Annotated in this window: 107 protein-coding genes, 1 tRNA gene and 1 pseudogene; 68 read left to right on the top strand and 41 right to left on the bottom strand. The window is 68.4% G+C overall.

The features are described from left to right. The first annotated feature begins 113 nt into the window (after positions 1-113). The 13 genes from AC07YS_RS14030 (at position 114) to AC07YS_RS13970 (ending at position 13,725) form a co-directional block, all read left to right on the top strand. Positions 114-941, top strand: a complete 828-nt coding sequence (locus AC07YS_RS14030; RefSeq protein ID WP_159271724.1) for an IclR family transcriptional regulator — start codon at positions 114-116, stop codon at positions 939-941. Positions 942-1,089: 148 nt separating this feature from the next. Continuing rightward, entirely contained in the window at positions 1,090-1,749 is a 660-nt protein-coding gene (locus AC07YS_RS14025; protein WP_495269859.1) for a TRAP transporter small permease subunit, read from the top strand. Beyond that, positions 1,746-3,053 (top strand): TRAP transporter large permease, encoded by a 1,308-nt coding sequence (locus AC07YS_RS14020; RefSeq protein ID WP_062482466.1) that lies wholly within the window; start codon positions 1,746-1,748, stop codon positions 3,051-3,053. The genes AC07YS_RS14025 and AC07YS_RS14020 overlap by 4 nt, the downstream gene beginning before the upstream one ends. Before the next feature lie 55 nt (positions 3,054-3,108). Continuing rightward, positions 3,109-4,149, top strand: coding sequence for a TRAP transporter substrate-binding protein (locus AC07YS_RS14015; RefSeq protein ID WP_495269860.1), 1,041 nt, complete (start codon positions 3,109-3,111; stop codon positions 4,147-4,149). Positions 4,150-4,155: 6 nt separating this feature from the next. After that, positions 4,156-5,532 carry an amidase gene (locus tag AC07YS_RS14010; protein ID WP_492742077.1) on the top strand — a complete coding sequence of 459 codons (1,377 nt, stop codon included), beginning with the start codon at positions 4,156-4,158 and terminating at the stop codon, positions 5,530-5,532. Further along, a complete protein-coding gene (locus AC07YS_RS14005; RefSeq protein ID WP_495269861.1) occupies positions 5,508-6,302 on the top strand; it encodes a 2-keto-4-pentenoate hydratase in 795 nt (264 codons plus the stop codon). The genes AC07YS_RS14010 and AC07YS_RS14005 overlap by 25 nt, the downstream gene beginning before the upstream one ends. A 32-nt stretch (positions 6,303-6,334) precedes the next feature. Next, positions 6,335-7,105 (top strand): fumarylacetoacetate hydrolase family protein, encoded by a 771-nt coding sequence (locus AC07YS_RS14000; protein ID WP_495269862.1) that lies wholly within the window; start codon positions 6,335-6,337, stop codon positions 7,103-7,105. Positions 7,106-7,142: 37 nt separating this feature from the next. Further along, positions 7,143-8,369, top strand: a complete 1,227-nt coding sequence (locus tag AC07YS_RS13995; RefSeq protein WP_495269863.1) for a pyridoxal-phosphate-dependent aminotransferase family protein — start codon at positions 7,143-7,145, stop codon at positions 8,367-8,369. Between the two features lie 218 nt (positions 8,370-8,587). Further along, positions 8,588-9,913, top strand: a complete 1,326-nt coding sequence (locus AC07YS_RS13990; RefSeq protein ID WP_062482552.1) for an MFS transporter — start codon at positions 8,588-8,590, stop codon at positions 9,911-9,913. Between the two features lie 25 nt (positions 9,914-9,938). Further along, positions 9,939-10,667 (top strand): maleate cis-trans isomerase family protein, encoded by a 729-nt coding sequence (locus AC07YS_RS13985; protein WP_495269864.1) that lies wholly within the window; start codon positions 9,939-9,941, stop codon positions 10,665-10,667. A gap of 50 nt (positions 10,668-10,717) precedes the next feature. After that, complete coding sequence (hydA, locus tag AC07YS_RS13980; protein WP_062482546.1) at positions 10,718-12,145, top strand: dihydropyrimidinase; 1,428 nt, start codon at positions 10,718-10,720, stop codon at positions 12,143-12,145. Positions 12,146-12,161: 16 nt separating this feature from the next. Beyond that, the gene (locus AC07YS_RS13975) at positions 12,162-12,923 is read left to right on the top strand and encodes an aspartate/glutamate racemase family protein (protein ID WP_495269865.1); all 762 of its coding nucleotides are present in this window, start codon (positions 12,162-12,164) and stop codon (positions 12,921-12,923) included. A gap of 58 nt (positions 12,924-12,981) precedes the next feature. After that, positions 12,982-13,725 carry a GntR family transcriptional regulator gene (locus tag AC07YS_RS13970; protein ID WP_495269866.1) on the top strand — a complete coding sequence of 248 codons (744 nt, stop codon included), beginning with the start codon at positions 12,982-12,984 and terminating at the stop codon, positions 13,723-13,725. Positions 13,726-13,840: 115 nt separating this feature from the next. On the opposite strand, the gene AC07YS_RS13965 is transcribed toward AC07YS_RS13970, so the two are convergent. The 3 genes from AC07YS_RS13965 to AC07YS_RS13955 all read right to left on the bottom strand — a co-directional run bounded on the left by AC07YS_RS13965 (position 13,841) and on the right by AC07YS_RS13955 (position 15,381). Beyond that, positions 13,841-13,931 (bottom strand) — tRNA-Ser (locus tag AC07YS_RS13965). 36 nt (positions 13,932-13,967) lie between these two features. After that, entirely contained in the window at positions 13,968-14,897 is a 930-nt protein-coding gene (locus tag AC07YS_RS13960; RefSeq protein ID WP_093239542.1) for an SPFH domain-containing protein, read from the bottom strand. A 58-nt stretch (positions 14,898-14,955) separates the two neighbouring features. Beyond that, the gene (locus tag AC07YS_RS13955; protein ID WP_390343782.1) at positions 14,956-15,381 is read right to left on the bottom strand and encodes an NfeD family protein; all 426 of its coding nucleotides are present in this window, start codon (positions 15,379-15,381) and stop codon (positions 14,956-14,958) included. Positions 15,382-15,597: 216 nt separating this feature from the next. On the opposite strand from AC07YS_RS13955, the gene AC07YS_RS13950 reads away from it, so the two are divergent. Then, positions 15,598-17,895 carry an arginine/lysine/ornithine decarboxylase gene (locus tag AC07YS_RS13950; RefSeq protein ID WP_062479834.1) on the top strand — a complete coding sequence of 766 codons (2,298 nt, stop codon included), beginning with the start codon at positions 15,598-15,600 and terminating at the stop codon, positions 17,893-17,895. A 45-nt stretch (positions 17,896-17,940) separates the two neighbouring features. On the opposite strand, the gene AC07YS_RS13945 is transcribed toward AC07YS_RS13950, so the two are convergent. Together AC07YS_RS13945 and fabI are read right to left on the bottom strand one after the other, a co-directional pair. Further along, positions 17,941-18,789, bottom strand: coding sequence for a DNA ligase (locus tag AC07YS_RS13945; RefSeq protein ID WP_495269867.1), 849 nt, complete (start codon positions 18,787-18,789; stop codon positions 17,941-17,943). A 31-nt stretch (positions 18,790-18,820) separates the two neighbouring features. Continuing rightward, positions 18,821-19,603: an enoyl-ACP reductase FabI gene (gene fabI / locus AC07YS_RS13940; protein ID WP_307635782.1), complete on the bottom strand. Its 783-nt coding sequence runs from the start codon at positions 19,601-19,603 to the stop codon at positions 18,821-18,823. A gap of 37 nt (positions 19,604-19,640) precedes the next feature. Between fabI and AC07YS_RS13935 the strand changes: the two genes are divergently transcribed. The 12 genes and pseudogenes from AC07YS_RS13935 (at position 19,641) to AC07YS_RS13880 (ending at position 35,817) form a co-directional block, all read left to right on the top strand. After that, on the top strand, positions 19,641-21,473 hold the full coding sequence (locus AC07YS_RS13935) for an extracellular solute-binding protein (protein WP_307588408.1): 1,833 nt from the start codon (positions 19,641-19,643) through the stop codon (positions 21,471-21,473). Positions 21,474-21,483: 10 nt separating this feature from the next. Then, positions 21,484-22,497 carry a microcin C ABC transporter permease YejB gene (locus AC07YS_RS13930; RefSeq protein ID WP_062479827.1) on the top strand — a complete coding sequence of 338 codons (1,014 nt, stop codon included), beginning with the start codon at positions 21,484-21,486 and terminating at the stop codon, positions 22,495-22,497. Beyond that, positions 22,490-23,533, top strand: coding sequence for an ABC transporter permease (locus AC07YS_RS13925; protein WP_495269868.1), 1,044 nt, complete (start codon positions 22,490-22,492; stop codon positions 23,531-23,533). The genes AC07YS_RS13930 and AC07YS_RS13925 overlap by 8 nt, the downstream gene beginning before the upstream one ends. 5 nt (positions 23,534-23,538) lie before the next feature. After that, on the top strand, positions 23,539-25,173 hold the full coding sequence (locus tag AC07YS_RS13920) for an ABC transporter ATP-binding protein (protein WP_495273992.1): 1,635 nt from the start codon (positions 23,539-23,541) through the stop codon (positions 25,171-25,173). A gap of 19 nt (positions 25,174-25,192) precedes the next feature. After that, positions 25,193-26,366 (top strand): annotated as a pseudogene (locus AC07YS_RS13915) (YbfB/YjiJ family MFS transporter). A 187-nt stretch (positions 26,367-26,553) separates the two neighbouring features. Further along, positions 26,554-27,183 carry a ribosome maturation factor RimP gene (rimP, locus tag AC07YS_RS13910; RefSeq protein WP_095745389.1) on the top strand — a complete coding sequence of 210 codons (630 nt, stop codon included), beginning with the start codon at positions 26,554-26,556 and terminating at the stop codon, positions 27,181-27,183. Between the two features lie 17 nt (positions 27,184-27,200). Next, entirely contained in the window at positions 27,201-28,685 is a 1,485-nt protein-coding gene (nusA, locus tag AC07YS_RS13905; RefSeq protein ID WP_062479821.1) for a transcription termination factor NusA, read from the top strand. A gap of 23 nt (positions 28,686-28,708) precedes the next feature. Continuing rightward, on the top strand, positions 28,709-31,696 hold the full coding sequence (gene infB / locus AC07YS_RS13900; RefSeq protein WP_062479820.1) for a translation initiation factor IF-2: 2,988 nt from the start codon (positions 28,709-28,711) through the stop codon (positions 31,694-31,696). 21 nt (positions 31,697-31,717) lie between these two features. Next, positions 31,718-32,089 (top strand): 30S ribosome-binding factor RbfA, encoded by a 372-nt coding sequence (gene rbfA / locus AC07YS_RS13895; protein ID WP_070060772.1) that lies wholly within the window; start codon positions 31,718-31,720, stop codon positions 32,087-32,089. Between the two features lie 2 nt (positions 32,090-32,091). Continuing rightward, the gene (gene truB, locus AC07YS_RS13890) at positions 32,092-33,048 is read left to right on the top strand and encodes a tRNA pseudouridine(55) synthase TruB (protein ID WP_495268345.1); all 957 of its coding nucleotides are present in this window, start codon (positions 32,092-32,094) and stop codon (positions 33,046-33,048) included. Next, a complete protein-coding gene (typA, locus tag AC07YS_RS13885) occupies positions 33,045-34,883 on the top strand; it encodes a translational GTPase TypA (RefSeq protein WP_095745387.1) in 1,839 nt (612 codons plus the stop codon). The genes truB and typA overlap by 4 nt, the downstream gene beginning before the upstream one ends. A 16-nt stretch (positions 34,884-34,899) precedes the next feature. After that, the gene (locus AC07YS_RS13880) at positions 34,900-35,817 is read left to right on the top strand and encodes a DMT family transporter (RefSeq protein ID WP_070060770.1); all 918 of its coding nucleotides are present in this window, start codon (positions 34,900-34,902) and stop codon (positions 35,815-35,817) included. Positions 35,818-35,830: 13 nt separating this feature from the next. Here AC07YS_RS13880 and AC07YS_RS13875 read toward each other — a convergent pair whose 3' ends face one another. From AC07YS_RS13875 to smpB, 6 genes are all read right to left on the bottom strand, one after another. After that, on the bottom strand, positions 35,831-36,508 hold the full coding sequence (locus tag AC07YS_RS13875; protein ID WP_495268344.1) for a hypothetical protein: 678 nt from the start codon (positions 36,506-36,508) through the stop codon (positions 35,831-35,833). Between the two features lie 102 nt (positions 36,509-36,610). After that, positions 36,611-37,006 (bottom strand): COG4315 family predicted lipoprotein, encoded by a 396-nt coding sequence (locus AC07YS_RS13870; RefSeq protein WP_062479812.1) that lies wholly within the window; start codon positions 37,004-37,006, stop codon positions 36,611-36,613. Positions 37,007-37,083: 77 nt separating this feature from the next. Beyond that, complete coding sequence (locus tag AC07YS_RS13865) at positions 37,084-37,908, bottom strand: anti-sigma factor family protein (protein WP_495268343.1); 825 nt, start codon at positions 37,906-37,908, stop codon at positions 37,084-37,086. Positions 37,909-37,923: 15 nt separating this feature from the next. Further along, on the bottom strand, positions 37,924-38,430 hold the full coding sequence (locus AC07YS_RS13860) for a sigma-70 family RNA polymerase sigma factor (protein ID WP_487846894.1): 507 nt from the start codon (positions 38,428-38,430) through the stop codon (positions 37,924-37,926). 24 nt (positions 38,431-38,454) lie between these two features. Next, the gene (locus AC07YS_RS13855; protein WP_493192250.1) at positions 38,455-38,835 is read right to left on the bottom strand and encodes a COG4315 family predicted lipoprotein; all 381 of its coding nucleotides are present in this window, start codon (positions 38,833-38,835) and stop codon (positions 38,455-38,457) included. 94 nt (positions 38,836-38,929) lie between these two features. Next, the gene (gene smpB, locus AC07YS_RS13850; RefSeq protein WP_062477854.1) at positions 38,930-39,406 is read right to left on the bottom strand and encodes an SsrA-binding protein SmpB; all 477 of its coding nucleotides are present in this window, start codon (positions 39,404-39,406) and stop codon (positions 38,930-38,932) included. 62 nt (positions 39,407-39,468) lie between these two features. On the opposite strand from smpB, the gene AC07YS_RS13845 reads away from it, so the two are divergent. Together AC07YS_RS13845 and AC07YS_RS13840 are read left to right on the top strand one after the other, a co-directional pair. Then, complete coding sequence (locus AC07YS_RS13845; RefSeq protein WP_062477851.1) at positions 39,469-39,915, top strand: type II toxin-antitoxin system RatA family toxin; 447 nt, start codon at positions 39,469-39,471, stop codon at positions 39,913-39,915. Further along, the gene (locus AC07YS_RS13840; RefSeq protein WP_070060765.1) at positions 39,915-40,262 is read left to right on the top strand and encodes an RnfH family protein; all 348 of its coding nucleotides are present in this window, start codon (positions 39,915-39,917) and stop codon (positions 40,260-40,262) included. Before AC07YS_RS13845 ends, AC07YS_RS13840 begins: the two co-directional genes overlap by 1 nt. A gap of 18 nt (positions 40,263-40,280) precedes the next feature. Here the strand turns inward: AC07YS_RS13840 and AC07YS_RS13835 are convergent, their stop codons facing one another. Further along, positions 40,281-40,799, bottom strand: a complete 519-nt coding sequence (locus AC07YS_RS13835; RefSeq protein WP_495268342.1) for a DUF4124 domain-containing protein — start codon at positions 40,797-40,799, stop codon at positions 40,281-40,283. 128 nt (positions 40,800-40,927) lie between these two features. Between AC07YS_RS13835 and guaB the strand changes: the two genes are divergently transcribed. The 9 genes from guaB (at position 40,928) to argE (ending at position 49,173) form a co-directional block, all read left to right on the top strand. Then, the gene (guaB, locus tag AC07YS_RS13830; RefSeq protein WP_062477841.1) at positions 40,928-42,397 is read left to right on the top strand and encodes an IMP dehydrogenase; all 1,470 of its coding nucleotides are present in this window, start codon (positions 40,928-40,930) and stop codon (positions 42,395-42,397) included. Positions 42,398-42,474: 77 nt separating this feature from the next. Next, positions 42,475-42,723: a type II toxin-antitoxin system Phd/YefM family antitoxin gene (locus AC07YS_RS13825; RefSeq protein WP_056580613.1), complete on the top strand. Its 249-nt coding sequence runs from the start codon at positions 42,475-42,477 to the stop codon at positions 42,721-42,723. Continuing rightward, on the top strand, positions 42,720-43,154 hold the full coding sequence (locus AC07YS_RS13820; RefSeq protein WP_070060761.1) for a type II toxin-antitoxin system VapC family toxin: 435 nt from the start codon (positions 42,720-42,722) through the stop codon (positions 43,152-43,154). The genes AC07YS_RS13825 and AC07YS_RS13820 overlap by 4 nt, the downstream gene beginning before the upstream one ends. A gap of 11 nt (positions 43,155-43,165) precedes the next feature. After that, positions 43,166-44,785, top strand: coding sequence for a glutamine-hydrolyzing GMP synthase (gene guaA / locus AC07YS_RS13815; protein WP_062477832.1), 1,620 nt, complete (start codon positions 43,166-43,168; stop codon positions 44,783-44,785). Between the two features lie 86 nt (positions 44,786-44,871). Beyond that, complete coding sequence (locus tag AC07YS_RS13810; protein WP_495268341.1) at positions 44,872-45,369, top strand: hypothetical protein; 498 nt, start codon at positions 44,872-44,874, stop codon at positions 45,367-45,369. A 139-nt stretch (positions 45,370-45,508) separates the two neighbouring features. Next, positions 45,509-46,339, top strand: coding sequence for an AraC family transcriptional regulator (locus AC07YS_RS13805; RefSeq protein ID WP_495268340.1), 831 nt, complete (start codon positions 45,509-45,511; stop codon positions 46,337-46,339). 77 nt (positions 46,340-46,416) lie between these two features. Continuing rightward, positions 46,417-47,136, top strand: a complete 720-nt coding sequence (locus tag AC07YS_RS13800) for an alanyl-tRNA editing protein (protein ID WP_495268339.1) — start codon at positions 46,417-46,419, stop codon at positions 47,134-47,136. Positions 47,137-47,138: 2 nt separating this feature from the next. Next, a complete protein-coding gene (locus tag AC07YS_RS13795) occupies positions 47,139-48,062 on the top strand; it encodes a DMT family transporter (RefSeq protein ID WP_495268338.1) in 924 nt (307 codons plus the stop codon). Positions 48,063-48,066: 4 nt separating this feature from the next. After that, entirely contained in the window at positions 48,067-49,173 is a 1,107-nt protein-coding gene (gene argE, locus AC07YS_RS13790) for an acetylornithine deacetylase (RefSeq protein ID WP_495268337.1), read from the top strand. Here the strand turns inward: argE and AC07YS_RS13785 are convergent. Continuing rightward, a complete protein-coding gene (locus tag AC07YS_RS13785) occupies positions 49,170-49,784 on the bottom strand; it encodes a porin family protein (protein WP_062477817.1) in 615 nt (204 codons plus the stop codon). The genes argE and AC07YS_RS13785 overlap by 4 nt on opposite strands. Before the next feature lie 335 nt (positions 49,785-50,119). Between AC07YS_RS13785 and AC07YS_RS13780 the strand changes: the two genes are divergently transcribed. After that, positions 50,120-50,569, top strand: a complete 450-nt coding sequence (locus AC07YS_RS13780) for a 2'-5' RNA ligase family protein (protein WP_495268336.1) — start codon at positions 50,120-50,122, stop codon at positions 50,567-50,569. Here the strand turns inward: AC07YS_RS13780 and AC07YS_RS13775 are convergent. Next, complete coding sequence (locus AC07YS_RS13775; protein ID WP_062477812.1) at positions 50,566-51,486, bottom strand: LysR family transcriptional regulator; 921 nt, start codon at positions 51,484-51,486, stop codon at positions 50,566-50,568. The genes AC07YS_RS13780 and AC07YS_RS13775 overlap by 4 nt on opposite strands. Positions 51,487-51,619: 133 nt before the next feature. Here AC07YS_RS13775 and AC07YS_RS13770 point away from each other — a divergent pair, with 133 nt between their 5' ends. From AC07YS_RS13770 to AC07YS_RS13740, 7 genes are all read left to right on the top strand, one after another. Beyond that, positions 51,620-52,609, top strand: a complete 990-nt coding sequence (locus AC07YS_RS13770; protein WP_495268335.1) for a 2Fe-2S iron-sulfur cluster-binding protein — start codon at positions 51,620-51,622, stop codon at positions 52,607-52,609. 28 nt (positions 52,610-52,637) lie between these two features. Further along, a complete protein-coding gene (locus AC07YS_RS13765) occupies positions 52,638-53,897 on the top strand; it encodes an aromatic ring-hydroxylating dioxygenase subunit alpha (protein ID WP_056580645.1) in 1,260 nt (419 codons plus the stop codon). After that, positions 53,894-54,376 carry an aromatic-ring-hydroxylating dioxygenase subunit beta gene (locus tag AC07YS_RS13760; RefSeq protein WP_095745369.1) on the top strand — a complete coding sequence of 161 codons (483 nt, stop codon included), beginning with the start codon at positions 53,894-53,896 and terminating at the stop codon, positions 54,374-54,376. Before AC07YS_RS13765 ends, AC07YS_RS13760 begins: the two co-directional genes overlap by 4 nt. Before the next feature lie 9 nt (positions 54,377-54,385). Next, a complete protein-coding gene (locus AC07YS_RS13755) occupies positions 54,386-54,754 on the top strand; it encodes a chorismate mutase (RefSeq protein WP_495268334.1) in 369 nt (122 codons plus the stop codon). Beyond that, positions 54,751-55,716, top strand: coding sequence for a Bug family tripartite tricarboxylate transporter substrate binding protein (locus tag AC07YS_RS13750; protein WP_495268333.1), 966 nt, complete (start codon positions 54,751-54,753; stop codon positions 55,714-55,716). Before AC07YS_RS13755 ends, AC07YS_RS13750 begins: the two co-directional genes overlap by 4 nt. A 17-nt stretch (positions 55,717-55,733) precedes the next feature. Next, positions 55,734-56,054 carry a non-heme iron oxygenase ferredoxin subunit gene (locus tag AC07YS_RS13745; protein WP_056580656.1) on the top strand — a complete coding sequence of 107 codons (321 nt, stop codon included), beginning with the start codon at positions 55,734-55,736 and terminating at the stop codon, positions 56,052-56,054. An 86-nt stretch (positions 56,055-56,140) separates the two neighbouring features. After that, positions 56,141-56,632, top strand: coding sequence for a RidA family protein (locus AC07YS_RS13740; protein WP_062477794.1), 492 nt, complete (start codon positions 56,141-56,143; stop codon positions 56,630-56,632). 10 nt (positions 56,633-56,642) lie between these two features. On the opposite strand, the gene AC07YS_RS13735 is transcribed toward AC07YS_RS13740, so the two are convergent. The 15 genes from AC07YS_RS13735 to AC07YS_RS13665 all read right to left on the bottom strand — a co-directional run bounded on the left by AC07YS_RS13735 (position 56,643) and on the right by AC07YS_RS13665 (position 72,715). Further along, positions 56,643-57,152 (bottom strand): DinB family protein, encoded by a 510-nt coding sequence (locus AC07YS_RS13735; protein WP_495268332.1) that lies wholly within the window; start codon positions 57,150-57,152, stop codon positions 56,643-56,645. A gap of 73 nt (positions 57,153-57,225) precedes the next feature. Next, positions 57,226-58,506 (bottom strand): amidohydrolase family protein, encoded by a 1,281-nt coding sequence (locus AC07YS_RS13730; protein ID WP_495268331.1) that lies wholly within the window; start codon positions 58,504-58,506, stop codon positions 57,226-57,228. 30 nt (positions 58,507-58,536) lie between these two features. Next, positions 58,537-59,007, bottom strand: a complete 471-nt coding sequence (locus AC07YS_RS13725) for a hypothetical protein (protein ID WP_495268330.1) — start codon at positions 59,005-59,007, stop codon at positions 58,537-58,539. A 1-nt stretch (position 59,008) separates the two neighbouring features. Further along, positions 59,009-59,932: an ABC transporter permease gene (locus tag AC07YS_RS13720; protein WP_495268329.1), complete on the bottom strand. Its 924-nt coding sequence runs from the start codon at positions 59,930-59,932 to the stop codon at positions 59,009-59,011. Continuing rightward, entirely contained in the window at positions 59,929-60,993 is a 1,065-nt protein-coding gene (locus tag AC07YS_RS13715; RefSeq protein ID WP_495268348.1) for an ABC transporter permease, read from the bottom strand. Before AC07YS_RS13715 ends, AC07YS_RS13720 begins: the two co-directional genes overlap by 4 nt. Next, positions 60,993-62,582, bottom strand: a complete 1,590-nt coding sequence (locus AC07YS_RS13710) for an ABC transporter ATP-binding protein (protein WP_495268328.1) — start codon at positions 62,580-62,582, stop codon at positions 60,993-60,995. Before AC07YS_RS13710 ends, AC07YS_RS13715 begins: the two co-directional genes overlap by 1 nt. Continuing rightward, positions 62,579-63,283, bottom strand: coding sequence for an alpha/beta fold hydrolase (locus AC07YS_RS13705; protein WP_495275717.1), 705 nt, complete (start codon positions 63,281-63,283; stop codon positions 62,579-62,581). Before AC07YS_RS13705 ends, AC07YS_RS13710 begins: the two co-directional genes overlap by 4 nt. Before the next feature lie 32 nt (positions 63,284-63,315). Beyond that, a complete protein-coding gene (locus AC07YS_RS13700; protein ID WP_206167779.1) occupies positions 63,316-64,287 on the bottom strand; it encodes a 5'-methylthioadenosine/S-adenosylhomocysteine nucleosidase in 972 nt (323 codons plus the stop codon). Then, positions 64,287-67,106, bottom strand: a complete 2,820-nt coding sequence (locus AC07YS_RS13695; protein ID WP_495268326.1) for a polysaccharide deacetylase family protein — start codon at positions 67,104-67,106, stop codon at positions 64,287-64,289. The genes AC07YS_RS13700 and AC07YS_RS13695 overlap by 1 nt, the downstream gene beginning before the upstream one ends. A gap of 33 nt (positions 67,107-67,139) precedes the next feature. After that, a complete protein-coding gene (locus AC07YS_RS13690; protein ID WP_056582550.1) occupies positions 67,140-68,141 on the bottom strand; it encodes a BMP family protein in 1,002 nt (333 codons plus the stop codon). Between the two features lie 190 nt (positions 68,142-68,331). Beyond that, a complete protein-coding gene (upp, locus tag AC07YS_RS13685; RefSeq protein ID WP_062477764.1) occupies positions 68,332-68,961 on the bottom strand; it encodes a uracil phosphoribosyltransferase in 630 nt (209 codons plus the stop codon). 50 nt (positions 68,962-69,011) lie between these two features. Then, on the bottom strand, positions 69,012-70,409 hold the full coding sequence (locus AC07YS_RS13680) for a URC4/urg3 family protein (RefSeq protein WP_492743223.1): 1,398 nt from the start codon (positions 70,407-70,409) through the stop codon (positions 69,012-69,014). Further along, positions 70,406-71,731 carry a GTP cyclohydrolase II gene (locus AC07YS_RS13675; protein ID WP_062477758.1) on the bottom strand — a complete coding sequence of 442 codons (1,326 nt, stop codon included), beginning with the start codon at positions 71,729-71,731 and terminating at the stop codon, positions 70,406-70,408. Before AC07YS_RS13675 ends, AC07YS_RS13680 begins: the two co-directional genes overlap by 4 nt. An 82-nt stretch (positions 71,732-71,813) precedes the next feature. Next, a complete protein-coding gene (locus AC07YS_RS13670; RefSeq protein WP_070060744.1) occupies positions 71,814-72,281 on the bottom strand; it encodes a DUF6152 family protein in 468 nt (155 codons plus the stop codon). A gap of 14 nt (positions 72,282-72,295) precedes the next feature. After that, entirely contained in the window at positions 72,296-72,715 is a 420-nt protein-coding gene (locus AC07YS_RS13665) for a hypothetical protein (protein WP_070060743.1), read from the bottom strand. 86 nt (positions 72,716-72,801) lie between these two features. On the opposite strand from AC07YS_RS13665, the gene AC07YS_RS13660 reads away from it, so the two are divergent. Together AC07YS_RS13660 and AC07YS_RS13655 are read left to right on the top strand one after the other, a co-directional pair. Next, positions 72,802-73,386 (top strand): sigma-70 family RNA polymerase sigma factor, encoded by a 585-nt coding sequence (locus AC07YS_RS13660; protein WP_062477750.1) that lies wholly within the window; start codon positions 72,802-72,804, stop codon positions 73,384-73,386. After that, positions 73,383-74,024 carry a DUF1109 domain-containing protein gene (locus AC07YS_RS13655; protein WP_495268325.1) on the top strand — a complete coding sequence of 214 codons (642 nt, stop codon included), beginning with the start codon at positions 73,383-73,385 and terminating at the stop codon, positions 74,022-74,024. The genes AC07YS_RS13660 and AC07YS_RS13655 overlap by 4 nt, the downstream gene beginning before the upstream one ends. A gap of 25 nt (positions 74,025-74,049) precedes the next feature. Here AC07YS_RS13655 and AC07YS_RS13650 read toward each other — a convergent pair whose 3' ends face one another. After that, positions 74,050-75,561: a helicase HerA-like C-terminal domain-containing protein gene (locus tag AC07YS_RS13650; protein ID WP_495268324.1), complete on the bottom strand. Its 1,512-nt coding sequence runs from the start codon at positions 75,559-75,561 to the stop codon at positions 74,050-74,052. Positions 75,562-75,663: 102 nt separating this feature from the next. Between AC07YS_RS13650 and AC07YS_RS13645 the strand changes: the two genes are divergently transcribed. The 10 genes from AC07YS_RS13645 to fabG are packed head-to-tail and all read left to right on the top strand — an operon-like array spanning position 75,664 to position 85,190. Further along, on the top strand, positions 75,664-75,975 hold the full coding sequence (locus AC07YS_RS13645; protein ID WP_062482694.1) for a phosphopantetheine-binding protein: 312 nt from the start codon (positions 75,664-75,666) through the stop codon (positions 75,973-75,975). A 3-nt stretch (positions 75,976-75,978) separates the two neighbouring features. Then, complete coding sequence (locus tag AC07YS_RS13640; RefSeq protein WP_495268323.1) at positions 75,979-76,623, top strand: COG4648 family protein; 645 nt, start codon at positions 75,979-75,981, stop codon at positions 76,621-76,623. Between the two features lie 16 nt (positions 76,624-76,639). Then, entirely contained in the window at positions 76,640-78,355 is a 1,716-nt protein-coding gene (locus tag AC07YS_RS13635) for an AMP-binding protein (RefSeq protein WP_495268322.1), read from the top strand. After that, a complete protein-coding gene (locus tag AC07YS_RS13630; RefSeq protein WP_495268321.1) occupies positions 78,352-79,362 on the top strand; it encodes a lysophospholipid acyltransferase family protein in 1,011 nt (336 codons plus the stop codon). The genes AC07YS_RS13635 and AC07YS_RS13630 overlap by 4 nt, the downstream gene beginning before the upstream one ends. Positions 79,363-79,381: 19 nt before the next feature. Continuing rightward, positions 79,382-79,969: a LolA-related protein gene (locus tag AC07YS_RS13625; protein WP_495268320.1), complete on the top strand. Its 588-nt coding sequence runs from the start codon at positions 79,382-79,384 to the stop codon at positions 79,967-79,969. Further along, entirely contained in the window at positions 79,966-82,371 is a 2,406-nt protein-coding gene (locus AC07YS_RS13620; RefSeq protein ID WP_495268319.1) for an MMPL family transporter, read from the top strand. Before AC07YS_RS13625 ends, AC07YS_RS13620 begins: the two co-directional genes overlap by 4 nt. 20 nt (positions 82,372-82,391) lie before the next feature. Then, positions 82,392-83,225, top strand: a complete 834-nt coding sequence (locus AC07YS_RS13615; RefSeq protein WP_495268318.1) for a polysaccharide deacetylase family protein — start codon at positions 82,392-82,394, stop codon at positions 83,223-83,225. Beyond that, positions 83,222-83,992, top strand: coding sequence for a class I SAM-dependent methyltransferase (locus tag AC07YS_RS13610; RefSeq protein ID WP_492726855.1), 771 nt, complete (start codon positions 83,222-83,224; stop codon positions 83,990-83,992). Before AC07YS_RS13615 ends, AC07YS_RS13610 begins: the two co-directional genes overlap by 4 nt. Then, positions 83,989-84,462 carry a hotdog family protein gene (locus tag AC07YS_RS13605; RefSeq protein WP_492726852.1) on the top strand — a complete coding sequence of 158 codons (474 nt, stop codon included), beginning with the start codon at positions 83,989-83,991 and terminating at the stop codon, positions 84,460-84,462. Before AC07YS_RS13610 ends, AC07YS_RS13605 begins: the two co-directional genes overlap by 4 nt. Next, positions 84,459-85,190 (top strand): 3-oxoacyl-ACP reductase FabG, encoded by a 732-nt coding sequence (gene fabG, locus AC07YS_RS13600; RefSeq protein WP_159271769.1) that lies wholly within the window; start codon positions 84,459-84,461, stop codon positions 85,188-85,190. Before AC07YS_RS13605 ends, fabG begins: the two co-directional genes overlap by 4 nt. Before the next feature lie 256 nt (positions 85,191-85,446). On the opposite strand, the gene AC07YS_RS13595 is transcribed toward fabG, so the two are convergent. The 4 genes from AC07YS_RS13595 to AC07YS_RS13580 all read right to left on the bottom strand — a co-directional run bounded on the left by AC07YS_RS13595 (position 85,447) and on the right by AC07YS_RS13580 (position 88,660). Then, positions 85,447-86,139, bottom strand: coding sequence for a P-loop NTPase family protein (locus tag AC07YS_RS13595; RefSeq protein ID WP_062471226.1), 693 nt, complete (start codon positions 86,137-86,139; stop codon positions 85,447-85,449). 79 nt (positions 86,140-86,218) lie between these two features. Beyond that, positions 86,219-87,517, bottom strand: a complete 1,299-nt coding sequence (locus tag AC07YS_RS13590) for a type II toxin-antitoxin system HipA family toxin (protein ID WP_492726850.1) — start codon at positions 87,515-87,517, stop codon at positions 86,219-86,221. Continuing rightward, the gene (locus AC07YS_RS13585) at positions 87,514-87,834 is read right to left on the bottom strand and encodes a helix-turn-helix domain-containing protein (RefSeq protein ID WP_070060699.1); all 321 of its coding nucleotides are present in this window, start codon (positions 87,832-87,834) and stop codon (positions 87,514-87,516) included. Before AC07YS_RS13585 ends, AC07YS_RS13590 begins: the two co-directional genes overlap by 4 nt. Positions 87,835-87,889: 55 nt before the next feature. Beyond that, entirely contained in the window at positions 87,890-88,660 is a 771-nt protein-coding gene (locus AC07YS_RS13580) for a hypothetical protein (protein ID WP_159276935.1), read from the bottom strand. 113 nt (positions 88,661-88,773) lie between these two features. Here AC07YS_RS13580 and smc point away from each other — a divergent pair, with 113 nt between their 5' ends. The 5 genes from smc to def all read left to right on the top strand — a co-directional run bounded on the left by smc (position 88,774) and on the right by def (position 96,667). Next, positions 88,774-92,289 carry a chromosome segregation protein SMC gene (gene smc, locus AC07YS_RS13575; RefSeq protein ID WP_495268317.1) on the top strand — a complete coding sequence of 1,172 codons (3,516 nt, stop codon included), beginning with the start codon at positions 88,774-88,776 and terminating at the stop codon, positions 92,287-92,289. A gap of 13 nt (positions 92,290-92,302) precedes the next feature. Then, a complete protein-coding gene (locus tag AC07YS_RS13570) occupies positions 92,303-93,409 on the top strand; it encodes a cell division protein ZipA C-terminal FtsZ-binding domain-containing protein (RefSeq protein ID WP_495268316.1) in 1,107 nt (368 codons plus the stop codon). Between the two features lie 26 nt (positions 93,410-93,435). Next, complete coding sequence (gene ligA, locus AC07YS_RS13565; protein WP_495268315.1) at positions 93,436-95,532, top strand: NAD-dependent DNA ligase LigA; 2,097 nt, start codon at positions 93,436-93,438, stop codon at positions 95,530-95,532. A gap of 119 nt (positions 95,533-95,651) precedes the next feature. After that, positions 95,652-96,095 (top strand): hypothetical protein, encoded by a 444-nt coding sequence (locus tag AC07YS_RS13560; protein WP_495268314.1) that lies wholly within the window; start codon positions 95,652-95,654, stop codon positions 96,093-96,095. A gap of 32 nt (positions 96,096-96,127) precedes the next feature. Further along, positions 96,128-96,667: a peptide deformylase gene (def, locus tag AC07YS_RS13555; RefSeq protein WP_062471243.1), complete on the top strand. Its 540-nt coding sequence runs from the start codon at positions 96,128-96,130 to the stop codon at positions 96,665-96,667. A gap of 21 nt (positions 96,668-96,688) precedes the next feature. On the opposite strand, the gene AC07YS_RS13550 is transcribed toward def, so the two are convergent. Then, positions 96,689-97,078 (bottom strand): DoxX family protein, encoded by a 390-nt coding sequence (locus tag AC07YS_RS13550; RefSeq protein ID WP_062471245.1) that lies wholly within the window; start codon positions 97,076-97,078, stop codon positions 96,689-96,691. 179 nt (positions 97,079-97,257) lie between these two features. Between AC07YS_RS13550 and AC07YS_RS13545 the strand changes: the two genes are divergently transcribed. The 3 genes from AC07YS_RS13545 to AC07YS_RS13535 are packed head-to-tail and all read left to right on the top strand — an operon-like array spanning position 97,258 to position 100,351. Then, a complete protein-coding gene (locus tag AC07YS_RS13545) occupies positions 97,258-98,301 on the top strand; it encodes an amino acid ABC transporter substrate-binding protein (RefSeq protein ID WP_492743225.1) in 1,044 nt (347 codons plus the stop codon). Next, positions 98,298-99,296 (top strand): amino acid ABC transporter permease, encoded by a 999-nt coding sequence (locus tag AC07YS_RS13540; protein WP_495268313.1) that lies wholly within the window; start codon positions 98,298-98,300, stop codon positions 99,294-99,296. Before AC07YS_RS13545 ends, AC07YS_RS13540 begins: the two co-directional genes overlap by 4 nt. Then, the gene (locus AC07YS_RS13535; RefSeq protein WP_495268312.1) at positions 99,293-100,351 is read left to right on the top strand and encodes an amino acid ABC transporter permease; all 1,059 of its coding nucleotides are present in this window, start codon (positions 99,293-99,295) and stop codon (positions 100,349-100,351) included. The genes AC07YS_RS13540 and AC07YS_RS13535 overlap by 4 nt, the downstream gene beginning before the upstream one ends. Here AC07YS_RS13535 and AC07YS_RS13530 read toward each other — a convergent pair. From AC07YS_RS13530 to AC07YS_RS13520, 3 genes are all read right to left on the bottom strand, one after another. Beyond that, on the bottom strand, positions 100,306-100,719 hold the full coding sequence (locus tag AC07YS_RS13530; RefSeq protein ID WP_495268311.1) for a PPC domain-containing DNA-binding protein: 414 nt from the start codon (positions 100,717-100,719) through the stop codon (positions 100,306-100,308). The genes AC07YS_RS13535 and AC07YS_RS13530 overlap by 46 nt on opposite strands. A gap of 16 nt (positions 100,720-100,735) precedes the next feature. Beyond that, a complete protein-coding gene (pgm, locus tag AC07YS_RS13525) occupies positions 100,736-102,391 on the bottom strand; it encodes a phosphoglucomutase (alpha-D-glucose-1,6-bisphosphate-dependent) (protein WP_495268310.1) in 1,656 nt (551 codons plus the stop codon). Positions 102,392-102,515: 124 nt separating this feature from the next. Further along, positions 102,516-102,758, bottom strand: a complete 243-nt coding sequence (locus AC07YS_RS13520) for a helix-turn-helix domain-containing protein (RefSeq protein ID WP_062471259.1) — start codon at positions 102,756-102,758, stop codon at positions 102,516-102,518. Positions 102,759-102,956: 198 nt separating this feature from the next. Here AC07YS_RS13520 and AC07YS_RS13515 point away from each other — a divergent pair, with 198 nt between their 5' ends. Beyond that, entirely contained in the window at positions 102,957-103,589 is a 633-nt protein-coding gene (locus AC07YS_RS13515; RefSeq protein ID WP_167395026.1) for a LuxR C-terminal-related transcriptional regulator, read from the top strand. 53 nt (positions 103,590-103,642) lie between these two features. Continuing rightward, positions 103,643-103,987, top strand: a complete 345-nt coding sequence (locus tag AC07YS_RS13510) for a hypothetical protein (RefSeq protein ID WP_056580768.1) — start codon at positions 103,643-103,645, stop codon at positions 103,985-103,987. A gap of 24 nt (positions 103,988-104,011) precedes the next feature. Here AC07YS_RS13510 and AC07YS_RS13505 read toward each other — a convergent pair whose 3' ends face one another. Together AC07YS_RS13505 and map are read right to left on the bottom strand one after the other, a co-directional pair. Beyond that, positions 104,012-106,621 (bottom strand): [protein-PII] uridylyltransferase, encoded by a 2,610-nt coding sequence (locus AC07YS_RS13505; RefSeq protein WP_159276945.1) that lies wholly within the window; start codon positions 106,619-106,621, stop codon positions 104,012-104,014. A gap of 22 nt (positions 106,622-106,643) precedes the next feature. Continuing rightward, the gene (gene map / locus AC07YS_RS13500) at positions 106,644-107,468 is read right to left on the bottom strand and encodes a type I methionyl aminopeptidase (RefSeq protein ID WP_062471267.1); all 825 of its coding nucleotides are present in this window, start codon (positions 107,466-107,468) and stop codon (positions 106,644-106,646) included. 156 nt (positions 107,469-107,624) lie between these two features. Here map and purL point away from each other — a divergent pair, with 156 nt between their 5' ends. After that, positions 107,625-111,593: a phosphoribosylformylglycinamidine synthase gene (purL, locus tag AC07YS_RS13495; RefSeq protein WP_495268347.1), complete on the top strand. Its 3,969-nt coding sequence runs from the start codon at positions 107,625-107,627 to the stop codon at positions 111,591-111,593. A gap of 114 nt (positions 111,594-111,707) precedes the next feature. Here the strand turns inward: purL and AC07YS_RS13490 are convergent. Next, positions 111,708-112,389, bottom strand: a 682-nt coding sequence (locus AC07YS_RS13490; RefSeq protein ID WP_495275716.1) for a GntR family transcriptional regulator, incomplete at its 5' end; no start/stop codon positions are given.

The following is a 112,389-nucleotide window of genomic DNA, read 5'->3' as shown; positions in this document are numbered from 1 at the left end:
TCGACATTGGTGCAAACACCGTGGTTGACAGATCGTTTGTCGCAGACCATCGGCGGCCAGATCGCGAGCCGGACGGGCAGGCCGGATGGCACGCAATTTGCACAAGGCACGCCATGACAGCCAGCTCGCCGCGCACCTCCGCCAAGGCCCCCAAGGTCACCCGCATCGACCGCGACAACGACAGCACCGTGCAGTCGCTCACGCGCGCCATGCAGCTGCTCGAACTCCTGGCCGAAGACGACGAGGGCTTTCGGCTGGTCGACATCGCGGCGCACACGGGCCTGTCGTCGTCCACCGCGCACCGGCTGCTCACCACGCTCGAGCAGCGGCGCTTCGTGCAGTTCGATCGCGAGACCAACCTCTGGTACGTGGGCGTGCGCTGCTTCTCGGTGGGCGCGGCCTTCGGGCGCCGCAGGCGCATCGCGCACCTGGCGCTGCCGGTGATGCGCCGGCTGCGCGACAGCACGGGCGAGAGCATCAACCTGGGCATTGCCGACCTGGGCGACATCGTGTTCGTCACGCAGGTCGAGAGCCGCGAACTCATGCGCGCCATCGGCAAGCCGGGCTTCCGTGCGCCGCTGCATGGCACCGCGATGGGGCAGGCGATTCTGGCGGCGATGTCGGAAGACGACGTGCTGCAGTACCTGCGCACCTACGGCCTGCCCAAGCTCACCAACAACACGATCGCGCGCGCCTCGCGGCTGCACGAGACGCTGGGCGAAGTGCGCCGCGCGGGCCATGCGATCGACGACGAGCAGAACGCGGTCGGCCTGCGCTGCATTGCCGCGGCCATCCGCGACGAGCATGGCCAGCCCTTCGGGGCGATCTCGCTGGTCGGCCCGACGCAGCGGATCAAGAGCACCGACTTTCCGCACCTGGGCGCCACCGTGCGCGCCGCCGCCGACGAGATCACCGCCGCCTACGGCGGCCGCGCCCGCTGAGGCGCGTGCATTCCACTGGCGCAGCGCGCCAAGTGCTTGATTCCTAAGCCGTTTTTTCGACTGTCCCGCGCAGCGGGATAGTCCGCTGCGCGCGTGCGGCGCGCGCTCCAATGGCTTGCCCTTCAACCGCACCTCCTTGCAAAAAACCATGAAAACATTGCTCCCACAGCACGGCATCAGCCGAACGCTGACGCGGGTCTGCGACTGGACCGTGATCGCCTGCGGCTGGTGGCTGATCGCGCTGTCCGTCATGACCTGCGTCGAAATGCTCGGCCGCAAGGTGTTCTCGTTCAGCCTGCAGGGCATCGACGAGATCGGCTCGTACACCTACGGCATCGTCGGCGCCTTCGGCTTCGCTTACACGCTGATCACGCGCAGCCACACGCGGGTCGACTTCCTGCTGTCGCGCTTCTCGGTCGGCACGCGCGCGCTGCTCAACATGCTCGCGATGGTGAGCCTCGCGGCGCTGGCGGTGCTGTGCTTCTGGCGCGGCTACAACGTCGTGGTCGAGAGCATCGAGCTGCAAAGCACGGCCGCCACGCCGCTCGCCACGCCGATGTGGATTCCGCAATCGATCTGGCTCGGCGGCTACCTGATGTTCGCGCTGGTCGCTGCCTGGGCGGCCTTCGATGCGCTGCGCCTGTTCGTGCGGCGCCGCACGGGCGAGCTCAACGAGCGCTTCGGTCCGCAGACGCTCGAGGAAGAGATCGAGGCCGAGACCGAGGTCCAGATCAAGAGCCCGGCGCAGGCGTCGACCGCGCATGCCGCCGCCGCCAGCGTCACCAACGCCACCGGAGTCGCCTCGTGATCGGGCCGCTCGAAATCCTGGCCGGCCTGGCCATCATGCTGGGCTTGATGTTCCTGGGCTTCCATGTCGCGACCACGATGCTGGTCGTCGGCCTGCTCGGGTCGCTGATCCACTTCGGCATGCCCGCCATCAACGCCGTCGGCGAGCAGCTCTGGGCGGCCGGCGAAGACTATCTGCTGCTGTCGATCCCGCTGTACATCCTGCTGGGCGAGATCCTGATGCGCGGCGGCGCCACCGACAAGATGTACCAGTCGCTGGGCCAGTGGCTCAACCGCATGCCGGGCGGGCTGCTGCACACCAACATCGGCGCCTCGGCGCTGTTCTCCGCGGTGTCGGGCTCGTCGGTGGCCACCGCGGCCACCATCTCGACCGTCGCGCTGCCCGCCTTCAAGAACCGCAACTACGACCAGCGCATGGTGCTGGGCACCATCGCCGCCGGCGCCAGCCTGGGCAACCTGATTCCGCCTGGGGTGGCTTTCATCATCTACGGCTCGATGACCAACACCTCGGCGGCGCGGCTGTACATGGCCGGCATCCTGCCCGGCGCGATCATGACGGTGCTGTTCCTGCTCACGATCCTGGCGATCTGCGTCTGGCGCCCGTCGGTGGCGGGCATCCGCGAGGGCCGCACCGCGCTCGCGGAGAAGCTGCGCCACTCGGTGCACCTGCTGGGCCCGCTGGCCGTGTTCGCGGTGGTGATGGGCGGCATCTACACGGGCTGGGCCACCGTCACCGAAAGCGCGGCGCTGGGCGTGATCGTCTGCCTGCCCATCGCGGCGGGCTACCGCAAGCTGAACGTTTCGATGCTGCACGAGTGCTTCCGCTCGACCATGCGGCTCACCGCGATGACGGCGCTGATCCTGGTGGCGGCGCTGTACCTGAACTTTGTGCTCTCGATGCTGGGCGTGCCGCAGGCGCTGGCCAGCCTCATCAAGTCGGCCGACGTGTCGCCCATCATGCTGCTGTGGATGCTGGCAGCGCTGTACCTGGTGCTCGGCATCGCGCTGGAGACCATGCCGATGCTGGTCGGCACGCTGCCGGTGGTGTTTCCCATCGTGCAGGCCGCGGGCATCGACCCCGTGTTCTTCGGCGTCTTCATGGTGCTGATGTGCGAGATCTCGCTGATCAGCCCGCCGATCGGCATGACGCTGTACGTGATCCAGGGCGTGCGCGGCGAAGGCTCGATCAACGACGTGTTCCAGGGCACCTTGCCCTTCTTCGTCGCCATGGTCGTGATGACCGCGATCCTGATCCACAACCCCTGGATCGCGACCTACCTGCCGAACCTGCTGTTCGGCAAGTGACGGCACTTTTTTCTCCCGCTCTCGAATCACCTTTCAACCTTTCAAGGAGTCAGGCATGCAACTGAAATTCGTTCTCCCGCTGATCGCGGCCACCCTGGCGCTGGCACTGCCGGCGCAGGCGGACAACGCCCGCCTGCGCGTGGCCGGTAACCTGGTGGCCACCGGGCTGATCCAGCAGACCAAGGAGCAACCCTTCTTCGAAAACTTTGCGAAGAACACGGGCCTGCCGATCGACGCCGATTACAAGCCGATGGACGTGCTGGGCGTGAAAGACGCCGACGGCCTGCGCGTGCTGAAGTCGGGCCTGTTCGACATCGTCACCCTGCGCCTGGCGCAGGTGTCGCGCGACGAGCCCTTCTTCCTTGGGCCCGACATCGTGGGCCTGTCGACCGACTACGAGGTGGCGCGCAAGGTGGTCGACGCCTACCGCGAGGCCTTCGACAAGCGGCTGCAGGAGCGCCACGGCGGCAAGCTGCTGGGCATCTATCCCTTCGGTCCGCAGGTGGTGTTCTGCAAGGTCGCGATCGGCGGCCTCGCGGACCTGAAGGGCAAGAAGGTGCGCGTGTACGACCAGTCGCTCGCCAAGTTCATCGAGAAGCTCGGCGGCATCCCCGTGACCATTCCCTTCGGCGAGACGCAGCAGGCGCTGGAGCGCGGCGTGACCGACTGCGCCATCACCGGCCCGAGCTCGGCCAACTCGGCGGGCTGGCCCGAGGTCACCACGCACTTCATGCCGATCGGCTTCCAGATCGCGCTCAACGCGTATGCGATCAACCTGCAGAAGTGGAACGCGCTGAGCGCCGAGCAGAAGACGAAGCTCACCGAGGCCTTCCGCAAGTTCGAGACCGAGGTGTGGGGCTACTCGAAGGAACTGTTCGACGATGCGTCGCGCTGCAATGTCGGCAAGGAGCCGTGCAAGACCGTCAAGAAGTTCGCGATGAAGGACGTGCCGGTGAAGCCGGGCGACCAGCAGATGATCCGCGACGCGCTGACCACGGTGTCGCTGCCGATCTGGAGCGAACTCTGCGACAAGTCCTACGACAAGTGCTCGGCCACCTGGAAGCAGGTCGTCGGCCCGGTGGTCGGTCTCAAGTAGCCCGGTATGCCATCGCTCTGGCAACTCACCGCGACCGAGCTCGCCGCAGGCTTTCGCGATGCGTCGTTCACCCCGACCGACGCGCTGCATGCCTGCCTGCAGCGCAGCGCCGAGGTCAACCCGCGGCTGAACGCGCTCATCACGCTCGACAGCGAAGGCGCCACGCACGCCGCCGAGCAGAGCACCGCGCGCTGGCGCAGCGGCCGGGCGCTGGGCGCGCTCGACGGCGTGCCCGTCACCATCAAGGACAACCTGCAGGTGCGCGGCCTGCCGACGCACTGGGGCAGCCGCGCGCTGGCCGGTGTGCTGGCCGAGCGCGACGAGCTGCCCGTGGCCAGGCTGCGCGAGGCCGGCGCCGTGATCTTCGGCAAGACCAACGTGCCCGAGTTCACGATGCAGGGCTACACCGACAACCCGGTGTTCGGCCCCACCGGCAACCCGTGGGACCCGGCGCTCACGCCCGGCGGTTCGTCGGGCGGCGCAGTGGCGCTGGTGGCCGCGGGCGGCTGCCCCATTGCGCTGGGCACCGACGGCGGCGGCTCCATCCGCCGGCCGGCCTCGCACACCAACCTCGTGGGCTTCAAGCCCTCGCGCGCCCGCGTGCCGCGCGGCGACGGGCTGCCGCCGATCTTCCTGGGCTTCGAAGTCGCGGGCCCGATCGCGCGCAGCGTGGCCGACGTGGCGGCGGTGATGCAGGTGATCGGCGACCGGCCGGTGGAGGAGGGCGCGGGCCCGCAGCGCGCGCGCATTCTCTTCATTCCGCGCTTCGGCGATCACCCGGTCGATCCGCAGATCGCGGCGCTCACTGAAGCGGCTGCGCGGCACATGACCGCACTCGGCCACGAGGTGACGACGGCGCAGGACTTCGGCATCGCCGAGGCGGTCAACCAGCGCTGGCCGCTGCTGGCGCAGGTCGGGCTGGCCTGGCTGGTGGCGCATCCGCAGGAGCTGTCGAGCCGGCCCTTCGACGCGTCGCTGTTCGGCCCCGCGATGCAGGCGAACGCCGAGAGCGGCCGCAAGGCCAGCGCGAGCGAGCTGTTCGAGCTGCTGTACGAAGCCGAGCGGCTGCGCAACACGCTGGCGCAGCTGTTCGACCGCTACGACTTCCTGCTCACGCCCGCCGCCGCCGCGCTGCCCTGGCCCGCTGGCGAGACGCATCCCACGCGCATCGACGGGCGCGAGGTCGGCCCGCGCGGCCATGCGGTGTTCGCCGGCTTCGCGAACGCCGTGGGCCTGCCCGCCATCGCGCTGCCGTGCGGCTTTGCGGGACCGCTGCCGGTCGGCGTGCAGCTCGTGGCGCGCGAAGGCGCGGACGACGCCTTGCTCGCGCTCGCGCGCTCGTTCGAACAGGCCCATCCGTGGCGGCGCTTCCCCGCGTTGTGACGCTGGCCGAGGCCGTGGCGGCGCAGCTCGCGCCGGCCGAGGCCGCGCAGGCGCTGTGCCGCGCGCGGCGCGACGGGCGGCGCGTGATGTCCTCGCTGCTGCCGTCGCACGATCGGCACGCCGCCTACGCCATCCAGGACGCGACGCTGGCGGCGCTCGGCGCCGTCGGCGGCTGGAAGGTCGGCGCGAGCGCGCCGGGCCGCGAGCCCGTGTGCGCGCCGCTGCCGGCCGCGGGGCTGGTGCCCGGCGGCGCGGCGCTGGTCGGCGGTGCATGGCATCTGCGCGGCGTCGAGGCCGAACTCGCGTTCCGCCTCGGCAGCGACCTGCCGCCGCGTGGGTTGCCCTATACCCGCGACGAAGTCGCCGATGCCATCGCGGAAGTGCTGCCCGTTATCGAGGTGGCGGAGACCCGCCTCATCGACTGGCTCGACGCCAGCCCCTCGGCGCTGCTGGCCGACCTGCTGTGCCACGGCGGCCTCGTGCTCGGCGATCCCGCGCCTTTCGAGCGTGCGTGGCTCGACCTGGCGCGCACCGAGGTCGTGATGCATTTCGACGCGCAGGTCGTCGCCCACACGGTCGGGGAGCACACGCACCCCGACGTCGGTGCGCTGCTCGTCTGGCTGGCCAACGAAGGTGCGGCGCGGGGCCAAGGCCTGCGGGCCGGCCAGGTCGTGACGACCGGTTCGTGCACCGGCATGTTGTTCGCCTCGCAGGGCACGGCCGTGCGGGCGGAAGTGAAGGGGCTCGCGCCGTTGCACGCGCGCTTCTGATTTCTTTCCTGGGATCACTGGAGGAACCCGATATGTCCCATTCAACGATCGACGTGGTGGCGCAGGCGCTGGTGCATGCGCGCGGCGCGCACGTCGCGAGCCCGGCCGCAGAGGTGGCCGGAGGGCTCGCGCAGGCCGACGAGGCCTACGCCGTGCAGCAGCAGGTGGCGCAGGCGCTCGGCTGGTTCGGTGCGGCGCCGCCCCGGTACTGGAAGGCCGGCGGCCCGTCGCGCGATGCCGTGCTGACGCATGCGCCGCTGCCGCCGCGCGGCGTGTGGACCAGCCCGGCCACGGCTGGCGACTGGCCGTTCCACCTCCGCGGCATCGAGGCCGAGATCGCGCTGCGCATCGGGCGCGACGTCGATGCGGCCCTGGCATCGGCGCTGGCTGTCGACAGCGCACGCGCCCTGGTCGGCGCGATGACGGTCTCGATCGAGATCGTCGATTCCCGCTGGCAGGAGGCCCTCGACGCGCCCGCGCTGTGCAAGCTGGCCGACCTGCAATCGCACGGCGCACTGGTGCTCGGCGAGTGGGTGCCGTTCGTCGCCCGCGACTGGGCCGCGCAGGCCTGCGAGGTGCGCATCGGCGCGCGAGCGAGCGTGGTGCGCCGCGGCACGCATTCGCTCGGCGACCCCGCCTGGCTGCTGCCCGCGTGGCTGCGCCATGCCACGCGCCACGGCCAGACCGTCGCGGCCGGCACCGTGGTCACGACCGGCACCTGGGTCGGCATTCTCGAAGCGGGCGAGGGCGACCTCGTCACCGCCGAATTCCCGGGCATCGGCCACGCGTCGGTGCAGCTCTAGCACTTTCCACAACCCATCCAGAACGGAGACAACCCCCATGATCGCGCTCGACAACCACCCCAGCGGCCGCCACTTCCTGCAGATCCCGGGCCCCAGCCCCGTGCCCGACCGCATCCTGCGGGCCATCAGCCTGCCGACCATCGACCACCGCGGGCCCGAGTTCGCCACGCTGGGCAGGAAGGTCATCGGCGGGCTGCAGCAGGTGTTCCAGACCCGGCACCCGGTCGTCGTCTATCCCGCGTCGGGCACCGGCGCCTGGGAGGCGGCGCTGGTCAACGTGATGAGCCCGGGCGACCACGTGCTGATGTTCGAGACCGGCCACTTCGCGACGCTGTGGCAGAAGATGGCGCGCCGGCTCGGCCTGGAGCCCGAGTTCCTCGCGCTCGAAGGCGTCGACGAGACCGGCCTGCCGCGCAGCTGGCGCCACGGCGTGCAGGCCGACCTGATCGAGCAGCGCCTGCGCCAGGACACCACGCACCACATCAAGGCCGTGTGCGTGGTGCACAACGAGACCTCGACCGGCGTCACCTCCGACATTGCCGCGGTGCGCCGCGCGATCGATGTGGCAGGCCATCCGGCGCTGCTGATGGTCGACACCATCTCGGGCCTGGCGAGCGCCGATTACCGGCACGACGAGTGGGGCGTGGACGTCACGGTCAGCGGCTCGCAGAAGGGCCTCATGCTGCCGCCGGGCATCAGCTTCAACGCGGTGTCGCCCAAGGCGCTCGAGGTGGCGAAGACGGCGCGCCTGCCCAAGGCCTTCTGGGCCTGGGACGAGATCATCGAGATGAACCAGGGCGGCTACTGGCCCTACACGCCGAGCACGAACCTGCTGTACGGCCTGAGCGAGGCGCTGGACATGGTGCTCGAGCAGGGCCTGCCCGTGATCTTCGCGCGCCACCAGCGCTGGGGCCGGGGCGTGCGCGCCGCCGTGCAGGCCTGGGGCCTGCCGACGCAGTGCGCCGACGCGCGCGTGCACTCGCCCGTGCTGACCGGCGTCGTCACGCCGCAGGGCGTCGATGCCGATGCGCTGCGCCGCCTCATCCATCAGCGCTTCGATCTCTCGCTGGGCGCGGGGCTGGGCAAGCTGCGGGGCCGCATGTTCCGCGTCGGCCACCTGGGCGACTGCAACGACCTCACGCTGATGGCCGCATTGACCGGCATCGAGATGGGTTTCAAGCTGGCGGGCGTGCCGGTGGCCGGCAGCGGGGTGCTGGCGGCCATGGCGTACTTTGCCCAAACACCGGCCGTCGACGCCGCCTGATCCCCCGGGAAGGGGCGGCGATCTAGGTGCTTTCCATTATCGTCGACAAGATTGTCAACATTGATGTTGACGTTAATTTCGACAAAGCCTAAATTCCGCTCCACAGCCTCGGTGGTGCACTGGACCGGACCAGCCCGACCCGCGACTGCAAAGTTCGCCAGCGTGCCGGGTCGTTTCCTTGCAAGCTGGCATCCGTGCCACTGCAAGGAGACAAACCGATGCAAAACACCATGACGGACGGCGCCAAGGCGACCGCCGCAGCGCCCGACGCCGCCCTCCAGCCCACCAAGGTGCGCTGGAAGATCTTCCTGATGATGTTGTTCCTGATCTCGATCAACTACATCGACCGGGCCTCGCTCTCGGTGGCCATGCCGCTGATCGCCAAGGAGTTCGACATCGGCCCGGCCGTGCAGGGCCTGCTGCTCAGCTCCTTCTTCTGGACCTACGCGCTGATGCAGATCCCGGGCGGCATGCTGGCCGACCGCTTCGGCCCGCGCGTCGTCATCGCCGGTGCCACCGTGGGCTGGGGCTTCTTCCAGGCCATCGCCGCGGCCTGCACCGGCTGGGTGCCCCTGCTGCTGACGCGGCTGGGCCTGGGCGCGGCCGAGGCGCCGATCTACCCGGCGGGCGGCAAGCTCAACGGCATCTGGATGACGCAGACCGAACGCGGACGCGGCGCCACCTTGCTCGACGGCGGTGCGCCCCTGGGCGCGGCGCTGGGCGCGATCCTGATCTCGGCGCTGATCGCCGTGCTCGGCTCATGGCGCCTGGCCTTCGTGATCGCCGGCGTCGGCACCGTCATCGCCGGCTACTTCGCCTGGCGCTACATCCGCAACCATCCGCGCCAGCATCCCGACGTGAACGAGGCCGAGGCGCGCTACATCGAGGCCAGCCACGCCGCCGACGCCGCCAAGGAATCGGCCAATGCCAGCGGCCGCGTGCTCGACTTCTTCCGCTACCGCTCGGTGTGGGGCATGTTCTTCGGCTGGATGTGCTTCAACGCGCTGTTCTACGGCCTGCTCACCTGGATGCCCAACTACCTGTCGAAGGTGCACGGCTTCGACATCAAGCAGATGGGCGGCGCGGTGTTCATCATGTTCTTCTCGGGCTTCGTCGGCGAAATGTTCGGCGGCTGGCTGGCCGACAAGTGGATGGCGGCCGGCGCGTCGCAGAGCAAGGTGCTGCGCACGCTGTTCGGCATCTCGTCGATCATTGCGACCATCGCCATCTTCATGGTGACGCGGATCACGGACCCGGTCGCCGTCGTGGTGCTGCTGTCGGTCACGCTGTTCTTCCTGCGCTGGTGCGGCCTGTTCTGGTGCGTGCCGTCGATCCTCGGCACGCGTGCCCGGGTCGGCTTCCTGGGCGGCACGATGAACCTGGGCGGCAACGTGGCGGGCATCGGCGTGCCGATCGTGGTCGGCCTGATCGTGCAGGCCACCGGCTCGTACTTCATGGCGCTCATGCTGTTCACCGCAGCCGGTGCGGGCCTGTTCGTCTGCTCGACGATGCTGATCGACTACAGCAAGAAGCTGCCGGTCTGATGCCAACCATCCCGACTTCCATCCCATGACCCCTCGCAAACTCATCGGCGTGCTCACGCCGTCCTCGAACACGGCGCTCGAACCGCTGACCAGTGCGATGGTCGCGGCCGTGCCCGGCGTCTCGGCGCATTTCTCGCGCTTCACCGTCACCGAGATCTCGATGCGCGATGCGTCGCTGAACCAGTTCGACGACAGCAAGATCCTCGAGGCCGCGCGGCTGCTGGCCGACGCGCGCGTCGACACCATCTGCTGGAGCGGCACCTCGGCCAGCTGGCTCGGCTTCGAGAAAGACCAGGCGCTGTGCGCGCGCATCACCGAAGCCACCGGCATCCCGGCGACCACCTCGGTGCTGGCGCTCAACGAACTGCTGGCCGCGCAGGGCGCGCGCACGCTGGGGCTGGTGTCGCCGTACGTCGAGGACGTGCAGCGGCGCATCGTCGCCAACTACGCGGGCGTCGGCATCGATTGCGTGGCCGAGCGCCACCTCGACCTGACGGTGAACTTCTCGTTCAGCGAGGTCGAGCCCGACACGCTGCGCCGCATGCTGCGCGAGGTGGCGCAGCAACGCCCCGACGCCATCACCATCATGTGCACCAACCTCAGCGGCGCGCAGCTGGTCGAGGAGATGGAGCGCGAGCTCGGCATCCCGATCTACGACTCGGTGGCCACCGTGGTCTGGCGTGCGCTGAAGACGGTCGGCGTCGCGCCGGGCGCCGTGAAGGGCTGGGGCCGGCTGTTCGACGCGAACGCCTGAGTGTTCGCCACCGTCCCCGACACAGACAGACAGAAAAGCAAAGAAAGACCATGACCTTCCGCGACCTCGATCTCGTGGTGCGCAACGCCCGCGTTGCCACCGCCAGCGACACCTTCGATTCGGACATCGGCATCCGCGATGGCCGCATCGTGCAGCTCGGCCTCGGCCTGCCGCCCGGCCGGCAGGAGATCGACGCCGCCGGGCGCTACGTGACGCCGGGCGGCGTCGATGCCCACTGTCACCTCGACCAGCCGATGGAGCCGCCCGTGCGCATGGCCGACGACTTCGGCTCCGGCACCCGCGCCGCGGCCTGCGGCGGCACGACCACCGTGATTCCGTTCGCGGCGCAGCAGAAGGGCCAGTCGCTGCGCGCCGCCGTGCAGGACTACCACCAGCGCGCCGAGGGCCGCGCCCACGTCGACCACGCCTTTCACCTGATCGTGAGCGACCCGACCGAGGAGGTGCTCAAGCACGAGCTGCCGCAGCTCATCGCCGAGGGCTATACCTCGTTCAAGATCTACATGACCTACGACGATCTGAAGCTGGACGACGGCCAGATCCTCGACGTGCTGTCGGTGGCGAGAGAGCAGGGCGCGATGGCCATGATCCATGCCGAGAACGCCGACTGCATCGAGTGGCTGACCAAGCGGCTCGAAGCCAGCGGGCGCACCGCGCCGCGCTTTCATGCGCATTCGCGGCCGATGCTGGTCGAGCGCGAGGCGACGCACCGCGCCATCGCGCTGTCGGAGCTGGTCGACGTGCCGATCATGATCGTGCACGTGTCGGGGCGCGAAGCCGTCGAGCAGATCCGCTGGGCGCGCGCGCACGGCCTGAGCGTGTTCGCCGAAACCTGTCCGCAGTACCTGTTCCTGACCGCCGAAGACCTGGGCATCGACGACAGCTACCAGGGCGCGCGCTGCGTCTGCAGCCCGCCGCCGCGCAACCGCGAGAACCAGCAGGTGATCTGGAACGGGCTGTCCGACGGGCTGTTCACGATCTTCTCGTCGGACCATGCGCCGTTCCGCTACGACGCGCCCGAGGGCAAAAAGCCCGGCGGCGAAGAGGTGGCGTTCCGCCACATCCCGAACGGCATTCCGGGCATCGAGACGCGGCTGCCGCTTTTGTTCTCGCACGGCGTGCTCGACGGGCGCATCACCATCAACAAGTTCGTCGAGCTGACGTCCACCAACCCCGCCAAGGCCTACGGGCTGCACCCGCGCAAGGGCACGATCGCCGTCGGTGCCGATGCCGACCTCGTGGTCTGGGGCACCACGCCGCGCGCCATCCGCAACGCCGACCTGCACCACGACGTCGACTACACGCCCTACGAGGGCATCGAGGTGAAGGCCTGGCCGGCGCTGACGCTGGCGCGCGGCGAGGTCGTGTGGGACGGCGAACGCTTCCATCCGCGCGCCGGACGCGGAGAATTCCTGCGCCGGGGCGAGCCCACCTTGCTGCCCAGCCGCCGACCCGCCTGAACCTGGAGCCATCGCCATGAACCTGCTGCTCATCAACCCCAACACCTCGCAAAGCGTCTCCGACCTGATCGCGGCCGAGGCCCGGCGCGCGGCCGCGAGCGACACGCACATCGAGGTGCTCACGGCGCCTTTCGGCGTGGCCTACATCGAGACCCGCTTCGAATCGCTGATCGGCGCCTACGCCGCGGCCACGCTCGCGGCCGAGCACCACACGCGGCACGATGCCATCGTGGTCGCGGCCTTCGGCGACCCCGGCATCGACGGCCTGCGCGAGGCGCTCGACATCCCCGTGGTCGGCATGACCGAAGCCGCGCTCATGAGCGCGTGCCTGCTCGGCAAGCGCTTCTCGATCGTCGCGATCTCGCGGCGCATCACAGCCTGGTACCGCGAGTGCGTGCAGGCCAACGGCCTCATCGACCGGCTGGCGAGCATCCGCAGCCTGGACGGTCCGCTCAAGGACATCGGCCACGTGCAGGACGACCACGGCCAGCGGCTGGAGGCCCTGTGCATGTCGGCCATCGAGGACGACGGCGCGGACGTGATCATCATTGCCGGCGCGCCGCTGGCGGGCCTGGCGCGCTCCATCAAGGACCGCATTCCGGTGCCCGTGGTCGACGGCGTGTCGAGCGCCGTGTGCCATGCGCAGACGCTCGTGTCGCTGGCGCCCGCGCCGGCGCGCCTGGGCAGCTTTGCGCCGCCGCCGATCAAGCCGAACCACGGGCTGCCCGAGGCGCTGGCGCGGCTTCTGGCGCGCGACGGCGCACGCGCGCCAGGCTGAGGTCGCGGGCCCCGTGACGCTCTGCAGCCTCGAGGGGGCGTCGATAGAATCGGCGCCGATGCCCACCAAAGCCCCAGCCCGCAAGACCAGCGCGAACGGCGCGACTGGCGCCACCGGCACGACCGGTGCCACCCCTGCCCGCGAACACAGCGTCGACGAGATCGCCGAGAAGATCTCGGCCGCCATCCTGGAACACCGTCTCGCGCCGGGCACGAAGCTGGGCGAAGACCGGCTGGCCACGATCTTCGCGACCAGCCGCGCCAAGGTGCGCGAGGTGCTGGCCCGGCTGGCGCACGAACAGATCGTCGAGCTGGTGCCGCAACGCGGCGCCTTCGTCGCCAAGCCCACCATCGAGCAGGCGCAGGATGTGTTCGAGGCGCGCCGCCTCATCGAGCCCGGCGTGCTGCGCCGCCTCATCCGCACGCTCGACGACACCAAGCGGGAGCGCCTGCAACGCCACATCGAACTCGAGGCCGACGCACGGCGCCGCGACGACAAGCGCGCCATCGTGCGGCTGTCGGGCGAGTTCCATGTGCTGCTGGCCGAGCTGGCCGGCAACTCGGCGCTGGCGCGTTCGATGCGCGAGCTGTCGGTGCTGACCTGCCTGATCATCTCGCTGTACGACGCGCCGACGGCCACCAGCTGCCGCGCCGACGAGCACGAGGAAATCGTCGCCGCCGTGAACCGCGGCGACGCCGCGCGGGCCGAGAAGCTGATGCTGCATCACCTCGACCACATCGAGCAGAGCCTGAAGCTGGACGACAGCGCGGAAGAGGTCGATCTCGAAAGCGTGTTCAGCTGAACCGGAGGAGGTCGGGCAACGGCATGCCCGATGTCCGCAAGGCACAGGCAGACCCATTGCGGGTGCCCAACAAACAAAAAGCCCCAGCAGCTTGGCAGCTGCTGGGGCATCGTTTTGGCGGAGCAGGCGGGATTCGAACCCGCGGAGGGCTATTAACCCTCACACGCTTTCCAGGCGTGCGACTTAAACCGCTCATCCACCGCTCCTGAGCCCACGATTGTAGCGCGGGTTTTCAGCCGTTTTCAGGTCGGGCCAGAGCTTTTACCGGTTTGGATCATGCGCATGGCCGACGAGATCAGCGCGGCCGTCTCGGTCATGTTGCTCGGCACGATGAGCGTGGTCTTCGAGTCGGCGGCCACCTTGCCGTAGGCATCGACGGCGCGCTCGGCCACCTTCAGCTGCACGGCCTGTTCGCCGCCCGGCTGGCGGATGGCGGCGGCCACGCGCTCGATGGCGTCTGCGGTGGCGGTGGCCACGGCCGTGATGGCAGCGGCTTCACCTTGCGCGTTGTTGATCTGCGCCTGCTTCTCGCCCTCGGAGCGGGCAATGAAGGCTTCGCGTTCGCCGGTGGCGATGTTGATCTGTTCCTGGCGTCGGCCTTCCGAGGCCGCGATGAGCGCGCGCTTGCCGCGTTCGGCGGTGATCTGCGCCTGCATGGCCAAGAGGATTTCCTTGGGCGGCGTCAGGTCCTTGATTTCGTAGCGCAGCACCTTCACGCCCCAGTTGAGCGCGGCCTCGTCGATGGCGGCCACGACCTGGGCATTGATCACGTCGCGCTCCTCGAAGGTCTTGTCGAGTTCGAGCTTGCCGATCACGCTGCGCAGCGAGGTCTGTGCGAGCTGGGTCACTGCCACGATGTAGTTCGACGAGCCGTAGCTGGCGCGCATCGGGTCGGTCACCTGGAAGTACAGGATGCCGTCGACCTGCAGCTGCGTGTTGTCGCGCGTGATGCAGATCTGGCTGGGCACGTCGAGCGGGATTTCCTTCAGGCTGTGCTTGTAGGCCACGCGGTCGATGAACGGGATCAGGAAGTTCGGGCCGGGCGTCATGGTGCCGTGGTATTTGCCCAGGCGCTCGCGCACCCATGCGTTCTGCTGCGGCACGAACTTGACCGACTGGCTGATGAAGATGATCGCGATGACCAGGATGATGAGAGGAACTGAAAATTCCATGGTGTTGCTTCCTTTTCGAATGCGTTTTTCTGACTGACCGATTGAACTGTTAGATCTGCTAGATCTTGTCGACCACGAGGCGGCTGCCGACCACCTCGACCACGCGGTGTTCGCCGGTGGAGGGCGCATGGCCCGCGCGCAGCACGACGGTCCATTGCGAGCCGCGGTAGCGCACGGTGGCGGTGCCGTCGGGGTTCCAGGCATCGACGTACACGCTCTCGCCGATATCCAGGTTGAGGTCGCGGTTGGCCTCGCTGGAGGGCTCGGCAGGGCGGTTGCGGCGGATCAGGTACCAGGTCACGACCGCGCCCACGCCGACCACGGCGGCCACCAGCAGCTGCGTGACGAGGTTGAAGCCCAGGTGCGCGGCGATGGCTGCGGCGGCGAAGCCGGCGGCCAGCAGCAGCAGGTACACCGTGCCGGACAACAACTCGGCCACGATGGCCGCGCCTGCGATCAACCACCAGAAGGTGGGATTTCCCATGGCAACTCCTCTCTTCTTTTGTTACTTGGACCTTCGCCATTCTGCGGCATGGCGCGCCATGCGCCTGTGTCGCGTAGGGATATGGCGCCCGCCGGGGCCGTCCCGGCCGGCGCACCCCACGGGGCTTGCAGGCGCCCGACGCAATCCGTCATCCGAATTCCGTACACTTCGCGCCTCGCTCATTGCCTGTCTGACTGCCTGTCCGGAGCCCCGCTCATGAAATTTCGCTTTCCCATCGTCATCATCGACGAGGACTTCCGCTCCGAAAACACTTCGGGCCTCGGCATCCGCGCGCTCGCGCAGGCCTTCGAAAGTGAGGGCTTCGAGGTGCTGGGCGTCACGAGCTACGGCGACCTGAGCCAGTTCGCGCAGCAGCAAAGCCGCGCCAGCGCCTTCATCCTGTCGATCGACGACGAAGAGTTCTCGGTCGGCCCCGACCTCGACCCGGCCGTGCTGAGCCTGCGCAGCTTCATCGGCGAGGTGCGTCGCAAGAACGCCGACGTGCCGATCTACATCTACGGCGAGACCAAGACCTCGCGCCACATCCCGAACGACATCCTGCGCGAGCTGCACGGCTTCATCCACATGTTCGAGGACACCCCCGAATTCGTGGCGCGCCACATCATCCGCGAGGCCAAGAGCTACCTGGAAGGCGTGCAGCCGCCGTTCTTCAAGGCGCTGATCGACTACGCCGAAGACGGTTCGTACTCGTGGCACTGCCCGGGCCACTCGGGCGGCGTGGCGTTCCTGAAGAGCCCTGTGGGCCAGATGTTCCACCAGTTCTTCGGCGAGAACATGCTGCGCGCCGACGTCTGCAACGCGGTGGAAGAACTGGGCCAGCTGCTCGACCACACCGGCCCGGTGGCGGCCAGCGAGCGCAATGCGGCGCGCATCTTCAATGCCGACCACTGCTTCTTCGTGACCAACGGCACCAGCACCAGCAACAAGATGGTGTGGCACCACACGGTGGCGCCCGACGACGTGGTGGTGGTCGACCGCAACTGCCACAAGTCGATCCTGCACGCGATCATCATGACCGGCGCGATTCCGGTGTTCATGAAGCCCACGCGCAACCACTTCGGCATCATCGGCCCCATTCCGAAGAGCGAGTTCGAGCAGAGCGCCATCAAGGCCAAGATCAAGGCCAACCCGCTGCTGGCCGACGTCGATCCGAACAAGGTCAAGCCGCGCGTGATGACGCTCACGCAGTCGACCTACGACGGCGTGATCTACAACACCGAGACCATCAAGAACATGCTCGACGGCTACGTCGACACCTTGCACTTCGATGAAGCCTGGCTGCCGCACGCCGCCTTCCACCCGTTCTACGGCGCCTACCACGCGATGGGCAAGCGCCGCGTGCGCCCGAAGGAGTCGCTGGTGTTCGCCACGCAGTCGACGCACAAGCTGCTGGCCGGCATCAGCCAGGCCAGCCACGTGCTGGTGCAGGACTCGCAGAACCGTGCGCTGGACCGCGACCTCTTCAACGAGGCCTACCTGATGCACTCGTCGACCAGCCCGCAGTACGCGATCATCGCCAGCTGCGACGTGGCCGCCGCCATGATGGAGCCGCCCGGCGGCACCGCGCTGGTGGAGGAGAGCATCCTGGAAGCGCTCGATTTCCGCCGCGCCATGCGCAAGGTCGAGGAAGAGTTCGGCAAGGATGAGTGGTGGTTCAAGGTCTGGGGCCCCGAGAAGCTCGTCGACGAAGGCATTGGCCGCGCCGAAGACTGGATCATGCACGGCGAGAAGAACGGCAAGCCCAAGAGCAAGAAGTCGCCGCGCAACTGGCACGGCTTCGGCGAGCTGGCCGACGGCTTCAACATGCTCGACCCGATCAAGTCGACCATCGTCACGCCGGGCCTGGACCTGGAAGGCAATTTTGCCGAGACCGGCATCCCCGCCAGCGTGGTGACCAAGTTCCTGGCCGAGCACGGCGTGATCGTGGAGAAGACGGGCCTGTACAGCTTCTTCATCATGTTCACCATCGGCATCACCAAGGGCCGCTGGAACACGCTGCTCACGGCGCTGCAGCAATTCAAGGACGACTACGCGCGCAACCAGCCGATGTGGCGCATCCTGCCCGAGTTCTGCCAGCAGCACCCGGGCTACGAGCGCCTGGGCCTGCGCGACCTGTGCCAGCACATCCACCAGCTGTACGCGCGCTACGACGTGGCGCGCCTCACGACCGAGATGTACCTGAGCGACCTGACGCCGGCCATGAAGCCCAGCGACGCCTTCGCCCACATCGCGCACCGCAAGACCGAGCGCGTGGAGATCGACGAGCTCGAAGGCCGCATTACCACCAGCCTGATCACGCCGTACCCGCCGGGCATTCCGCTGCTGATTCCGGGCGAGGTGTTCAACAAGAAGATCGTCGACTACCTGAAGTTCTCGCGCGAGTTCAACCTGCAGTGCCCGGGCTTCGAGACCGACATCCACGGCCTGGTGGCGCGCATCGACGAGACGGGCAAGAAGCGGTACTACGCGGACTGCGTGCGTCAGGCAAGTTGAGAAAGGGACGTGCCCCGGTGAGGGGCACGGTCTGCGAAGGCGGGGCTAGCCTTCGCGCATCCGCATGAAGCGGGCGAATTTCGGCAACCCGCTCGGGTGCGTGCCGTTGTAGCGGTAGGTGACCAGGCTGCCGATCGGCGGCGGCTGGTCGCGCTCGGCGTCGGTCAGGCCGGTGCCGAGCCGGAAGCGCTGGCCGTCGGGCATCTCGACCATCAGCGCGCCGAGCCGGCCGTGGTGCTTGCCCTTGCCGGGCAGGTGCGCGACCACGCGGGCCTCGGCGTCTTCGAAGGGCTTGACCTTGAGCAGGTCGTTGTTGCGCTCGCCGCGGTACATCGATGCGCCCCGGTGCAGCATCAGGCCTTCGCCGCCCATCTTCACGGTCTTGTCGAGCAGCGCCTGCAGGTCCTCGTGCGTGGTGGCGGGCTGCTGCGGCACGGGCACCACCCAGGGCGCGTCGGTGATCGGCAGCAGCTTGCGCAACACTGCAAGGCGCGTGTTGAAGTCGCCGCCCTGGGCCGGGAGGTCGAACACCATGAAGCGGATTTCTTGCCAGGCGGTGTCGTTGGGCGTCTGGCTGCGCACGGTGGACATCGTGTGGTTGAAGCGGCCACGCCCCGCCCACAGTTCGCCGTCCAGCGGCTGCTTGGGCAACGAGGCGGTGAACCAGATGGGCGCCACGACAGGTTCGCCGCCGCGGGTCCAGAGCTTCTGGCCGTCCCAGTAGCCGCGCACGCCGTCGAACTTCTCGCTGACCCAGTAGCCCGCGAGCGACATGCCAGGGCGGTACACCTCGGCCAGCATCAGGGCGGGCGCGGCGGCGCGTGCGAACACGGCACGGCCGGGGAGGGCCGCGCCCAGTCCCGCAAGCAGGAGGAGGGTGCGTCGGTTCAACACGATGGCAGGCGCCGGGAGCCGAGAGGAGAAATTACTCCGCCATGCCTCCGACCACGTTGCTGAAGCCGCCGTCCACGTAGGTGATCTCGGCGGTCACGCCGCTGGCGAGGTCGCTCAGCAGGAAGGCAGCCACGTTGCCGACTTCTTCGATGGTCACGTTGCGGCGGATCGGCGAGGCGTCGGCCACGGCCGTGAGGATCTTGCTGAAGCTCTTGATGCCGCTGGCGGCGAGCGTCTTGATGGGGCCGGCGCTGATGCCGTTCACGCGCATGCCCTTCGGGCCGAGCGAGGCGGCGGTGTAGCGCACCGACGCCTCGAGCGAGGCCTTGGCCAGGCCCATGGTGTTGTAGTTGGGCAGCGCGCGTTCGGCGCCCAGGTAGGTCAGCGTGAGCAGGGCCGACTTGTCGTTGAGGTAGGGCAGGGCCGCCTTGGCCATGGCCGGAAAACTGTACGCACTGATGTCGTGCGCGATCTTGAAGCCTTCGCGCGAGAGGCCTTCCAGGAAGTCGCCGGCGATCGATTCGCGCGTGGCGAAGCCGATGCTGTGCACGAAGCCGTCGAAGGTGGGCCAGGTCTGGGCGAGGTCGGTGAAGAGCTTGTCGATCTGCGCGTCGTCGCCCACGTCGCAGTCGAAAATCAGTTTCGAGCCGAAGTCTGCGGCATATTCGGTGATACGGTCCTTGAATCGCTCGCCGACATAACTGAAGGCGAGTTCCGCGCCCTGGTCGTGACAGGCCTTGGCAATGCCATATGCAATGGAGCGATTGCTCAACACACCGGTGATCAACAGTTTCTTGCCGGAAAGAAAGCCCATGAAGTTGCCTCGTGAAAATCTTGGGCAGAATTCTCGCATGCGAGGTTGGCTGCTCTGGATGTTGGCGCTCCTGGCGCTGCCCTCGTGGGCGGCGCACGGGCTGGGCATGGGTTACGAGCCCAAGTACCCGGCGTCGTTCACGCACTTCGACTACGTGAACCCCAACGCGCCCAAGGGCGGCGACCTGACCCTGTCGGCCGCCGGCAGCTTCGACAAGCTCAACCCCTTCACCTTGCGCGGCGTGCCCCCGGTGGGCATGGGCTACAGCGCCAACGGCTTCGTGTTCTCCGAGTACGGCCTGCTCTTCGACTCGCTGACCACGCCGAGCGAGGACGAGCCCTTCTCGCAGTACGGCCTGCTGGCCGAAGACATCCAGCTCGCGCCCGACCGCTTGAGCGTCACGTTCCGGCTGAACCCCAAGGCGCGGTTTTCCGACGGCTCGCCGGTGTTGGCGAAAGACGTGAAGTACTCCTTCGACACCCTGCGCAGCAAGGCCGCCGGACCAACCTTCCGCTCGTACTGGGCCGACATCAAGGAGGCCGTGGTGACGGGCGAGCGCACCATCCGCTTCGACTTCGTGCGCCAGAATGCCGAACTGCACATGATCATCGGCGGGCTGCCGGTGTTCTCCAGCGCCTGGGGCAAGGGCAAGCCCTTCGACCAGATCGTGACCGAGGCGCCGATCGCGAGCGGGCCGTACGTGGTGGACAGGGTCGATTTCGGCAAGTTCATCTCCTACCGCCGGCGCCCGGACTACTGGGCCGCCAACCTGCCGGTGCGCAAGGGGATGTTCAACTACGATACGGTGTCGTACCAGTATTTCAAGGACTCGCTCGGCGAGGAAGAGTCGCTCAAGGCCGGCGCGCTCGACGCGATGGAAGAGCGCTCGATCATCGCGTGGGTGCGCCGCTACAAGGGCCGCCGCTTCGACTCCGGCGAGCTGGTCAAGGAAGAGATCGCGCATCGCCGCTTCACCGGCATGCAGGGCCTGGCGCCCAACCTGCGGCAGCCCCGCTTCGCCGACATGCGCGTGCGCAGGGCGCTGGCGCTGGCCTTCGACTTCGACTGGCTCAACGCCCACCTGTTCTATGGCCGCCGCGGGCGCACCCAGAGCTACTTCCAGAACAGCGACGACCTCATGGCCCAGCCCGAGGTCAGCCCCGAGGAGCAGGCGCTGATCGACAAGCTCAAGACCCGGCAACGCTACCTCGACAACACCAAGGGCGAGCTGCCGCGTCCCGACAGCAGCGGCGACACCGCCGAAGGCCTGCGGCGCAATCTCGTGAAGGCGCAGGAGTTGCTCAAGGAGGCCGGCTGGACCTACCGCGACGGCGCGCTGCGCGACAAGGCCGGCACGCCGTTCGTGATCACCATCGACATCGCCGACCGCAGCTCGGGCGTGGTGCTCGCACCGTATGCGCGCAACCTCGGCAAGCTGGGCATCCGGCTGGACTACCGCCTGCGCGACCCGAGCCTGCTGAAGAAGAAGCTGGACGACTTCGATTTCGACATGGCCATCAGCCTCGTCGGTGGCTCGTCGAGCCCGGGCAACGAGCTGTACGACGACTTCGGCTCGAAATCGGCGAGCGAGAAGGGCAGCCAGAACCTGAGCGGCATCAGCGACCCGGTGGTCGACGAGATCGTCGAGGTGATCGTCAACAGCCACGACCGCGCCTCGCTCGCGGCGGCCGCGCGGCTGCTGGACCGCTACTTGCTCCACCAGCACTACATGACCCCGATGTACTACGGCAAGCAGTATTTCATTGCCCACAAGCGAAAGCTGCGTCGCCCGGACGCGCCCTTGCCGCAACGCCTGCTGGCGGGGTCGGCGATGCTGACGATGTGGTGGATCGACCCGAGCGTCAAGTAGAAGAACACGCATGGCCGCCTACCTGATCCGACGCCTCCTGCTGATCGTTCCCACGCTGTTCGGCGTGCTGCTGCTCAACTTCGCCATCGTGCAGTTCGTGCCCGGCGGCCCGGCCGAGCAGCTGCTCTCGCAACTCACCAACAAGGAAAACCGCATCTCGGGCGGCCCCACCGGCCGCACGCTCGACGCCAAGCAGGTGGCCGAGATCAAGGCGCTCTACGGTTTCGACAAGCCGGCCCCGGAGCGCTTCTGGCAGATGCTCAAGCAGTTCGCCCGCTTCGACCTGGGCAAGAGCTTCTTCCAGAGCAAGGACGTGTGGCAGCTCATCAAGGAGAAGCTGCCGGTGTCGATCAGCCTGGGGCTGTGGACCTTCTTCATCAGCTACCTGATCGCGGTGCCGCTCGGGGTGGCCAAGGCCGTGCGCGCGGGCTCGCGCTTCGACTTCTTCACGACGCTGCTGGTGCTCGTCGGCTACGCCATTCCGGGCTTCGTGCTGGGCGTGGCGCTGCTGGTGATCTTCGGCGGCCAGCTGCAGTGGTTCCCGCTGCGCGGGCTGACCTCGCCGAACTGGGAGTCGCTGAGCTGGGGTGCGCGCATCGTCGACTACCTGTGGCACATCACCTTGCCGGTGACGGCCATGGTGCTGGGCAGCTTCGCGATCACCGCGATGCTCACCAAGAACTCCTTCCTCGAGGAAATCCGCAAGCAGTACGTGCTGACGGCGCGCGCCAAGGGGCTGGCCGAGCGGCAGGTGCTGTGGAAGCACGTGTTCCGCAATGCGCTGATCCCGATCATCACGGGCTTTCCGACCGCCTTCATCGGCGCCTTCTTCTCGGGCGCGCTGCTGATCGAGACGCTGTTCTCGCTCGACGGCATGGGCCTGCTGAGCTACGAGAGCGTGCTGCGGCGCGACTACCCGGTGTTCCTGGGCACGCTCTATCTGTTCACGCTGATCGGGCTGGTGACCAAGCTCATCTCCGATCTTTGCTACGTCTGGGTCGATCCGAGGGTGAAGTTTGACTGAAGCCGCCGCCGTGTCCGTGAGCCCCGGGCGCCGTGCCTGGCGCCGTTTCCGCCGCAACCCGCTGGGGTTCTGGAGCCTGGTCGTCTTCTCGGCGCTGGTGGTGCTGAGCCTGTTCGCGGACGTGCTCTCCACCGACAAGCCGCTGGTGGTGCGCTACGAAGGCCGGACCTACTTCCCCGTGCTGCGCGACTATTCCGAGAAGACCTTCGGCGGCGACTTCGAAACGCCGGCCGACTACCTCGACCCCTTCATCGAGCAGCGCATCACGCAGGGCGACAACTGGGCGCTGTATGCGCCCAACCGCTACGGCCCGGCCACGCTCAACTATTTCTCGAAGCCGCCGAACCCCGCCGCGCCCTCGCACGCGAACCTGCTGGGCACCGACGAACGCGGGCGCGACCTGCTGGCCCAGCTGATCTACGGCTTTCGCGTGAGCGTGCTGTTCGCGCTGGCGCTCACGGTGGTCGGCGTGGTGCTGGGCATCGCGACCGGCGCCGTGCAGGGCTTCTTCGGCGGCAAGATCGACCTGACCTTCCAGCGCCTGATCGAGATCTGGAGCGCGATGCCCGAGCTGTACCTGCTGATCATCTTCAGCGCGATCTTCACGCCGAGCGTGTCGCTGCTGCTGATCCTGCTGAGCCTGTTCGGCTGGATGGGGCTGTCGGACTACGTGCGCGCCGAGTTCCTGCGCAACCGCCAGATGGACTACGTGCGCGCCGCGCGCGCGCTCGGCGTGGGCAACCTGCAGATCATGTGGCGCCACATCCTGCCCAACAGCATGGTGCCGGTCGTCACCTTCTTGCCGTTCCGCATGAGCGCGGCCATCCTGGCACTGACTTCGCTCGACTTTCTCGGACTGGGCGTTCCGCCCGGCACGCCCTCGCTCGGCGAATTGCTGAGCCAGGGCAAGGGCAACATCGATGCGTGGTGGATTTCGCTGTCCACCTTCTGCGTGCTGGTCGTCACGCTGATGCTGCTGACCTTCATGGGCGACGCGCTGCGCGATGCGCTCGACCCCCGCAAGGCCGACAAATGACGACGATGCGCGACACGACGAAGAACCAGCCCTTGCTCGACGTGAAGGGGCTGCGCGTCGCCTTCGGCGGCAAGCCGGTGGTGCATGGCATCGACCTGCAGATTGCGGCCGGCGAAAAACTCGCGCTGGTCGGCGAGTCGGGCTCGGGCAAGACGGTCACGGCGCTGTCGCTGCTGCGGCTGGTGCAGAACGCCGACCTTGACGGGGTGGCGACCCTGTCGGGGTCGCAGGAACGGCGCGGTGCGCGCGACCTGCTGTCCATTCCGGAGCGCGAGCTGCGCGGCATCCGCGGCAAGGAGATCGCGATGATCTTCCAGGAGCCGATGACCGCGCTCAATGCGCTGTACACCGTGGGCGACCAGATCGCCGAGGTGCTCGAGTTGCACGAAGGGCTGTCGGCCCGCGCCGCGCAGGAAGCGGCCGTGCAGCTGCTGGCCGACACCGGCATTCCCGAACCGGCGCGGCGGGCGAGGGCGTTCCCGCACCAGCTCTCGGGCGGGCAGCGCCAGCGCGCCATGATCGCGATGGCCCTGGCCTGCAAGCCGCGCCTGCTGCTGGCCGATGAGCCGACCACCGCGCTCGACGTCACGGTGCGCGCGCAGATCCTCGAGCTGCTGGCCGAGCTGCAGCGCAAGTACGGCATGGCCGTGCTGCTCATCACCCACGACCTGAACCTGGTGCGCCGTTTTGCCGACCGCGTGGCGGTGATGGAGCGCGGCCACATCGTCGAGCATGGCCCGGTGGGCACGGTGTTCGAGGCGCCGCAGCATGCCTACACCCGCAAGCTGATCGACAGCCATCCGGCGCGCGACGTGGCCGAGGCGGCTGCCGATGGTGCGGCGCCGCCGGTGCTGGAGGCCCGGGCGCTGCGCGTGAGCTATCCGGTGTCGCGTCCCGGCTTCGCGGGCTGGTTCCGCAAGGGCGAGTTCGTCGCCGTGCAAGGCGCCGATTTCCGGATCGCACCGGGCGAAACGCTGGGCGTGGTCGGCGAATCGGGCTCGGGCAAATCGACGCTGGCGCTGGCCGCGCTCGGCCTGCTCAAGCACCGGGGCGAATTGCAGGTGATGGGGAAGGGCTGGGCGGTGGACCGCGCCTCCGACCTGGCGCTGCGCCGCACGATGCAGGTGGTGTTCCAGGACCCGTTCTCGTCGCTGTCGCCGCGCATGACGGTCGAGCAGATCGTGGGCGAGGGGCTGCGCGTGCATGCGCCCGAGCTTGATGCCGCGGCCCGTCGGGCGCGCGCGCTCACGGCGTTGGCCGACGTGGGGCTGGGCGAGGCGCAGTTTCCCGCGCTGCTCGACCGCTATCCGCACGAGTTTTCGGGCGGGCAGCGCCAGCGGCTGGCGATCGCCCGGGCGCTGATCGTCGATCCACGGCTGCTGGTGCTCGACGAGCCCACCAGCGCGCTCGACGTGACCATCCAGAAGCAGGTGCTCGGCCTGCTGCAGCGGCTGCAGCGCGAGCGGGGGCTGAGCTACCTCCTGATCACGCACGACGTCGAGGTGATCCGCGCCATGGCGCACCAGGTCATCGTGATGAAGGACGGCGCGATCCTCGAATCCGGGCCAGCCCTGCGCGTCCTCGACGCCCCCGAGCATCCCTACACACAGAAGCTGGTGGCGGCGGCGCTGCTGGAATAAAAAACGGAGACGGGTAGAAATGTCGAATATCGGACACGACCGGCGCGGTGCCTGGCGCGCGGCACTGGCCTGCATGGTCACGCTGGCGGTGGCCATGGGCCTGGGGCGCTTCGCCTTCACGCCCATGCTGCCCATCATGCTGAGCGAGGGAAAGCTCGAGCTGGCCGGCGGCGGTTTGCTGGCGTCTCTTAATTACCTGGGCTATTTCTTCGGCGCGGTCAGCTGCGCGGCCATCGGCATCAAAGCGTCGAGCATGGTGCGCGGCGGGCTGATGGCCACGGCGGCCCTGTTGGTCGGCATGGGGCTGCTGCACAGCTTCGTCGGCTGGGGCGTGCTGCGCGCGGCGGCCGGAGTGATGAGCGCCTGGGTCTTCGTGTTCGCCTCGGGCTGGGGGCTGCGCCGGCTGGCCGAGACGAACGCGCCCACGCTGGCCGGCGTGATCTACACGGGGCCGGGCATCGGGATCGCCATGACCGGCCTGCTGGGCGGGGCGCTCGGCCGCTGGGGTTCGGAGGCGGGTTGGATCGGTCTCGGGTTGCTGGCCGTGGTGCTGATCGCTGTGATCTGGCGGGTGTTCGATGACGGCGAGCCCGGCTGTTGCAGCGGGTAGTGCTTCGGGATCGGCGTCAGCGCGCAGCGATGCGATCTGGCTGGTCGTGCTCTATGGGCTGGCAGGCTTTGGTTACATCATTACCGCCACCTTCCTGCCCGTGATCGCCCGGCAGGCGCTGCCGGGATCGCCGTGGCCGGATTTCTTCTGGCCGCTGTTCGGTGCGGCCATCATTCCGGGCGCATTGATCGGCGCCCGTGCCCCGGTGCATTGGGACAACCGGCTGCTGCTGGCCGCCGCTTATGCATTGCAGGCGCTCGGCGTCGTTTTTTCGGTGGCTTGGCCGACCATTGCGGGTTTTGCGCTGGGCAGCCTGCTGCTCGGCATGCCTTTCACCGCCATCACGCTTTTCGCCATGCGGGAAGCCCGACGGCTGCGCGGGAATGCCGCGGCCGGGCTGATCGGCTATGCCACGGCGTCCTACGGGGTGGGGCAGATCATCGGGCCGCTGTTTGCGGCGCCATTGGCCCAGCGCACCGGTTCTTTCGAGCTGCCCTTGCTGGTGGCGGCGGCCGCATTGGCCCTGGGCGCGGTGCTGTTTGCCGTGGTCTGGTCGAAATACCGGCGCCCTGTGGCCGCCTGAATACCGATGTCCTTCATTTATGCACGCGAATAGCATATAATTCGAGGCTCACGACCAAACGGGCGGGTACCAACCGCCCGTTTTTTTTGGTCTATGCATTCTCAAGCAGCAATTATTTGGCGTCGTGGCATCCGTGGTGGGCGGGTGCTGCGGCTTGGGCATTGATTCAGAAGGCGCTTTCAAACACGTGGCATTGCAGCAAACAGTAGAACAAACCGTGGCCGGTCTCGGCTACGACCTGGTCGAGGTCGAACGCTCGGCCGGTGGATTGCTGCGCGTGACGATTGATTTGCCCTGGACGCCCCCCACCTCTGAAGATGTGGCGGCCGGCGTGCCCGAACCCTTCGTGACGGTGGAAGACTGCGAGAAGGTCACGCGCCAGCTGCAATTCGCGCTGGAAGTCGATGCGGTCGATTACAAGCGGCTCGAGGTCTCCTCGCCCGGTATCGATCGCCCCTTGCGCAATGAACAGGATTTCGAGCGATTCGTGGGCGCGGTGATCGACATCACCCTCAAGGCTCCCATGGGTGCTGCCGCGGCGGGCCAGGTGTCGGCCAATCGCAAGAAGTTTCGCGGCACGCTGGAGCGTGCTGAAGGCGGTTCGGGTTGGCAGATCGTCTGGAGCGATGCGCCCGAGACCAAGCCGGGTCAAAAAGTGAGCAAGAAGCGCGCGCCTGCACCGTTGCATGCGCTGGGCTTCGTATTGGACGAGCTGCGCGATGCGCGGCTCGCGCCGATTGTGGATTTCAAGGGCCGCAAGGCCAAAACCCAACCGGGTTTTTCGGATATTGACGACGGAACGAACGTTCCGGACTGAACAAGAGGAGTGGTGGCATGAATCGCGAAATGTTGATGTTGGTGGATGCGATCTCGCGCGAGAAGAACGTCGAGCGCGACGTGGTCTTCGGCGCGGTCGAATCCGCACTGGCGCAAGCCACCAAGAAGCTCCATCAGGGTGACGTGGATATCCGCGTGGCGGTCGATCGCGACAGCGGCGACTACGAGACTTTCCGCCGCTGGCACGTCGTTCCCGATGAAGCCGGCCTGCAACTGCCCGACCAGGAGATCCTGCTCTTCGAGGCTCGTGAGGAGATGCCCGACATCGAGGTCGACGAATACATCGAGGAATCCGTCGATTCGGTGCCGATCGGGCGCATCGGTGCCATGGCTGCCAAGCAGGTGATCCTGCAGAAGATCCGCGACGCCGAGCGCGAGATGCTGCTCAACGACTTCATGTCGCGCGGCGACAAGATCTTCGTGGGCACCGTCAAGCGCCTGGACAAGGGCGACATCATCGTGGAAGCCGGGCGCGTCGAAGGCCGCCTGCGCCGCAGCGAAATGATCGCCAAGGAAAACCTGCGCAATGGCGACCGCGTGCGGGCCATGATCATGGAGGTCGACCTGACGCTGCGCGGCGCGCCGATCATCCTGTCGCGCTCGGCCCCCGAGTTCATGATCGAGCTGTTCCGCCAGGAAGTGCCCGAGATCGAACAAGGCCTGCTCGAAATCAAGAGCTGCGCCCGCGACCCCGGTTCGCGCGCCAAGATCGCCGTGCTCTCGCACGACAAGCGTGTCGACCCGATCGGCACCTGCGTCGGCGTGCGCGGCACCCGCGTCAACGCCGTCACGAACGAACTCGCCGGCGAGCGCGTGGACATCGTGCTGTGGAGCGAAGATCCGGCCCAGTTCGTGATCGGCGCCTTGGCGCCGGCGAATGTCTCGTCGATCGTGGTCGACGAAGAAAAACACGCCATGGACGTGGTGGTGGACGAGGAAAACCTCGCGATCGCCATCGGCCGCGGCGGCCAGAACGTGCGCCTGGCTTCCGACCTCACCGGTTGGAAGATCAACATCATGGACGCGAACGAGTCGGCCCAGAAGCAGGCGACCGAGACCGATGCCAGCCGCAAGCTCTTCATGGAAAAGCTCGATGTCGACGAGGAAATCGCCGACATCCTGATTTCGGAAGGTTTCAACAGCCTCGAGGAGGTGGCCTACGTGCCGATCTCCGAGATGCTTGAGATCGAGGCCTTCGACGAAGACACCATCAATGAGCTGCGCGCCCGTGCAAAGGATGCGCTGCTGACCATGGAAATCGCCAAGGAAGAAGGTGTCGAAACCGTCTCGCAGAACCTGCGCGACCTCGAAGGCCTCAATCCCGACCTGATTCCGCAGCTGGCTGAAGCGGGTGTGAACACCCGTGACGACCTGGCCGACCTCGCGGTCGATGAACTCACCGAAATCACCGGCCTGAGCGCCGATGACGCCAAAGCCCTCATCTTGAAAGCCCGCGAACATTGGTTCGCCGGCCAAGAGTGACGGTATGGAGGCACGAAAGCAATATGTCCAGTACCACTGTCGCCGAGTTCGCGAACGAGCTCAAGAAGACTCCCGAAACCTTGCTTGACCAGCTCAAGAGCGCAGGCGTGCCCAAAGCGGCCGCCACCGATGCACTCACGGAGGCCGACAAGCAGCGCTTGCTCGGCTTCCTGAAGGCCAGCCACGGCACGGCCGAGCCCGAGCGCAAGAAGATCACGCTGACCAAGAAGTCGACCAGCGAGATCAAGCAGGCCGACGCCACCGGTCGCGCCCGCACCATCCAGGTCGAAGTGCGCAAGAAGCGCACCTTCATCCAGCGTGATGAGGGCCACCCGGCCACGGCCGAAGGCGCGCAGCAGCAGGCGGCCGAAACGTCCGCCGCACCAGCCGCGCCCCAGATCGACGAAGCCGAACTGGCCCGCCGCGAGGAAGACGCACGCCGACAGGCCGAGCTGATCCGCCGCCAGGAAGAAGAGCTGGCCGAGAAGCGTCGCCAGCGCGAAGAAACCGAAGCCCGCGAACGCGAGCAGGCCGAAAAGGCCGAGCGCGCCGAACAGGCCGAACAGGAAGCTGCGCGCATCGCCGCCGAGAAGAAGGCCGCTGAAGCCGCCGCCGCCTCGGCCAAGGAAGCCGCGAAGCAGCCGGTGGCTGCCCCGGCCGCACCGGCCGCTGTGGCCGCCGCTGCTGCGGCTGCAGAGACCGCTGCCGTTGCCGAAAAGCAGGCTGCCGACACGAAGCTGGCCGCACAGAACGCCGCCACGCAGGCCAAGGAAGACGCCAAGGCCAAGGCTGCCGCCGAATCGAAGGCCCGTGCCGACGAAGAGGCCGCCCGCGCCAAGGACCTCGACGAGCGTCGCCGCAAGGCCCTGGCCGAAGCCGAAGCCATCCGCGCCATGATGAACGCACCGGCTCGCGTGCTGGTGCCGCACAAGGCGCCCGAGAAGCCGCAGCCTGAAAAGTCGACGGTCAAGGGCACGCTGCACAAGCCGGCCACGCCGCCGGGCCGTCCAGGCGCCCCTGCGGCCCCTGGCGCTGCAGCGCCCGCCGCTGCCGGTGCCGGCAAGGAAGTCAAGTCCGCCAAGCTCTCGTCGAGCTGGGCCGGCGATCCTGCCAAGAAGAAGGAAATCAAGACCCGCGGCGATGCCAGCGGCGGTGTCAGCCGCGGCAACTGGCGCGGAGGCCCGCGTGGCCGTCGTGGCAACGACCGTGGCGGTCATGACGAGCAGCACGCGCCGGCCGCACCGGTCGAGGCGCGCGTGCTCGAAGTGCACGTGCCCGAGACCATCACGGTCGCCGAGCTCGCGCACAAGATGGCCGTGAAGGCGCAGGAAGTCATCAAGCAATTGATGAAGCTGGGCATGATGGCGACCATCAACCAGTCGCTCGACCAGGACACCGCGATGATCATCGTGGAGGAAATGGGCCACAACGCGGTGGTTGCCGCGCTGGACGACCCCGAAGCCTTCACCGACGAGGACGTGTCGGCGCAACAGGCCGAAGCCCTGCCGCGCGCACCGGTCGTGACCGTCATGGGTCACGTCGACCACGGCAAGACCTCGCTGCTGGACTACATCCGCCGCGCCAAGGTCGCCGCGGGCGAAGCCGGCGGCATCACGCAGCACATTGGTGCCTACCACGTCGAAACCGAACGCGGCATGGTGTCGTTCCTCGATACCCCGGGTCACGAGGCGTTCACCGCCATGCGTGCCCGCGGTGCGCAGGCCACCGACATCGTGATCCTGGTGGTGGCGGCCGATGACGGCGTCATGCCCCAGACCAAGGAAGCCATCAAGCACGCGAAGGCGGCGGGTGTGCCGATCGTGGTTGCGATCAACAAGGTGGACAAGCCTGACGCCAACCTGGACCGCGTGAAGCAGGAACTGGTGGCCGAAGAGGTCGTGCCAGAAGAGTACGGCGGCGACGTGCCGTTCGTGCCGGTGTCGGCCAAGACCGGCCAGGGCATCGACGACCTGCTCGAGCAGGTGCTGCTGCAAGCCGAAGTGCTGGAACTCAAGGCGCCGGTGGATGCCGCCGCCAAGGGCCTGGTCATCGAAGCCCAGCTCGACAAGGGCCGCGGCCCGGTCGCCACCGTGCTGGTTCAGTCCGGCACGCTCAAGACCGGCGACGTGGTGCTGGCGGGTTCCACCTACGGCCGCGTGCGCGCCATGCTGGACGAAGACGGCAAGGCCACCAAGTCGGCAGGTCCGTCGATCCCGGTCGAGATTCAGGGTCTGACCGAAGTGCCGCAAGCGGGCGACGAGTTCATGGTGATGGCCGACGAGCGCCGTGCGCGCGAAATCGCCACCTACCGCGCCGGCAAGTTCCGCAACACCAAGCTGGCCAAGGCGCAAGCCGCGAACCTGCAGAACATGTTCACCGACCTGTCGGCGGGCGAAGTGCAGACGCTGCGCATCATCATCAAGGCCGACGTGCAGGGCTCGCAGGAAGCACTGGCCCAGTCGCTGCTCAAGCTGGCGACCGAAGAAGTCAAGGTGCAGATCGTGTACGCCGGCGTCGGCGGCATCAGCGAAAGCGACATCAACCTCGCGATCGCGTCGAAGGCGGTGGTCATCGGCTTCAACGTGCGGGCCGATGCCGGTGCGCGCAAGCTGGCCGAAGGCAATGGCGTGCAGCTGAACTACTACAGCATCATTTACGACGCCGTCGACGAGATCAAGGTCGCGATGTCGGGCATGCTGGCACCGGAGCGCCGCGAAGAGATCATCGGCTCGGCCGAGATCCGCACGGTGTTCGTGGCCTCGAAGATCGGCACCGTGGCCGGCTCGTACGTCACTTCGGGCTCGGTCAACCGCAGTGCGCATTTCCGCCTGCTGCGCGACAACGTGGTGATCTACACCGGCGAAGTCGACTCGATCAAGCGCATGAAGGACGATGTCCGCGAAGTCCGCGAAGGTTTTGAGTGCGGTATCAAGCTCAAGAACTACAACGACATCAAGGAAGGCGATCAGCTCGAATTCTTCGAGATCAAGGAAATCGCCCGGACGCTGTAAGCGTTCGACGCGAAAGAGTCCATGCCGAAAAGAAAAGCAGCCGCACCCAACCGCGCGTTCAAGGTCGCCGACCAGATCCAGCGCGATCTGACGGAGCTGATCGCGCGCGAGTTGAAGGACCCGCGCGTGGGCATGGTCACGATCCAGGCGGTCGAGGTCACGCCTGACTATGCGCATGCGAAGGTCTTCTTCAGCCTGCTCACGGGCGACGTGGCCGAGACCACCGAAGCGCTGAACCAGGCCGCAGGCTTCCTGCGCAATGGCCTGTTCAAGCGCCTGCACATCCACACCGTGCCGACGCTGCACTTCCTGTTCGACCGCACCACCGAGCGTGCGGCCGACATGAATGCGCTCATCGCACAGGCCGTTGCTTCGCGCTCGAAAGACGACTAGCGATGAACGCGCCACGCACACGGGTGCAGCGGCGCCCTGTGCATGGGGTGTTGCTGCTCGACAAGCCGCTGGGGTTTTCCAGCAACCAGGCCTTGCAAAAGGCCAAGTGGTTGCTGCGCGCCGAAAAAGCGGGCCACACCGGCACGCTCGATCCGCTCGCCACAGGCGTGCTGCCGCTGTGTTTCGGCGCCGCCACCAAATTCAGCCAACTGCACCTGGACGCCGACAAGACCTACGAGGCGGTCGCGCGCCTGGGCGTCAAGACCCTCACGGGTGACGCCGAGGGCGAGGTGATCGCCGAGCGGCCGGTGCAGGTGTCGCCAGAAGACCTGGCCCGCGTCCAGGCGCAATTCACCGGCCCGATCCGCCAGGTGCCACCGATGCACAGCGCGCTCAAGAAAGACGGCAAGGCGCTGTACGAGTACGCCCGCGAAGGCATCGAGGTCGAGCGCGCGCCGCGCGACGTCGTCATTCACCAGCTCGCGCTGACGCAGCTGGACGACACCAGCATCCGCATTGTTGCGAGCGTGAGCAAGGGCACCTACATTCGCACGCTGGGCGAGGACATCGGCGAGGCGCTGGGCTGCGGCGCGCACCTGACCTTCCTGCGCCGCACGGCCACGGGCGGTTTCGGGCAGGCGCAGTGCGTCACGATCGAGGCGCTCGAAGCCATGACCGAAGACGAGCGCCTGGCGCGCCTGTTGCCTCCCGAAGCGCTGGTCGACGGCCACAGCCGCGTCACGCTTGCGGCCGAAGATGCCGCACGTTTTCTTTCGGGCCTGCGCCGCCGCGGCGGCTGGGCCGATGCCGAGGCGGTGGCCGTGTTCGGCACCGACCCGCAGGCGTTCCTGGGCACCGCCCACGTGAGCGCCGGCGAACTGATCCCGGGGCGCTTGCTGAACCCCATCGAAATTCAGCAAATTCTTTTGAACGCACCACAGACCGAAGCGACACCATGAGTACCAAGCAAATCCGCAATATCGCCATCATTGCCCACGTGGACCATGGCAAGACCACCATGGTCGACCAGCTGCTGCGCCAGTCGGGGACCTTCGCCGAGCACGAGAAGGTCGTCGACACGGTGATGGACAACAACGCGATCGAAAAGGAACGTGGCATCACGATCCTGGCCAAGAACTGCGCCGTGACCTGGGAAGGCACGCACATCAACATCGTCGACACCCCGGGCCACGCGGACTTCGGCGGTGAAGTGGAACGCGCACTGTCGATGGTCGACGGCGTGGTGCTGCTGATCGACGCGCAGGAAGGCCCGATGCCGCAGACGCGCTTCGTGACCAAGAAGGCGCTGGCGCTGGGCCTGAAGCCCATCCTGGTCGTGAACAAGGTCGACAAGCCCGGCGCGAACCCCGACAAGGTGGTCAATGCCGCCTTCGACCTGTTCGACAAGCTCGGCGCGACCGACGAACAGCTCGACTTCCCCGTGGTGTACGCCTCGGGCATCAACGGCTGGTCGTCGCTCGAAGAAGGCGCGCCTGGCGAGCAGTGGGGCCCCGACATGTCGGCCCTGTTCAACACCATCCTGAAGCACGTGCCGTCGCAAAAGGGTGACCCGAACGCGCCGCTGCAGCTGCAGATTTCCGCGCTCGACTTCTCGACCTTCGTCGGCCGCATCGGCGTGGGCCGCATCAGCCAGGGCACGCTCAAGCCCATGACCGACGTGCTGGTCATGGAAGGTCCGGACGGCAAGACCGTCAAGGGCCGCGTCAACCAGGTGCTGACCTTCCAGGGCCTGGATCGCGTGCAATCGACCGAAGCCGGCCCCGGCGAAATCGTGCTGATCAACGGCATCGCCGACATCGGCATCGGCGTCACCGTGACCGACAAAGACAAGCCTGCGCCGCTGCCCATGCTCAAGGTCGACGAACCGACCCTGACCATGAACTTCTGCGTGAACACCAGCCCGCTGGCCGGCCGCGAAGGCAAGTTCGTGACCAGCCGCCAGATCTGGGACCGCCTGCAAAAGGAACTGCAGCACAACGTGGCCCTGCGCGTGAGCGAGACCGACGAAGAAGGCATCTTCGAAGTCATGGGCCGCGGCGAACTGCACCTGACCATCCTGCTGGAAAACATGCGCCGCGAAGGCTATGAAATGGCCGTGTCCAAGCCGCGCGTGGTGTTCCGCACCGTGAACGGCGAAAAGCACGAGCCTATCGAATTGGTCACGGCCGACATCGAGGAAACCCACCAGGGTGGCGTGATGCAGGCACTGGGCGAACGCAAGGGCGAGCTGGTCAACATGGAACCGGACGGCCGTGGCCGCGTGCGCCTGGAGTACCGCATTCCGGCGCGTGGCCTCATCGGCTTCACGAACGAATTCCTGAACCTGACGCGTGGCTCGGGCCTCATCAGCAACATCTTCGACAGCTACGAAGCCCACAAGGGCGAGATCGGCAGCCGCAAGAACGGCGTGCTGATCTCGATGGACGACGGTGAAATCTTCACCTACGCGCTGGGCAAGCTGGACGACCGCGGTCGCATGTTCGTGAAGGCGAACGATCCGGTGTACGAAGGCATGATCGTCGGCATCCACAGCCGCGACAACGACCTGGTCGTGAACGCCACGCGCACCAAGCAGCTGACCAACTTCCGCGTCTCGGGCAAGGAAGACGCGATCAAGATCACGCCCCCGATCGACCTCACGCTGGAATACGGCGTCGAGTTCATCGAGGACGACGAGCTGGTCGAAATCACGCCCAAGAGCGTGCGCCTGCGCAAGCGTTTCCTGAAGGAAAGCGACCGCAAGCGCGCCGGCCGCGACACGTCGAACGGCTGATCGCCTTCGATCGGCCATGCGCTTGACGCACGGCGCCGCCGTCGGGCTGATGGTCGCCGTGACCCTCATGTGGGGCACGGCGGGCGTTGTCACCCGGCACCTGGCGCAGGCGCACAGTTTCGAGATCACCTTCTGGCGCAGCCTCTTCACGATGCTGGCGCTGCTGGTGATCTTGCCGCTTTGGCGGGGGCGGGCGGTGTTCTCGCTGCTGCGCCGCGGCGGGCGCTCGCTGTGGATCTCGGGCGTCTGCTGGGCCGTGATGTTCACGGCCTTCATGGTGGCGCTGACCCTCACCTCCACCGCGAGCGTGCTGGTCACGATGTCGCTCGGGCCGCTGTTCACCGCACTGGCCGCGCGCCTCTTCATCGGGCACAGGTTGCCCGCACGCACCTGGGCGGCCATCGTGGTCGCCGGGCTGGGCATCGGCTGGATGTACGGCACGCAGCTGCTGGGCGGTGGTGGCGGGTCGCTTGTCGGCACGCTGGTGGCGCTGTGCGTGCCGCTGGCCGGCGCGACGCAATGGACCGTGGTGCAGCATGCGCACGCCAAGGGGCAGGATGTCGACCTCGTGCCTGCGGTGCTGATCGGCGCGACCCTCTCCGCACTCGTCACCTTGCCGCTGGCTTGGCCGTTCCACGCCGGCCCCCATGACCTGGGCCTGCTGGCCTTCCTGGGGGTGTTTCAGCTGGCGATTCCCTGCGTGCTCTCGGTGCTGTGCGCGCAGGTGCTCAAGGCGCCCGAGGTGGCGTTGCTGGCGCTGCTCGAGGTGATTTTCGGCATCGCACTGGCCTGGCTCGGCGCCGGCGAGACGCCCGCGGCCAGCGTGCTGACGGGCGGCGTGCTCGTGATCGGCGCGCTGGTGTTCAACGAGCTGCTCGCGCTGCGTGGGCGCCGCACCACGCTGGCGGACAGCGCGCTGCCGGGCGCGCACTGACCTTTCGCCGCCCTCAGCGGCCGAAGAGGTACCAGCCGATCACGATCACGACGGCCACCACGATCATTCCGAAGTTGCGCCAGCTGGCTTGCTGGCTGCGCGCGAACTCTTTGAGCATGTCGGCAGTCTCCTGCTCGTCGGCGGCGACGATCGCCTGGGCTTCGTCGAGGATGCGCCGGTGGTCGGCTGCCGTCGCAAAGGCCGGCTCGGCGGCAACACGGGCGCGGAGCGCTTCGAACGGCGCCGTGTCGAGCAGGCCGTCGGTCACCAGCCAGCCCAGTGTGGGGCCCAGGGCGGCGGGCGCGCCGGTCAGGGGTGCAGCACGCAGCGCCAGGTCGCGGGTCTCGGTGTCGATCAGTCCTTCGTTGAACAGCGCGATCACGGCCTCGTGCGTGATGCCGGTCTTGCCGAGGTCCAGCAGGTCGTCTGCGTCGTAGGCGATGTCTTCCGCTTCGGTGAACGCCGCGACGGCTGGCGAGGCGGCTTCGAGGCGTTCCACAGCCGCATCCAGTTCTTCCTCGGCGATCAGATTCTTGAGGCGCATCCAGGCCAGTGCATGCGCGGGGCCGGGGATCGGCGGCAGGGCGCTGACCTCGGGATGCGCGAGCACGGCGGCATGCTGCGCGTCGGTGATGAGGCCGTGGGACACAAGTGCGTGGAAGGCATCCGGGTGGGTGTCGGCAAAAGTCATCGGGCCATTCTGCCGTGCACCATGAAAAAAGCCCCGGCGCAGGCCGAGGCTTTCGTGGGGGGGGGCGGCGCTGGTCAGGCCGGCGCCATCACATCGACCGCATCAGGGACGGGCAACCTTCCAGGCGCCGTTGGCCACGCCGTCACCGGTCTTGTCGCCGGCCTTGGTGTCCTTGGCCCAGTAGTACAGCGGCCAGCCCTTGTAGGCCCACTGCTTCTTGCCGTCTTCACGCACGATGATGGTGTAGCCGCCCATGGGCTTGGCGGCGTCGGCCACGGCGAGCGGCGGCCAGTTGGTGGCGCATTGGCCGTTGCAGGCGGAGGTACCGGCATTGGCGGTGTCGCGGGCGAAGGTGTAGAGCGTCATGCCGTTCGGGCCGACCAGCACGCCGTCGGCGGTGCGGGTGGGCGTGTCGGGCGCTCCAGCGGTCTTGGTGGACATGCCGCCGCAGCCGGCGAGCAGTGCCGCTGCGAGGATCGAGGCGCTGAGCAATTTCATGCAGTTTCTCCTTCAGTTGAAAAATCAATCGCGAAAACAAGCCAGGTGAATGCGCGAACCGGCAGTTTATGCCGTCGCTACGATAACTCGCGGTAGGCCAGGGTCGCGAGTCTCAGTAGCGCATCGCGCGGCAGGCGACCGGCCACGGCATAGCCGAAACCCCGGTCGATCCAGTAGAAGCTCGGCACGGCGCCGTCCGAAGCAAAACGGAAGGCGGTTTCGCGCGAGGCAGCGGCGTCCGCGGCCTGCGCGTCGAGCGTGCCGATGTACAGCGTGATGCGTTCACCCGCCGCGTCCTCGAACATGAACTGGGCGCGCGCGCCGGTTTCGCCGGGCAGCAGGCGTCCGCCGACCAGCGTGTAGCCGAGCGAGGACAGATCGGGCACCTTGAGCGGGTGGTCGAGGCGCTTGGACAGCCACTGCACCAGGTGCTGCTGCTCGGCGGCGGCCACTTCGACGGGGTGCCGTTTCTCAGGGGTGTAGACGACGTGGGCCACCGAGGCATCGCGCACGAACTCGCGCACAGCCGGTGCGCGCGCCAGGGAGGCCCCGGCCGCCTGCGACGCGCCCGACCACTGGGCATTGCCGAGCCAGCCGGCCGCGAAGGCGACCAGCAGGCCGGCGGCCATGCCGCCCCAGCGCAGCCAGGGGGCCGAGCGACCAGCCTCGGCACGGCGCCGCTCGAGCACGCCCATCAGCGGCGCAGGCACGGGTTCGTCGAGCAGGCCGCCGTGTAGGCGACGCAACGCGTCGCGCTGGGCATGCCAGGCCGCCACGCGGGCCGCCACGGCCGGATCGCGCGCCAGCGCATCCTCGACCGCCTCGCGGCGTTCGGGCGGCAACTGGCCGTCGACCCAGGCGTGCAGCTCGTCGTCGGTGGGGGGCAGGGTGGGGCGGTTCATGGCGGGTGCTTCACGTCACTTGAGGCGGCGCAGGCCGGGGCGGCTGGACGCGGCGGCGCCGTCCATCAGCTCCTGCAGGCGAAGGCGGGCGCGCGAGAGGCGCGACATCACGGTGCCGATCGGGATGCCGAGCACCTTCGCCACCTCGGCGTAGGACAGGTCTTCGAGCGTCACCAGCAGCAGCACGGCGCGTTGCTCTTCGGGCAGCTGCATCAGGCAGCGCTGCAGGTCGAGGCCCAGGCCCGGATCGACGCCGCCCTGCAGCTGCTCGGGCGCTACATCCTCCAGCGGCACGACTGCATGCGGCGGCGGCCGGCGCCGCACCTGGCTGGCGAAGAGGTTGTGCATGACCGTGAAGAGCCAGGCGCGCAGGTCGGTGCCCACCACCCAGAGCCGCCACTTGCCGCAGGCCCGCTCGAGCGTGTCCTGCACCAGGTCGTCGGCCGCCCAGGCGTTGCCCGTGAGCGCGCGCGCATAGCGGCGCAGGCTCGGGATGTGCTCGACCAGCAGGCGGGCGTCCATGGGCGGGCCGGGAGCCTGTCCGACTCAGGGCTTGGCGGTTTTCCAGGTGCCGTTGACGCCGTCGCCGGTCTTGTCGCCCGGCTTGGTGTCCTTCACCCAGTAGTACAGCGGCCAGCCCTTGGCGGCCCATTGCTTCTTGCCGTCGTCGCGCGTGACGATGGTGAAGTCGCCGCTCGGCTTGTCGCTGTCGGCGGCCATGAAGGGCGGCCAGTTGGTGGCGCAGCCGCCGTTGCAGGCCGACTTGCCACTGCCGGCCGTGTCCTTATCGAAGGTGTAGAGCGTCATGCCGTTCGCACCGACCAGCGCGCCATCGGCGGCCTTGGGCTGGGCGAACGCGGGGAGGGCGAGCAGGCTGCCGAGCAGTGCGGCGGCGATGCCGACGGAGGAAATGCGGATAGGCGACATGGAAAGACTCCTGGGTTGATGGCATCGAGGATCGATGACACCGCACAAACGCCCGCAGAGCGCGTTTTATTCCATGCCGCCCAAAAAAGAAAAATCAGCGGTTGCGGCTCTTCATCGCGCGCTCGACTTCGCGCTTGCCTTCGCGGTCCTTGATGGTGTCTCGCTTGTCGTGCTCGGCCTTGCCCTTGGCGAGCGCGATCTCGCACTTCACCTTGCCGGCCTTCCAGTGCAGGTTCAGCGGCACCAGCGTGTAGCCCTTTTGCTCGACCTTGCCGACGAGGCGCTTGATCTCTTCCTTGTGCAGCAGCAACTTCTTGGTGCGGACCGAATCAGGATTGACGTGCGTCGAGGCGCTCTTGAGCGGGTTGATCTGGCAGCCGACCACGAACAGCTCGCCGTCGCGGATCACCACGTAGCCGTCGGTCAGCTGCACCTTGCCTTCGCGCAGCGACTTGACTTCCCAGCCCTCGAGGACCATGCCGGCCTCGAAGCGTTCTTCGAAGAAATAGTTGTAGGCGGCCTTCTTGTTGTCGGCGATGCGGGAGGAGGTGTCTTGTTTCTTGGTGGCCATGGCTCGAGAAGTTGGGGGCGCATGGCTTCAATACAATCCGTCGCGCACGCTGTGCCGATTCTATGAAAACAGTCCACAAGTCCGTCCTCATCTGGTACAGCGCCGAAGAAATGTACGCGCTCGTCACCGATGTGGCGAAGTACCCGCAGTTCCTGCCCTGGTGCGACAAGTCGCGCGTCATCGAGCAGGACGAGGGCGGCATGACCGCCGAAGTCGGCCTGGCCTTCGCCGGGCTGCACCAGAGTTTCACCACCCGCAACACGCACATCGCAGGCCGCGAGGTGCAGCTCAAGCTGGTGGACGGGCCGTTCTCCAATCTCGACGGCACCTGGAAATTCCACCCGGTGGGCGAGCAGGGCGAACGCGCCTGCCGCGTCGAGCTGCAGATGAGCTACGGCTTCAGCAACTTCGCGCTGCAGGCCCTGGTGGGGCCGGTGTTCGACACCATCGCCTCGAGCCTGGTCGAGGCCTTCGTCAAGCGCGCCGAACAGGTCTACGGCGAAGGCTGATGGCCGATCGCCGCATCGAGGTCACGCTGAGCTGTTCGCCGGCGGCGCGCGAGGTGTTCGAGCAGGTCCTGCAGCTCGCGCCCGGCACCGTGGTGGCCGAGGCGGTGAAGGCCAGCGAGCTCATGCAACGCTTTCCCGACCTGGACTGGCGGCATGCCATGACGCCGGGTATCTGGGGTCGGGTGGTGGCGTGGGAGCAGCCTCTGAAGGACGGCGACCGCATCGAGCTGTGCCGGCCGCTCACGGTCGATCCGAAGGTGGCGCGCCGTGAACGCTTCCAGCGGCAAGGCGCGCGCGGCACGGGCCTGTTCGCGAACAAGCGCAAGGGTGGCAAGGACGGCTACTGAGCAGCCGCCGTTGCCGGCTTACTTGCAGTCGGCGTCGATGACCGTTTGAGCGCGCTTTTGCGCGTCGGCACGTGCAGCGTCGTCCATGAACTCGCGCTCGCCTTTGGCATTGACCTTGGCGATGCGGATGCCGCTGTCGATGGTGTTCTTGTTCTCGCGTGCACGGGCGCAGTTGTCGGCCTTGGCCTTGGCGATCTTGGCCGCTTCAGCCGCTTCCTTGGCCTTCTGCTCGGCCTCGGCCTTCTTGGTCTTTTCCTCGAGTTCCTTGTCCACGCCCGTGGGCTTGGGCGGCGGCGCGGCCTTGGGGGCTGCGGCCGTGTCGCTGCTTCCCTCCGGGGCCGGCGCGGCCGGGGCGGGCGCCCGGGCCGACGGCGAGGGGCCGGCGCGGCGCAGGATGTTCTTTTCGGGGATGTCGGTGGGCGGCGGCTGGTCGCTGAAGACCTTCTTGCCGCTGTTGTCGACCCATTGCCATTGCGCGCTCGCCGAGAGCGGCAGCGCGCACGCGCAACCCAGTACCAGCCAATGCAGGAGATTCATGCGCGGAGTTTAGCTGGGCCTTACTTTTTGCAACATCCGGAATAGGCGGTTTTGCAACGGTCAAAAAGAACCCGCGCCGGCGAAGCGGGCGAGGGCCTCGTTACAATCCGTCTTTTGGAGCCTCACCCATGCGCCTTCTCGGCAAAGCGCTCACCTTCGACGACGTGTTGTTGGTGCCAGCATTCTCCCAAGTCCTGCCCAAGGACACGTCTCTCGCCACCAAGTTCTCCCGCAACATCACGCTGAACCTGCCGCTCGTCTCGGCGGCCATGGACACCGTGACCGAAGCCCGCCTCGCGATCGCCATCGCGCAGGAGGGTGGCATCGGCATCGTGCACAAGAACCTCACCGCGCAGCAACAGGCCGCCGAAGTGGCCCGCGTCAAGCGCTACGAGTCGGGCGTGCTGCGCGACCCGGTGGTGATCACGCCGACGCACTCCGTGCGCCAGGTGATGGCACTGTCCGATCAGCTCGGCATCTCGGGTTTCCCGGTGATCGACGGCGGCAAGGTCGTCGGCATCGTCACGGGGCGCGACCTGCGCTTCGAGAACCGCTACGACGTGCCCGTCAGCGAAATCATGACGCAGCGCGACCGGCTCATCACCGTGCCCGACGGCACCACGCTGGCCGAAGCCAAGGCGCTGCTGAACAAACACAAGCTCGAGCGCCTGCTGGTCATCAACGGCGACTGGGAGCTCAAGGGCCTCATCACCGTCAAAGACATCACCAAGCAGACCAGCTTCCCCAATGCCGCACGCGACGCCAACGGCCGCCTGCGCGTGGGCGCGGCGGTCGGCGTGGGTGACGGCACCGAAGAGCGCGTCGAAGCCCTGGTGAAGGCCGGCGTCGACGCCATCGTGGTCGACACCGCCCACGGCCACAGCGCCGGCGTGATCGAGCGCGTGCGCTGGGTCAAGAAGAACTATCCGCAGGTCGATGTCATCGGCGGCAACATCGCCACCGGCGACGCCGCGCGTGCACTGGCCGACGCCGGCGCCGATGCGGTCAAGGTCGGCATCGGCCCGGGCTCCATCTGCACCACCCGCATCGTGGCCGGCGTGGGCGTGCCGCAGATCATGGCGGTCGACAGCGTCGCCACCGCGCTGCAGGGCACGGGCATTCCGCTGATCTCCGACGGCGGCGTGCGCTACTCGGGCGACATCGCCAAGGCCATTGCGGCCGGCGCCAGCACCGTGATGATGGGCAGCATGTTCGCCGGCACCGAAGAGGCGCCGGGCGAAATCGTGCTTTACCAGGGCCGCAGCTACAAGAGCTACCGCGGCATGGGCTCCATCGGTGCGATGCAGCAGGGCAGTGCCGACCGGTACTTCCAGGAATCGACCACCGGCAACCCCAACACCGACAAGCTCGTGCCCGAAGGCATCGAAGGCCGCGTGCCCTACAAGGGCTCGATCGTCTCCATCGTCTACCAGATGGCCGGCGGCGTGCGCGCCAGCATGGGCTACTGCGGCTGCGCGACCATCGAGGACATGCAGAACAAGGCCGAGTTCGTCGAGATCACCACGGCCGGCATCCGTGAGAGCCACGTCCACGACGTGCAGATCACGAAGGAAGCCCCGAACTACCGCGCTGAGTAAGCTCAATCTGGCCAGATCTTGAAAGTCAGGCCAGACTGAAGCTAGAATTTGGGCCAGATTCAAATTTTCTGGCCCAAATGCAATCCATCGGCATCGCTGAAGCCAAGAACAACTTCTCGGCCCTGATCGACCTGGTCGAAAAGGGCGAGGAGGTTCGCATCACCCGCCACGGCAAGGAAGTCGTGCGCATGCTGCCGGTGCGCCGCAAACCCGTCATCACCGACGAGCAGATCGCCCGTGAGCTCGGGCAGATCGACGCGCTGCACGCCACCATCCAGCCCGGCCCCACGACCCGCGAACTTCTGAACGAAGGACGCCAGCCATGACCGCCTTCGTCATGGACGCCTCGGTCACCGCCGCCTGGCTGCTGCCCGACCAGGCCAGCGAACACACCCGCAGGCTCTACGCCGCCATCCGCCGCGACGAGGTCGAGCCACAGGCGCCCAATGCCTGGCAATGGGAGTGCGCCAACATCCTCGCCAACGGCGTGCGCAGCGGCCGCATCCCGGCATCGGCCGTCGAAGGCCTGTGGAGCGTGCTCGACGCCATCCGCCACCGCGTGGAGCTGCACGACCTCGCGCCGGCGCAGCACAAGGCCGTGCTCGCCGTGGCCATCGACGCGGGCGTCTCGCTCTACGATGCGGGCTACCTCTGGCTCGCCAAATCGCTCAACCTTCCGCTCGCCACCTTCGACGAGCATCTCATCCAGGCGGCGCCGCACGCGGGCGTCAAGCTGTTCGACATTTCAACGCTCTGAGTCCTTTCGCCATGCAACACGACAAGATCCTCATCCTCGACTTCGGCTCGCAAGTCACCCAGCTCATCGCACGCCGCGTGCGCGAAGCGCACGTGCTCAGCGAAGTGCATCCCTGCGACGTCACCGACGAGTGGGTGCGCGAATACGCGGCCGACGGCCACCTCAAGGGCGTGATCCTCTCGGGCAGCCACGCCAGCGTGTACGAAGAGACCACCGACAAGTGCCCGCAAGCCGTGTTCGACCTCGGCATTCCGGTGCTCGGCATCTGCTACGGCATGCAGACCATGGCGCACCAGCTCGGCGGCAAGGTCGAAGGCGGCCACAAGCGCGAGTTCGGTTTCGCGGCCGTGCGTGCCCATGGCCACACCGCGCTGCTGAAGGACATCGCCGACTTCACCACGCCCGAGGGCTTCGGCATGCTCAACGTGTGGATGAGCCACGGCGACAAGGTCACCGAGCTGCCGCCCGGCTTCAAGCTCATGGCCAGCACCGACAGCTGCCCCATCGCCGGCATGGCCGACGAGGCGCGCCGCTACTACGCGCTGCAGTTCCACCCCGAAGTCACGCACACCGTGCAGGGCAAGGCCATCATCGACCGCTTCGTGCTCGGCATCTGCGAAGCCAAGCCCGACTGGGTCATGCGCGACCACATCGCCGAAGCCGTGCAGAAGATCCGCGAGCAGGTGGGCGACGAAGAAGTCATCCTCGGCCTCTCGGGCGGTGTCGATTCGAGCGTGGCCGCCGCGCTCATCCACCGCGCCATCGGCGACCAGCTGACCTGCGTGTTCGTCGACCATGGTCTGCTGCGCCTGAACGAAGGCGACATGGTCATGGAAATGTTCGAAGGCAAGCTGCATGCGAAGGTCATTCGCGTCGATGCCAGCGACCTGTTCCTGGGCAAGCTCGCCGGTGTGAGCGACCCCGAAGCCAAGCGCAAGATCATCGGCGGCGAGTTCGTCACCGTGTTCAAGCAGGAAGCCGCCAAGCTCAAGGCCGGCGACGGCGGCCACAAGGGCGCGACCTTCCTGGCGCAAGGCACCATCTACCCCGACGTCATCGAGTCGGGCGGCGCCAAGAGCAAGAAGGCCGTCACCATCAAGAGCCACCACAACGTGGGCGGCCTGCCCGAGCAGCTCGGCCTGAAGCTGCTCGAACCGCTGCGCGACCTGTTCAAGGACGAAGTGCGCGAACTCGGCGTGGCCCTCGGCCTGCCGCCCGAGATGGTCTACCGCCATCCGTTCCCCGGCCCGGGCCTGGGCGTGCGCATCCTGGGCGAAGTGAAGAAGGAATACGCCGACCTGCTGCGCCGCGCCGACGCGATCTTCATTGAAGAGCTGCGCAACTTCACCGACGCCGAGACCGGCAAGACCTGGTACGACCTCACGAGCCAGGCCTTCACCGTGTTCCTGCCCGTGAAGAGCGTGGGCGTGATGGGCGACGGCCGCACCTACGACTACGTCGTCGCGCTGCGCGCCGTGCAGACCAGCGACTTCATGACCGCCGACTGGGCCGAGCTGCCGTATGCGCTGCTCAAGAAGGTGTCGGGCCGCATCATCAACGAGGTGCGCGGCATCAACCGCGTGACCTACGACGTGTCGAGCAAGCCGCCGGCGACGATCGAGTGGGAGTGAAGCAGAGGGATCGTTAGTTTGCTAAACGACCTGCCCCTGGCCGCGCGGCCGAGCAGGCACCGCAAATTTTTCGAGGGAGATCTCTTATGGAAGCCGCTGTTTGGGGATTTATCGGTACCTTGATCGGTGCGCTCGCGAGCATCGCAACCAATGTCATTGCGAGTCGCAATGCAGCGGCGCTACAGAATTCAGCTGCGTCAGCCTCCAGGGAGGAGCAGCGGAAGGCTTTTCAGCGGGACACGTTGCTGAGATTGCAAGACGATTTGCATCGCTTGCTCAGGCGTACTTTTCAGATTCACCTGAGCGACTTGCAGTCGTTCCGTGCGACAGGAAAGTGGGGCTCTGAGGCACTTCCCGAAGAGCTGAATTCCGGTCATATGGAGACGGTACGGGACGTAAATGTTCTTATTGAACGCGTTGCTGAAGATGCGCTGCGAACAGAGTTGAAGGCGTTTGTGATCAGCTTGAACGAGGTCACGTTCGCGCGTTCGCAGAATGACGCAGATCGCCGATTGGAAGCCATGAACACGCGTGCAGTCCAAGTGCTGGAGCGCGTTGGAACCGTTCTGCGAGCGCAGTACTAGGCGCTGAAGCCTTCGATCCCGTCGATGATGGAGTGGGTGTGACCGTCAATGTGGCGCGCGCTCGCATGCCGCTTGCGATCTAATCGCATCTGATGCGGCGACCATCAGTGGCGCCGCCTTTCGCGCGAAAGGACGCCCATTGGCCCGCTCCGATCCTCGCAACACCTCGCGGTATTGGCATGCACCCGGCGTGCCGGGCATGGACCTGCTCCATGCCGACTTCACTACGCACGACTACGCCCCGCATGTGCACGACTCCCTCGTGGTCGCGGTCACGGAGGTGGGCGGCTCGGAGTTCAGGAGCCGGGGCCGCACGGACGTGGCCCACGCGCAGGCGCTGCTCGTCTTCAACCCCGGCGAGCCGCACTCGGGCCGCATGGCCGGCAGTCCGCGCTGGCGCTACCGGTCGTTCTACCTGGCCGGGCAGGGGCTCCAGGGCGTGCTCGCATCGCTGGGCATCGACCAGCCGCGGCACTTCACATCGAACGTCTTTCGCGACCCGGACCTCATCGCGCGCTTCCTGGCGCTGCACCGCGCGCTCGACGGCGAACCCGATGCGCTGCTGCACCAGGAGCTGCTCGTGCGCAGCTTCGGTGCGCTGTTCGCCGCGCACGGGCAAGCCGGGTCGCGCGTAGCGGCCGCGCCCTGGGAGGCGCGCGTGCTCGCGCCCGTGCTCGAACGGATGCGCGATGGCCATGCCGAACGGCTGACGCTCGAGCAGATGGCGCAGGCCGCCGACCTGACGACCTTCCAGCTGATCGGTGCCTTCCACCGCACGCTCGGGCTGACCCCGCACACCTACCTGACGCAGCTGCGCCTGCGGGCCGCGCTGCGGCAGCTCGATGCGGGCCAGCCCGTGGCCGAGGCCGCGCTGGCTTCGGGCTTCTACGACCAGAGTGCGCTGAACAAGCACTTCAAGCGCACCTTCGGCATGACGCCGTTGCAGTACGTCCGCGCCCGGACGAACTGACCGCGCCGCGGGCGCAATTTCAGCCAATAGCGTTTCGGGTCGTCCTGCCATGCTGAAGCCTCTCAGCAAGGCCACCCATGACACGACTCTTCTGCCAGGAACATGCCGACATCCTGCGGCTGGACGCCCAGGTCCTCCAATCGCGGCCAGGTGCCGTGCGGCTGTCGCAGCATCCTTTCTATCCCGGCGGCGGCGGGCAGCTGCCGGACCGCGGCGTCGTCCGCTGGCAGGGCGGCGAGGTGCCCGTCACCGGTTTTTCCGAGGACGGCGGCCTCGTCTGGGTCCAGCTGCCCGATCGCATCGAGATCACGGGCGACGTCCAGGCCGAGGTCGATCCGGTCTTCCGGCAATGCATGCGCGAACTGCACACCGACCTGCACGTGCTCAACGCGCTGGTCTTCCGTGACTTCGACGGCGCGCTGGTCACGGGCGTGCAGATGAACGACGACGGCACCGCGCGCATCGACTTCGATCTGCCCGGCGCCGACAACGACCGCCTGCGGGCCCTCGAGCCCGAACTGAACGACGTGATCGCGCAGGACCTCGCGGTGCAGACGCACTACGTCTCGGTCACCGCCGCCCATGGCGAGCAGGGGCTGCTGCGCTCCCGCTCGGTGGCGCCGCCGCCTTCGGCCGAGGGCCTGGTCCGCATCGTCGAGATCGCCGGGCTCGACCGGCAGGCCTGCGGCGGCACGCACCTCGCGTCCACCGGCGCCTCGCGCCCGGTGCGGATTCTCAAGATCGAGAACAAGGGCCGCTCCAACCGCCGCGTGCGCATCGGGCTGCAGGGGCTGTGAGCATGTGCAAATCGCTGCAGGCGCTCTGGGCGCATCCCGTGTGGCTGCTCTGGCTGCCGCCGGCCTTCTGGGCCGGCAACCTCGTGCTGGGGCGCGCGCTCGGGCCGGTCTTTCCGCCGGTGTCGCTCGCGGTGGGGCGCTGGGTCGTGGCGCTGGCGGTGCTGGCGCCGTTCGTCGGCGCACAGGCATGGCGCGAGCGCGGGCTGCTCGCGCGGCACTGGCGGCTGATCGCGGCCTGCGGCGCCTTCGGCATCGCCGGCTACAACGCGCTCGGCTACCTGGCCTTGCAGACCGTGCCCGCCACCAGCGTCGCGTTTCTCAACTCGACGCTGCCGCTGATGGTGCCGCTCGCCGCCGTGGTGCTCGGTGTCGAGCGCATCACCTGGAAAGCCTTGCTCGGCATTGGCATCTCGTTCCTCGGCGTGACCTGGATCGTGGCGCGCGGCGAACTGGCGCACCTGCTGGCGTTGCGGCTGGGCGGCGGCGAGCTGCTGGTGCTGCTGGCCGTGGCCAACTACGCCGTGTACTCGGTGCTGCTGCGGCGCAAGCCGGCCGCCCTCAGTCCGCTGGTGTTCCTGGCCGCGACCATGGCCGCCGGGCTGGTGGTGCTGATGCCGTTCTGGGTGGCCGAGCTGGCACGCGGCGCGCGCATTCCGACCGATGCGGCCTCGGTGGGCGCGGTGCTCTACATCGGCCTCTTCGCGTCGCTGTTCGCCTTCATCCTGTGGAGCCGCTGTGTCGCGACGCTGGGCGCGACGGTGACGGGCGTGTCCTTCCATCTCGTCGCGCTGTTCACGGCGCTGCTGGCGCTCCTCGTGCTGCGCGAGCCCGTGCGAGGCTTCCACGTCTCCGGCATCGCGCTCATCCTGCTCGGCTTCTTCGTCACGACCTTCCAGCCGACGAGGCGCGCGAAGGTCGCGGTCTGAGCCGATGAACACCGTCGAACTCCTGTGCATCCTGGTCGGATTCGACACGACCTCGCACCGCTCCAACCTCGGCCTCATCCGCTGGGTGGCCGACTACCTGGTGGCGCACGGCGTCGAGGCGCGGCTGATCCCCAGCGACGACGGCGAGAAGGCCAACCTGCTGGCGACCCTCGGCCCCGACGTGGCGGGCGGCATCGTGCTGTCCGGCCACACCGACGTGGTGCCCGTCGACGAGCAGGCCTGGGATTCGGACCCCTTCACGCTCGTCGAGCGCGAGGGCCGCTGGCACGGACGGGGCGCCGCCGACATGAAGGGCTTCATCGCCGCCTGCCTGGCGGCGGTGCCTTCGTGGCGCGGGCGCGAACTAAGGCGTCCCATTCACCTTGCGTTGTCGTATGACGAAGAGGTCGGGTGTTTCGGCGTGCCGCGCCTGGTCGCCGCGCTGCGTGCTCAAGTGCAGGCCCCGGCGCTGGCCGTCATCGGCGAGCCGACGCAGATGCGCGTGGGGCTGGCCCATCGCGGTTTCTTCGGCCACCGCATCACCTTCAGCGGGCGGCCGGTCCATTCCGGCGATCCGGCCTTGGGTGTCAGTGCGATCGAGCCGGCCGCGCAGCTGATCGCCCAGCTCGCGCGCTTCGGGCGCACGCTGCGTGAGCAGGGCGATCGCACGACTTTCAATGTCGGCTGCATCCACGGCGGGACGGCGATCAACATCGTCCCCGGCTGCTGCGAGGTGACGTGGGAGTTCCGGCCGACGGATGCGGCCAGTACGGCGATGGTGAAGGGGGAGTTGGCGCGACTGCTCGCGGGCGTGTCGCCCGAAGTGGCCGTCGAGATGACGCAGTTGGCCGGCGTGCCGGCGCTCTGCGCCCAAGAAGGTGAGGGCGCTGCCGCGGAGACCGCCAGGCGCTGGGGCGCACTGTGGCCTCCGGGTGAGATCCCGTTCGGCACCGAGGCCGGCTTCTTCCAGCAGGCCGGTATTCCATCGCTGGTGTGCGGCCCCGGCGCGATCGCGCAGGCCCACCAGCCCAACGAGTGGATTGCCGCCAGCGAACTGCGCGCCGCCGACCGGTTCCTGGCCGGCGTCGGCGCTTGGGCGGCGACTGCTTAGAAGTTCGCCTTCAAGCCCACCGTGAACATCCCACCCTTGGCCTGCTTCGACAGCTTGCCGAAGTAGTCGTAGTCGGCCGTGATCGCGAGGTTCTGCGTCATGCGGTACTCGGCGCCGACACCCACCATCAGGCCCGTGCCGCTGCCCGAAATGCGCTGATTGGCCGGGGCCCACTTGTTGTCGCCGGAGATGCGTCCGCGTGCCACGCCGAGGCGGCCGTTGAGGGCGAAGGCGTCGCCCAGCGGCATGCGGGCGGTGGCGGCGGCGTAGAAGACCTGGCCGGTGCCGGTCTGCAGCCTGGAGCCGCCGTAGGCCGAGCTCCACTGGCTCACGCTGCCGAGGCGGGCGTAGCCGGCTTCCACGCCGAAGTGCTCGGTCAGGCGGTAGCCGCCATACAGCTTGTACGACGTGCCGCTCTTGTCGGCCTTCTTGCCGCCCCATGGCACGGGCACGGGGGCGTTTTTCGAGGACGACAGGCTGTAGCTGGAGCGGCCGATGGCGCCGCCGACATACAGCCCGGTGTCCTTGTCGAGACCGGCGGCGAAGGCGCCGACGGAGGCGGTGCCGAGCCAGAGGGCTGCGAGTGCGAGGCGGGCTTGCGTTTTCGTCAAGATGAGATCCTGTTGGTTGATCGATTGATTGAATGAATGCGTGGATGGGCGGCGTGTCGTTGTTCGCCTTGCCGCCACCGTCCGACGATTCTCAAAAACCAAGCTGAAGACGAGCTTCGCGTTTGCTGAAGGCCTCATGAAGGGCCCTTGCCATGCGCGATGATCGACACATGTCAGCTCAGCTTCTTCTTCCCGGAATCGATCCCCCGCCACGGCCCCTGCCGCGGCCTCGCGGCACCCAGGCCCCTCGCAAGGCGCCGCTGCCGCACTCGCTTTTCTTTGCACTGCTTCCCACCCCGCAAGACGCCGAAACGATCGCCGCACTTGGCGCGCGCATGAACTCCCAACACGCCCTGAAGGGCACGGTGGTCGAGGCGCAGCGCCTGCACGTCACGCTGTTCGACCTCGGCGACCACGACCAGGTGCCCGCCGACAAGGTGGCCCAGGCGTCGACTGCGGCGGCTGCGGTGCCGATGCCGGTACTCGATGTCGTCTTCGAAAAATCCATGAGCTACGCCAAGGGCGCGCTGGTGCTGTGCGCCGACGACGAAGCCAACGTCGCGGCGTTGCGCGCGTTCAGGCAGCGCCTGGGCGAAGCGTTGGCCGATGTCGGCCTGAAGCCCTCGCGCGCGTTCACGCCGCACATGACCGTCGCCTATGCGCGGCGCAAGCTCGAAAAGCACGCGCTCGAAGCGCCCGCGCGGTGGGCCGCCTACTCGCTGGTGCTCATCGACAGCCACGTGGGCGAGGGCGTGCACGAGGTGCTGGGCCGCTGGCCCGCCTAAGCGCCGTCCTGATCCGCAAAGGTATCGAACAGCAGCCCGCGCAGCCACTGGTTGCCCGGGTCGCGGTGCACCTTCGCGTGCCAGAACAGGTTGATCGCGATCTGCGGCAGCGCCACCGGATGCGGGCGCCACACCAGCCCGAAGGGCTCGGCGATGCTGCGCGCCAGCCGCTCGGGCACGGTCGCGATCATTTCGCTCGACTGCAGGATGTGGCCGATGGCCACGAAGTGCGGCACCTTGAGCCGGATGCGGCGCTGGATGCCTTGCGCCGCCATCACGTCGTCGGCCTTGCCGTGGCCCGTGCCGGCGGCCTGCACCTGCACGTGGTCGGCCGCGCTGAAGTCCTTCAGTGAGACGCTGCGCTTGCGCGCCAGCGGGTGCGTGCCCGCGAACAGGCACACATAGCGCTGCAGGAACAGCCGGCGCTGGAACACGCCCGACTTGAGCTGCGGCAGCAGGCCGATGGCGATGTCGACATGGCCGGCCTCCAGGTCGTCGCGCAGGTGGGTCGCGGTGTTGTTGCGCAGCGTGCTGATGGTCACGCCCGGCGCGGCGGCCGAGAGCGTTTCCATGAGGCGCGGCGTGAAGTAGATCTCGCCGATGTCGGTCATGGCGAGCGTGAAGCTGCGCGTGCTCGTGGCGGGGTCGAACACCACCTGCTGGTTGAGCGCCGTGTGCAGCGCGCCCATGGCATAGGCCACCGGCTCGGCCAGCTGCAGCGCGAAGGGCGTGGGCTCCATGCCGCGCGCGGTGCGCAGAAAAAGCTCGTCGCCCAGCAGCTTGCGCAGGCGCGCCAGCGCGTTGCTGATGGCGGGCTGCGACAGGCCCAGCGACTCGGCCACGGCCGACACGCGCTTCTCGGCCAGCATGCGGTCGAACACCAGCAGCAGGTTGAGGTCGATGTCCTTGAGTTGCATGGCGCACCTTTATTCATGCCGGTGATACAGCCGATTCACCAGATTCTATTGGTCAATCGGAAGAGGCCGCGCATCATCCGTGCCCAGAGACAAGCCGGCCCTGCCGCCGGCGCCAGAAAAAGAGAGCCCGACGATGGACCTGCACATTCACCCCCTTGCCCGCACCCTCGAGGTCCGCCCCGGCGCGAACCTGCTCGAGGTGCTGCGCGAGCACCAGGTGCCGGTGTCGTACAGCTGCATGTCGGGGCGCTGCGGCACCTGCCGCTGCAAGGTGGTGTCGGGCCAGCTGCTCGACGGTGGCCAGGACGCGATCCGGCCCGACGGGCAGGGCGAGCGCTACGTGCTGGCCTGCCAGAGCACGCTGACCGAAAGCTGCACCATCGAGATTCCCGAGCCCGACGAGGTGGTGGTGCACCCGGCGCGCGTGCTCAAGGCCACGGTCACGGGCATCGACGTGCTCACGCACGACATTCGTCGCCTGCGCCTCAAGCCCAACAAGCCGCTGGAGTTCTCGCCGGGTCAGTACGCGCAGCTGCAGTTCGGCCCCGAGCTGGCGCGGCCGTACTCGATGGCCGGGCTGAGCCGCGACGCGGAGCTCGAATTCCACGTGCGCCGCGTGCCGGGCGGGCGCGTCACCGCCCACATCTTCGAACAGCTGCGCGTGGGCGACACCGTGCGCGTGAGCGGCCCGCTGGGCACCGCCTACCTGCGCACCAAGCACCGCGGGCCGATGCTCTGCGCGGCGGGCGGCACGGGGCTCGCGCCCATCCTGTCGATCGTGCGCGGCGCGGTCGCGGCGGGGCTCGTGCAGCCGATCCACCTTTACCTCGGCGTGCGTTCCGATGCCGACGTGTACGGCCTGCCCGAGCTGCGCGAGCTGCAGGCGCAGCATTCCGGCCTGAAGGTGCACGTCGTGGTGGTCGCCGGCCCCGCGCGCGACGGCCAGCGGCTGGGGCTCATCACCGACGCGATCCGCGCCGATCTGCCCGCGGGGCTCGACGGCTGGCGCGCCTACCTGTGCGGCTCGCCGCCGATGGTGGAGGCCGCGAGCCGGTTGGTGCAGGCGCACGGCCTGGCGCCCGAGCAGACGCATGCCGATGCCTTCTACCTGCAAGGCACCTGAAGAACCGAACAAGAGAAAAGGAGACCCGATGACCACGCCAGCCGTCTTCCCCATCGAACTGCGCTGGGAGAGCGAGAAGACCAGCCGCATTCCCTTCATGGCCTACACCGACGAGGCGCTGCACAAGAAGGAGCTGCAGCGCTTCTTCTACGACAAGCACTGGTGCTATGTCGGCCTGGAGGCCGAGATCCCGAACCCGGGCGACTTCAAGCGCACCGCCATCGGCGAGCGCTCGGTCATCCTGTCGCGCGACGAAGAAGGCGCCATCCATGTGTTCGAGAACGTCTGCGCCCACCGCGGCATGCAGTTCTGCCGCGAGCGCCATGGCAACAAGAAGGAGTTCGTCTGCCCCTACCACCAGTGGAACTACACGCTCAAGGGTGATCTGCAGGGCGTGCCGTTCCGTCGTGGCGTGAAGCAGGACGGCAAGGTGCACGGCGGCATGCCGGCCGATTTCAAGACCGAAGACCACGGCCTGAACAAGCTCAAGGTCGCGTCGCGCGGCGGCGTGGTGTTTGCGTCGTTCGACCACGACATCGAATCGTTCGAAGACTTTCTCGGCCCTGACATCCTTCACTACTTCGACCGCCTGTTCGACGGCCGCAAGCTCACAATCCTGGGCTACAGCCGCCAGCGCATTCCGGGCAACTGGAAGCTCATGCAGGAGAACATCAAGGACCCGTACCACCCGGGCCTGCTGCACACCTGGTTCGTGACCTTCGGGCTCTGGCGCGCCGACAACAAGTCGGAACTGAAGATGGACGCGCGCGGCCGCCACGCCGCCATGATCTCCACGCGCGGCAGCGCCGGCAAGGCCGCGCAGGTGACGCAGGTCTCGAGCTTCAAGGAAAGCATGCAGCTGAAAGACCCGCGCTTTCTGGACATCGTGCCCGAGCCTTGGTGGGGTGGGCCGACGGCGGTGATGATGACGCTGTTCCCCAGTCTCATCCTGCAGCAGCAGGTCAACAGCGTGTCGACGCGCCACATCCAGCCCGTGGGCCACGACGCCTTCGATTTCGTGTGGACGCATTTCGGCTTCGAGGACGACACGCCCGAGATGACGCAGCGCCGCCTGCGCCAGGCCAACCTGTTCGGGCCAGCCGGCTTCGTGTCGGCCGACGACGGCGAGGTGATCGAGTTCTCGCAGGAGGGCTTCGAGCAGAAGCCCTACCACCGCACGCTGGCCGAGCTCGGCGGGCGCGAGGTGGAGAACACCGACCACATGGTGACCGAGACGCTGATCCGCGGCATGTACCGCTACTGGCGCGAAGTGATGGAGGCCGCATGAGCACGCTCGACACGTCCACCTACCTCGACCTGTCGCGCCTGTATGCGGCGTACGCGCACGCCGTCGATTCGGGCGACTGGGACCTGTGGCCCGCGTTCTTCACCGAGCAGTGCAGCTACCGCCTGCAGCCGCGCGAGAACCACGAACGCGGCCTGCCGCTGGCCACGCTCTCGTTCGAAAGCCGGGGCATGCTCGAAGACCGCGTCTACGGCATCAAGGAGACGCTGTTCCACGACCCGTACTACCAGCGCCACGTGGTGGGCCTGCCGCTGGTGCACCGCGTCGACGACGACGGCACCATCCACAGCGAGGCCAACTACGCGGTGTTCCGCACCAAGCTCGATGGGCCGTCGACCGTGTTCAATGTGGGTCGCTACATCGACAAGGTCGTGCAGACCCCCGAGGGCCTGAAGTTCGCGTCGCGCCTGTGCGTGTTCGACAGCGAAATGATCCCGAACTCCATCATTTACCCCATCTGAAACCGAGCCATGACAGAAAAAGAACCAGAGACCCACGGTGCCCCGTTGCGCCGCTTCACCGACCCGGCCTACGTGCCGCTGTGTGCCAACCTCGCTGAAGTGCGCGAGAACATCGACCGGCTCGACCGCCAGATCGTCGCGCTGCTGGCCGAGCGCGGCCGCTACGTGAAGGACGCCGCGCGCTTCAAGCGCGACGCTTTCCAGGTGTCGGCGCCACAGCGCCAGCAGGAAGTGATCGACAAGGTGAAGGCGCTCGCCGAGAAGGAGGGCGCCTACCCGGAGGTGGTCGAGGCCGCCTACCGCGCGCTCATCGCGGGCTTCATCGCGCGCGAGCAGCAGGACCATCTGGGCATGGCCGATGTGGAGGTGCAGCCATGACGCGCGCACGCCTCTTCGTCGCCTTCACCGCCGTGGCCCTGGCCGCGGCCGCCCATGCGCAGGACTGGCCGCAGCGCCCCGTGCGCATCGTGGTGCCGTTCGCGGCGGGCTCGTCGCCCGACATCCTGGCGCGCATCGTCAACGACAAGCTCGCGGCGCGCATCGGCCAGCCGCTCATCGTCGAGAACAAGCCCGGCGCGGGCGGCAACAGCGGCACCGACGCGGTCTCGAAGGCGCAGCCCGACGGCTACACCTTCCTGCTGTCGGTGAACGCGCCGCTGGTCTACAACACCATCCTCTACAAGAACCTGCCGTACGACCCGTTCAAGGACCTCGTGCCGGTGTCGCTGGCCGCGACCACGCCGAACGTCTGCGCGGTCTCGAACTCGATGGGCGTCGATTCGGTCAAGGGCTGGCTGGCGGCGATGAAGAAGAACCCCGGCAAGTTCAACTTCGCATCGACCGGCAACGGCTCGATCTCGCACCTGGGCGTGGAGCTCATCAAGGCCAAGACGCAGTCGTTCGCGGTGCACATTCCGTACGCGTCGTCGGGCCAGGCCGTGACCGCCATCGTGCAGGGCGACGTGCAGTACGCCTGCCTGCCGCCGGTCACGGTGATGCCGCAGGCCAAGACCGGCCGCCTCAAGGCGCTGGCCGTCACCTCGGCCGAGCGTTCGGCATTGCTGCCCGAGCTGCCGACGTTGCGTGAGTCGGGCCTGCCCGACATCCAGGCCGTGCCGTGGTTCGCCTACATGGCGCCCAAGGGCACGCCGAACGACGTGGTGCAGCGCATGAGCCGCGAGATTGCGGCTGCGCTGAAAGACCCCGACACGGTCAAGCGCCTGCAGACCGCGTACTTCGACCCCGTGGGCAGCACGCCCGAAGGCCTGTCGAAGTTCATGGACGAGGAACTGCGCCGCTGGAAGCCGGTGATCGACCGCGCCGGCCTCAAGCCCGATTGAGCCAAAGGGAGCACACGATGAGCACGATGACCTGGGTCGACGCCGCGGCGGTCGACGACGTTCCCGCCGACGACGTGGTCGGCATCGAGGTGCAGGGGCGCGACATCGCGCTATACGGCACCGACGACGGCATCCACGCCACCGACAACATCTGCACGCACGGCCATGCGCGGCTGTGCGACGGTTTTCTCGAAGGCCACGAGATCGAATGCCCGCTGCACCAGGGCCGTTTCGACGTGCGCAGCGGCAAGGCCATGTGCGCGCCGCTCACAGAAGACCTGCGCACCTACCCGGTGAAGATCGAGGGCGGGCGGGTGTTCCTCGCGTTCGAGGGCTGAACTGTTCTGCCTGCGGCGGGCGTGATCTGTATCGGTTCGCGCCGGACCGGTTGGCGACAATGGCGGCCCGTTTTCCTGGACATCCGATGACAGAACCACACAGCCGCGACCAGATCGCCGACCTGATTGCCGCCGAACTGGGCCACCGCTTCGACGGCGAGATCCTGGCCGGTGGCCATTACGTGCCGTTGGTGCGCGACGGCCGCACCGTCTACCTCAGCGGCCAGGTGCCGCGCGTGGGCACCACGGTGGTCGTCACCGGCCGCGTGGGCGATGCCGTGTCGCTCGACACCGCGCGCGAAGGCGCGCAGATCTGCGCGCTGCGCAGCCTCGCGCTGCTGCGCCGCGCACTCGGTTCGCTCGATGCGGTCGAGAAGGTGCTGCGCGTGGGCGTGTTCGTGCAGTGCACGGCCGACTTCACGCAGCAAAGCGAGGTGGCCGATGCCGCGTCCGACCTGCTGCACCGCGTATTCGGCGAAGCCGGCGTGCATGTGCGCACGGCGGTCGGCGTCTATGCGCTGCCGAAGAACGCGACGGTCGAGGTCGAGATGACTGTCGCGACCACCCACGCCGCCTGAATCGACTGCGTCAGCTGCGTTCGCGGCGCGCGGGTTCGCTGCGGTGCAGGTGCACCGCCAGCGTGTCGCGCGGCGGGCGCACCGCGCATTGCGCCAGCAGCCGGCCGGCTTCGCCCCGGTGGTAGCCGTTGTGCGTCACGACGTGGGCCAGCATTTCTTCACGCGTCATGCGACCCTTGTCGCCGTCGGTGAACACGAAGGGCAGCCCCTCGGCCAGCAGCGCCGGCGTGAGCGTGTCCAGGTAGGCGAGGTACCAGCGGTCGGACTCGGCCACGGCCGCGCGCAGCTCGGCCAGCGCGGGCGTTTCGGGCGTGTTGTCGTCGGTGAAGCCGTGCGGCGTGCCCGTAAGGTGGCCCGCGAAGATCCGGTTCACCACATGGGCATGGTTGACCACGCGAATCGCGGCATGCCGGGCGTCGGCGTGCTGCACGGGGTCGAGGCTGGCCATGCGGTCCAGCAGCTCGTCGTTGGCCCACGCGTGGTACTGGAACAGCGTGCGCAGCAGGGGAGGGGCGCTCATGTCGGGTGTGTCCTTGTCATCGGGGAACCCGGATGTTCGCGGCAGGCGCGGCGCCTGTCCAGCCGCCACCGGATCAGCGCTCGCCGAGCATCCAGCGCGTGCGGTCGCCGCGCCCCGGCAGGTGCAGCGCGGCGGTGGCCGCGGGCGTCTCGGCCAGCAGCCGGCCCTTGCGGAACACCTTGAGCCGCGTCGCGCGCAGGCGGATGGCCTCGACCGGGTCGCGCGCCTGCAGCAGCACGAAGCTGGCGTCGCAGCCGGCTTCCAGGCCGTAGCCGTCCAGGTGCATCACGCGCGCCGCGCGCGTGGTCACGGCCTCGAAGCACTGGTGGATGCCGGCCTGGCCGGTCATCTGCGCCACGTGCAGGCCCATGTGGGCCACCTCGAGCATGTCGCCCGAGCCCATGCCGTACCAGGGGTCCATCACGCAGTCGTGGCCGAAGGCGACGTTCACGCCGGCCGCCAGCAGCTCGGGCACGCGCGTCATGCCGCGGCGCTTGGGGTAGCTGTCGTGACGGCCCTGCAGCGTGATGTTGATGAGCGGGTTCGACACCACGCTCACGCCGCTTTCGGCCATGAGCGGCAGCAACTTGCTCACGTAGTAGTTGTCCATCGAGTGCATCGAGGTGCAGTGCGAGCCCGTCACGCGGCCCTGCAGGCCCAGGCGCAGCGTTTCGGCGGCCAGGGTCTCGATGTGGCGCGAGAGCGGGTCGTCCGACTCGTCGCAGTGCATGTCGACCAGCTTGCCGCGCTCGGCCGCCAGCTCGCACAGCAGCTTCACGCTGGCCGCGCCGTCGGCCATGGTGCGCTCGAAATGCGGAATGCCGCCGACCACGTCCACGCCCTTGTCGAGCGCGCGCGTGAGGTTGTCGACGCCGCCCGGCGAGCGCAGCGCGCCATCCTGCGGAAAGGCCACCAGCTGCAGGTCGATGTAGGGCGCCACCTGGCGCTTCACCTCGAGCAGCGCATCGACTGCGAGCAGGCTGGGGTCGCTGGTGTCCACGTGCGAGCGGATCGCCAGCAGGCCCTTGGCCACGGCCCAGTCGCAGTAGGCGAGCGCGCGGTCGATGAGCGCATCGGCCGTGAGCAGCGGCTTGAGCTCGCCCCACAGCGCGATGCCTTCGAGCAGCGTGCCGCTCTGGTTGACGCGCGGCTGGCCGTAGCTCAGCGTGGCGTCCATGTGGAAATGCGGGTCGACGAAATGCGGCGTGAGCAGCAGGCCTTGGGCGTCGAGCGTCTCGTGCGCGGGCGCGGCCAGGCCGGGCGTGACCTCGGCGATGCGGTCGTCCTGCACGGCAACCGACATGCCGGTGCGGCCGTCGGGGAGGGTGGCGTGGGTGATGAGGAGGTCGAGCATCGGTGGGGTGTCTTTTTTTCTGAGGAGCGCTCAGCGCGTGCGCTGCGCGCGGAAGCGGTACTGCCCTGCGGCCGGCCCGACCTCGATGGTCACGCGGCGCAGCTTGTCGTCGTGGCCCGAGTCGGCCTTGGCCGTCACCACGATGCCGCGCGGCGTGGCGCGGCAGGTGAGTTCGCTCAGGGAGATCTCCGCGTGGTCGTTGTCGAGCTCGGCGATGGCGGTCGTGTGCACGGCGTACAGGCTGTAGCTGCGGTCGGCCTCGCCGCGCGCCATCCACTGCACGTAGAGGAACGACTGGGCGAAGGCTTCGGCGTGGATCACGCGGTAGGTGCCGCGGTGGTCGGTGCCCCAGGTGCCGCAGGTCTGCACCCAGGTGACGGCGTCGTGGGTGGCGAAGCGCTCGGGGCCGTAGTCGGCGCCGAGTGCGTGGGCGCCGCTGCCGGCCAGGGCGAGCAGCGCGGTGGCCAGCAGGCGACGGAGGCGGGGCCGCGTCATCGGCATGTCAGCGTTCTCCCTTGCGGTAGGGTTTCATCAGCGCCTGCGGGTAGCTGGCCTTGCGCGCCACCAGCACCAGCGCCAGGATCGACAGCAGGTAGGGCAGCATCAGGTACAGCTGGTAAGGCAGCACGGCATCGCCCGATTGTTGCAGCCGCAGCTGCAGTGCGTCGAAGAAGGCGAACAGCAACGCGCCGAGCAGGGCCTTGCCGGGCCGCCACGAGGCGAACACCACCAGCGCCACGCAGATCCAGCCGCGCCCGTTCACCATGTTGAAGAAGAAGGCGTTGAAGGCCGACAGCGTGAGGAACGCGCCGGCCACGCCCATCAGCGCGGAGCCCGCCACGATGGCGCAGGTGCGCGTGGCCGCGACCGACACGCCCTGGCTCTCGGCCGCCTGCGGGTTCTCGCCCACCATGCGCAGCGCCAGGCCCAGCGGTGTGCGGTACAGCACCCAGGCCACCGCCGGCACCAGCAGCAGCGCGAACAGCGTGAGCGCGGTTTGCGCGCCGAGGATGGGCACGGGCAGCCAGTCCATCGGCGCGAAGGGCGTGATGGTCGGCGGCGCGTTCACCTTCGGAAAGCTCACGCGGTAGCCGAAGTAGCTCAGCGCTGTGGCCAATAACGTGATGCCCAGCCCCGAGACGTGCTGCGACAGCGCGAGCCCGACGGTCAGGAAGGCATGCAGCAACCCGAACACCATGCCCGTGAGCGCGGCCACGCCGACGCCGGCCCACAGCGGCGCGCCGGCGTACACCGCGAGCCAGCCGGTGAAGGCGCCCGCGACCATAATCCCCTCGATGCCCAGGTTGAGCACGCCCGCGCGTTCGCACAGCAGCACGCCCAGCGTGCCCAGGATGAGCGGCGTGGCGATGCGCAGCACCGCGACCCAGAAGGCGGGGTTGGAAAGAATGTCGAGCAGGTCGGTCATTTCGTCACCCGCACGCGGTACTGCGTGAGCAGCGTGGCCACCAGCACCGCGATCAGCGAGGCCGCGACGATCACGTCGGCGATGTAGGTCGGCACGCCCACGGCGCGGCTCATGGTGTCGGCCCCGACCAGCACGCCGGCCACGAACACGCCGGCGGCGATCACGCCCAGCGGGTGCAGCCCGGCGAGCATCGCGATCACGATGCCCGTGTAGCCGTAGCCCGGCGACATGTCGAGCGTGACGTAGCTCGTGCGGCCCGCCACCTCGATGGCGCCGGCCAGCCCGGCCAGCGCGCCCGAGAGCAGCGCCACCATGACCAGGGTGCGCGTCACCGGCACGCCGGCGAAGGCGGCGGCGCGGGCATTGGCGCCCACCGCACGGATGTCGAAGCCCAGCACCGTGTACTTGAAGATCGCCCACACGCTCACCGCGAGCGACACGGCCCACAGCAGGCCGGTGTGCACGCGTGTCTGGGCGATGAGCTTGCCCAGTTCGAGGTCGGACTGCAGCGACACGCTCTGCGGCCAGCCCATCGCCGTCGGGTCTTTCATCGGCCCGTCGAGCAGCGCCGACACGCCGAGCAGCACGATGAAGTTGATGAGCAGCGTGGTCACGACCTCGTCCACGCCGAGCTTGTTCTTCATGAGCGCCGGACCCAGCAGCATCAGCGCGCCGGCCACCGCAGCGGCCAGCATCATCAGCGGGAACAGCACCCAGGGCGAGAGTTCGAAGCCCGTGCCGCCGTGCATGCCGCCCACGGCCACGGCGGCCAGCGCGCCCGCGAACAGCTGCCCCTCGGCGCCGATGTTGAAGAGCCGCGCCTTGAACGCGACCGTCGCGGCCAGGCCGGTCAGGATGAGCGGAATGGCCCGCGTCAGCGTCTCGCTCCATGCGAACACCGAGCCGAAGCCGCCCTGCAGCAGCAGCGCGTAAGTGCGCCCGACCGGCGCGCCGGCCCAGCGCACGAGCAGCGCGCTCACCAGCAGCGTGAACACGACCGCGCCGATGGGGGCCAGCACCAGCGCGGCGCGCGAGCTTTCGTGGCGTCGTTCGAGGCGCATCATGCGGCGGCTCCCGGGCGTTGCGGCGCGGTGGCGCCGGCCATCGCCAGGCCGATGGCCTCGCGCGTCCAGGCTGCGGCCGGGCGCGCTTCGCCAAGGTGGCCGCCGTGCATCACGGCCACACGGTCGCCGAGCGCGAGCACTTCGTCGAGGTCGTCGGAGATCACCAGCACCGCCGCGCCGGCATCGCGCGCGGCGATGAGCTGCTGCTGCACGTAGGCGACGGCGCCGATGTCCAGGCCCCAGGTCGGCTGGTGCGCCACGATGAGGCGCGGTGCGCGGTTCGGGTACTTCTTGTTGTCGGTGTCTTGTTCCACTTGCTCGGGCGCCAGCAGCGCCCGCCCCAGGATCAGTTTCTGCATGTTGCCGCCTGAGAGCGAACGGGCCGGCGACATCAGGCCGGCGCCGCGCACATCGAAGGCTTTCTCGATGCGCCGGGCGTGCAGCCGCGCGGCGGCGCGCCGGACGATGAACGACCAGCGTGAAAAGACCGGGCTGCGCAGCCGCTCGGACACGGCGTTCTCCCACACCGGCAGGTCGCCGACCACGCCGACCGCGTGGCGGTCTTCGGGGATGCGCGCCACGCCGCGCTGCACCAGCCGGGCGGGCGAGGGCGGCAGCGCACGGCCCATGAATTGCGCGCTGCCGGAGACGGCGCGGCGCGTGCCGCTCAGCAGCTCGGCCAGCGCGACCTGGCCGTTGCCCGAGACGCCGGCGATGGCGGTGATTTCCCCCGCGCGCAGCGTGAGCGACACCTCGCGCAGGCGGTCCTGCCCGCCGTCTTTGTTCGATGCGGTGCTCACATGGTCGAGCACGCAGACCGCGTCGCCCACCGACTTCGCAGGCCGGCGCTGCGGCACCTCGACCGCATGGCCGACCATCCACAGCGCGAGCTGCGCCTGCGTGGTGTCGGCCGTGCGTGCCTCGGCCACCAGCTTGCCGCCGCGCAGCACCGCGATGCGCTGCGACACGCGCAGCACCTCGCCGAGCTTGTGGCTGATGAAGATGACCGACAGGCCTTGCGCCACCATCTGCGCGAGCGTGGCGAAGAGCGCCTCGCTCTCCTGCGGCGTGAGCACGGCCGTGGGCTCATCGAGGATCAGGATGCGCGCGCCGCGGTACAGCGCCTTGAGGATTTCCACGCGCTGGCGTTCGCCGACCGACAGGCTGCCGATGGTCGCGTCGGGCTGCACGGGCAGGCCGAACCGCTGGGCGACCTCGAGCAGCCGCGCGCGGGCCGCGGCGCGGCGCGAGACCGGGCGCCACAGCGGCTCGGTGCCCATCGTCACGTTGTCGAGCACGCTGAGGTTGTCGGCCAGCGTGAAGTGCTGGTGCACCATGCCCACGCCGGCGGCCAGCGCGGCCTTGGGGTTGCCGGGCGGCAGGGGTGAGCCGAACACTTCGATTCGGCCTTCGTCGGCGACGTAGTGGCCGAACAGGATCGACATCAGCGTCGACTTGCCGGCGCCGTTCTCGCCGAGCAGCGCGAGCACTTCGCCGGCCTGCAGGTCGAGGGAGATGGCGTCGTTGGCCACGAGCGGGCCGAAGCGCTTGGTGATGCCCTGGAGGCGGAGCACGGTGGGGTTCATGGGCAGACAGGTGGCGACGGCAGGTCGCGGCAGAAATTCTCGATGGCCCGGGCGGAGGCGGCGGGCGAGGCCTGCAGCAGGCCGTGGGGGCCGTCGAGCTGCACCAGGTGCAGCGCCGACAGCCCGCGCTGAATGGCGGCCACCGCGCGGCGCGGCACCACGCGGTCCTGCAGCGCCTGCAAATACATGGCGGGCACGCCGACCCGCGGCAGCTTGTCGCGCACGTCGACGCGCTGAACTTCTTTCATGCGGTGGGTCATGACGGCCACCGACACCTGCTTCAGCGAGGCCTGGAGCATGTCCGACAGGTGCGGCGACGCCGAGCCGCCCAGCAGCAGGTGCCGCATCGGCGCGCGCATGAGCTTCGAATGCAGTAGGCGCATCGACAGGTCGAGCAGGCCTGCGCGCATCAACGCCAGGCCGGGCGCGGGCCGGCGCGCGAAGCTGCAGCACAGGATGAGGCCGCGCAGCCCCGGCGGGCGCGAGGCCGCGAGGGAGATGGCCAGCGGCCCGGAAAACGATTCGCCGAGCAGCACGAAGGGCTGCTGCGTCGGCAGTTGCGCGCGCACCATCGCTTCGAGTTCGTCGTAGCCCAGCACCTCGCGGCCCGGGTAGCGCACGACGTCGATGGCGGCCTGCGGCCCCAGGGCCTGCGCCAGCGGCGCGAAGAGATCGCCGGTGCCGTCCATGCCTGGCAGCAAGACAAGACGAGGCAGGCGCCCGGGCGCCACCGTCACTTCCACGCGGCCAGGAAGGCCAGCATGACCTTGGCCGAGTTGTCGGCCGCGATGCTCATGAAAGTGCCCATCTCGTTCTCGCCGTCGCCGCCGCCCGCGAGGTCGCTGAGCGAGCGGAAGGCGATGTAGGGCACGCCGTTGCTGTAGGCGACCATGCCCACGGCGGCGGTTTCCATGTCGAGCACGTTGGCCTGGAAGGTCTTGTAGGTGTATTCGCGGTAGGCCTTGTTGTCCATGAAGGCCTGGCCCGAGACGCCGTTGCCGCCCACCACCAGCTGCGGCTTGCGCGGCAGGCACTTGCCGGCGCCGCAGTTCGCCAGCTCGACATTGCGGATGCTGCGCGCCACCTCGAGCATCTTCGGATCGGCCGCGAACCAGAACTTGCGCTCGATGCCCGGCTTGGCGGCCGAGCGCACCTCGACCGGGCGCGGGAAGTTCATGCCGAAGTTGGGCAGCGTGGCGTCGGTGATGAAGGGCGGCGCGCTGTACTTGCCGGGCGCGGTCTCGCGCGCCATGAGCACCTCGAGGTACTGGCCCCACTGGGCCGGCACCGTCACGTCGCCCACGTGCAGCGACGGGTTCACGCCGCCCGCGATGCCGCTGAACACGATGCCGCTGATGCGAAAGCGGTTGAGCACCAGCTGCGTGTTCATGGTCGCGTTCGTCATGCTGATGCCCGAGAGGAACAGCACCACGGGCTTGCCTTCGAGCGTGCCGGTGGTGAACTCGACGCCGTTCACGCTGTGTTTGCGGGGACCCTGCAGGCGCGTGAGCAGCAGCTTGAGCTCGGGCTCGAAGGCCGAGATCACGGCCAGGCGCGGCGTGTCGTCCAGCCGCGTGCTGCTGTTGATGCTGACGACGTCCGACTTGTAGACGCCGACGCAGCCCGTCAGCACGAGGCCGAGCGCGGCGGCCAGGACCGGGCCGCGCAGGCGCTGGAGAAGCGAGGAAGTGTTCGTCATGGTCATCAGGAGTTGGTGGGCGGGAGTGAGGGGCGGTGTGCGGCGTCGGGCGTGGCGATCCAGGCCTGCAGCGCGGCGACGCGCGCGTGCTTCGGTGCCAGGCCGACGAAGGTGGTGTAGGCGGCGAGCGCCTTGGCGTCGTTGCCGGCCTGCAGATAGGCATCGCCCAGGTTCAGGTAGGCGAGGGCGCGGCTGCCGTCCATGTCGATGGCCTGCTCGAACCAGCGCGCGGCCTCGACCGGCTTGCCGCGCTTGAAGTACACGAAGCCGAGGTTGTTGGCCGCCAGCGCAAAGCGCGGCTGCAGCTTCAGCGCCTCGGTGAAGGCGGCCTCGGCCTCGTCGTAGCGGCGTTCGCGGTACAGCTGCAGGCCGCGGTCGTTGGCGCGCTGGGCGGCCACGCGCGGCGTGAGCGGCGCGGCGGCCGGCATGGTCAGCTTGGTGTCGGCGCCTTCGAGGTTCTTCACCACCACCTCGACGGCGGGCGGGCCGGCCTTGGTGGTCTTGGGTGTTGCGGCGGCATGCACGGCCTGCTCGTTGGCCTGGTCGATGCGCTTGTTGACCTGGCTGGCGGCGGCGTCGAGCTGCAGGCTGTCGCCGCTGAGGCCTTCGCGCTCGACGGGCAACGCGAACACGAACTCGCCGCCCTCCGAGCCGGGCAGGCTGCCGAAGGCCGGCGTCTGCCGCGCGATGGCCGAGACCGCCGGGGCCACGTAGGCCGCGAGTTCGGTGCCGGTGATGACGTTGTCGCCGTTCAGGTCGGCCTTGCCCGACAGCGCCTGCAGCATCGTCCAGGTGAAGACCGAGTGGCCACCGGGGCCGTCGTCGGCCACCTGCTGGTCGGCGCCGCCGGCGGTGAGCATCTGGCGGCCGATGCGGCGCGCGTTGTCGGTCAGGAAATTCCTGTTGCCCTGCGCCGCGCCGCCGCGCGTGAGGCCCAGGCCCGAGTAGCAGGCGTCCACGAGGAACAGCACGTGCTTGGCCGACAGCGCCTCGGCCACCTCCTGCAGCTGCGGCATCGAGATGGCGTCGGACGGCAGGTTGTCCAGCGTGGCGTCGACCGGCACGATGTAGCCCACGTCGCGCCCGCTCGCGAGCTTGCGGGTGCTGCCGTGGCCGGCAAAGAACACCAGCACGCGGTCGTCGCGTTTCACGCGCTTGCCGTCGGTCAGCTTTTCATTCAGCGCGCGCAGGATGTTGGCGCGCGTGGCCTGGTCGTCGTACAGCGCCGTGATGTTCTCTGGCTTGAAGCCGAAGCGGGTCACGAGCAGCTGCTCCATGGCCTTGGCGTCGGGCACCGCGTGGTGCAGGCCGGGCCATTTGGCGTACTTGTCGATGCCGATCACCAGCGCGTGGCTCTCGCGGTAGAGCGTGTCGCCCGAGGTGGCGGCCACGCCGTCGTCGGGCGCCGCCTTTTTCGATGCGCTGACGACGAACTTGCCGTCGCGCCAGGTGGCGAAGCGGTAGCCGTCGGCCACCAGCTGGTCGAGCACCGTGGGCAGGGCCTGCACGGTGCGGCCCTGGATGTCGTGGAACAGGATGACGCCGCGCTTGGCCTTGTCGACCTCGGCCAGCACGCGGTCGGCGATCGACTTGGGCACCGGGTCGGCCCAGTCCATCGAGTCGACGGTCCACATCATGGAGCGCAGCTTGAGCGCCTCGACCGTGCTCAGCTTGGCCTCGTTGCGCGCGCCGTAGGGAAAGCGAAAGAGGGTGGACTGCGGCCGGCCGGTGGCGTCGAGCAGCGCTTCGGTTTCGCTGGCCTCGACGCGCACCGCGTCGTCCGTCATCTTGGCCATCATGCCGTGGCTGAAGCTGTGGTTGGCGAGCACGTGGCCGGCGGCCAGCACGCGCTTGGCGGTCGCGCCGTTGGCATTGAGCTGGGCCTTGCCCTGCGCGTCGAGCTTGCCCAGGTTGCGCCCGAGCTGGAAGAAGATGGCGGGCGCGTCGTAGCGCTTCAGTATCTCGAGGATCTCGTCGGTGTGTTTGGCGTGCGGGCCGTCGTCGAAGGTGAGCACGACGGTCTTGGCGGGCAGCGAGGTGCCGAAGATCTCGCGCGCGTCCGCGCTGTCCTTTTCCTTGGCGCCGCCCGGGGGCTGCGTGTAGGGAACGATGGCGCCGAAGTCTTTCAGGATCTGCTCGCGCGAGTACAGGCCCTGCAGCTTGGCCACATAGTCGGCCCACTTTTCGCGTTTGGGCTCGATGCCGCGCTGCGCGAAGCGGCCGAACACGTCTTTCAGCTCGCGGTCATAGGCCTGCTCGATCTCGGCGAGCACGGCCAGGTCTTCGCTGGCGCGGCGGCCGAGCTTGAGCCCGGACAGCGACTGCGCCTGGCTGTAGCGCGTGCTCAGCTCCGACAGGAACTCCTTGAACGCCAGTCGGTCGGCATCGAACCAGCTCGGCTCGCTCTCGATGCGGTCGAGCAGCGCGTTCAGGCCCGCCACCGCGGCGGGGTCCGTCATGTCCGCGGCCTGGGCGATCAGCGCCTGCTGGCGCTCCTGCATCTCGTGGAACAGCTGCTGCCCGACGGCGCTGACGGCGCGCTTCTCGGCCGCCTCGAGCGCACGCTCGCCGGTCATCAGCACGATCATCTGGCGGTGCGCGGCGAGCAGGGCGTCGGCGCGTGCCTGCAGCGCGGCCGGGATGCCGACCGGTGGCGCGACCACCGGCGGCGCAGCGGCAGCGGGTGCCGAGGCGGCCGATGCGGGCACCTCGACCGCCGGGGCGGTGGCTGGGGCCGCCGGCTCAGGTTGACAGGCGGCGAGCCCGGCGGCCAACGCCGCGATGGCCACGCCATGGATTGCGGTCTGCCATCGCGCACGCTTCATGGGTTCGGGTCTGCTCGCTTGTCTGTCTACTGGTTACTTGGCGGTGGACTTCGGCTGGGCGTCGTCCACCTTCACGGTGAACTTGCCGGCCAGGATGTCGGCCTGCTTCGCTTTCACCTTGGCCACGACGTCGGCCGGCACCTTCTTCTCGAAGGTGCCCAGCGGCGCGAGCTCGGAGCCCTTGTGCTTCATGTGCGAGTACACGCCGTAGTCCTCGGCGGCGAACTTGCCTTCCTTCACCAGCTTGATGGCGCGGTCGGCCGAGGGCTCGAAGTTCCACAGCGCCGAGGCCACCACCGTGTCGGGGTATTGGGCCTGTGTGTCGATCACGTTGCCGATGGCGAGCTTGCCTTTTTCCTTGGCCGCGTCCGACACGCCGAAGCGCTCGGCGTACATGATGTCGGCGCCCTTGTCGATCATCGCGAAGGCCGCTTCCTTGGCCTTCGGCGGGTCGAACCAGCTGTTGATGAAGCTCACGCTGAACTCCACCTTCGGATTCGTTTCCTTCGCGCCCGCCATGAACGCGTTCATGAGCCGGTTCACCTCGGGAATCGGGAAGCCGCCGACCATGCCGATGCGGTTGCTCTTGGTCATCCCGCCCGCGACCATGCCGCTGAGGTAGGCCGGCTCCTGGATGTAGTTGTCGAACACCGAGAAGTTCGGCGCCTGCGGCTTCAGCGACGAGCCCATGAGGAACGCCACCTTGGGAAAGTCCTTCGCGACCTTGCGCGCCGCCGCTTCCACCCCGAACACCTCGCCCAGGATCAGCTGGTTGCCGCCCGTGGCGTACTCGCGCATCACGCGCTCGTAGTCGGCATTGCTCACGTTCTCGGTCGCCTTGTATTCGATCTCCCCACGCGCCTCGGCCGCCTTCAGCGCCTTGTGGATGCGGCCCACCCATTGCTGCTCGAACGGCACCGTGTACACGGCAGCCACCTTGAGCTTGGCCTGCGCGAGCGCAAGGCCCGGGGCGCCCGCCGCAAGCGCTGCGGCGACGGCGATGGAACGAACGATCAATTGACGGCGTGCTGTCACGGTCTTCTCCTCGATGAAATGAAAGAACCAGCCCTGCAATCCCTATGCCCACCCACCGAATCGAGGCGGCCGCTCGCGGCCGGCTCCCTTCCAGCAAACACCGAGGAACCGGCTCCGCCGGGCCTCAGGTGTTGCCCCCGGTAGGGGGAAGGAGCAGCGACACGAAGTGCGCGAAGCCTGGGGGCGAGCCTTACTTCGTGCCGAAGATGCGGTCGCCGGCGTCGCCGAGGCCCGGCAGGATGTAGCCGTGGCTGTCCAGCTCGCGGTCGATGGCGGCGGTGTAAATCGGCACGTCGGGGTGCGCGGTCTGCATCGTCTTCACGCCTTCGGGGCAGGTCAGCAGGCAGACGAACTTGATCGACTTGGGGTTGAGTTCCTTCAGCCGTTCGACCGCGGCCACGGCCGAGTTGCCGGTGGCCAGCATCGGGTCGACCACGATCACGTCGCGGTTCTCCATCTCGCCGGGCATCTTGAAGTAGTACTCGACGGCCGTGAGCGTCTTGGGGTCGCGGTACAGGCCGATGTGGCCGACGCGCGCGCCCGGCACCACCGTGAGCATGCCGTCCAGGATGCCGGTGCCGGCGCGCAGGATCGACACCAGCACCACCTTCTTGCCGTCGATGACCTTGGCCTGCATGGTTTCGAGCGGGGTCTCGACCTCGATGTCCTGCATCGGCATGTCGCGCGTGACCTCGTAGGCCATCAGCATGCTGATTTCGTTCAAGAGCCGGCGAAAGCTGTTGGTGGAGGCGTCCTTGCGGCGCATCAGTGTGAGCTTGTGCTGGACGAGGGGGTGGTCGACGAGGTGGACGTTGCTCATTGGAGTCTTCTTTTGGTGTGCCGTTGCGGAAAACAGGAGAGTCTAAAAGACTAGAAGACGGTGCCGTCGCTCTCGATCTGCAGCGGTGGCGCACCGTTTCGCAAGCGCTGTGCCAGCACCCGGCCCGCGGCCCAGGTGCCGCCTTCGAGCACGCAGGCCAGGGGCAGCTCTTCCTCGGTGCGGTCGAGCACCTTGCGCACGCGCGGGGCGATTTCGTCGAGCAGCGCCACGGTGAGGGCGCGCCATTCGACGATGAACTCGTCGCCGGCCTTCCAGCGGCGGGTGAGAAAGGCCGGCTCGCGCGGCACGATCACGCCGCTGTCGATCAGCAGGCCGCCGTTGCGGTACTCGGGCAGGGCGGTGAGCGCGTCGAGATGCCGTACCTTCACGCCGGCCCATTCGAAGGGCTCGAGCAGCGAATACGTGAGCCACTGCGACAGCTTGTGGAACGGCATCCAGCCGTTGGTGAGCCCGGGCCCGGCGACGGCGCTGTGGCGCCAGCAGTCGCCCAGCGCGAAGGCCGGGTCGCCGGAGCCGCCGACGTTGTCGCTGCCGTCGGCCGCCAGGCTGTCGATGGCGTTGGCCGAGGGCCAGATGTGCGAGAGGGTGTCGAGCAGCAGCGACAAAATCTGGTGCGCCGTGATCTCGGCCGTGGGCGGCGAGGCCGCGCCCAGCGGGGCCACGAGCGCGTCGAAAAGGCCGGCGGGCCGGCCGTCGTCGCCGAAGGTTTCGGGCTGCTCGCTCATGGCCTCGCCGAGGCGGCGCAGCAGCACCGCGCGCCCGGACAGGCCGACCAGCGGATTGACCTCGCTCACCTGGAAGGCGTCGCCCAGGCGCTCGGTCACGAGGCCGCGCAGGCCGGCCGCGTCGGCCTGCAGCGGGTGGTTCGGGTCGGACGAGAAGAGCCCGCTGGTGAACGCATGGAAGCACGCCACGCCCAGGCCTTCGGAGCGCGTGAAGCGCAGGCCGGTGGCCGGTTCGGTGTAGTGCCAGGTCGGGCCGGCGCCGGCGTCGAGCAGCACGCTCACCAGCGTGAGGTCGATGTGGGCGCGGGCGCGCTGGCGGGCGTCGAGGCCTTTGCCGAGCAGCGCGTCGAGCTGCAGGCGGCGGTCGACGCCGCCGGCCTCGAAGTGGCGCCAGCGGCTGTGGTACGGGATTGTGTCCCAGGGGTAGCGCTCGCGCGTGACCTCGGCCACGGTGCGCGCCGCGTCTTCGAGCGCGTCGTCGCTGCCGATGCGGAACCACTGCGACTCGCCGCGGCGCGCGCGTGCCAGCAGGGCGCCCGCGCGCTGGCGGATGGCGGTGGTGGTGCGCAGCAGGCTGGCGGCGCCGGCCGGGTGGCCGGTGTCGGGAGTGAATTCGATCGACGGGTCGACATTGCCCGCGCCGCCGGGGCGCAGGCTGCCGGAACCGTCGGCGGGCAGGTCGATGTCGGTGCTTCGGCTCATTCGCTCAATCCCCGGCCCTTGGCCTTTTTCAGTTCCTCTGCGTCCGGCACCGGGCCGGGGGTGAAATAGCCGGCTGCCATCTTGGCGTCCATCTCGACGCGGGCGTCGGCCGGGATCAGTTCGTCGGGAATGTTCACGCGCTCGCCGATCTCGATGCCCGAGCCGGTGATGGCGTCGAACTTCATGTTGCTCATCGACACGAGGCGGTGGATCTTCTTGATGCCCAGCCAGTGGAAGACGTCGGGCATCAGCTCCTGGAAGCGCATGTCCTGCACGCCGGCCACGCACTCGGTGCGCGCGAAATACTGGTCGGCCGTGTCGCCACCCACCTGGCGCTTGCGGGCGTTGTAGACGAGGAACTTGGTCACTTCGCCGAGCGCGCGGCCTTCCTTGCGCGAGTAGGCGATGAGCCCCACGCCGCCGCGCTGCGCGCCCTGGATGCATTCCTCGATCGCGTGCGTGAGGTAGGGGCGGCAGGTGCAGATGTCGGAGCCGAACACGTCGGAGCCGTTGCACTCGTCGTGGATGCGCGCGGTGAGCTCCACGTCGGGGTTGGCCAGGTCGCGCGGGTTGCCGAAGATGTACAGCGTCTGCCCGCCGATGGGTGGCAAAAACACCTCCAGGTCGGAGCGCGTGACCAGCTCGGGGTACATGCCGCCGGTTTCCTCGAACAGCGTGCGGCGCAGGTCGGTCTCGGAGCAGCCGAAGCGGCGCGCCACCTCGGGCAGGTACCACACGGGCTCGATGGCCGCCTTTGTCACCATCGCGGCGCCGCCCGTGGTGAGGAAGTGACCGTCAGCCTTCAGGCGCCCGCTTTGCAGCGCCTCGATCACCTCGGGCAGGATCACATGCGCCTTGGTGATCGCGATGGTCGGGCGGATGTCGTAGCCGGCCGCGAGTTCGGTGGAGAACACGTCGGCCACCAGCGCGCCCCAGGGGTCGAGCGAGACGATGCGCCCGGGCTCGCTCCACTGCGGATAGGGGCCGATGACGTCGGTGGGCGCGGTGTTGGTGAGGTCGGCCTTGTGTTCGCGCTTCAGGGCGCCGGCCGCCACGGCCAGCGCGCGGTACACGCTGTACGAGCCGCTGTGCGTGCCGATGACGTTGCGGTGCGCGCGCTTGGTGGTCGTGCCGACCACGGGCCCGCGCTCGGTGGCGGTGGCCGCGCCCCAGTGGATGGGCAGGGCGCCGAAGCCGCCGGCATGCGAGGTCAGGCGGATGTGGCCGGTCGAGGACGAGGGGTGGAGCGGAGGGCTCTGCGCCGGGCTGGCACCGGTCGCGGTCGGCAAGGCGGAAGGGAGCGCGGTACTGTCTGCAGACATTTGAGGCCCTCAAAAAATGCAATGTACCGAGCACTTGTGCGGCTGGCAAGCGAGGCCCCGCGCGGTCTGGCCGCACTGGCATTCATGCAGGCGAGGAGCGCAGGCCGTAGGTCTTGCCGTGCACGAACAGGTACTCGGCGCGCAGCACCGCGTCGCCTTTCTCGCCGGTGAAGGTGAAGCCGAGCACGGCCACCGGCGTGCCGGGTTTGATTTCCTCGACGCCCCAGGCCTGCAGCCGCGTGAGCGGGGCCAGCTCGATCTGCCACTTGCGGTCGCGCCGCGTCGGCAGCTGCGCCTTGGCCAGCAGCGCCGCGCCGTCGACCGTGGCGCTTTGCTTGGGCAGGGGCCGCTGCTTCAGGTCGGGCGGCAGCGCGAGGTTCTCGGGCAGCTCGATCTCCAGCTCGCCGTGCGGATTGCGCCAGCTCACCTTGGTGGCGCGGCCTTCCAGATAGAGCGGGCGTTCCTGGTCAAAACTGCTCCAGCCGTGGTGGGCCCAGGCGGGCAGGGCCAGTGCGATCGAACCGGTCACGAACATGCGTCGATGCAGCATCGCGTTCTCCTTGGTCAGACATAGGCAATCCAGCGCCCGCAGATGATGACAGCGAGCCAAAACCCCAAAGACAGGAGGCATTGAAACCTGGCGAATCCGCTCTGCCCGCCGAGGTCGCCGCGCAGGTGGAACCAGGCGGCGTTGAGGCCGGCCAGCAGGATCAGCAGCAGCTTCACGCGAAAGGCCGTGTTGTTCAGCAACTCGCCCGGCTGGCTCGCGAACATGGTCAGGCCGGTCAGTGCGCACAGGCCGAAGCCCAGCAGGGCGGGGCGCAGCGTGAGGCGCGCCAGCAGCGGCGCCGGCAGCTCGCGGGCCAGGCCGAGGGCGCGCAGCTCGAACACCAGCAGGCCGCCGAACAGCAGCGCGATGCCCACGATGTGCGCCGCCTCCAGCGCCGGGTAGGCCCAGGGGTGCGAGACGAGTCCGGCCAGCATCGGCGCAGCTTAGCCCAAGCCTCGCCCTGGGGGCGCGGCACAATCCCTTGCAATCTTTTTTCACCAGGCTGTAACCGGCCGGCCCGATGGCACGAAACACCGTAGGCAGCAGGACGACACCGAGCGACGCGGAAGCGGCCTTGCGCCGCCTGTTCCTTCGCGGCCTCGACGGCGACGCCGGCGCGTACCGCGAGTTCCTGCAGAAACTGAGCGCGCACCTGCGCGCTTTTCTGGGCAAGCGCCTGTTCGGCTGGCCCGATGAAGTGGAAGACCTCGTCCAGGAATGCCTGCTCGCCATGCACAACCAGCGCCACACCTACCAGAGCGACCAGCCGCTGACGGCCTGGGTGCATGCCATTGCGCGCTACAAGATGATCGACCTGCTGCGCGCCAAGTCGGTCCGCGAGGACCTGCATGACCCGCTGGACGACGACCTGGCCGTGTTCGCCGCGTCGGCCACCGAGGCCAGCGATGCGAAGCGCGACCTCGGCGGATTGCTGCAGACCCTGCCCGAACGCCAGCGCCTGCCCATCGTGCACGTGAAGATCGAAGGCCTGTCGGTGGCCGAGACGGCCAGCCTCACGGGCATGTCGGAGTCGGCGGTGAAGGTCGGCATCCACCGGGGCCTGAAGGCCCTGGCCGCGAAATTTGGGGGAGGCGCCGCGCCATGAAGACCGACGACCTCGTGAACCTGCTGGCCGCCGGCGAGGTGGCGGTGCCGCGGCGCAGCGCCAGCGGGCGCATCGGGTTGGCGGTGCTGGCCGCGCTGCCGCTGTCGTTCGTGATCCTGTTCGGCGAGTACGGGCTGCGGCCCGACCTGGTGCAGGCGATGTTCTGGCCGATGTTCTGGGTCAAGGTGCTGTTTCCGCTGTGCATCGCGGCGGCGGCCTTCGTGACGGTGCAGCGGCTGGCCCGGCCCGGCGTGCGGGTGCGCCACGCGTGGTGGGGCGGGGTGCTGCCGGTGCTGGGGATCTGGGGGCTGGCGGCGTTCGTCTGGTTCTCGGTGCCGATCGAGGAACGCATGCCCTCGCTGATGGGCCAGTCGTGGCGCATCTGCGCCCTGAGCATCGGCTTCATGGCGCTGCCGGTGTTCGCGGCCACCATCGCGGCACTGCGGGGGCTGGCGCCGACGCGGCCCGCATTGGCCGGGGCCGCGGCCGGCGCACTGGCCGGCGGCGTGGGCGCGTCGGTCTACGCGCTGCACTGCATGGAGCTGACCGCGCCGTTCCTCGCGGTCTGGTACGTGAGCGGGATCGCGGTGCCGGTGCTGCTGGGCGCGGCACTGGGGCCGCGCCTGCTGCGCTGGTAGCGCGGCCGCTCGCTTTCTCTTTCGATTAGCGCTTCTTGCTGCCGAAGATCCCGCCCAGCACGCCGCGCAGGATCTCCTTGCCCACTGACGTGCCCATGGTGCGCACCGCCGACTTGGCCATGGTCTGCACGAGGCCGTCGCGCTTGCCGCCGCGCGGCCCGGTGCTGCCGAAGAGCATGTCGTTGAGCATGCCGCCCATGCCGGACGATTCTTCCGCGGCGGCCCCGCCCTTGGCGCCGACAGCTGGCGCATCGGGGGCGCTCTCGGCGCGGCCCTTGAGCTTTTCGTAGGCCGATTCGCGGTCGACCGTCTTCTCGTACACGCCCGCCACCAGCGAGCCCGCGATCAGCGCCTTGCGCTGCTCGGGCGTGATCGGGCCGAGCTGGCTGCCCGGCGGCAGCACGTACACGCGCTCGGTGATGCTCGGGCGGCCCTTGGCGTCCAGGAAGCTCACCAGCGCCTCACCCACGGCAAGTTCGGTGATGGCGGTCTCGATGTCCAGGCCGGGCTTCTGGCGCATGGTGCTGGCAGCGGCCTTCACGGCCTTCTGGTCGCGCGGCGTGAAGGCACGCAGCGCGTGCTGCACCCGGTTGCCCAGCTGGGCCAGCACCGAATCGGGAATGTCCAACGGGTTTTGCGTGACGAAATACACGCCGACGCCCTTGGAACGCACCAGCCGCACCACGAGTTCGATGCGTTCCACCAGCGCCTTGGGCGCTTCGTTGAACAGCAGGTGGGCCTCGTCGAAGAAGAAGGCCAGCTTCGGCTTCTCGGGGTCGCCGATTTCGGGCAGCTGCTCGAACAGCTCCGACAGCATCCACAGCAGGAAGGTGGCATACAGGCGCGGCGAATTCATGAGCTTGTCGGCCGCCAGGATGTTCACCACCCCCTTGCCGCCCACCGTCTGCATGAAGTCGGTGATGTTGAGCATCGGCTCGCCGAAGAACTTGTCGCCGCCCTGGGTCTCGATCTGCAGCAGGCCACGCTGGATGGCGCCCACGCTGGCGGCGCTGATGTTGCCGTACTCGGTGGTGAACTGGCTCGCGTTCTCGCCCACGTACTGCAGCATGGCGCGCAGGTCTTTCAGGTCGAGCAGCAGCATGCCGCTGTCGTCGGCGATCTTGAACACCAGGTTCAGCACGCCGGCCTGGGTTTCGTTCACGTCGAGCATGCGGCCCAACAGCAGCGGGCCCATGTCGGACACGGTGGCGCGCACCGGGTGGCCCTGTTCGCCGAACACGTCCCACAGCGTGACGGGGCAGGCGGCGGGCTCGGGCACGTCGATGCCGCGTTCCTTGAGCGTGGCGGCCAGTTTCTCGCTGACGCTGCCTTTCTGGCTGATGCCGGTCAGGTCGCCCTTGACGTCGGCCATGAACACCGGCACGCCGATGTTCGACAGTTGTTCGGCGATGGTCTGGAGCGAGACGGTCTTGCCGGTGCCGGTGGCGCCGGTGATCAGGCCGTGGCGGTTGGCCAGGCCGGGCAGGAGGGTGCACTCGATGGTGTCGTGGCGTGCGATCAGAAGGGGGTCGGCCATGGGGCGCTCCGGGTCGTATCGAAGCGCGCAGTCTAATCAACCGCCACTCCTATAATTCACGACCCCGCACGGTCGTTCAGGAAAAAAGTTCAGGAGGTTTTTTTGTCATCGACTGCTCAGCCCCCCATTCCCGCCACTGGCGATGCATCCGAACAGTCGCCGATCGAAAAAGAGCTGGCCGTGTTGCTCGTGAACGCGCTCAATCTCGAGGTCGCACCTGAAGAGATCGTTCCCACCGACCCGCTGTACGGCGAAGGTCTGGGCCTCGACTCCATCGACATCCTCGAAGTCGCGCTCGAAGTCTCGCGCCGCTACGGTTTCCAGCTGCGCTCGGACGACGAGCGCAACCAGCAGATCTTCCAGTCGCTGCGTACGCTCGCGACCCACGTCGCCGAGCACCGCAGCGCCACCTGATCCATGTCCCGATGGCGACTCGTCCTCCTGCTGCTGGTAGGGGTCACGTATGCCGGCCTCTCCCACTGGATGACGCTGTTCCACGCCACCGAGCCCTGGGCCGTGGTGGTGTTGCTCGGCCCGTTGTGGATCGCGGCCATGGGCTGCGCCGCCAGCTGGTTCGGCCGCTGGGGCCTGGCCATTGCAGCGGCGCTGGGCATCGGCGGCTTCTCGCTCGTCTTCCTCGGTGAGGCGGGCGACACGAACCGCCTCTACGTGCTGCAGCACATCGGCATCAACGGTGCCTTGTGCGGCTGGTTCGGCTCGACGCTGCGCGGCAAGGGCCTGCCGCTGATCACCCAGTTCGCGCAGCGCGTGCACCCGCTGAAGGGGCACATGCTGTCGTACACGACGCACCTGACGCAGATCTGGACGGTGTATTTCGCCGTGGTGGTCGTCTCGTCGATCGTGGTCTACCTGACGATGCCGTTCTCGGCCTGGTCGCTGCTGGCCAACGTGCTGTCGCCGCTGAGCGTGGCGCTGCTTTTCGTGGGCGAGCACCTCGTGCGCTACCGCCTGCATCCCGAATTCGAACGCACGCGCCTCGTCGATGCGGTGCGCGCGTTCTACGGCACCTCGACGGTGGACAACGGCGCTGGCGGCCAATGAAACAGGCGCAGCCCGCGTGACCTTCGACACCGCTTCTTCTTCCTTCCTGCCGCTGCTCGCGGACCGCAACCCCGATGCGCCCCTGGCTTGGCGCGCCGGCCAGCCGGTGAGCACGCGGCAGTTCCTGGCCGACGTCGCGCGCCTGGCGCCCGCGCTGCCCGCCGAAGGGCCTGCCGTCAACCTCTGCCTCGACCGCTACGCCTTCGCCGTGAGCCTGGGCGCCGCGCTGGTGCGCGGCCACGCCAGCCTGCTGCCGCCCGATGCGCGGCCGGACACGCTGGCGCGCCTGACCGAAACCGGCGGCGCCCACCTGTTCGCGCTGACCGACGACGACAAGCTCGAGACGCCCGGCATGCGGCGCCTGCAGGTCGAGGCCGTGCCCGGCCCGGCCGTCGATGCGCCGGTGCCCGCCATCGACGGCGGCCGGCATGCGGCCAGCCTGCTCACATCGGGTTCCACCGGCGTGCCGCAACCGCATGCCAAGGCCTGGCGCACGCTGGTCGGCGACGTCGAAGTGGCGGTCGAGCGGCTGTGCCGCGTGCTGCAGCGGCCCACGCTCGAAGGGCTCACGCTGGTGGCGACCGTGCCGGTGCAGCACAGCTACGGCCTGGAGTCGTCGGTGCTGCTCGCGATGCTCGGTGGGGCCGCGTTCGAAACCGGGCGGCCGTTCTTTCCGGCCGACGTCGCGAAGGCGCTGGCCTCGGTGCCGCGTCCGCGCGCGCTGGTGACCACGCCGTTCCACCTGAAGACGCTGCTGCTGTCGGGCATCGAGCTGCCGCCGGTCGACCTGATCCTGTCGGCCACCGCGCCGCTGTCGCCGCAACTGGCCGCGCAGGCCGAGCAGGCGCTGGGCGGCGTGCTGCTCGAAATCTACGGCAGCACCGAATCGGGTCAGGTGGCCACGCGCCGCACGACCGAGAGCGAAATCTGGGAAACCTTCGGCGAGATCCGCGTGCATGCGCAGCCGGGGGAGGGTGACGGCCCCGAGCGCTTCATCTTCAGCGGCGATTTCATTCCCGAGCCGACGCCGATGGCCGACGTGCTCGAGCTGCTCGATGCACGGCGCTTTCGCCTGTTCGGGCGCGCCAACGACCTGATCCACGTCGCCGGCCGGCGCAGTTCGCTCGCCCACCTGAACTACCACCTCAACAGCATCGCCGGCGTCGAGGACGGCGCCTTCTGGCTGCCCGACGAGGTGGCCGACGGCGTGGTGCGGCCGGTGGCGTTCGTGGTCGCGCCCACGCTGTCGGCGGCGGACATCATTGCTGCACTGCGGCAACGCCTGGAGCCCGTGTTCGTGCCGCGCCGCGTGGTGCAGGTCAAGGCCTTCCCGCGCGAAGGCACGGGCAAGCTCACGGTGCGGGCGCTGCGCGAATTTGCGCTGGCCCAACTGGCCGACGACCAGACGCCGGTGCAGATGGCGCACACGGTGCCGGTCGACCATCCGGCCTTTGCCGGCCATTTCCCCGGTCAGCCGCTGGTGCCCGGCGCGTTGCTGCTGGCCGAGGTCATGGAGGTCGTGCGACGCGTGCCGGCGCTGTCGGCACGGCTCGGCCCGAGCCCGACGCTGGCGGCCGCCAAGTTCCTGGCGCCCGTGCGGCCTGGCAGCACGCTGTCCATCGAGCTGCATCCCGAGGCCGGCACCGGTCGCGGCGTGCGTTTCGACGTGCGCTGTGACGGCGTGGCGGCTGTCACCGGCCGCTGGACGGCTGTGCCAGAGTCGGCGGGATGAAGCACACCGACGCCGAAACGCGCGCCGTGGACGAAGCGGCGCGGCAGACTGCCCGCCCGGCGGCCCAGCAGGGCAACTGGGCGCGCGCGCCCGAGCGCAGCAACATGCTGGCGCTGCGCTTCATCTGCCTGATGGCGCTGGTGTGCGGGCGGCACGTCACGCGGCTGCTGCTGCCGCCGATCAGCCTGTACTTCCTGCTGTTCGCGCCGGCGCCGCGCCGCTACATCAAGCGCTACCTGTTCCGGGCCATCGGCCCGCGCGCGGGCTGGGTCGACGGCTACCGCCTGCTGCACGCGTTTTCCTCCACCGTGCTCGACCGCGTGTACTTCCTGCGCGGGCGCATGGACCTGTTCAAGCTGAAGATCGAAGGCAACGCCCCGATCGAGGCCGAGGCGGCCGAAGGGCGGGGCGCTTTCCTGCTCGGCGCCCACATCGGCAGCTTCGAGGTGCTCGGCGCCTGCAAGCAGCAAAAGCACCAGAACCGCATGCGGCTGGCGATGCTGATGTACCCGGACAACGCGCAGCGCATCACCGCCATCCTGAACGCCATCGCGCTGCCCGAGATGCGGCCCCATGTGATCGCGCTCGGCCGGCCGCATTCGATGCTCGCGCTGCGCGACTGGCTCGACGGCGGCGGCCTCGGCGGCATGCTGGCCGACCGCACGCTGCCGGGCAGCGAGGAGCAGCCGGCGAACCAGCGCGGCAACAACATCGTGCTGCCTTTCCTGGGTCAGCCGGCTGTCTTCAACGACGGCCCGTTCCGGCTTGCGGCGCTGCTGCGCCGCAAGGTGTTCTTCATGGCCGGCATGTACGGCGGCGGTGCCCGCTACGATGTCCGGTTCGACCCGCTGGCCGACTTCGGCACGCCGTTCGCCGACGCCGCGGAGCGTGAACGCCGCATCCGAAGCGCGGTCGAAGCCTATGTGGCCCGCCTCGAGGCGCTGTGCCGCGCCTACCCGTACAACTGGTTCAACTTTCATGATTTCTGGCTCGAAGATGCGGCTTGATCGGCTTTGCAGGGTGGTGATGCTGGCGGTGGCTTTCTGTGCCGCGCCGGCCTGGGCGGCATTCGACCTGCCCGAACTGATGGGCCTGCTGGCCCGGCAGAAGAGCGGCGAGGCGCGCTTCACCGAGCAGCGCTTCGTGCACGGCCTCGAAGGCCCGCTCGACGCGAGCGGCACGCTGAGCTTCGAGGCGCCCGACAAGCTGGTGCGCCGCACGCTGTCGCCGCGCATCGAAACCATGTCGGTCGACGGCAACACGCTGACCCTGTCGCGCGGCAACCGCAACCGCACGCTGGCGCTCGACAGCATGCCCGAGCTCCTGGGCCTGGTCGAAGCCATGCGCGGCACGCTGAGCGGCGACGGCGCCACGCTGCAGCGCTACTTCAAGAGCACCGTGACCGGTGCTGCCGGCAAGTGGACGCTCGACCTCACGCCCAACGACAGCCGGCTGGCCGCGCAGGTGCGCAGCATGCGCATCACCGGCCGCAACAGCGAGGTGCTGGGGCTGGAGACGGAGTTCGTGGGCGGTGACCGCTCGGTCATGCACATCTCGCCCAACGCGCCGCCGTCGGCGCTGCCGGCCGGCGCCCCCGGGCGCGCGACACCGTGAGCCTGGCGCAGGCGGGCGGCCCGCCGGGGTGGTCGCGCCGCATCGTCGTCCTGCTGGCGTGGCTCTTGGTCGTGGCCCTGGGCGCGGTCGTCATCGCGCGCACCCAGATCGGCGCCGACCTGTCGGCCTTTCTTCCCAAGAGCCCTGACCTGCGCCAGCGCGTGCTGATCGAGCAGCTGCAAAGCGGCGTCGCCTCGCGCACGCTGATGCTGGGCTTCGAGGGCGGCAGCGTCGAACAGCGTGCTGAGGTCTCGCGTGCCGTCGGCAAGGCGATGCGCGAAAGCCAGCTCTTCGACCTGGTGCAGAACGGCGACGTGAGCGACTGGAGCGAGGCCGGCACCTGGGTGTTCCAGCACCGCTACCAGCTGTCGTCCGGCGTGATGCCCGGGCAGTTCACGGCCGAAGGGCTGCGCGAGGCCATCGTCGACACGCTGTCGATGCTCGGCACGCCGGCCGGCAACGCGATCAAGCCCTTGCTCGACAGCGACCCGACGGGCGAGACCCAGCGCATCGCGATGGAGCTGGTGCCGGCCAGCGCGCCGCGCAGCGAGGCCGGCGTCTGGATGTCGCGCGAGGCGCCGCGTGCGCTCATGATCGCCACCACGCGCGCGGCCGGCGGCGACCTCGACGCGCAGGCCGTCGCCATCGCCCGTGTGCAGGCCGCCTATGAAGCCGCCGCACGCGGCATGGGCGAGGCTGCGCCCAGGCTGTTGTTGAGCGGGCCGCCCGTGTTCTCGGTCATGAGCCGCGAAAAGATCAAGACCGAAGCCATCCACCTCGCGGTGGTGGGCGGCATCGTGATGAGCGTGCTGTTGCTGCTGGCTTTTGCTTCGCCGCGCGCGCTGGTCATCGCCTTCCTGCCGGTGGCCACGGGCGTGGTGGTCGGCACCGCGTCGGTCAGCCTGGTGTTCGGCTCGGTGCACGGGCTCACGCTGGGCTTCGGCAGCACGCTGATCGGCGAGACGGTCGACTACGCCATCTACTACCTGATCCAGGCACGCGGCGCGGCCGTGGCCGGCACCGGCTGGCAGCGCTGGCGCGAGGTGCATTGGCCTACTGTGCGGCTGGGCCTGCTGACCTCCGTGTGCGGCTTTGCGGCACTGGTGTTCTCGGGCTTTCCGGGGCTGGCGCAGCTGGGCGTGTTCTCGATCGCCGGGCTGGTGTCGGCCGCATTGGCCACGCGCTACGTGCTGCCCGCGCTGGCACCCGATGGCGCGACCGGCATGGGCATGCGTCGGCACATGGCGCGCCTGGCCGGCCTGCTGGTGCGCGGCCTGCCGCGCCTGCGCTGGCCGCTGGCGGCGCTCGGCGTGGCTGCGCTGGCGCTGGTGCTGTGGCAGGGCGGCCACCTGTGGCGCGCCGACCTGAGCGCCATGAGCCCCGTTCCGCGCTCGGCCCAGCAGCTCGACGAGATGCTGCGCAAGGACATCGGCGCCAGCGACGGCGGCGTGCTCGTGGTGGCCTTCGGCGACGACGAACAGGCCGCACTGCGCCACACCGAGGCCGCGGCCGCGCGCCTCGATGCATTGGTCGACAAGGGCGAGCTCAGCGGCTACGAAGCCGTGACCCGCGTGCTGCCCAGCGTGGCCGCGCAAACGGCGCGCCAGGCCAGCCTGCCCGACGCCGACACGCTGCGCGCCAACCTGGCCGAGGCGACCAAGGGCCTGCCGCTGCCGGCCTCGCGCCTCGGTCCCTTCGTGGCCGACGTGGAGGCCGCGCGCAAGCAGGCGCCGGTGCAGCGCGCCGACCTCATGGGCGGCCCGCTGGGCTCCGTGGTCAACACGCTGATGTACGAGCGACCGGGCGGTGGCTGGTCCACGCTGGTCGTGCTGCATCCCGGCCCGGGCTTCGAACAGGCTCGCCTCGAGGAGGCGCTGGCCGGGCTGCCCGAGGTGCAGGTGGTGGACGTCGGCCGCGAACTTGGCGGCCTCTACCAGCGTTACCTGCACGAGGCCTTCGTGCAGGTGCTGCTGGGCGCGCTGGCGGTGGTGGTGCTGCTGGGCGTGTACCTGCGCTCGTGGCGCCGTCTGCTGGCCGTGTGCCAGCCGCTGCTGTTCGCGGTGGTGCTCACGCTGGGCGGCATGGCGTTGGCGCAGGCTGCGCTCGGCATCCTGCACCTCGTGGGGCTGTTGCTGATCGTCGCCGTGGGATCGAACTACGCGCTCTTCTTCGACCAGCTGCGCACGACCGGTCGCGCCGACGAAGACACGCTGGCCTCGCTGATGCTGGCCAACCTCACGACGGTGGTGTCGTTCGGACTGATCGCGATCTCGGACATTCCGGCGCTGTCGTCCATCGGCCGCGTGGTCGCGCCGGGCGCCTTGCTGGCGCTGCTGCTGTCGGCCGCGTTCGCGCGCAACGTGGCGCCCGGGAAGGGCCCGAGCCCACAGCGTCCGCGCTGATGGGAAAATCCGGACCCACCATGTCGCCGCCTTCCGCCCCTGTCGCCGCTACCGAATCCTGGCCCTGGCCGCCGGCCATGCGCGCCAGCGCGGCCGTGCATGTGGCCGCATTGGGCGCTGGGGTGCTGGTGCCGGGCGCATGGCCTTGGGCGCTCGGCGCGGTGGTGCTGAACCATGCGCTGATCACCGGTGCGGGGCTCACGCCGCGCAGCAACCTGCTCGGCCCGAACGTCACACGCCTGCCCGAAGCCGCCGCTGCGCGTCGCGAGGTGGCGATCACCATCGACGACGGGCCCGAGCCCGAGGTCACGCCCCGCGTGCTCGACCTGCTGGACGCCCACGGCCAGCGCGCCACCTTCTTCTGTATCGCCGAGCGCGTGCTGGCGCATCCTGCGCTGGCGCGCGAGATCGTCGCGCGCGGCCACAGCATCCAGAACCACACGGCGCGACATCGGCACAACTTCTCTTTCCTCGGCCCGCGCGGCTTCGCGGCGGAGATCGCGCGCGCGCAGGACATCCTGACCGACGTGACCGGCCAGCGCCCGACCTGTTTCCGCGCGCCCGCCGGCCTGCGCAACCCTTTCCTCGAACCCGTGCTGCACCGCCTCGGCCTCTCGCTCGTGAGCTGGACGCGGCGCGGTTTCGACACCCGCGAAGGCGACGCCGCCAAGGTGATGGCGCGCCTCGCCCACCACCTGCAGGCACGCGACATCCTGCTGCTGCACGACGGCAATGCCGCGCGCACCGCCGCAGGACAACCCGTCTTGCTGGAAGTCCTGCCCTTGTTGCTCCAACGCCTGCGCACCGATGGATTGCGCGCCGTGACCCTGCCTGAAGGATTGAAGACCGCATGAGCGCCGTGATGCCATCGACGATGACCACCGACCAAGCCTGGCGCGAGCTGCACGAAGCCGCGACCGTGCCCTACAAGAAGGGCGGCACCTTCGCCTGGCAGTTCGCGCGCGGCAAGCTCGGGCGCGACCCGGTGTTCCGCGGCCTGCTCGAACGCGGGCTGATCGACGCGCAGCACCGACGCGTGGTCGACATCGGCTGCGGACAGGGCCTCTTCGTGAGCCTGCTGGCGTCGATGAGCACGATGCAGCAACAGGGACGTTGGCCGGCCTCCTGGGCCGCCACGCCCGCTGCCGCGGACTACACGGGCATCGAACTGATGCCGAAGGACGTGGCGCGCGCCGAGGCGTCGGTCGGCCATCTGAAGCCGACGCCGCGGCTGGTGTGCGCCGACATGTGCTCGGCCGCCTTGCCCGACTGCGACCTGGTCGTGATCCTCGACGTGCTGCACTACGTGGACCTCGCCGCGCAGGAGGGCGTCTTGACCCGCGTGCGCGACGCGCTGCGCCGTGGCGGCAACCCGAAGGCGCGCCTGCTGCTGCGCGTGGGCGACGCGTCGAGCACGCGCGGTTTCGCGATCAGCCAGTGGGTCGATCGCACCGTGACGCGCATCCGCGGCCACAAGGTCTCGCCGACCTGGGGCCGCCCGCTGGCCGAGTGGATCGCCGTGCTGCAGCGCTTGGGTTTCCGCGTGCAGAGCATGCCGATGAGCGAAGGCACGCCCTTTGCCAACGTGCTGCTGGTGGCCGACCTGGAGACTGCCGCTTGACGGCACCGCAGACGCTCGACCGCGCGGGCATCGCCGCGCGCATTCCGCACAGCGGCAGCATGTGCCTGCTGGAGCGCCTCGAAGGCTGGAACGCCGAATCGATCCATTGCAGCACCACGACGCACAGCCAGGCGGACAACCCGCTGCGCACCGAGAGCGGCCTGCTCGCGCCCAACGCCATCGAGTACGCGGCGCAGGCCATGGCGCTGCACGGCGGCCTGCTGGCCGTCGAGGGCAGCACACCGTCGGCCGGCTTCCTGGCCAGTGCGCGCAACGTGAAGCTGGCGGTGGCGCGGCTGGACGACATCGCCGGAGCGTTGCAGGTGCGCGCGAAGCGCCTGTCCGGCGACGACCGACAGGTCTTGTATGAATTCACGGTGGCGGCCGACGACGGCCGCCTGCTGGCCGAGGGCCGGGCCGTGGTGGTCTTGAACACGCCGCTGGCGGACATGGGAAGCACACCGTCATGAGTTTCGAAGGAAAACGCACACTGATCACCGGCGCCAGCGGCGCGCTCGGCGCGGCCATGGCGGAGCGTTTTGCGCGCGACGGCGCCACCGTGCTGCTGCATGCGAACTCGCGGCCCGAGGCCATCGAGCAACTGGCCGCGTCGATCACCGCCGCCGGCGGCAAGGCGGAATGCCATGTGTTCGACCTGCGCAGCGACGAGGCCTGCGCGGCCGGCTGCGCACGCATCCTCGAAGGCGGCGCGGTGCAGATCCTCGTCAACAACGCGGGCGTGCACGACGATGCTGTGCTGCCCGGCATGCGCGCGGAGCAATGGCACAAGGTGATCGACGTGTCGCTCAACGGCTTCTTCCGCGTGACCCAGCCGCTGCTGCTGCCGATGATGCGCACCCGTTGGGGGCGTGTGCTGAACATCTCGTCCGTCGCCGCCATCGCGGGGAACAAGGGGCAGGTGAACTATGCCGCGGCCAAGGGCGCGCTGAACAGCGCGACCAAGGCACTGTCGCTCGAAGTGGCGTCGCGCGGCGTGACCGTGAACGCGATCGCGCCCGGGATCATCGCCTCGCCGATGGCCGACGCGGTGTTCGATCCCGCGCTCATCAACCAGATGGTGCCCGTGAAGCGCGCCGGAACGCCGCAGGAAGTGGCGGCGCTGGCAGCGTTCCTGGCAAGCGATGAAGCCGCGTACATCACGGGTCAGGTGATCTCGATCAACGGCGGGATGATCTAAGGCCCTGCTGCTTCGTTTTTCATTGCGGCGAGCAGGGCATCCACTTCACCCTGGAGCCCGGCAGGTGGTGCGGTGTGGGCGGCCCCTCTGTGCCGCCGAGGAGCGCAGCGTTTCGCGGATCAGGGCTCGCAGCTGTTTGAGCCGAAGGCGAGTTCTGCGAGACCCCGCGAAACGCGAGCACCGCAGGGGAACCGCGAAGCGGCCGGCACAGTGGGGCCGACCGCGCCGTGCCGCCTGTCGGGCGCTCCCAAAAGGCCTAAAGAGGCAGCGTATCGAACGCAGCGTAGGCCGTAGCCAGCCAAGACTTCACGCGCTGCCGTTCCAGCAATCCAAGCGCATGCGGCCCTTCGCGGTCGTTCACCGCCTTCCAGAAACTCGTGTTCTGCGCATCGATCTTGCGCATGCTGGCTTCGTGCAAACGCGGTAAGGCGATCACGCGCGCCCCATTCGCATTGGCCTTCGACAGCGACTGCGAAGCCAGCAGCATCCCGAAGTCGCTGCCGCGCCCGTAGTTCTGCACCACGATGTAGTTGGGCCGATTGCCGAAGGTGTCGATCAGCGTGCCGAGCAGGTCGGTGGAGTCCTTGCCGTCGTCCAGCACGTGCCAGAAGTTGACCGTGACGTCGATCTCCTCGAACACGTCGAACAGGTCGGATTCCTTGATCCAGCGCGACAGCGGCGCCAGCGTCTGCGCCGCGAGGTCGACGATCACGCTCTGCTTCGGGTTGGTCTCGAAGCCGTTCACCACCGTGTCCAGGCCTTCGAAACTGTCGACCACCACGGGCGAGGCAAAGCCCTCGTAGAAGCGGGTGAAGGAGCTGTGCGAACGGTCGGTGTCGAAGCCGGTGAAAGGTCGGCTGCGATCGATGAAGTACTGGGCCAGCACGCGTGCCGTGACCGATTTGCCGACACCGCCTTTTTCGCCGCCGATGAAGTTGATGGAGCTCATGAGTGGTTGCTGCCTCGAATGGGTTGAGGGGTGGAGGAGGGCGGATTCATTCTAGGGGTCGCCTGTCACGCCACTGTGGCTAGCGACCCCGCTTGCTCATGCCCTGCAGCAAGGGATGTGCCTGCAGGCGCTGCTGCAGCCGTTTCTTCCATGGAGCCGGCAGCACTGACGTGTCGATCATCGCGGGCCACTGGTCGCGCGCGAGGCGGGCCGTGTCTGCGACGACGCGCCGCATGCGCGGCTCATGCACGCCAGCCGAGAAGCAGAACGCGCGCACGTTGGCGGGCGTGAACATCGCGGTGCGACGGGCTGGGGTCGCACCGACTGGGGCCGGCAGCAGCGGCAACGCGTGGCCCTCGACGCCCTGCAGCGCCGCATAGGCCACGATGTCGTAGGCCGGCGCCAGGCGCGGTGCGACGCCATCGGGGTACAGCACGCCGAAGTTCTTCAGGTGGGCATCCGGGTTGCCCAGCAGGTCGTTGACCACGAGCCGGCGCACCAGTTCGAGCACGGCGTCTTCGCCCAACGATGGAAAGGCGCGCATCGCGAGCGCCATGTCGAGGTAGCTCCCGCTGTACTTGTGCATCGGGTCGACCGCGAGCACCTGCGCGAAGTCTTCGAAGTGGATGCGGCGCGCGCCGTCGCGGTCGAAACGTGTGACGGCCAGGAACTCGGGCTCGTCCGGCAGCGCATAGCTGTGCTCCGCCGCGATGGCCGACAGCGGCGCAAGTTCGGCGTGGCACACCTCGACGCCCGCCACCCCGGCCATCTGCAGCGAAAGCATTTCGAGCTGCGGCATGTGGGGCCGGCCGGCCACCGGCAGCTTGGCGATCACCCGCGTGCTGGCGCCGGCCCGAACGCGCGCCACATAGCGGCCGCCCTGACGGCGCAGGCCCAGCTTGGGCTGCACGCCCGAGACCGAGATGCCCTGCGGCATCGGCAACTCGACCACCGACATCTCGAGCGCGTCCTGGTCCTGCGTGATGAGCCGCTGCAGCGTGCCGCGGTCCACCGACACCGGGCGCGCGGCCACGGCGCCGGGCAGGTCGCCGCCGCAGGCCGCCAGCAATTCGAAGTGATCGTTCTCGCGGCAACCGCGCAGCTGCGCGATGTGGCTGCGCAGCACGCCTTCGGGCAGCAGGTTCTGGAAGAAGCCGGGCAACTGGCCGCCTTGGGCGTTGAACAGCGGGTTCTTCACGTCGCTCCACAGCGCGGCCTGGGCCGCAGGGTCGCTCGCGACCATCGACAGCGAGAGCACGCCGGGCGGCGGGTTGGCGATCAACTCGGGCTCCGCCACGAAGCGGCATAGGTCGGCGTACTGGAACAGCTTGCCGAGGCGGTGCGCGCCGAGCGAAATCTCGAGGATCTTGACGTTCATGGCGGTGAGCGGCGGCCCCGCACGTAGGGCGGCGCGGCAGGCGCTTCGGCCAGCGCCCGGCCGACACGCGTGGCGACGGGGCGGTAGCCGGGATCGACGGCCGTGCCTTCACCGAAGCCCTTGGGCGCGAGCTGCAATTCGAGCCCCAGCGCATCGACCAGCGCGAGCAGCGACGACAGCTGCGGATTGCCCTTCAGGCTCAGGGCATTGCGCACCGAGCGCTCGGTGAGCCCCGAACGCAGGGCGATCTCGGCGTTCGTGAGGCCGGTGGCCCCGCGACGCGCCGTGAGGGCGGTGATGAGTTCCTGCTTGTCCACGGAAAGATATTACCGCAAATGCCTATTTCGGAAACATATTTCCGATGCGAAGAACCTACTTGGGTATCAGCGTGAAGAGCGGCATGACCACGCCCATCACCCAGTTCTGCCCGAAATCGAGGGCCGCCCGGCGGTATTTCTCGTCGGCCTGCGCGGCCAGCAGGTCGAGCCGTGCCACCACCTTCGACAGCTCGCGGTCGGCCACGAGGTTGCGCCCGCGTTCGCTGATCTCGGTGGCCAGCAGCAGTGGCTGGCCGTCGGGGCCGGTCTTGGAGGAAATGAGCCAGAGCGAAATCTCGAAGTTGCGCGCCGTGCGGTAGCTGTTCTCGGCGTCGACCCCGTCGATCATGGTCTGGTCCCAGGTGTTGCCGTTGGCCTGCTTGAGCATCGAGGCCCACCCGACGACCAGCGCCGCCACGCGGTCGCCCTGGTAGGCCTGCGGACCGGTTTCGAAGGCCAGGCGGATGGCGTCGATGCCGGTGGCGCCGCGCAACTCGGGCAGCGGCGTGCCCTGCAGGACCGCGTCCCAGGTGCGCTGCGTGGCTTCTTCCATGCTGGCGGCCGACTTGCGCCATTCGCGCGGGTTGCGCCGGTACAAGGTGGTCTGCACGCGGCGCACCGATTGCAGGTTGTCGCGCAGCGACAGGTTGGCGATGCGGTTGGTGCCCGATTGCAGCCATTCCTGGTTGCCGTAAGGCTCGGCGCGCTCGGTGGAACGGAAGGAGGAACAGCCCGTCAGCGCCAGCGGCGCGAGCAGGGCGGCCGCGGTGCCTGCCAGCAGGCAGGTGCGTCGCGCCGCGAGGGGAGAAGCCAGGGAATCGCTCATGCCCTGACGTTATCATCCACGGCTGGGGCGGCGGCCCGCTTCAAGCTGCGGGCTCGTGCAATTTTCCTTACAAATCAATACCTTGGCGCTACGCCAAGGCAGGGCGACAAGTCGTGCGTCTTAACTCCATCAAGCTCTCGGGCTTCAAGTCGTTCGCCGAACCCACCAACTTCCTGCTGCCGGGCCAACTGGTCGGGGTGGTGGGGCCGAACGGCTGCGGCAAGTCGAACATCATGGATGCCGTGCGCTGGGTGCTCGGCGAGTCGCGTGCGTCGGAACTGCGCGGCGAGTCGATGCAGGACGTGATCTTCAACGGCACGACCACCCGCAAGCAGGCCAGCCGCTCGAGCGTCGAACTGGTGTTCGACAACGCCGACCACCGCGCCGGCGGCCAGTGGAACCAGTTCACCGAAATCGCCGTGCGCCGCGTGCTCACGCGCGACGGCACCAGCAGCTACTACATCAACAACCAGCCGGTGCGTCGCCGCGACGTGCAGGACGTGTTCCTGGGCACCGGCCTCGGCCCGCGCGCCTACGCCATCATCGGCCAGGGCACGATCAGCCGGATCATCGAATCCAAGCCCGAAGAACTGCGCCTGTTCCTCGAAGAAGCCGCCGGTGTCTCCAAGTACAAGGAGCGCCGCCGCGAAACCGAGAACCGCCTGGGCGACACGCGCGAGAACCTCACACGCGTGGAAGACATCCTGCGCGAACTCAACGCCAACCTCGAGAAGCTCGAGAAGCAGGCCGAGGTGGCGGCGCGCTACAACGCGCTGCAGGGCGACGCCACGAAGAAGCAGCACCAACTGTGGTTCCTCAAGCGCGGCGAAAGCGATGCCGACCAGGCCAAGATCAAGGCCGATTCGGAAAAGGCTATCAACGACCTCGAATCGCGCACGGCCGATCTGCGCCGCATCGAGTCCGAACTCGAAACCGTGCGCCAGGCCCACTACGGCGCCGGCGACCTGGTGAACCAGGCGCAAGGCAAGCTGTACGAAGCCAGCGCCGAAGTCGGCCGGCTCGAAGGCGAGATCCGCTTCGTGGTCGAAGGCCGCCAGCGCGTCGAACAACGCCTCGTGCAACTTCGCGAACAGATGGGCCAATGGGGCCGTCGCCGCGAAGAAGCCGAAGCCGAGATCGAGACGCTGGCCGGTGCCGGCGTCGATGCCGAAGAGCAGGCCATCCTGCTGGCCGCGCAGCTCGAAGAGCACGACGCGCGCCTGCCTGACCTCGAAGAGGCCGTGCACCGTGCGCAGAACGAGGCCAACACGCAGCGCGCGACGGTCTCGCAGGTGCAGCAGCAGATTCAGGTGCTGGCCGCCGACCAGCGCAACATCGAAGACCAGAGCCGCCAGCTCACGCTGCGCAGCGAACGCCTGCGCGCCGACCAGAACGCGCTGGCCGCGCCCGACGAAGACCGGCTGACCGAAATGCAGGAGCAGCTGGCCGCGGCGCAGGAAACCGCCAGCGAATCCGACGCCCGCCTGCAGGAACTGCAGGAGGCCGTGCCCCAGCTCGACGAAGACCGCCGCGCCAAGCAGCAGGCCGTCAACACCGAGGGCGCCCGCCACGCCGAGTTCTCGGCCCGCCTCGAAGCGCTGCGTGCGCTGCAAGAGAAGGTCAAGACCGACGGCAAGCTCGCCCCCTGGCTCGCCAAGCACGGCCTGGACGGCCTGCAGGGCCTGTGGAGCCGCATCCACATCGAGCAGGGCTGGGAGAACGCGCTCGAGTCCGCGCTGCGCGAGCGCCTGGGCGCGCTCGAAGTCAGCCGGCTCGACATGGTGCGTGCCTTCGGCAACGACGCACCGCCCGCCAAGCTGGCCTTCTACAGCCCGCCCGCCGCCGGCGTGCCGCAGGGTGCGGGCGCGCTGCCCAAGCTGTCGAGCCTGCTGCGCCTGAACGACGCCGGCCAGCAGGCGCTGCTGAACGACTGGCTGCACGGTTGCTACACGGCCGAGACTTTCGAAGAGGCGCTGGCCCAGCGCGCCACGCTGCAGCCCGGCGAAGTGATCTACGTGCGCAGCGGCCATGCCGTGTCGTCGCACAGCGTGAACTTCTACGCGCCCGATTCCGAGCAGGCCGGCCTCCTGGCCCGCCAGCAGGAAATGGAAAACCTCGAGCGCCAGCTCAAGGCCCAGACGCTCATCAACGAAGAGGCGCGCACTGCGCTGGTTCGTGCCGAAGCCGCCTACGGCGACGCCGCACAGCGCCTCGTCACGGCCCGCCGCGAAGCCGCCGAAACGCAGTCGCGCGCCCATGAACTGCAGGTCGAAACGCTGCGCATGACGCAGCTCGCCGAGCAGACCCGCGCGCGCAGCCAGCAACTGGCCGCCGACCTCGGCGAAGTCGATGCCCAGCTCGAAGAACTGCAAGAAAAGCGCATCGCCGCCGAAGGCCGCTTCGAAGAGCTCGACATGCAGCTGGCCGACAGCCAGGAGCGCCATGCGCAACTCGACGAGCGCGTGATCGAAGCTGGCCGCACGCTGAATGCCAGCCGCGAACAGCACCGCAGCCTCGAACGTCAGGCGCAGGAAGCCACCTTCTCGCAGCGCACGCTCGAAGCGCGCCGCGGCGAACTGAACCGCAGCATCGAAACCGCCTCGCAGCAGACCGTCGCGCTGACCGACGAAGACGAGCGCGCCCGCGCCGAGCTGAGCCGCCTGTCGGACGCCGCCGCGCAAGCCGGCCTGCAGGACGCGCTGTCGCTCAAGCTGGAGCGCGAGACCGCCTTGGGCGCGGCTCGCAGCCAGTACGACGACCTCACGCTCAAGCTGCGCGCCAGCGACGAGCGCCGGCTGCAATTGGAGCGCGAACTCGATCCGCTGCGCCAGCGCATCACCGAGTTCCAGCTCAAGGAGCAGGCCGCGCGCCTGGGTGTCGAGCAGTACCAGCAGCTGCTGGACGACGCCGGTGCCGACCTCGAAGCGGTGGCGCAATCGATCGAGACCGAGAAGGTGCGCCTGACCGGCCTGCAAAGCGAAATCGACCGCCTGAACCGCGAGGTGGTCGCGCTCGGCGCCGTGAACCTCGCCGCGCTCGACGAACTCGCGATTGCGAGCGAGCGCAAGATCTTCCTCGACGCCCAGTCTGCCGACCTGAACGAAGCCATCGGCACGCTGGAAGACGCCATCCGCAAGATCGACGCCGAAACGCGCGACCTGCTCGGCGGCACCTTCAAGATCGTCAACGAGCACTTCAGCCGCATGTTCCCGGAGTTGTTCGGCGGCGGCAACGCCAAGCTGATGATGACGGGCGACGAGATCCTCGATTCCGGCGTGCAGGTCATGGCCCAGCCGCCCGGCAAGAAGAACCAGACCATCCACCTGCTCTCGGGCGGCGAGAAGGCGCTCACGGCCATTGCGCTCGTGTTCGCCATCTTCCAGCTGAACCCGGCGCCTTTCTGCCTGCTGGACGAAGTGGACGCGCCGCTGGACGACGCCAACACCGAACGCTATGCCAAACTCGTCTCCGCCATGAGCCGTGAAACCCAGTTCCTTTTCATCAGCCACAACAAGATCGCCATGGAAATGGCCGAACAGCTGATCGGCGTGACCATGCAGGAGCAGGGTGTGTCGCGCATCGTTGCGGTCGACATGGAGTCGGCGGTCTCGATGGTCGAAGCGGCATAAGGCAGGCGCGCGCATGAGCAATCTCACCCTCGCCCTGGCGATCCTCGGCGGCCTCGTTCTCGCGGCCGTCGTGGCTTACAACACCCTGATGTCGCGCCGCAATGCGCCGCGCCAGCCCGACGCGGTCGATGTCGCCCTGGCCGAAGCCGAGCGCGCGCTGGCCGGCGGCAGCGACAGCGGCGTGGAGCCGATGCTCCATGCCGACCCGAGCCAGGTGGCCGGCAGCGACCGCCACGAGCCGCTGTTCGACCCCGACCTGCCCGCGCCCAGCGGCGTGCCCGTGCCCACCGGCGAGCGCCGCGGCGGGCTCGATCCGCTGATCGATGTCATCGCGCCCATTTCGCTCGAAGGCCTGGCCTCGGGCGATGCCGCGCTCGCGTCCATGCCGTCGACGCGCCGCGCCGGCAGCAAGCCGGTGGCCATCGAAGGCCTGAACGACCTCACCAGCCAATGGGAGCCGCCGGCGCCCGGACAGCGCTACCGCGCGTTCCAGGTCGGCGTGCAGCTGGCCAACCGCACTGGGGCGCTCAACGAGATCGAGTATTCCGAATTCGTGGTCAAGGCGCAGGCTTTTGCCGATGCCGTGAACGGCGCGCCCGAGTTTCCCGAGATGCTCGACGAAGTGGCGCGCGCCCGCGAGCTCGACCAGTTCGCCAGCGCGCACGACGCACAGCTGGGCTTCGTGCTGCGCGCGCTGCACGCCGCCTGGAGCCCGGGCTACGTGCAGCAGAACGCCGCGCGGCTGGGCTTTGTCGCCGGGATCATTCCGGGCCGCATGGTGCTGCCGACCAGCGAAGCCGGCCTGCCGCCGATCCTCGGGCTTTCGTTCGACACCCAGGCTGCGCTGGCCGACGATCCGGCGCAATCGGCGATCCGTGAGCTCAGCCTGAGCTTGGACGTGCCGCAGGTCGATCGCGGCGAAGAGCCGTTCCGTCGCATGCGTGAAGCTGCTGCCACGCTCGCCCGCGAGATGGACGGCGTGGTGACCGACAGCGACGGCCAGCTGCTGCGCGACGAAACCATGGACGTGATCGGCACCGACCTCGAGCAGCTGTACGACACGCTCGACGCACGCGACCTCGCCGCGGGCTCGCCGCTGGCGCGACGCCTCTTCAGCTGATCCGTCTTTTTCCCGAGGGACACCCCATGACAACGCGCGACGAAGCGGCACGCGAAGCCGCCGCACTGAGCGAGCAGCTGCATCGCCACGCCCATCTGTACTACGTGCTCGACGCCCCCGAGCTGCCCGACGCCGAGTACGACAAGATGTTCCAGCGCCTGCAGGTGCTGGAGACCGAGTTTCCCGAACTGCGCACACCCGATTCGCCGACGCAGCGCGTGGGCGGCACGGTGCTCGACAGCCTGGCCAAGGTGCGCCACCGGGTGCCGATGCTGTCGATCCGCACCGAGACCGACATCACGCCGACCGGCGCCAGCGCCTTCGATGCGCGCGTGCGCCGCGAACTAGGCTTGGCCGAAGACGCGCCGCAGATCGCCTACGTCTGCGAACTCAAGTTCGACGGGCTGGCCATGAGCCTGCGCTACGAGCACGGCGTGCTGGTGCAGGCTGCCACGCGCGGCGACGGCGAGGTGGGCGAGGATGTCACGCAGAACATCCGCACCGTGCGCGAGATTCCGCTGAAGCTCAAGGGCGCGGCCCCGCCCGTGGTCGAGGTGCGTGGCGAGGTCTACATGAAGCGCGCCGATTTCGATGCCCTCAACGAGCGCCAGCGCCAGAAGATCGCCGCCGGGCAGAAGAACGAGAAGGTGTTCGTCAACCCGCGCAACGCGGCGGCCGGCGCGGTGCGCCAGCACGACCCGGCGATCGCGGCAGAGCGCCCGCTGAGCTTCTTTGCCTACGGCCTGGGCGAGGTTTCGCCCGCGACCGAAGGCGGCCCCGACATCGCGACCCAGTTCGACTGGCTGCAGCAGTTCCACGCCTGGGGCTTTCCGGTGGCCACGCAGACCGCGCGGGCGACCGGTGCTATTGAACTGATAGCGTTCCACGAAACCATCGGCCGCCAGCGCGATGCGCTGCCATACGACATCGACGGCGTGGTCTACAAGGTCGACAGCCTGGAGTTGCAGCGCCAGTTGGGCTTTGTTTCGCGCGAACCGCGCTGGGCCGTGGCCCACAAGTACCCGGCGCAGGAGCAGCTGACCGAGGTGGTCGGCATCGAGATCCAGGTGGGACGCACCGGCAAGCTCACGCCGGTGGCCAAGCTGGCACCGGTGTTCGTGGGCGGCGTGACCGTGACCAACGCCACGCTGCACAACGAGGACGAAGCCCGCCGCAAGGACGTGCGCGTGGGCGATACGGTGATCGTGCGGCGCGCCGGCGACGTGATTCCCGAGGTGGTGGGCGTGGCGCCCGACAGCCTGGCCAAGCCCGACGACCAGCGCGGCGCGGTCTTCACCATGCCGCACAAGTGCCCCGTGTGCGATTCCGAGGCGGTGCGGGAGGAGGGCGAGGTCGACTACCGCTGCAGCGGCGGCCTGTTCTGCGCGGCGCAGCGCAAGGAGGCCATCCTGCATTTCGCGGCGCGGCGCGCGGTCGATGTCGACGGGCTGGGCGACAAGCTGGTCGAACAGTTGGTCGATGCCAACCTGATCCGCACCTTGCCCGATCTCTACAAGCTCGGCTTCGTCACGCTGGCGGGCCTGGACCGCATGGCCGAGAAGTCGGCCAAGAACCTCGTCGATGCGCTCGAAGCCTCGAAGAAGACCACGCTGCCGCGCTTTTTGTTCGGCCTGGGCATCCGCCATGTCGGCGAGAGCACGGCGAAAGACCTCTCCAAGCATTTCGGCAAGCTCGACGCCATCATGGACGCGACCGAGGAGCAGCTGCTCGAGGTCAACGACGTCGGCCCGGTGGTGGCGCAGAGCCTGCGCACCTTCTTCGACCAGCCGCACAACCGCGAGGTGGTCGAGCAGCTGCGCGCCTGTGGCCTGACCTGGGAAGAGTTCGAGCCCGAGGCCCGTGCCCCCAAGCCTTTGGCGGGACTGACCTTCGTGATCACCGGCACCCTTCCTACGCTGGGCCGCGACGAAGCGAAGGATAAATTGGAGGCAGCCGGCGCCAAGGTGGCCGGCTCCGTCAGCAAGAAGACCCACTACCTCGTGGCCGGGGAAGAGGCTGGCAGCAAGCTGGACAAGGCGCGCGACCTCGGCGTCACGGTGATCGACGAGGCGCGTATGCTGGAGATCCTCGCCAGCGGTGTTCCGCCGGCACCCGACGCCTGAGTCGCCCGGCGCCCGGGATCCGGGCCCTTACCGGCCGTTACGCGACTTCACACCAGCGCAGTCAACAGGGTCTACAAGCGGGCGTTGAACGATCACAGAAGGCCGACAAGGAGTCCCTCATGCAAAAAATTCGTGTTCTCGCTACCAGCCTCGCACTCGGCGGCATCGCGCTGCTGAGCGGCTGCGTGGCCGTTCCTGGCGATCCGTACTACTCCGGCGGCTATCCCGAACCGTACTACTCCGATCCGGGTCCCGTGGTGGTGCCGGCGCCGGTGTACATCCAGGGTGGCGGCTACTACGAGCGGCGTCCGTACTACGACCGCCGCCCTTATTACGACGGCCGTCGGCCGGCTTACCCGTACCCCGGCGTGCGACCCTCGTACCCGACGACGCGCCCGGGTTGGGGCGGTGGCCGTCCGCCGGTTGCCGTGGTGCCGCCGGTGCGGCCCGGCGGGGGGGGAGTGCCCGGCATCACGCCCTCGCAGCCGCAGCAGATGCCCCGCGGCCCTGCGCGGCTGTGGACCTCGCCGGACTCGAAGAACAATCCCGGCGGTATTCCGTGATCGTGGCATGAGGCTCTCGCGATAATTGCGCGATGGCCTTCCGCGAAATCCTCAAGATGGGCGACCCCCGGCTGCTGCGCACCGCGCAGCCGGTCGCCGCTTTCGACACCGACGAACTGCACCTGCTGGTGCGCGACATGTTCGAGACCATGCGGGCGGTCAACGGCGCAGGCCTTGCGGCGCCGCAGATCGGCGTCGACCTGCAACTGGTGATCTTCGGCACCGACACCGTCAATCCACGCTACCCCGACGCGCCGCCGGTGCCGCGCACCGTGCTGCTCAACCCCGTCATCACGCCGCTGGGCGATGAAGAGGAAGAGGGCTGGGAAGGCTGTCTGTCGGTGCCTGGCCTGCGCGGCGTGGTGCCGCGCTTCGCCCACATCCGCTACACGGGCTTCGACCTGTACGGCGACCCGATCGATCGCACCGCCGATGGCTTCCATGCGCGCGTGGTGCAGCACGAGGTCGATCACCTGTTCGGCAAGCTGTACCCGATGCGGGTGCGCGATTTCTCGCGCTTCGGCTACACCGAGGTCCTGTTCCCGGGCCTCGATGCGGCGGACGACGACTGATTCGTCTGCCCGCCTCGTTGCTTACTTGTTGTTGAGCCCGAAGCGCCCGCCGCCCGTGAGCGCGAGCGAGATGGCCGCGAACAGGAACATGCCCTGCAGTTCCAGCGCCCAGCCGCCTTGCCCGTTCAGCGCGCCGAGGTCCTTGCGGTGGGCCAGCCAGATCGCCACCACCATGTTGATGGCCACGACCAGCGCGGCGGGCCGCGTGAACAGGCCGACGATCAGCAGCACCGGCGCCAGGATCTCGCCCACGTAGACCAGGTAGGCCAGCACCGCGGGCACGCCGTGCGACGCGAGCATGCCGCCGATGCCGTCGACGCCCTTGCCGACCTTGGCAATGCCATGCAGCAGGATGAGGATGCCCAGCGCAACGCGCAGGATGAGCTTGCCGGTGTCGTCGGACTTGACCATGGTGTGATTCCTGTTCGGGAGTGATGAAAGGGCCGTATGGTAGTGAAACTGGCCGCGCCGCCAACCGATCGCCCGCGAGCGGATCGACATATGTATCCAACGCAGGGTTCTTTGTCGGCGGCCTGCATCGCCCCGTACACTGCCTTTTGCCTACTGTTGAGGAGCACACACCAATGATGATGAAGAAGACAAGCACCCGATTCCGCCCGGCACTGCTCGCCGCTGCCTCCGTTCTTGCGCTGGCCGCCACGGCCCCGGCCTTCGCCGGCAAGACGCTCGACGCGGTCAAGCAGCGCGGCACCGTCAAGTGCGGCGTGACCAACGGCGTGGCCGGTTTCTCGGCCCCCGACACGCAGGGCAACTGGTCGGGCCTGGACGTTGACACCTGCCGCGCCATCGCCGCGGCCGTGCTGGGCGATCCCAAGAAGGTCGACTTCGTGCCGCTGAATTCGCAGCAGCGCTTCTCGGCGCTGCAGGCCGGCGAGATCGACATCCTCGCGCGCAACACCACCTGGACGCTCACGCGCGACGCCTCGCTGGGCTTCAACTTCACCACCATCACCTACTACGACGGCCAGGGCTTCCTGGTGCCCAAGAAGCTCAAGGTGACGAGCGCCAAGCAGCTCAAGAACGCCACCATCTGCACGCAGTCGGGCACCACCAACGAGAAGAACGTGTCGGACTACTTCCGCGCGCAGAACATCCCGGTGAAGACCGTCGTGTTCGAGAGCTTCGAGGCCTCGTTCAAGGCCTTCTTCTCGGGCCGCTGCCAGGCCTTCACCACCGACGCCTCGGCGCTGGCCGGCCTGCGCAACAAGGAAGCGCCGAACCCCGACGACTACCTCATCCTGCCCGAGCTGATCTCCAAGGAACCGCTCGCACCGCTGGTGCGCCGTGGCGACGACGAGTGGTTCGCCATCGCCAAGTGGGTGCCCAACGCGCTCATCGAGGCGGAAGAGTTCGGCGTCACGCAGGCCAATGCCGACCAGCTCAAGGCCGGCAGCAAGGACCCGGCGCAGCAGCGCCTGCTCGGCGCCGGTGAAGACCTCGGCAAGCTGCTCGGTCTCGACAAGGACTGGTCGTACCGCGCCATCAAGGCCGTGGGTAACTACGGCGAAATGTTCGAGCGCAACGTCGGACCGAAGTCGGTGCTCAAGCTGCCGCGCGGCTCCAATAATTTGTGGAGCAAGGGCGGCCTGATCTACGCACCACCCGTTCGATGAGCCGCCAGGCCTCGCGCCGCGGCGCCTGGCTGGCTTGGCTCGTGCAGGCCCTCTTGGTGCTGGCCGTCGTGGCCGGTGCCTTCTGGGTGGTGAACCATGCGCTCGAGGTGCTGCGCGCACGCGGCGTGCGTTCGGGCTTCGACTTCCTCACCGAGCCCGCGGGCTTCTCGATCAGCGAAGGCTGGCTCGACTTCGACGCCAGCCAGCCGTCATGGCGCGCGTTCCTCGCGGGTCTGATCAACACCGTGCGCGCGGCCGTGCCGGCGGCCATCTTCGCGGTGGTGCTCGGCACGCTGATCGGCATCGGCCGGCTCGCGCCGCACGTGCTGCTGCGCGGCATCTGCACCGCGTACGTGGAGCTGCTGCGCAACGTGCCGCTGCTGGTGCAGCTGCTGATGCTGGCGTTCGCGATGGCCAACCTGCTGCCCGATCCGACCGAGCCCGTGCACCTGCTGCCGGGCGTGTGGCTCAGCAAGGGCGGGCTCAGCGTGCCCTGGCCTGTGACAGGTGAGGGCGGCGGGTGGCCCACGCATTTCGAATGGCCCGAGCGCGGTGATTTCGGCGTGAGCGGCGGCGCCGCGCTGAGCCCGGAGTACGTGACCATCGTCGCGGGGCTGTCGCTGTACTCGGCGGCCTTCGTCGCCGAGATCGTGCGCGCGGGCATCCTCTCGGTGTCGCAGGGGCAGGTGCTGGCGGGGCAGGCGCTGGGCCTGTCGTCGGTGCAGCAGCTGCGCATCGTGATCCTGCCGCAGGCGCTGCGCGTGATCGTGCCCTCGCTCACCAACCAGCTGCTGAGCCTCACCAAGAACTCGTCGCTCGCCGTGGCCGTGGGCTATCCGGAGCTGGTGTCGGTGGCCAACACCACCATCGGCTCGAACGGGCGCGCCTTCGAGTGCATCGCGATCATCATGGCGGTGTACCTGCTGCTCTCGCTCGTGATCTCCTTCGGCATGAACCGCTACAACGCGCGCGTCGCGCTGCGAGGCTGGCGATGAGAAACATCGCGCAAGGCCCCATCGCATGGCGCAGCGAGCTGTGGGGTTCGCCGCTGCGTGCGCTGGCCACGGTGCTGCTGCTGGGCCTGCTGGCCTGGGCCGGCTTTCACGCATTCGAATGGGGTGTGGTGCACGCCGTGTTCCGCCCCGACGCCGACGCCTGCCGCGCGGTGCAGCACGGCGCCTGCTGGGGCGTGGTGGCCGAGAAGTGGCGGCCGATGCTGTTCGGTCGCTTTCCGTATGAAGAGCAGTGGCGTCCGGCTGTCGCCGTCGTCGTGTTGTCCGCGGTGACCGTGCTCAGCGCGTGGCCGCGCAGCTGGCGCTGGTGGCTGGCGCCGTTGTGGGGCGTGGCACTGCTGCTGTTCGTCGGGCTGATGCACGGCGGCGTGGCCGGGCTCAGCACCGTGCCGACCAGCCGCTGGGGCGGCCTGCCGCTCACCATCGGGCTGGCCGTGGTCGGGCTGGCGCTGGCCTTTCCGCTGGCACTGTTGCTCGCGATGGGGCGGCGCTCCGAATGGCCCGTGGTGCGCACGCTGAGCGCGAGCTATATCGAGCTGGTGCGCGGCGTGCCGCTGATCTCGGTGCTGTTCATGGCCTCGTTCCTGCTGCCGCTGCTGTGGCCCGCGGGCTGGCAGCCCGACGTGCTGGTGCGCGTGCTCATGGGCCTCACGCTGTTCGTCGCGGCGTATCTGGCGGAGATCATCCGCGGCGGCCTGCAGGCCGTGCCACGCGGGCAGACCGAGGTGGCGATGGCGCTGGGCTTTGGCCGCTGGCCGGTGCAGCGCGACATCGTGCTGCCGCAGGCGCTGCGCCTCGTCGTGCCCGCGCTGACCAACAGCGTGGTCGGCACCTTGAAGGACACCTCGCTGGTCACCGTGGTCGGTTTGTTCGAGTTGACCGGCGCGCTCGGGCTGGCGCTGGGCGGCGACCCGGTCTGGCGGCCGTTCTACCTCGAGGGCTACCTGTTCGTGGCAGCTGTCTACTGGCTGCTGTGCTTCGGGCTGTCGCGCTACAGCGTCTGGCTGGAGCGGCGCCTGGGCACCAGCTCGGCGTAGCCGGTCTGCGCATCGGGCTCGCGCGAGAAGCGCCATTCGGGCAGCACCGCGACGAGGATCTCGGCCGTGGTGCGCACCACGCAGCCCGGCGCGGCATGGCCGCCCGACACCCGGCCGGCGCCGTCCGACACGCTGAGATGCAGGTGCGAGCCGTCGGGCGAAAGCGTGCCGGCGAGCATGAGGATTTCAAGGTCGCCTTCGATCCGCGTCGCCGACTCGGCACCTGCGAAACGGATGCTCGCGCCGCGCAGGCTGCCGATGCCCGAGACCACGAAGGCCGCGTCGCCGATGCCGGGTTGCTTCAGCACGGCGTCGAGCGCCGCGCGCAGGTCGTCGCCCGGTTGCAGCCGCAGCACGAGCGTGTCCATGCGCGTGCGCCTCGCGTCAACTCGCCGACAGCGCCTTGTCGACCACCTGCTGCGCCTCGCCGAGGATGCGTGCGAGGTGGTCGTCACCAAGGAAGCTCTCGCCGTAGATCTTGTAGATGTTCTCCGTGCCCGACGGCCGTGCGGCGAACCAGCCGTTCTCGGTGACGACCTTCACGCCGCCGATGGCCGCGCCGTTGCCCGGTGCGTGGCTCAGCACGTTCTCGATCTTCTCCCCGGCCAGCGTGGTCGAGGTGATCTGCTGCGGCGACAGCGCAGACAGGCGCTTCTTCTGCTCGGGCGTGGCGGGCGCGTCCACGCGGTCGGACACCGGGCGCCCCAGCGCCTGCGTCAACTCGGTGAAGCGCTCGCCGGGGTCGCGACCCGTGCGCGCGGCGATTTCGGCCGAGAGCAGGGCGGGCACGATGCCGTCCTTGTCGGTGGTCCAGGCGCTGCCGTCGTGGCGCAGGAAGGTGGCGCCCGCGCTTTCCTCGCCGCCGAAGCCCAGCGAGCCGTCGACCAGCCCGTCGACGAACCACTTGAAGCCCACCGGCACTTCGTACAGCGGGCGGCCCAGCCGCGCCGCCACGCGGTCGATCATGCGGCTGCTGACCACTGTCTTGCCGACGGCGGCCTGCGCCGGCCAGTGTGGGCGGTGCGTGAAGAGGTAGTCGACCATCACCGCGAGGTAGTTGTTCGGCTGCATCAGGCCCGCGCTGCGCGTGACCACGCCGTGGCGGTCGTGGTCGGTGTCGCAGGCGAAGGCGATGCCGAAGCGGTCTTTCAGCGCGACCAACCCGTGCATCGCGTCGGGTGACGACGGGTCCATGCGAATGCGGCCGTCCCAGTCGAGCGACATGAAGCGGAAGGTCGGGTCGACCGCCTGGCTCAGCACGTTCAGGCGCTGGAGCTTGTAGCGCGCGGCAATGGCCGGCCAGTAGTGCACGCCGGCACCGCCCAGCGGATCGACGCCCAGGTCGACGGTGCCGCCGCGGATCGCGTCCATGTCGAGCACCTGGGCCAGGTCTTCGACGTAGGTGTTCAGGTAATCGTGGCGGTGCGTGGTGGACGCCTTCAGCGCCTGCGCCAGCGGCATGCGCTTCACGCCTTCGAGCTTGTTCGCCAGCATCTTGTTGGCGGCGGCTTCGACGGCGGAGGTGATGTCGGTGCCCGCGGGGCCGCCGTTGGGCGGGTTGTACTTGAAGCCGCCGCTTTCGGGCGGGTTGTGCGAGGGCGTGATGACGATGCCGTCGGCCAGACCGCTCGTGCGTCCGCGGTTGTAGACCAGGATGGCGTGCGACACGGCCGGCGTGGGCGTGTACTCGTCGTCCTTCGACAGCATCAGCTCGACGCCGTTGGCCGCCAGCACCTCGACCGCGCTGGCGAAGGCGGGCGTGGACAGCGCGTGCGTGTCGATGCCCAGGAACAGCGGGCCGTCGATGCCTTGCTGCTTGCGGTAGTCGCAGATGGCCTGGCTGATCGCCAGCACATGCCATTCGTTGAACGCGTCGTCGAACGAGGAGCCGCGATGGCCCGAGGTGCCGAAGGCCACGCGCTGGCTGGGCACGGCCGGGTCGGGGCGACCGGTGTAGTAGGCCGAGACGAGGCGCGGCACGTCCACCAGCAGATCAGACGGGGCCGGCTGGCCCGCGAGGGGATGGGAAGAGGTGCTCATGTCGAAAGCGGGTGATGAAAGAGAAGCGCACCGGCGGTGCCGTGCGCGGCCTTTCAGCATACGCCATGGGCGGGGGCGGCTTGCCGCCTGCGCGCCCGTTCACAGAGGTCCGCTTACAACCCTTTCAATGTGAGCGCCGCGTGCGCACCCGCTCCGGGCCGTCGCCCGTGGCCAGCCACCGGGCGGGCACCTCGAAGTACGCGGCGATCGCGTGTAGGTGCAGAGTGCCTGCGCAGCTGTGGCGGTCGGTGAGCCAGCGGATCACGGTGGGGGCGCTGACGCCGCACTGTCGGGCGAGCTCGGATTTCCATTGGGGCTGCGACCCCGCGACAAGCGAGATCAGTCGGTCTTGAAAACTGGCGTTCATGGTCGGCCCCCTTTGGCGACAACAGCGGTCGGCTCTGAATTTCCTCGAAACGCGCCAGGGACCCAACCCCTCCTTCGCAGGGGCTGGTAGTTTTTTGCATGGAGGGTGATCTAGTTCCGACGCGCGGCGGCTCTACCCGTGGGTGCCAGCGTCAGAATGAGGGTGCATATCGGCCAGAAAGGCCGAAGGGGGTGTGCCATGAAAGTGATGACGCTGGACGACCACGCGTTGTTTCGCGCGGGCCTGCGCATGCTGCTGGAGAGCATGGAGCGCAGCGCCGAAATCTTCGAAGCCGCCACGGTCGACGAGGCCTGCGCCCTGGCGCTGCGCCATCCCGACCTGGCGATCTGCCTGCTCGATCTCGAACTGCGCGGCGAGTACGGTCTGGATGCGCTGGTGCGCCTGAAGGCGGCCGCGCCCGACATCGCGGCCGTGGTGGTGTCGGCCTCGACCGATGTCGACATCATCCGCGGTTGCCTGGAGGCGGGCGCCATGAGCTTCGTGCCCAAGAGCATGCCGGCCGACTTCCTGAAACGGGCCTTCGAGACCGTGCTGGCGGGGGAGGTCTACCTGCCGCAGGAAATCCTGCACCTGGGGTCGAAGAGCACCGCCAGGCCGACGCTCAGCCCGCGCCAGGCAGATACCTTGCACGGCCTGGCGCGCGGGCTGCCGACCAAGTCGATCGCGCGCGAGCTCGGCCTGTCCGAACACACGGTGAAGGAGTACATCGGCACCTTGTTCCAGGCACTGGGTGTGCACAATCGCACCGAGGCCGTGATCACGGGCATCCGCCTGGGGCTGTTGTCGCCGCTGCAGCGCAAGGGGTCATGAGCGGGCCTCCGCGGGCGGCTAAGCTTCAGGCTGGTTTCAAGGAGCAAGACAAGATGCGCATGACGTTTGGCCGGCACGGGTTTCTTCTGACGGCTGCGGCCCTGGCTGCGGTGCTCGCGGGCTGCGAGGCCCCGCCCAAGGACCGGCCGCTCACCTCCGAAGTGCCGGCGCCGCCGAGCTTCGCGCCCCCGCCCGAAAGTTGCCAGGCCCCGGAAGTGCGCTTTGCACTGGGCATGCAGGCGACGCGTCCGTTGCTGGAAGAAATGCGCCAGCGCGCCGGCGCGAAAACCGCCCGCACCGTGCCGGCCACGGCGCCGGCCGACCCGGCCCAGGACGCGACGCGGCTCAACGCGCAGGTCGATCCCACGGGTCGCATCCTCGGCGCGTACTGCGGCTGAGCCGCACACGCCCATTCAGCGGCCTCACTGGGAGGCCAGCGCCTCCATCAGGTCGGTCTCGATGGCCAGCTGCGTCTTCTGGCCCTGCAGTTCCGGTCCGCTGATCAGGAACGTGTCTTCCACCCGTTCGCCCAGGGTCGTCACCTTCGCCAGCTGCAGGTTCAGGTGATGCCGCGCGAGCACGCGCGCCACCGAATACAACAGGCCCGCGCGGTCGCTGGCCGAGATGCTGAGCAGCCAGCGCTGCGCCTTGTCGTCGGGCACGAGGCTGATGCGTGGCTTGATCGGAAAGCTGCGCACCCGGCGTGACACGCGTCCCATGCTGGGGGCGGGCAGGGCGCCGGCTTCGGTGAGCGTTTGCGCCAGGCCGGTCTCGACCATGCTGATCAGGTCGCGGTAATGGTCGGGCTGGAAGGTCGTCACCACCTGGAAGGTGTCGAGCGCGTAGCCGTTGCTCGTGGTGTGGACCTTGGCGTCCAGGATGCTGAACGAGGCCTGGTCGAAATAGCCGCAGATGCGCGCGAACAGGTCGGACTGGTCGGGCGTGTAGACCACCACCTGCAGCCCTTCGCCCACCGGCGACAGGTGCGCGCGCACGATGGGCAGCGCCTTCGGATCGATAGGCACGTTCTTGGGCGGCACGAAGCGCGAGAGCTGCTTGGCGTGCCAGGCGATCTCGGTGGCGTCGTGGCGCATGAAGTAGCCGACGTCGAGCGTGTCCCACAGCGCCTTGTGCGCCTCGAAGCGCTGGGCGTGCAGGGCCAGCAGCACCAGGGCCTCGCGCTTGCGGGCCTCGACCTCGGCGTCCGGGTCGGGCATGCGTCCGCCCAGGGCGCGCAGGGTGAAGCGATACAGGTCTTCGAGCAGCTTGCCTTTCCAGGCATTCCACACGCGCGGCGAGGTGCCGCGGATGTCGGCCACCGTCAGCAGGTACAGCGCCGTGAGGTAGCGCTCGTTGCCGACGCGCTTGGCAAAAGCGCCGATGACCTCGGGGTCGCCCAGGTCCTGCTTTTGTGCGACCTGGCTCATCACCAGGTGCTCGGCCACGAGGAATTCGATGAGCTTGGCGTCTTCGCGGGCGATGCCGTGCTGCTTGCAGAAACGCTGCACGTCGCGCGCGCCGAGCGTGGAGTGGTCGCCGCCGCGGCCCTTGGCGATGTCGTGGAAGAGGGCGGCGACGTAGAGAATCCAGGGCTTGTCCCAGCCCGCCGCGAGCTGCGAGCAGCCCGGGTACTCGTGCGCATGCTCGGCGATGAAGAAGCGGCGCACATTGCGCAGCACCATCAGGATGTGCTGGTCGACCGTGTACACATGGAACAGGTCGTGCTGCATCTGCCCCACGATGCTGCGGAACACGCGCAGGTAGCGCCCCAGCACCGAGGTCTGGTTCATGAGCCGGAAGGCATGCGTGATGCCGTAGGGCTGCTGCAGGATCCGCATGAAGGTCACGTGGTTGACCGGGTCGTTGCGGAACTTGCTGTCCATGACATGGCGCGCGTTGTACAGCGCACGCAGCGTGCGCGCCGACAGGCCCTTCACGCCGATGGTCTTCTGGTACAGCAGGAAGGTCTCGAGCACCGCGTGCGGCTCGCGCTCGTACAGGTCGTCGCTGGCGATCTCGATCAGGCCGGCGCGCTCGTAGAAGCGCTCGTTGATGGTCGTGGGCTGCTCGTCGATGGGCTGCAGCCGCTCGGAAATATTGAGCAGCAGGATCTGGTTGAGCTGCGACACCGCCTTGGCGGCCCAGTAGTAGCGACGCATCAGCGCCTCGCTCGACTTGCGCTGCGACTCGCTCTCGTAGCCGAAGCTCGCGGCCACGGCGGTCTGCAGGTCGAACACCAGCCGGTCTTCGCGCCGGTTGGCGATCACGTGCAGGCGGGCGCGGATGAGCGAGAGCAGGGCTTCGTTGCGCTTGATCTGCTGCGCCTCGAAGGGCGTGGCCAGGCCGTTCTTGGCCAGGTCGTCCCAGCGGCTGCCGAAGCCGGCGGCCTTGCTCATCCAGAGGATGGTCTGCAGGTCGCGCAGGCCACCGGGCGATTCCTTGCAGTTGGGTTCGAGCGCGTAGGGCGTGTTGTCGAACTTCTGGTGGCGGTGCCGCATTTCCTGCGACTTGGCCACGAAGAAGGCCTGCGGATCGATGGCCTGGGTGAAGCGGCGGCGAAAGGCCGCAAAGAGCTTCTTGTCGCCCGTGATCAGGCGCGATTCGAGCAGCGAGGTCTGGACCGTGATGTCCTTGGCGGCCTCGTCCAGGCACTCCTCGAGCGTGCGCACGCTGGAGCCGATCTCGAGGCCGGCGTCCCAGCACTGGCCGATGAAGGCCTCGATGCGGGCCGGCTCGACGCCGCTGTCCTGGCCCTCGGGCGGCAGCAGCAGCAGCACGTCGACGTCGGAGTACGGGAACAGCTCGCCGCGCCCGTAGCCGCCCACCGCGGCCAGCGCGAAGGCGTCGCCGAAGCCGGCCTCGTTCCACAGCGCAGTGAGCGTCTGGTCGGCCAGCGCCGAGAGCTGGCGCAGCACCGTGTGGACGCTGCGGGTGGGCGCGCGGGCGAAGCGCAGGGTGTCGAAAAGGGCGAGCTTTTTCGCGCGATAGGCTTCGCGCAGCGTCGCCACGTCGATCTTGGCTGCTTCGATCACGGCGGGGGCGCGCTTCGGCGCGTCAGGTTTTGGTGGAGGTGACGAAGGCCGGCAGCGGCGGGCTGCCTTCGGAGAGCGTCAGCACCTCGTAGCCGGTTTCGGTGACGAGCACGGTGTGCTCCCACTGGGCCGACAGCGAATGGTCGCGCGTGACGATGGTCCAGCCGTCGTACTGGCCGCCCTTGAAGTCTTCCTTCACGTCGCGCTTGCCGGCGTTGATCATCGGCTCGATGGTGAAGATCATGCCGGGCTTGAGCTCTTCCATGGTGCCCGGGCGGCCGTAGTGCAGCACCTGGGGCTCTTCGTGGAAGCGCTGGCCCACGCCGTGGCCGCAGAACTCGCGCACGATCGAGAAGCCCTGGCCCTCGGCGAACTTCTGGATCGCATGGCCCACATCGCCCAGGTGGGCGCCGGGGCGCACCTGCAGGATGCCGTGCCACATGGCCTCGAAGGTGACGTTGCACAGGCGCTTGGCCGCGATGGAGGCGTCGCCGATCACGAACATGCGGCTGTTGTCGCCGAACCAGCCGTCCTTGATGACGGTGACGTCGACATTCATGATGTCGCCCTTCTTCAGGGGCTTGTCATTGGGGATGCCGTGGCACACCACGTGGTTCACCGAGGTGCACAGCGACTTCGGGAACGGCACGCTGCTGGCGCCCATGTAGCCCACCGTGGCCGAGGTGGTGCCCTGCTTGACCATGTACTCGGCGGCCAGCCGGTCCACGTCGTTGGTCGTGATGCCGGGCTTGATGAAGGGCGTGAGGTAGTCCAGCACCTCGGACCCGAGGCGGCAGGCGACCCGCATGGCTTCGATGCCTGCGGCGTCTTTGTAGGTAATGCTCATGCCCCGAATTATCCCATTCGGCAAGCTAAAATTCCGGGTTAACGCGGATGACCCCAGTCAGCGGCCATCCGCCTCGATTCCTTGATTTCCAACGCGCCCCCCGAGGCCCCATCGACCGTGACGCAGCCCGCACCTCAAGCCCTTCCTGTCGTAACCATGTTCGAGGGCGGCAGCGCACTCAGCGACTTCCGTGCGCGGCAGCTGCTGCCGAAGCTGCAGGCCATCGAGCCGCGCATCGAGGGCATTTCGGCCCGTTTCGTCCACCTGGTGGTCACCGATGCCTCGCTGGGCGACGCCGACCGTGAGCGCTTTGCCGCGCTCCTGACCTACGGCGAGCCCTTCGAGGCCCTGGCGGCCAAGGCGAGCGCCTCGGTGGTCGTCACGCCCCGCCTGGGCACCGTGTCGCCCTGGGCCTCCAAGGCTACCGACATCGCCCACAACTGCGGCCTGGCGCTGCGCCGCGTGGAGCGCGTCACCCAGTACCACCTGAAGCTGAAGGCGCCGCTGATCGGCAAGGCCCCCGTGCTCGAAGGCGACGCGCTCGCCGCCGTGGCCGGCCCGCTGCACGACCGCATGACCGAATCGGTGCTCGCCGCCGTCGAACAGGCGGCCAGCCTGTTCAGCGAACTGCCGGCCCAGCCGATGGCGCAGGTCGACGTGCAAACCGGCGGCCGTGCGGCCCTGGTGGCCGCCAACACCGGCTTCGGCCTGGCGCTGGCCGAGGACGAGATCGATTACCTGGTGGACGCCTTCACCCGCCTGGGCCGCAACCCCAGCGACGTCGAACTCATGATGTTCGCGCAGGCCAACAGCGAGCATTGCCGCCACAAGATCTTCAACGCCAACTTCACCATCGACGGCGTGGCCCAGCCGCAGAGCCTGTTCTCGATGATCCGCCACACCGAGAAGCAGAACCCGCAGCACACGGTGATCGCCTATGCGGACAACGCTTCGGTGATGGAGGGCGCGACCATCGAGCGCTTCATTCCGGCGAACGGCTCGCAGAGCTATCAAAAAGATAGCGCCCTGAGCCATGTGCTGATGAAGGTCGAGACGCACAACCACCCGACGGCCATTTCCCCGTTCCCCGGCGCCTCGACCGGCGCGGGCGGCGAGATCCGCGACGAAGGCGCCACCGGCCGCGGCTCCAAGCCCAAGGCGGGCCTGACCGGCTTCACGGTCTCCAAGCTCTGGCCGGAAGAAGGCCACTACGGCAAGCCCGAGCACATCGCCAGCCCGTTGCAGATCATGACCGAGGGCCCGCTGGGCGGCGCCGCATTCAACAACGAATTCGGCCGTCCCAACCTGCTGGGCTACTTCCGCGAATACGAGCAAGCGGTGACCAGCGACCTCGACACCGTGCAGCGCGGCTACCACAAGCCCATCATGATCGCGGGCGGCCTGGGCAGCATCGACGCCACGCAGACCAAGAAGATCCAGTTCCCGGCGGGCTCGCTGCTGATCCAGCTCGGCGGCCCCGGCATGCGCATCGGCATGGGCGGCAGCGCCGCCAGCTCGATGGCGACCGGCGCCAACGCGGCCGAGCTCGACTTCGACTCGGTGCAGCGCGGCAACCCCGAAATCGAACGCCGCGCGCAGGAGGTCATCAACCACTGCTGGCAGCAGGGCGCGGCCAACCCGATCCTGGCGATCCACGATGTGGGCGCGGGCGGCCTGAGCAATGCCTTCCCCGAGTTGACCAACGATGCTGGCCGCGGCGCACGCTTCGACCTGCGTGCGGTGCCGCTCGAAGAGTCGGGCATGGCGCCCAAGGAAATCTGGTGCAACGAGAGCCAGGAGCGCTACGTGCTGGCCATCGCGCCCGAGTCGCTCGAACAGTTCAAGGCCTTCTGCGAGCGCGAGCGCTGCCCGTTCTCGGTGGTCGGTGTGGCGACCGAAGAGCGCCAGCTGCTGGTGGCCGACGAAGGCGCTGCGGTGCAGCCGGTCGACATGCCCATGGACGTGCTGCTGGGCAAGCCGCCCAAGATGCACCGCGACGTGAAGACCGTCGCCCGCAGCTTCAAGCCGCTCGACCTAACCGGCGTCGATTTGCAGAAGGCCGCCATCGACGTGCTCGCGCACCCGACCGTGGCCTCCAAGCGCTTCCTCATCACCATCGGCGACCGCAGCGTGGGCGGCCTGACGCATCGCGACCAGATGGTCGGCCCGTGGCAGGTGCCCGTGGCCGATTGCGCCGTGACGCTGGCCGACTACAAGGGCTTCGCCGGCGAAGCGATGAGCATGGGCGAGCGCACGCCGCTGGCCGCACTCGATGCGCCGGCCTCGGGCCGCATGGCTGTCGCCGAGGCCATCACCAACCTGCTGGCCGCGCCGATCGAACTCTCGCGCGTCAAGCTTTCCGCCAACTGGATGGCGGCCTGCGGCGAGCCCGGCGAAGACGCCGCGCTGTACGAGACCGTCAAGGCCGTGGGCCTGGAGCTGTGCCCGGCGCTGGGCGTGTCGATTCCGGTCGGCAAGGATTCGCTGTCGATGCGCACGCAGTGGAAGGACAACGGCGAAGCCAAGAAGGTCACCTCGCCCGTGAGCCTGATCGTCACCGCCTTCGCCTCGCTGGCCGACGTGCGTGGCACGCTCACGCCGCAGCTCGACGCGACCGAAGACGACACGACGCTCGTGCTCATCGACCTGGGCCGTGGCCAGCACCGCATGGCCGGCAGCATCCTGTCGCAGACGCTGAACCAGAGCGGCGACACCGTGCCCGACCTCGACGACCCGGCACAGCTGGTCGCGTTGGTCAACGCCGTGAACGCGCTGCGCGCCGACGGCAAGATCCTCGCCATGCACGACCGCAGCGACGGCGGCCTGTTCGCCACCGCCTGCGAAATGGCCTTTGCCGGCCACGTCGGCGTGGCGCTGAACGTCGACATGCTCGTCACCGAAGGCGACGGCATTTCCGACAGCCGCATGGAAACCGGCGACGCCAAGAACTGGGCGCAGCAGGTCAGCGCGCGCCGCGAAGAGCTCACGCTCAAGGCGCTGTTCAACGAAGAGCTGGGCATGGTGCTGCAGGTGCGCACCGCCGAGCGCAACGACGTCATGCAAGTGCTGCGCGCCCACGGCCTCAGCGCGCACAGCCATTTCGTCGGCAAGACGCGGCCCGCCAGCTCCACCATGGACGCGGGCAAGGGCAAGCTCGAAGTCTGGCGCGATGCCAAGTCGGTGTTCAGCGCCTCGCTGCACGACCTGCACCAGGTGTGGGATTCGGTCAGCTGGAAGATCGCCCGCGAGCGCGACAACCCGGCCTGCGCCGATGCCGAGCACGCCGCGGCCGGCGTGCCGAACGACCCGGGCATGCACGTGTTCCTGCCGAACACGCCGGTGGCACCGGCCATCCTGCAGTCGCGCCCCAAGGTCGCGATCCTGCGTGAGCAGGGCGTCAACTCGCACGTCGAGATGGCCTATGCGTTCACCGAAGCGGGTTTCGAGGCCTACGACGTCCACATGACCGACCTGCAGACGGGCAGGGCGGACCTGGCCGCGTTCAAGGGCGTGGTCGCCTGCGGCGGCTTCAGCTACGGCGACACACTGGGCGCGGGCATCGGCTGGGCGCGCAGCATCACCTTCAACCCGAAGCTGGCCGAGCAGTTCAAGACCTTCTTCGGCCGCGCCGACACCTTCGGCCTGGGCGTGTGCAACGGCTGCCAGATGTTCGCCGAGCTGGCCGACATCATCCCGGGCGCCGAGGCCTGGCCGCGCTTCACCACCAACCAGAGCGAGCGTTTCGAGGCGCGCCTGTCGATGGTCGAGGTGCTCGAGTCGCCCAGCATCTTCTTTGCGGGCATGGCCGGCAGCCGCCTGCCGATCGCGGTGGCGCACGGCGAGGGCTATGCCAACTTCAAGCACCGCGGCGACGCGGCCAAGGCCATCGGCGCGATGCGCTTCGTGGACAACCACGGCCAGCCGACCGAGCAGTACCCGTTCAACCCGAACGGCAGCGCGGGCGGCCTGACCTCGGTCACCACGCCGGACGGCCGCTTCACCGCCGTGATGCCGCACCCGGAGCGCGTGTTCCGCAACATCCAGATGAGCTGGACTTCGGGCGACAAGAGCGAGCTGAGCCCGTGGATGCAGATCTGGCGCAACGCGCGCAAGTGGGTGGGTTGATCGGGCGACGTCGGGCCGCGCAGGCGACCTGACGACGGCCAACGAAAAATGCCCTCCAGGCTCGGGTCTGGAGGGCATTTTTCATGGGGTTTGATGCGCCTGAGGCGCCGTCGATCAGCGCTGGCTGTTCAGCATCGACGCCTTGAACGACAGCACATGCGTCTTCGCCGCTTCGGCCGCCGCATCGGCGTCATGCCGCTGCAGCGTGGCGACGATGGTGCGGTGCTCCTCGATCACCTCGGCCAGATGCCCCTCGGCGGCCAGTGAGATCGCCCAGAAGCGCTGCGAGCGCGCGTGCAGCACGCTCAGGATGTCCTGCAGCATCGCGTTGCGCGCCGCCGCTGCGATCTTTTCGTGGAAGAGGCGGTCCAGGTTCATCACCGACATCGCATCGCGCCGCTGCGCCGCCGCTTCGAACTGCTCGGCGATGGCCTGCAGCTCGGCCAGCTCGGCCTCGGTGATGGCCGCCGCGGCCAGGCGCATGCACAGCACCTCGTTCACCAGCCGGACCTCGATGAGCTCCAGCGCGTCGTTGATCGACAGCGGCGAAGCCATCGCGCCCTTGCGCGGAATGATGCGGACCAGGCCCTCGGCCGACAGGCGGTGCAGCGCCTGGTTCACCGGCGTGCGGCCCACGCCCAGCCGCTCCATCACCTGGGCGGTGTTGAGGTATTCCCCGGGCTTGTAGGCCAGGGTCACCAGGGCTTCTTTCAGGCGCAGGTAGGCGGTTTCGTTGAGGGAGATGGCTGCTTCGGGCCGCCGGACGGGGGCTTTGCGGGCGGGCGTGGCTGCGTTC

The sequence above is a fragment of the Variovorax sp. GW458-11-26-14-LB1 genome (genome assembly GCF_059423965.1).
The sequence above is the reverse complement of the archived record's forward strand: the minus strand, read 5'-3'. Positions and strand labels throughout refer to the sequence as shown.

Bases quoted from the DNA above. Each gene is read 5' to 3' on its own strand.
- AC07YS_RS14030 (WP_159271724.1), top strand. From the start codon at position 114: ATGACAGCCAGCTCGCCGCGCACCTCCGCCAAGGCCCCCAAGGTCACC.
- AC07YS_RS14025 (WP_495269859.1), top strand. From the start codon at position 1,090: ATGAAAACATTGCTCCCACAGCACGGCATCAGCCGAACGCTGACGCGG.
- AC07YS_RS14015 (WP_495269860.1), top strand. From the start codon at position 3,109: ATGCAACTGAAATTCGTTCTCCCGCTGATCGCGGCCACCCTGGCGCTG.
- AC07YS_RS14010 (WP_492742077.1), top strand. From the start codon at position 4,156: ATGCCATCGCTCTGGCAACTCACCGCGACCGAGCTCGCCGCAGGCTTT.
- AC07YS_RS14000 (WP_495269862.1), top strand. From the start codon at position 6,335: ATGTCCCATTCAACGATCGACGTGGTGGCGCAGGCGCTGGTGCATGCG.
- AC07YS_RS13995 (WP_495269863.1), top strand. From the start codon at position 7,143: ATGATCGCGCTCGACAACCACCCCAGCGGCCGCCACTTCCTGCAGATC.
- AC07YS_RS13990 (WP_062482552.1), top strand. From the start codon at position 8,588: ATGCAAAACACCATGACGGACGGCGCCAAGGCGACCGCCGCAGCGCCC.
- AC07YS_RS13985 (WP_495269864.1), top strand. From the start codon at position 9,939: ATGACCCCTCGCAAACTCATCGGCGTGCTCACGCCGTCCTCGAACACG.
- hydA (WP_062482546.1), top strand. From the start codon at position 10,718: ATGACCTTCCGCGACCTCGATCTCGTGGTGCGCAACGCCCGCGTTGCC.
- AC07YS_RS13975 (WP_495269865.1), top strand. From the start codon at position 12,162: ATGAACCTGCTGCTCATCAACCCCAACACCTCGCAAAGCGTCTCCGAC.
- AC07YS_RS13970 (WP_495269866.1), top strand. From the start codon at position 12,982: ATGCCCACCAAAGCCCCAGCCCGCAAGACCAGCGCGAACGGCGCGACT.
- AC07YS_RS13960 (WP_093239542.1), bottom strand. From the start codon at position 14,897: ATGGAATTTTCAGTTCCTCTCATCATCCTGGTCATCGCGATCATCTTC.
- AC07YS_RS13955 (WP_390343782.1), bottom strand. From the start codon at position 15,381: ATGGGAAATCCCACCTTCTGGTGGTTGATCGCAGGCGCGGCCATCGTG.
- AC07YS_RS13950 (WP_062479834.1), top strand. From the start codon at position 15,598: ATGAAATTTCGCTTTCCCATCGTCATCATCGACGAGGACTTCCGCTCC.
- fabI (WP_307635782.1), bottom strand. From the start codon at position 19,603: ATGGGCTTTCTTTCCGGCAAGAAACTGTTGATCACCGGTGTGTTGAGC.
- AC07YS_RS13935 (WP_307588408.1), top strand. From the start codon at position 19,641: ATGCGAGGTTGGCTGCTCTGGATGTTGGCGCTCCTGGCGCTGCCCTCG.
- AC07YS_RS13930 (WP_062479827.1), top strand. From the start codon at position 21,484: ATGGCCGCCTACCTGATCCGACGCCTCCTGCTGATCGTTCCCACGCTG.
- AC07YS_RS13920 (WP_495273992.1), top strand. From the start codon at position 23,539: ATGCGCGACACGACGAAGAACCAGCCCTTGCTCGACGTGAAGGGGCTG.
- nusA (WP_062479821.1), top strand. From the start codon at position 27,201: ATGAATCGCGAAATGTTGATGTTGGTGGATGCGATCTCGCGCGAGAAG.
- infB (WP_062479820.1), top strand. From the start codon at position 28,709: ATGTCCAGTACCACTGTCGCCGAGTTCGCGAACGAGCTCAAGAAGACT.
- rbfA (WP_070060772.1), top strand. From the start codon at position 31,718: ATGCCGAAAAGAAAAGCAGCCGCACCCAACCGCGCGTTCAAGGTCGCC.
- truB (WP_495268345.1), top strand. From the start codon at position 32,092: ATGAACGCGCCACGCACACGGGTGCAGCGGCGCCCTGTGCATGGGGTG.
- typA (WP_095745387.1), top strand. From the start codon at position 33,045: ATGAGTACCAAGCAAATCCGCAATATCGCCATCATTGCCCACGTGGAC.
- AC07YS_RS13880 (WP_070060770.1), top strand. From the start codon at position 34,900: ATGCGCTTGACGCACGGCGCCGCCGTCGGGCTGATGGTCGCCGTGACC.
- AC07YS_RS13875 (WP_495268344.1), bottom strand. From the start codon at position 36,508: ATGACTTTTGCCGACACCCACCCGGATGCCTTCCACGCACTTGTGTCC.
- AC07YS_RS13870 (WP_062479812.1), bottom strand. From the start codon at position 37,006: ATGAAATTGCTCAGCGCCTCGATCCTCGCAGCGGCACTGCTCGCCGGC.
- AC07YS_RS13865 (WP_495268343.1), bottom strand. From the start codon at position 37,908: ATGAACCGCCCCACCCTGCCCCCCACCGACGACGAGCTGCACGCCTGG.
- AC07YS_RS13860 (WP_487846894.1), bottom strand. From the start codon at position 38,430: ATGGACGCCCGCCTGCTGGTCGAGCACATCCCGAGCCTGCGCCGCTAT.
- AC07YS_RS13855 (WP_493192250.1), bottom strand. From the start codon at position 38,835: ATGTCGCCTATCCGCATTTCCTCCGTCGGCATCGCCGCCGCACTGCTC.
- smpB (WP_062477854.1), bottom strand. From the start codon at position 39,406: ATGGCCACCAAGAAACAAGACACCTCCTCCCGCATCGCCGACAACAAG.
- AC07YS_RS13845 (WP_062477851.1), top strand. From the start codon at position 39,469: ATGAAAACAGTCCACAAGTCCGTCCTCATCTGGTACAGCGCCGAAGAA.
- AC07YS_RS13840 (WP_070060765.1), top strand. From the start codon at position 39,915: ATGGCCGATCGCCGCATCGAGGTCACGCTGAGCTGTTCGCCGGCGGCG.
- AC07YS_RS13835 (WP_495268342.1), bottom strand. From the start codon at position 40,799: ATGAATCTCCTGCATTGGCTGGTACTGGGTTGCGCGTGCGCGCTGCCG.
- guaB (WP_062477841.1), top strand. From the start codon at position 40,928: ATGCGCCTTCTCGGCAAAGCGCTCACCTTCGACGACGTGTTGTTGGTG.
- AC07YS_RS13825 (WP_056580613.1), top strand. From the start codon at position 42,475: ATGCAATCCATCGGCATCGCTGAAGCCAAGAACAACTTCTCGGCCCTG.
- AC07YS_RS13820 (WP_070060761.1), top strand. From the start codon at position 42,720: ATGACCGCCTTCGTCATGGACGCCTCGGTCACCGCCGCCTGGCTGCTG.
- guaA (WP_062477832.1), top strand. From the start codon at position 43,166: ATGCAACACGACAAGATCCTCATCCTCGACTTCGGCTCGCAAGTCACC.
- AC07YS_RS13810 (WP_495268341.1), top strand. From the start codon at position 44,872: ATGGAAGCCGCTGTTTGGGGATTTATCGGTACCTTGATCGGTGCGCTC.
- AC07YS_RS13800 (WP_495268339.1), top strand. From the start codon at position 46,417: ATGACACGACTCTTCTGCCAGGAACATGCCGACATCCTGCGGCTGGAC.
- AC07YS_RS13795 (WP_495268338.1), top strand. From the start codon at position 47,139: ATGTGCAAATCGCTGCAGGCGCTCTGGGCGCATCCCGTGTGGCTGCTC.
- argE (WP_495268337.1), top strand. From the start codon at position 48,067: ATGAACACCGTCGAACTCCTGTGCATCCTGGTCGGATTCGACACGACC.
- AC07YS_RS13780 (WP_495268336.1), top strand. From the start codon at position 50,120: ATGAACTCCCAACACGCCCTGAAGGGCACGGTGGTCGAGGCGCAGCGC.
- AC07YS_RS13775 (WP_062477812.1), bottom strand. From the start codon at position 51,486: ATGCAACTCAAGGACATCGACCTCAACCTGCTGCTGGTGTTCGACCGC.
- AC07YS_RS13770 (WP_495268335.1), top strand. From the start codon at position 51,620: ATGGACCTGCACATTCACCCCCTTGCCCGCACCCTCGAGGTCCGCCCC.
- AC07YS_RS13765 (WP_056580645.1), top strand. From the start codon at position 52,638: ATGACCACGCCAGCCGTCTTCCCCATCGAACTGCGCTGGGAGAGCGAG.
- AC07YS_RS13760 (WP_095745369.1), top strand. From the start codon at position 53,894: ATGAGCACGCTCGACACGTCCACCTACCTCGACCTGTCGCGCCTGTAT.
- AC07YS_RS13755 (WP_495268334.1), top strand. From the start codon at position 54,386: ATGACAGAAAAAGAACCAGAGACCCACGGTGCCCCGTTGCGCCGCTTC.
- AC07YS_RS13750 (WP_495268333.1), top strand. From the start codon at position 54,751: ATGACGCGCGCACGCCTCTTCGTCGCCTTCACCGCCGTGGCCCTGGCC.
- AC07YS_RS13745 (WP_056580656.1), top strand. From the start codon at position 55,734: ATGAGCACGATGACCTGGGTCGACGCCGCGGCGGTCGACGACGTTCCC.
- AC07YS_RS13740 (WP_062477794.1), top strand. From the start codon at position 56,141: ATGACAGAACCACACAGCCGCGACCAGATCGCCGACCTGATTGCCGCC.
- AC07YS_RS13735 (WP_495268332.1), bottom strand. From the start codon at position 57,152: ATGAGCGCCCCTCCCCTGCTGCGCACGCTGTTCCAGTACCACGCGTGG.
- AC07YS_RS13730 (WP_495268331.1), bottom strand. From the start codon at position 58,506: ATGCTCGACCTCCTCATCACCCACGCCACCCTCCCCGACGGCCGCACC.
- AC07YS_RS13725 (WP_495268330.1), bottom strand. From the start codon at position 59,007: ATGCCGATGACGCGGCCCCGCCTCCGTCGCCTGCTGGCCACCGCGCTG.
- AC07YS_RS13720 (WP_495268329.1), bottom strand. From the start codon at position 59,932: ATGACCGACCTGCTCGACATTCTTTCCAACCCCGCCTTCTGGGTCGCG.
- AC07YS_RS13715 (WP_495268348.1), bottom strand. From the start codon at position 60,993: ATGCGCCTCGAACGACGCCACGAAAGCTCGCGCGCCGCGCTGGTGCTG.
- AC07YS_RS13710 (WP_495268328.1), bottom strand. From the start codon at position 62,582: ATGAACCCCACCGTGCTCCGCCTCCAGGGCATCACCAAGCGCTTCGGC.
- AC07YS_RS13700 (WP_206167779.1), bottom strand. From the start codon at position 64,287: ATGACCATGACGAACACTTCCTCGCTTCTCCAGCGCCTGCGCGGCCCG.
- AC07YS_RS13695 (WP_495268326.1), bottom strand. From the start codon at position 67,106: ATGAAGCGTGCGCGATGGCAGACCGCAATCCATGGCGTGGCCATCGCG.
- upp (WP_062477764.1), bottom strand. From the start codon at position 68,961: ATGAGCAACGTCCACCTCGTCGACCACCCCCTCGTCCAGCACAAGCTC.
- AC07YS_RS13680 (WP_492743223.1), bottom strand. From the start codon at position 70,409: ATGAGCCGAAGCACCGACATCGACCTGCCCGCCGACGGTTCCGGCAGC.
- AC07YS_RS13675 (WP_062477758.1), bottom strand. From the start codon at position 71,731: ATGTCTGCAGACAGTACCGCGCTCCCTTCCGCCTTGCCGACCGCGACC.
- AC07YS_RS13670 (WP_070060744.1), bottom strand. From the start codon at position 72,281: ATGCTGCATCGACGCATGTTCGTGACCGGTTCGATCGCACTGGCCCTG.
- AC07YS_RS13665 (WP_070060743.1), bottom strand. From the start codon at position 72,715: ATGCTGGCCGGACTCGTCTCGCACCCCTGGGCCTACCCGGCGCTGGAG.
- AC07YS_RS13660 (WP_062477750.1), top strand. From the start codon at position 72,802: ATGGCACGAAACACCGTAGGCAGCAGGACGACACCGAGCGACGCGGAA.
- AC07YS_RS13655 (WP_495268325.1), top strand. From the start codon at position 73,383: ATGAAGACCGACGACCTCGTGAACCTGCTGGCCGCCGGCGAGGTGGCG.
- AC07YS_RS13650 (WP_495268324.1), bottom strand. From the start codon at position 75,561: ATGGCCGACCCCCTTCTGATCGCACGCCACGACACCATCGAGTGCACC.
- AC07YS_RS13640 (WP_495268323.1), top strand. From the start codon at position 75,979: ATGTCCCGATGGCGACTCGTCCTCCTGCTGCTGGTAGGGGTCACGTAT.
- AC07YS_RS13630 (WP_495268321.1), top strand. From the start codon at position 78,352: ATGAAGCACACCGACGCCGAAACGCGCGCCGTGGACGAAGCGGCGCGG.
- AC07YS_RS13625 (WP_495268320.1), top strand. From the start codon at position 79,382: ATGCTGGCGGTGGCTTTCTGTGCCGCGCCGGCCTGGGCGGCATTCGAC.
- AC07YS_RS13615 (WP_495268318.1), top strand. From the start codon at position 82,392: ATGTCGCCGCCTTCCGCCCCTGTCGCCGCTACCGAATCCTGGCCCTGG.
- AC07YS_RS13610 (WP_492726855.1), top strand. From the start codon at position 83,222: ATGAGCGCCGTGATGCCATCGACGATGACCACCGACCAAGCCTGGCGC.
- fabG (WP_159271769.1), top strand. From the start codon at position 84,459: ATGAGTTTCGAAGGAAAACGCACACTGATCACCGGCGCCAGCGGCGCG.
- AC07YS_RS13595 (WP_062471226.1), bottom strand. From the start codon at position 86,139: ATGAGCTCCATCAACTTCATCGGCGGCGAAAAAGGCGGTGTCGGCAAA.
- AC07YS_RS13590 (WP_492726850.1), bottom strand. From the start codon at position 87,517: ATGAACGTCAAGATCCTCGAGATTTCGCTCGGCGCGCACCGCCTCGGC.
- AC07YS_RS13580 (WP_159276935.1), bottom strand. From the start codon at position 88,660: ATGAGCGATTCCCTGGCTTCTCCCCTCGCGGCGCGACGCACCTGCCTG.
- AC07YS_RS13570 (WP_495268316.1), top strand. From the start codon at position 92,303: ATGAGCAATCTCACCCTCGCCCTGGCGATCCTCGGCGGCCTCGTTCTC.
- ligA (WP_495268315.1), top strand. From the start codon at position 93,436: ATGACAACGCGCGACGAAGCGGCACGCGAAGCCGCCGCACTGAGCGAG.
- AC07YS_RS13560 (WP_495268314.1), top strand. From the start codon at position 95,652: ATGCAAAAAATTCGTGTTCTCGCTACCAGCCTCGCACTCGGCGGCATC.
- def (WP_062471243.1), top strand. From the start codon at position 96,128: ATGGCCTTCCGCGAAATCCTCAAGATGGGCGACCCCCGGCTGCTGCGC.
- AC07YS_RS13550 (WP_062471245.1), bottom strand. From the start codon at position 97,078: ATGGTCAAGTCCGACGACACCGGCAAGCTCATCCTGCGCGTTGCGCTG.
- AC07YS_RS13545 (WP_492743225.1), top strand. From the start codon at position 97,258: ATGAAGAAGACAAGCACCCGATTCCGCCCGGCACTGCTCGCCGCTGCC.
- AC07YS_RS13540 (WP_495268313.1), top strand. From the start codon at position 98,298: ATGAGCCGCCAGGCCTCGCGCCGCGGCGCCTGGCTGGCTTGGCTCGTG.
- AC07YS_RS13535 (WP_495268312.1), top strand. From the start codon at position 99,293: ATGAGAAACATCGCGCAAGGCCCCATCGCATGGCGCAGCGAGCTGTGG.
- AC07YS_RS13530 (WP_495268311.1), bottom strand. From the start codon at position 100,719: ATGGACACGCTCGTGCTGCGGCTGCAACCGGGCGACGACCTGCGCGCG.
- pgm (WP_495268310.1), bottom strand. From the start codon at position 102,391: ATGAGCACCTCTTCCCATCCCCTCGCGGGCCAGCCGGCCCCGTCTGAT.
- AC07YS_RS13520 (WP_062471259.1), bottom strand. From the start codon at position 102,758: ATGAACGCCAGTTTTCAAGACCGACTGATCTCGCTTGTCGCGGGGTCG.
- AC07YS_RS13515 (WP_167395026.1), top strand. From the start codon at position 102,957: ATGAAAGTGATGACGCTGGACGACCACGCGTTGTTTCGCGCGGGCCTG.
- AC07YS_RS13510 (WP_056580768.1), top strand. From the start codon at position 103,643: ATGCGCATGACGTTTGGCCGGCACGGGTTTCTTCTGACGGCTGCGGCC.
- map (WP_062471267.1), bottom strand. From the start codon at position 107,468: ATGAGCATTACCTACAAAGACGCCGCAGGCATCGAAGCCATGCGGGTC.
- purL (WP_495268347.1), top strand. From the start codon at position 107,625: ATGTTCGAGGGCGGCAGCGCACTCAGCGACTTCCGTGCGCGGCAGCTG.